Origin of the sequence: Sedimentitalea todarodis, from assembly GCF_032595355.1 — a bacterium.
Taxonomy (GTDB): Bacteria; Pseudomonadota; Alphaproteobacteria; order Rhodobacterales; family Rhodobacteraceae; genus Sedimentitalea; species Sedimentitalea todarodis.
In genome coordinates this window covers 1-111447 of sequence record NZ_JASMWN010000019.1, presented here as the reverse complement: position 1 = coordinate 111447, position 111447 = coordinate 1, and the positions used below count along the sequence as shown (strand labels likewise).

The following is a 111447-nucleotide window of genomic DNA, read 5'->3' as shown; positions in this document are numbered from 1 at the left end:
AACTCTCCGTACCGTTCCCAGCCCGTATAGCCCGTCAAGCGCCCCAGAACCACATCGCTGCAACCCCGGTGAAGGGGGTTCTAAGACTACTAATCCACAGCCGCAACCCCTTTTTTGAAGAAACGCCACTTTTTCCAAATTCCCTTCATATTTCCATATTTATCAATGGATTACGGCAAATATTTTTTTGACCGCAAAGTCAAATTTACATCTCTCACCACCCCAATCAACGAATCTCCAGCGAGTCACTCCCGGCGCTAATACCAGATTTTGCGTTATCAGCAGGGTTACCCCCAAGAGAGCCCGAAATTGTCCGTTAACCGAGGCCGACTCACATGGCTCATCCTACTCATGGCCACCATTCGGGCGAGTCTCGATTCAAACCAACGCCTTGCGCTGTCCGGGCCGGAGTCGCAGGGCCAGCAAGCCAAGTATCGCACCCAGATAGAGCAGCGGTTCGATTTGCAGTCCCTTCGACAGCATGACGAAATGCAAACCACCCAGAACAGCCACCACATAGACGACCCGGTGCAGACGCCTCCACGATGGACCGAGTCCACGCACCGACCAGTTGTTCGACGTTGCCGCCAGCGGGATCATCAGGACGAACGCTCCCATACCGACGGTAACATAGGGGCGCTTGACGATGTCGGCCCAGATCTGGCCAACGATCTGAACGTCCAGGACCAGCCAAACCAGCAAATGGCACAGGACATAGTAGAACGTGAGCAATCCGATTGCCCGGCGAAATTGCAACAGGTTGATCCCGGCAAAGCGCCGCAGTGGGGTGATCGCGAGCCCCACGATCAACATTTGCAGTGCCAGTTGGCCCAACTCGTGCTCTAGCGCCTTGATCGGTTCGACGCCTAGCCCGCCGGTTGCGGCGAGCCAAAACAGAACGCCGGGCGGCAACAGGCCAATCCCGTAGACCAAGCCCACAGGCAAGCGCCTCAGAACGCCATTCATCTGGCCGACAATCGCCCCGGTGATGTTTGACACCCTAGTGATACTTGGCGAGGTCCATACCGTCATACAGCGCCGATACCTCTTGATCATACCCGTTGAACATGAGCGTCGGTACTTTCTTGGAAAACAGACCGCCGCCGACCCGGCGCTCATGTGCCTGGGACCAACGCGGATGATCAACGTTCGGGTTCACGTTGCTATAGAAACCGTACTCGCGCGCGCTGTACTTGCTCCAACTGGTTGGCGGCTCGTCCTTGACCAGACTGATCCGCACCACGGACTTGATGGATTTATACCCGTATTTCCACGGCACAACGAGGCGCAAGGGCGCGCCATTCTGGTTCGGGATCGGCTTGCCGTACAGGCCCGTCGCCATGATCGTCAGGGGATGCAGCGCTTCGTCCAGCCGCAGTCCCTCGACATAGGGCCATTCGATCACCGGCCTGCTGACCCCGCGCATCTCTTCGGGGCGCAGCGCAGTTTCGAATGCAACGTAACGTGCCTCGTCTCTTACACCGGCCATGGCCAGCAGGTCGGACAGTTCGAACCCGTTCCACGGCACCACCATCGACCACCCCTCGACACAGCGAAGCCGGTAGATGCGTCCCTCGACCGTCATTTCCGACATGATATCGCTAAAGTCATATTGCCCCGGCCGATCCACCAAACCGTCGATGGTCACGCTCCATGGCGACGTGGTCAGCGCGCTGGCATAGGCGGCTGGATCCCCTTTGTCGGTCCCGAACTCGAAAAAATTGTTATAGCTGGTGATGTCGTCCCAGCTGTTTGGCTCCAACTCGGCCTTGGCAGCAAGCGGCCCGGCAATACTGCCCAGACCCAGCCCCGCCGCACCCGCCAGAATCTGGCGCCGGTTCATAAAGACGCTCTGCGGAGTCGCGTCATCGATTGTCAGATCATTCGTCCAGCGGTGGGCCATGAAAACTCCGTTACTCGTTTCCCCTGAGATAGTCGGCAATCATCCTTGCGCCAAACCAAATCAACTCACGTTTCAGAGACGGCTCTGTAACGTCCGACAACAGGCTCGGAAAACACCCGGCACGCGGCTGAGGAGAGGAAGTCAGGGCGCCGTTTGAGGGGCACATCGGTTTTCACATATGTTGCGGAGCAGCGGTTCGCGCCGTGCCTTACGTGATCACATCGGGATCAACACGGCCGATATGCTGCTGAAACCCGGCAAGCTCCAGAACCGCCTGCCGCAAGGGTTCAAGCACCGCTGCCGTGCTGTGCCCCTCGATGGATCCGTCGGAACGGTAGTGCTCAAGGTAGAGGCGGATCGTGGCGCCTTCGGTTCCGGTGCCGGACAGCCGCAACACCGCACGCGCACCACCCTGAAACCAGATACGCAACCCCTGATGCTCTGACAGAGTGTTGTCGATCGGGTCTCGATAGGCAAACTCATCCGCTTTTTCGACCGCCATCCCGGCAAAGCTCTTCCCGGGCAGATCGTCGATGCGTGTGATGATACCATCAACCAATGCCGTCGCCTCCACCTCCGGGACAGCCTCGAAATCGTGGCGCGAGTAATAGTTGCGACCAAACTCGGCCCAATGCGCCTCCTGAATCTCGGCGACCGACAGGCCACGGGCGGCGAGGATATTCAGCCACAAGAGAACGGCCCACAGCCCATCCTTTTCGCGCACGTGATCTGACCCGGTTCCGGCACTTTCCTCGCCACAGAGTGTGGCGCGCCCGGCATCCAGCAAGGTACCAAAGAACTTCCAGCCGGTGGGCGTTTCGAAACAGGCAATACCCAGCTTCTCCGCCACCTTGTCACACGCCCCGCTCGTGGGCATTGATCGCGCAACCCCGGCCAGTCCGTCCTTGTAGCCGGGCGCAAGATGCGCGTTGGCGGCCAGCATCGCGAGACTGTCTGACGGGGTGACATAGGCCCCGCGCCCGACGATCATGTTGCGATCTCCGTCGCCATCCGATGCCGCGCCGAGGTCCGGAGCGTCATCCGACATCATCAGGTCCATCAGCGGTTTAGCCCAGATCGGATTCGGGTCGGGATGCCCGCCGCCAAAATCCTCGGATGGCACCGCGTTGACCACCGTCCCCTCGGGCGCGCCCAACGCCTCTTGCAGGATGGCCGTTGCATAGGGTCCGGTAACCGCGTGCATCGCATCGAACCGCATCGTGAACCCGCCGGCAAACAGCGCCCGGATCGCATCGAAATCGAACAGCTGCTCCATCAACACCTGATAGCTCGCGACCGGATCGACCACCTCGATCTTCATGTTTCCGAGACTGACCTCGCCAATCTGGCCAAGGTCCACATCATCAGCCCGCAAGATGTGATAGCCATTGATTGCCCTGGAGGCCTCGAATATCCTCGTTGTCAGCCCTTCTGGCGCGGGACCCCCATTGGCGGCGTTGAACTTGACCCCGAAATCCTCGTCTATCCCGCCGGGATTGTGGCTCGCCGAGAGGATGAAACCACCGTCCGTCCCGTTCTGGCGGATCAGGTTGGACGCGGCAGGAGTGGACAACAATCCGTTTTGGCCCACGATCACCCCGGCGGCGCCGTTGGCGGCCGCAATCCTGATGATCGTCTGGGTCGCCTGCACGTTGAAATACCGCCCGTCTCCGCCAATCACAAAGCGCTTGCCGTCGCCCCCGCCGATGGCGTCAAACACTGACTGCACGAATGCTTCCAGGTAATGCTCCTGCATGAAAACGCGGGTTTTCTTGCGCAATCCGGACGTGCCCGGTTTCTGCCCCTCAAACGGAGCAATGTTCACGGTCACTTTGGTCATGCTTCGGCTCCTTCGGCTATTTTGCATGTGGTGCGATCATGGTTTGCCATGCAGGCACCTATCGTCTTCAGTTCCGGATGCGTTTCAAGATCCGCCACAGAGACCGCATAGCGCCGCTGCCAGTTCTGATGTTCGTGAACGGTTCCCGGCAGGTTCTGTGCCTCGATGGTGCCAAGAACATCATCGAGCTGAACGCAGACCATCTCTGCCGGTGATGCCGCCAGGCACCCGTGCACGGCCTCCTGAATTCGGGGTGTGCTGCCCTGCAACTTTGCGACATCGCGGGACCTGCGTTCACGCTCGTGCGCTGCGGCCTTACCATCGATCCATCCAAGCCGTTGCCACCAGTCGATATCACGGCCATTTGCATAGCCCTGCAAGGTGGGCGTGTCATGGGTGCCGAAACAAGCGAGAACCTGCGGCGAGGGCGTGCCCGGTGTGCGAAAGCCGTCCCGGTCCCTGTCGTACTGCAAAACGGAATAACCATAGAACCCGTGCACGCGCATCGTGTCTCGAAAACCCTCGGGCACCAGCCCCAGGTCTTCGCCAATCACCAGCGTGCCGTGGCGGGCTGCCTCGATCTTGATCAAGGCGATCAACGATTCAAACGGCTGCCTGACATAGGCTCCGGCAGACCCGTCATCGGGCACCCAGTAGCTGCGGTTCAGCCCCAGTACATGATCGATGCGGATCACTCCGGCATGGCGCATGGTCTGCGCGAGAATGCGCCGTAGTGGCGCGTAATGTACCGCGCGCAACGCATGTGGGTTGAATGCGGCCAACGACCAGGCCTGCCCGCCCGGGCTCAGGTGATCCGGCGGCGCACCCAGCGATACACCCTGTGCAACGACGTCGGCTTCGCACCACGCCTCGGCCCCATCGCGCCGCGCCCCGACCGCGAGATCAAGGTACAGCCCCGGTGCCATTCCCGCCGCGCACGCACGACGCTGCACCAACGCAAGCTGCCCATCCGCGATCCACTGCAACCATTTATGATAGCGCCTGCGGTCGGGCGAAACCTGATCCACGCTCACCACGGCTGGCCAACGCCGCCAGTCCGGCCCGTGCTGCTCGGTCAATGCCTCGAACGCGGCAAACCGGTTCAGCTCCGCACCACCTGTTTCACAAAACGCCTCAAACTCTGCGTTATGGCCTTTGCAGAACGCCTGCCACGCGATCTCTAGCGCGGCCTGCTGCGCCTGTTTGTGAGCGGCGTAGGGAACCGCTGACGCGCGGCGCAATTCTGCGGATGCCCCCGTCGACGCGCCCGGCACCTGATCCAGCGCGATATGCGCAGTGTTCAGAAACCCGCGATGGGACGGCGAATAGGGGCTGAACGCAGCGGTATCCGCATAACCCATGGCATGCACCGGATTGATGCCCAGAAATGCCGCCCCGCGCCGTGCGATAGCTTCTGCCGCGCGGCCAAGATCGTCATAATCCCCCAAGCCGCCGTTGCGTTCGGACACAAGCCCATAGAGCGCGGCGGACATGCCCCAGATTTTGTGTTTGCCGGCTGTCTCCGCCACCTGTGGAAGGCGCCGCGGCGCCGCCAGCACCGTCACGTCCTGTGCATGATCCACGGCCTTCATTTGCAGGACATAGATATCCGGGGCCAGGGGTGGCAGGATCACGTCACCTTTCCCGCTGGCAACGTGCGACGCATCTTCGGCCCGTGTAAGGATCCAGTCGTGCCCGGCACCAAACCCGAGCTGTTGCGGTGCGCCTGCCTCGACAACCGCTTCGACCGGAAAGCGTTGGTCAGCACGTTTCGCTTTAAGACCGGCGATGGTCTCGGGCAACGCTGCCCCGTCGATATCGTGCCCCATCGCACGCGCCAGCGCCGCATAGGTTTCTGGCGGTGTCACACGTTCCTGTCCCGACATATCCCTAAATTCAGGCAAGATGCCCAGCAGATTGCCCAATTCGCGCAGATTGCCGTCCCGGCTCATGCCGAAGCCGCCGATACGAGGACAAACGCGCTGACCGACCGCGCACCGACGACAGGCAGGTCCTCTCCGACCGGCATGATGGTCTGGGCCGCCTTGCTGGTCTCGATCTCGCGCACCCAGATCATACCTGGTGGCGCGTCGGGCAATACTACCGACAAATCATCGTCGCTGCGGTTGAAGGCGACAAACACCGTATCCAGACCCGACTCATAGTCCGGGGCGTCGGCCGAGCATCGCAATGTCAGACAGACATTTGCCAACCTGGGATCGCGCCATTGCACGGGCCCGCCCGAAAAGTCGGACCATTCCACGTCCAACAACCCATCGTGGGGGCGCTTGGCCCCATGCAGAAAGCGGGTCTGGCGAACGGCGCCATGCGCACCCCGAAAGGCGGACAGATGCGCAACAAAGGCGCACATTTCCTTATCCGCCTCGTCCCACGACACCCAGCCAGTCTCGTTATCCTGGCAATAGGCGTTGTTGTTACCCTCTTGCGAATTGGAAATCTCGTCTCCTGACAGCAACATCGGCGTACCCTGCGCCAGAAACAGCGTGGCCAGCATGTTGCGCTGGCGTTGCTTGCGACGGGCGATGATCACGGGATCGTCGGTTTCCCCCTCGACCCCGCAATTATCCGAGAAGTTCGAGCCGTGCCCGTCCCGGTTCATTTCGCCATTGGCCTCGTTGTGGCGTCGCGCATAGCGGGTGGTGTCCGCCAATGTGAAACCGTCATGCGCGGCAAGGAAGTTGACCGACGTCCAGGACCGGCGTCCGGAATGATCAAAGTTCTCGGCAGAGCCCAACAAGCGCCCGCCCAAATTCTGCATAGCGTGGTCATCATCCCGCCAATAGCGCCGAACTGAATCGCGGAACCCGTCATTCCATTCGCGAAACTCATGCGGAAACGCGCCCAGTTGATAGCCACCGGGGCCGATATCCCACGGCTCTGCAATCATCCGCACGTCTGCAAGCACGGGGTCCTGACGCAGCGCGGCAAAGAACCGGCCGCTTGGATCGAACCCATGGTCCTCGCGCCCCAGAACCGTTGCCAGATCAAAGCGGAACCCGTCAATGCCAAAGGCTTCGACCCAGAACCGCAGGCTGTCCAGAACCAAGCGCAACACATAAGGATGGCCGATGTTCAGGGTATTGCCGCAACCGGTGTCATTCACATAGTATCGCGGCTGTCCCCGGCTCAGCCGGTAGTAGGACGCATTGTCCAATCCCCGAAAGCTCAGCGTCGGGCCGGATTGGTCCCCTTCTGCGGTGTGGTTATACACCACGTCCAGAATGACCTCGATCTCGTTCTCGTGCAGCCGGTCGACCATACGTCGAAAACCGGCCATGCCGTCGGGGCCAAAGTAGCGTGGCTCGGGCGTGAAGAACCCGATGGAGTTATAGCCCCAGTAATTGCGTAACGCGCGGTCGACCAGGAAACTGTCATCGACAAAGGCGTGCACCGGCAACAGTTCGACCGCCCCCACTCCAAGCTGTTTGAAATGGGCGATCATGACGTCGGATGCGAGCCCTTCATAGGTGCCGCGCAATGCCTCGGGCACATCCGGGTGCAATTGCGTCAGCCCCTTTGGATGCGCCTCGTAAATCAGATCGCGCGCACCTGCCTTGTGCCCGCCCTTGACCCGTGGGGCAAAAAAGGCCGGATCGGAAACCACCGACTTGGGCACGAAGGGCGCACTGTCGCGGGTATCAAACGACAGATCCGCAGTTGGCGCCTCCGCTTCGTACCCCAACATCGCGGGATCGTTTCCCCAAGTCCCGTGCAGTTCACGCGCATATGGGTCCAGCAAGAGCTTGTTGGGATTGAACCGCTGGCCCCGCTCCGGGTCATATGGTCCATGGGCACGATAGCCATAGCGCGTCCCGACCGGAAGACCCTCAAGATACCCATGCCAGACCGGCCCCGTGCGTTCCGGCAGTGCCAGCCGGGTGGTTTCGGTCTCTCCATCTTCGGAAAAAATACACAGATCGATCGCATTCGCGTTCTCTGAAAACACCGCAAAGTTCACGCCGTTCCCGTCATGTCGCGCCCCTAGTGGATTGGGCAACCCACGTGTAAGACGGTACTTGGTCATTGCACGCCTTTGATGAGGCCGGTGAACAGATCAAGATAGGCGCGCGCAGACTGCTCCCAACCGACCGGGTGGCGCATCGCCCGACGCTGCATCGCGGCCCAGACCTTGGGTTGCGCAAAGAGTTCGCAGGTTCGCGCGATCGCCTGATCAAGTCCGGCTGTCGTGATGGGCGCAAATTGCACCCCGGTGGCGCACTCCGCCTGCAACGCCGCATCGTTGGCATCAATCACCGTATCGGCCAGCCCGCCCGTCCGGGCCACGACCGGCAATGTGCCGTAGCGCAGGCCGTAAAGCTGTGTCAGCCCACAGGGTTCAAATCGCGACGGGATCAGGATGGCATCCGCGCCGCCCTGCATCTGGTGCGACAGCGTTTCATCATATCCGATGATGGTGCCGACGTTGCCGGGGTGACGTGCCGCTGCCTCGATAAATCCCTTCTCCAGCACCGCATCGCCCGAACCGAGGAGCGCCAGCTGCGCACCTCTTGCGACCAGCCCCGGCAGGCAGTCCAACAGCATATCCAACCCCTTTTGCCCGGTCAGGCGACTGATCACGCAGAACAGCGGCCCGTCTGCCTCGGGCGACAGGGCAAACCGTGTGCGCAGGTCCTCGCGGTTCTGTGCCTTGCGCCCAAGGCTGCGAACACCATAGGTCGTGGACAATGCCGGATCCGTGTCGGGGTTCCACGCATCAAGGTCAATGCCATTGAGAATACCGGTCAACTGCGCCTGCCGCGCCTCCAACACCCCTTGCAGCCCCATGCCGAACTCTGGCGTCAGCAATTCGCGAGCATAGGTCGGGCTGACGGTGGTGATCGCATCACTGTAAATCAGCCCGGCCTTGAGAAACCCGACCCGGCCGTAGTATTCAATTCCGTCGGTATCAAACAACGCCGGATCAAGCCCCAGCGGCTCCATCACCTCGGGTCCGAACAGCCCCTGAAATGCGATGTTGTGGATCGTCGTGACGAGGGGCGGCGCGGGCCGTCCGCTCTGGCGCAGATAGGCAGCAACAAGCCCGGCCTGCCAGTCATGCGCATTGACCAGATCTGGCTTCCACTCTCCGACACCGTCCAACGCGACGTCGGCGCCCGCCATCGACAGGGCACCGAACCGAATGTGGTTGTCCCAATGGTCGTGCCCATTGGGGTCGAGATAGATTGTCCCCGGCCGGTCATACAGATGCGGCGCGTCCAGCAACAACAGATCAATCCCCTGTGCCGTTGCCGCCACCATCCGCGCGGACCCACCAAAGAAGTCAGAGAACGATCTGACCTCGGTCCCTGTCGCCAGCAGATCCGCCAGCGCCGGGTACGCAGGCAACAGCACCCGAACCTCGGCCCCCATCCCGGCGAGCGCCTTGGGCACGGCACCGATCACGTCAGCCAGGCCTCCCGTCTTGACAAAAGGTGCGCATTCAGAGGCGACAAAGAGCAGTTTCATCAGATCATTCCGTCAGTCGTTCAGCGCATCGATCATTGGTTGGGTTATCAAGGTTATCCCGTTTTCTGTCCGACGGAACCGTTTTGCGTCAAGCTCCGGGTCTTCGCCCACGACGAGGCCCGCAGGGATGATCACGCCCCTGTCAATCACCACGTCCTTGAGCCTCGCCTTGCGGTTGATCTCGACATACGGCATTGCCACGACCCCTTCGAGTTGGGAAAACGAATGCGTATTGACGCCGGTGAACAACAGGCACCGATCGAGGCTCGATCCGGAAATGATACAGCCGCCGGACACCATCGATGACACGGCCAAACCGCGACGCCCTTCTTCGTTGTGGATGAACTTTGCCGGGGGCGTCAGCTCCGAATAGGTCCAGATCGGCCACTCGTTGTCATATATGTCCAGCTCCGGCACGAAATCCGTCAGGTCGATATTGGCCCGCCAGAAGGCATCGACCGTTCCGACATCCCGCCAGTAGGGTTTTTTTTCAAGCCCCGAGCGGACGCAGGACCGGCTGAATGGATGGGCAACTGCCTTGCCATTCTTCACAATCGAGGGAATGAGGTCACCGCCAAAATCCTGGGTCGACTCTGGATTTGCCGCGTCCTGCTCCAGAAGTTCCAACAGGAACTTGGTCTCAAAAACATAGATGCCCATGCTCGCTAGCGCCAGATCCGGATGGCCGGGCATCGGCGGGGGGTCGGCGGGCTTTTCGACGAACTCCAGAATGTTGTCATTTGTGTCGACCTTCATGACACCAAAGCCGCTGGCCTCCATTCGGGGCACTTCGATGCAGCCAACGGTCACATCCGCGCCGCTTTCGACGTGATGCTGGATCATCCGGGAATAATCCTGCTTGTAGATGTGGTCCCCGGCCAGAACGACAATGAACTTTGGGCTATAGCCCTCGATGATGTCCTTGTTCTGCCAGACCGCATCCGCAGTACCGCGATACCAGTTCTCTTCGTCAAGCCGCTGCGAGGCCGGGAGGATATCAAGCGATTCATTTCGCTCGGCCCGGAAAAAGCTCCACCCGCGTTGCAGATGCCGGATCAGGCTGTGCGCCTTGTACTGGGTCGCGACCCCGATCCGACGGATGCCGGAATTCACCGCATTGGACAGCGCAAAGTCGATGATCCGGGTCTTGCCGCCAAAATACATCGCCGGTTTGGCCCGCCTGTCGGTCAGCTCAAAGAGCCGGCTCCCCCGCCCCCCAGCCAGAACAAAGGCCATTGTCTGTGCGGCAAGCCGCTGAGATTCGTTATCCACTCTCTTCTCCCCCAGTTGAGGCAAATCAGCCCCGGTTCGATTTCAATCACTCAGGTTGCAACTCGAATATCAGCGTCGAGAGCGGCGGTAGCGTCAGGTTCAGCGAATGCGCGCGCCCCGACGCAGCGATCTCATCGCTGCTCACACCGCCCAAATTGCCGCGATTGCCGCCGCCATACTGCTCTGCATCGGTGTTCAACCGTTCGATCCAGCGACCGGCGCAGGGCACGCCGATCCGCCGGTTGGGTCGTTCGACGGGGGTAAAGTTGGTCACAACCAGGGCAGGTGGCGTACCCTCTTTGCCCTTGCGCACCCAGGCGATGATCGATTCCTCGGCTGCGTGCTCTTCGATCCATTCGAACCCGTCAGGCCGCGCGTCGCGTTCGTAGAGCGCCGGAATGTCCTTATAGACCTGGTTCAGATCGCGCACGAGCGTCTGAATGCCTTTGTGGTCGGGATGCTCCAACAGATGCCAATCAAGGCTCGCGTCGTGATTCCACTCGCGGCCCTGCGCAAACTCGCAGCCCATGAACAACAGCTTCTTGCCCGGATGCCCCCACATGAAGCCCAGGTAGGCCCGCAGATTTGCAAACTTGGCCGCCCCGTCGCCAGGCATCTTGTCCAGCAGAGACCCTTTGCCGTGCACCACCTCATCATGGCTGATCGGCAGGATGAAGTTTTCGGAGAAAGCATACAGCAGGCCAAAGGTCAGCTTGTTGTGATGGTACTTCCTATTGATGGGGTCTTCGCTGACATAGGACAGAGTGTCGTTCATCCAGCCCATGTTCCATTTGAACCCAAAGCCGAGCCCGCCCGCATCCACCGGCGCGCTGACTCCGGGAAAGGCGGTGCTTTCCTCGGCGATGGTCATGATGCCCGGATCTGCCCCGTAGGTCAGGGTGTTCATCTGCTGCATGAACGCAATGGCCTCGAGGTTCTCGCGCCCGCCATGTTCGTTGGGCACCCATTCCCCGGCATTGCGCGAATAATCGCGGTACAGCATCGACGCCACCGCATCAACGCGAAGCCCATCGACATGATGTTCCTGCAGCCAATACAGCGCATTGGCGGTCAGGTAATTGGCAACCTCGCGGCGACCATAGTTGTAGATCAGCGTGCTCCAGTCCTGATGAAACCCTTCGCGCGGGTCGGCATGTTCATAGAGCGGTGTGCCATCAAACTGGCCCAACCCGTGACTGTCGGTGGGGAAATGCCCCGGCACCCAGTCCAGGATCAATCCCAGTTCGGCACCGTGGCAAGCATCAACAAAGGCCTGAAACTCCTCGGGTGTGCCATGCCGGATTGTCGGCGCAAACAGACCGACCGGCTGATATCCCCAGGACCCGTCAAACGGAAACTCTGAGACCGGCATCAGTTCGATATGAGTGAACTCCATATCCTTGGCGTATCCGACCAGTTGCTCTGCGTGTTCCTGATACGACAGCGGGCGATTGTTCTGATCCGTCACACGCCGCCAACTGCCCAGATGTACCTCGTAGATCGAAACCGGCGCGTCCGGGCGATGCCGGGTCAGCCGGTCCGCCATCCAGTCGGCATCCCGCCATTCATGTCGATACAGGTTCCGCACGACCGAAGCCGTTTGCGGTGGATGTTCCGAGCCGAACCCGACCGGGTCCGCCTTGAGCGGCAGCAACCCGCCTGATCCATCCAGAAGTTCATACTTGTAGATCGCGCCCTCTCCGACATCGGGCAGGAACAACTCCCAAACCCCGGTCTGTCCGCGCGGTCGCATGACAGCGCGGCGACCGTCCCAGTTGTTGAACGCGCCAACGACCGACACGCGGCTCGCGTTGGGGGCCCAGACCGCGAAATGCGTGCCCTCGCTGCCTTCGTGAGTGATCAGATGCGCTCCAAGTACCCGCCAAAGCTGCTGATGCGCCCCTTCTCCGATCAGGTATTCATCAATCTCGCCAAGAACCGGGCCGAACCGGTAAGGATCCTGCGCCTCCCAAATCTCTTCCCCGGCACCAAAGCGCAGGCGATAGGCAAAGGGTTTTCGCCGGCGCGGCGCGATTCCATTAAACAGGCCCGGCGCATCGTCATGACTCTGCAACGCCATGATCAGACGGCCCGTCTTTGCATCCAGAACCTCGGCCCGTTCGGCATCCGGATGATAGCAGCGGACACTGAGCTTGCCGTCGATCTCGTGCAGGCCCAATACCGCGAACGGGTCGGAAAACCGCCCCGCCGCAATTGCCTGTGCGTCCTCAGTTCGGATCATTGGCAAGCTCCCCCAAGTCGTATTCACACCACCAGCGGGCGCACGTTCCAGATATCTGATGCATAGCCCCGGATCGTGCGGTCGGATGAGAACCACCCCATGCCCGCCGTGTTCAGCGCCGCCATCCGCGTCCACGCCTCCGGATCACGATATACGCCGTCGACCTCGCGTTGCGTGTTGAAATAGCTGTCAAAATCACAGGTCACCAAGAAATAGTCATGGTCCCAGACATTGTGCAGCAACGCCGCATAGCGATCACTGTCACCACCAGAAAACGTGCCGTCTGCGATCTGCCCCAGCACGCGGGCCAATCGCGGGCTGGCCTCGATGGCAGCGCGGGCAAATCCCGGCACCGACCGACGCTTTGTCACGTCCCGGGCGGTCAGGCCGAACAGAAAGAAGTTCTCGACCCCGACATGGTCGCGGATTTCCACATTCGCCCCGTCCAGCGTGCCGATGGTCGGACTGCCGTTCAACGACAGCTTCATGTTGCCCGTGCCCGATGCCTCCTTGCCGGCGGTGGAAATCTGTTCGGAGAGGTCCGAGGCCGGGATCAGCAGTTCCGCCATGGAAACGTTGTAATTCTCAGGATAAACAACCTGCAGCAAGTCCCTGGTTGTCGGGTCGGCATTCAACATCTTGGCGACATCGTTGATCAGATGAATGATCGACTTGGCCATCACGTAACCGGGCGCCGCCTTGCCGCCAAAGATCTTGACCCGCGGCGTCCAGTCCCCATTCGGATCGTCCCGAATGTCGTTCCAGAGCGCGATGGTCTCGAGGATGTTCATCAACTGTCGCTTGTATTCGTGGATGCGCTTGATCTGTGTGTCAAACATGGCATCTGGGTTCACCGTGATCCTGTCGCGCGCCTTGAGCCACTCGGCCAACCGTTCCTTGTTGCTGCGTTTGGCGGCCCTGTAGGCCTCGCGGAATGCCGCGTCCTCGACGCTGGACCGCAGTTCCGAAAGCCGTTCCAGATCGGCTGCCCATCCCTGCCCAATCGTGTCGTCGATCAATGCGCGCAGCGCCGGGTTACAGGAATAGAGCCAGCGGCGCGGCGTGATGCCGTTGGTCTGGTTGATGATCCGATCGGGATAGGCCGTGTGCAGATCGTGAAACACGGTCTCTTTGACCAGTTCAGAGTGCAACGCCGATACCCCGTTGACCTTGTGCGCCATGACAAAGGCCAGTTCACCCATCTTGACCTGCCCGTGTTCGATGATCGTAACCTTCGTTCCGGCGGCGGCGAAATGGGCGTCCTGAATGATCTCGATGATCCGGTGATGGCGTGGCAGGATGCGTGCAAACAACCCCTCGGGCCAGCGCTCCAACGCCTCGGGCAGCAGGGTGTGGTTGGTGTAGGCCAGTGTTTTTCGAGCAACTTCGATGGCACGGGCCATCGGAAGGGCATGTTCATCCGCCAGGATCCGCACCAGTTCAGGTCCGGCAATCGCGGGGTGCGTATCGTTCAGCTGGATGGCTACGTGGTCGGGCAGGCTGTCGATCTCGAACCCCTCCGCCAGGAACCGGCGCATTAGGTCCTGGATCGAGGCTGCGGTAAAGAAATACTCCTGCTTCAGCCGCAGTTCCTTCCCCGTGTCGGTTGTGTCATCCGGATAGAGGACACGGCTTATCGTGCGCGCCAGTGCTTCGGGCCGGGACGCGCCGATATAATCGCCACGGTTGAAGCTCTCCAGATCAAACAGCTTTACCGGTTTCGCGGCCCACAGGCGCAGCGTGTTCGCCCACTTGCCTTGCCAGCCAGCAATGGGTGTATCGTAGGCCTGTGCCAGAACGGTTTCGTCGCTGTGCCAGACAGATTTCTCGCCGCATTGGCTGACATAGCCACCGAAATGAATGGAGATCGACACTTCCGGGCGCTCGAATTCCCAGGCATGCCGCTGTGCCAGCCATTTCTCTGCGGTCTCGACCTGAGCACCATCCTCAAAGTGCTGTTCGAACAACCCGTGCTCGTAGCGGATGCCATACCCATAGGCCGGAATTCCTATTGTCGACAGGCTGTCCAGAAAACAGGCCGCCAGCCGCCCCAGCCCACCATTGCCAAGTGCCGCGTCCGGTTCATCCGCAACGATTCTGTCATAGTCCTGGCCGAGTTCGGCAAGCGCTGCCGCTGCTATATGTTCCACGCCAAGATTGATCGCGACATCCTCAATCAGACGACCGATGAGAAACTCCATCGACAGGTAGTAGACCCGCTTGCCCTTGGCGTCATAGGTTCGCCGCGTCGAGGCGAACCAGGGTTCCACCACCAGATCACGCAGAGACAACGCGAGTGACATTCGCCAGTCATAGGTGGTCGCATGTTCCGGGTCCTTGCCCAGCGAACTGCGCAGGTGGCGCAGCATCGCTTGGGTCAGCGCCGGCTGGTCAAGATCTGTTCTCAGCGTGTCGGGCATTTTGATGTCCTGCTCCGGAGATTTGGGGCGCGTGCGCCACACGTAGGCGTTCTGGGTTTACCTGTCGTCATTCGAGCTCTTGCGCCCATGGCGGATTGGCCCCGGCCCGTGACACCGTGACCCCGGCGACGCGAGTGCCAAATGCCAGCGCATCGCGCAGCAGATTGGGGCTGATTTCGCCAAGTGTCGCCTTGTCAAGCGCGCCTGCCTGCTGAAGATGTGCCAGAACGCCCGCATTGAACGTATCACCGGCACCAACGGTATCGACCATTTCGACCCGCTGCGCTGCGACGGAGATCTCCTCGTCCGACGGCAGCCACGCCGAGGCGCCTGCGCTGCCCTTGGTCAGGATGATCAACTTTGGCCCTTTGGCGCGGATATTGTCGATCTTTTCGGCCAACGACCCGGCTCCCGGCACGATCCAATGGAGATCCTCGTCTGAAACCTTGACGATATCGGCCAGCCCCAGCATTTGCTCCAACCGCGCACGGTAACGGGCTTCGTCCTGGATGAATCCAGGTCGGATGTTCGGGTCAAGCGCGATTACCCGGTCAGCGGCCTCGCGCGCGGCCAATGCCGAATAGAACTCGCCGCAGGGTTCGCTGATCAGGCTGATTCCGCCGAAATAGAGTGCGTTGACGCTTTCGGGTATGTCCGGCAAATCAGACGGCTCAAGCATGCGGCCAGCTGTGTTTTCATCATAGAACGTGTAGACCGCATGCCCGTCGGTCAGCTGCACGAACGCCAATGTCGCGGGCCGATCCGACAGGATGACATGCGATACATCCACGTGCGATGCCTTCAGCGCCTCGAGCAATTGTATTCCGAACATGTCCTGCGACAATCCTGACAGGAATCCCGGACTGACACGCAACCGGCCCAACGCGATGGCGGTATTAAAGATAGCACCTCCGACATGGGCCGAATAGCATACCCTGCCATCGGCCCCGCGGGACTCGATCATGTCGATCAGCGCTTCGCCACAGCACATTAGCATTCCGGGCTACCTCCCATTGAATTGGGTCTTCAAAGTTTGGAAGACAAAGACGGCCAATAGCAACGTTTCACTTTCTCCGGACCACGCGCCAGTTGTGATTCCAGGTGCCTCTCGACTGTCTTCCGCTCCTGAAAACAAGTCCGCCGCGATCGCGCAGACTCCGAACACTGATATTTTTTGGTAGCGCTAACAGTATTTGACTACAAGAGCAAGCATGGTTGCTGATCAAGCGAGAATTGCGGCGCTTTGAACCACGCGCGTAACGCGACTTTAGGCTGCGCACGCCGTTGTGAGATCGGTACTACCGGCCTTTTTGCAAACACGGGTCCACGCGGGCCTTGTGAGCGCGTGATCTTTCAGAATTGTCAAATCTTAAGTTGTATCAACGCTATAGCATCTTCACGAGCGCCTCATGAGGTGCGTACCTCAGAAATCTGTAGACATGAGGTGCGTACCTCATCTAGCGTTTGAGTCGTCTGAACGACGATTCGGGGACCGGAAAGAAGTCGCCGCGCGTCAACTGGGAGGAAAATTCATGAGAACATTGAAACTGGCATCAGCCAGTGCGATCAGCCTTGCCGCTGCGTCATACGCGGGCGTGACGCATGCCGATGATCTGACGCTTTGCTGGGCCGCCTGGGACCCGGCGAATGCATTGGTCGAACTGAGCAAGGAATTCGAAGCCGAATCCGGCCACACGATGAGCTTTGAGTTCGTTCCCTGGCCGAATTTCGCGGACCGGATGCTGAACGAACTGAATTCCGGCGGTCAGCTCTGCGATCTGTTGATCGGTGACAGCCAGTGGATCGGCGGCGGGGCCGAGAACGGCCACTATGTCAAGCTCAACGACTTTTTTGACGCCGAGGGCATCGCGATGAGCGATTTTGCAGATGCCACCGTCTATGCCTACTCCACTTGGCCCAAAGGCACACCCAACTACTATGCGCTGCCCGCCATGGGGGACGCAAATGGCTGGTTCTATCGCAAGGACTGGTTCGAGCGGGACGACATCAAGGCCGCATTCAAAGAGGAAACAGGCCGGGATCTGGCAGAACCCACGACACAAAAGGAACTTCTGGAGGTCGCACAGTTCTTTCAGGAGCGCGAGATCGACGGGCAAACGGTTTATGGTGCCGCGATCTTTACCGAACGCGGATCCGAAGGCATCACCATGGGGGTGACCGGGGCGCTCTATCCCTGGGGCTTCAAGTATGAAAACACTCCAGGGTCTTATGACATGGAGGGTGCGGTCAACTCGCCCGAGGCCGTCGAGGCGCTGGAGTTCTACAAGGAATTCTACAAAACCGCGACGCCGCCGGGCTATACCAACGCCTATATGGGCGAGAGTCTCGACGCTTTCAAATCCGGGCAGGTCGCGATGGCGATGAACTGGTTCGCGTTCTTTCCGGGCCTCTATGCCGATCCCAACACCGGCGGCGACAAGATCGACTTCTTTGTGAACCCACCCCAGAACCAACCCGGCTCGACTCTTGGCGGTCAGGGGATCTCGGTGGTGTCCTACTCCGACAAGCAGGAAGCGGCGCTGGAGTATATCAAATGGTTCGCCCAACCGGAGATTCAGCAGAAGTGGTGGGATCTCGGCGGGTACTCCGCGCATAACGCCGTCCTCGAAAGCCCGGACTTCGTGGAGAGCGCCCCCTTCGCCGGCGATTTTCTTGAGGCAATGGCAAACGTGCAGGACTTCTGGCAGGAGCCGGCCTATGCCGAACTGCTGCTGGCCATGCAAAAACGCATGCATGACTACGTGGTTGCCGATCAGGGCACCGCGCAAGAGGCGCTCGATCTGCTGATCGCGGACTGGACCGAAGTCTTCGAGGACGAAGGCAAACTCTGAGCCGTCTGACGGCCCTTTTCAAGAGGGCCACCCAAGACCAGTCGCCCCGGAAGCTGTTCCGGGGCATGCTCTCCCAGCACCCTGTTCACCGGATCCTGCGAAATGTCTGAGACTCCCGCAACCCGCGCCGCCGCTGCAACACCAGCCGGTGTTGCGCGCAAGATCAGAGGTCTCAGCGACCGCGCGATCGCCTGGATCTTTGTCGGCCCCACGATCTTTCTGTTGCTGGCAATCAACATCTTCCCATTGATCTGGACAGTGCGTCTCAGCTTTACCAATTTCAAAGCCAACCGGAATCGCCCGGTCGAATGGATTGGCACCCGCAACTATGAACGCATCCTGACTGACAGCGACATCTGGCTGAACATGCAGGCCACCGCGCATTTCCTGTTCTGGACGATCTTCTTTCAGGTGCTCATCGGTTTTACGCTGGCTTACCTGATCAACAAGAAGTTCAAGGGCAACGACCTCTGGACCACCATCATCGTTCTGCCGATGATGTTGTCCCCCGCCGTGGTCGGAAATTTCTGGAAATTTCTCTATCAGCCGCAAATCGGGCTTTTCAACTATGTCGTCGGCTTTTTTACCGGCAAGGAAGCGTCCAGTTTCGAGATGCTCGGTTCGGTCGATCTTGCGCCCTGGTCCATCGTCATCGTCGATACCTGGATGTGGACGCCCTTTGTGATGCTGATCTGTCTCGCTGGGCTGCGATCAATCCCCGACTACATTTACGAGGCAGCAGAGATCGACCGCGCCTCGAAACTGCGCCAGTTCTTCACCATCACCGTTCCGATGGTGCTGCCCTTCCTGATGCTTGCCGTGCTGTTTCGCGGCATCGAGAACTTCAAGATGTTCGACCTTGTGGTACAGCTCACCGGCGGCGGCCCCGGATCGACCACCGAACTCACCTCGATCAACCTCAAGCGCGAAGCATTTGAGAAGTGGCGCACCGGCTATGCCTCGGCCTATGCGATCATCCTGTTTGTCACCGTGTTCGGCCTGGCGAGCATCTATGTCAAGGCGCTGAACAAGGTGAAGGAGCGATGATCATGCAAGACCTCGCCACACCGATAGAATCGCCTGCAGAAGGCATCGCACCATGAGCGGTTATTCGGTCACCGAACCCAGCCCCCGGTCAAAGTGGTTCGCCGGTACGCTGGTTATCCTCTATGCGTTGATCACCATGGTGCCGCTGGCCTGGATCATGCTGACCGGGTTCAAATCTCCGTCCGATGCAATTTCTTATCCACCCAAGGTGCTGTTCGAACCCACACTCGAAGGCTATGTGAATCTCTTCACCACCCGGACCCGGCAAACCAAGGAGTACCTCGAGGCGAATCCGCCAGAAACCTGGTACGAAGAGATCGTCCACGACTACGACATGGTCATCGCGGGCCCTTCAAAATTCGGCGAACGGTTCCTGAATTCGGTGATTATCGGCTTTGGCTCGACCTTCCTGAGCATCGTTCTGGGCACACTCGCCGCCTATGCCTTTTCGCGATTCAAGATACCGTTTGCCGATGATCTTCTGTTCTTCATTCTCAGTACCCGGATGATGCCCCCGATTGCGGTCGCGATCCCGATCTTCCTGATGTATCGGCAGTTGGGCCTGTCAGACACCCATCTGGGCATGATCCTGCTCTATACGGCGGTCAACATTTCGCTCGCGGTCTGGCTCTTGAAAGGGTTCATTGACGAAATCCCCCGCGAATACGAAGAGGCCGCGCTGATCGACGGCTACACCAGGTTTCAGGCGTTTTACAAAGTCGTGCTGCCGCAGGCCGCCACCGGCATCGCGTCGACCGCGATCTTCTGCCTGATCTTTGCCTGGAACGAATACGCCTTTGCCGTGCTTCTGACGTCTGGCACCGCCCAGACCGCGCCGCCGTTCATCCCGACGATTATCGGCGTCGGTGGGCTTGACTGGCCCGCCGTGGCCGCTGGCGCCACCATCTTCCTGCTGCCGGTCATGATCTTTACCATCCTCCTGCGCAAGCACCTGCTGCGCGGGATCACCTTTGGAGCGGTCCGCAAATGAGCAACTTTTTCACCGGTCTTGTCAACCTGCGCCGCGGTCCCTGGGAAATGCTGGCGACCATCCTGATCGGTCTGGGTGTGTTCATGCTGATGCAGCCCTTTGTCCTTTGGGCCTATACCTACTCCTTCATAACCACATTGGTGGGCACCGTGATGTTCATCATCGTGTCCCATTTCAAGGACTGACCCTGTGGCCCAGATCGTCATCGACAGCATCCGCAAGGAATTCGGCGAATTCACCGCCGTCCGGGACTCGAGCTTTACCATCGAGGATGGCGAGTTTTTCATGCTGCTTGGCCCCTCCGGCTGTGGCAAGACCACCACCCTGCGCATGATCGCCGGGCTGGAATTGCCGACATCGGGGCGGATCTATCTGGACGGTGAAGAGATCAGCCAGAAGCCACCCAGCCAGCGCGACATCGCCTTCGTCTTTCAGATGTTCGCGCTCTACCCGCATATGAACGTGCGCAAGAACCTCAGCTATCCGCTGATCAGCCAGGGCACGCCGCGCGCCCAGATCAAGGCCAAGATCAACGAGGTCGCGGATATTCTCGGAATTCAGGACATCCTCAATCGCCCTGTCGGCGGGTTGTCCGGCGGTGACCGTCAGCGCGTGGCACTTGGCCGTGCCATCGTGCGCGATCCCAAGGCGTTCATGATGGATGAACCCCTTGGCGCACTTGATGCCGAGTTTCGCGAACATATGGCCGAAGAACTGCGCGCCCTGCACGACCGTATGAACGCCACCACTGTCTATGTCACCCACGATCAGCTTGAGGCGATGCAGATGGGCGACAAGATCGTCGTCATGAACAATGCCGTCGTCGAGCAGTTCGGCACGCCGCAGGAAATCTATGACAAACCGGCGACCATGTTTGTTGCCGACTTTATCGGGTCGCCCTCGATGAACTTTTTGCGCTTTGACGGCATCGTTGCAGAAGGGGCCACGACGGTCGAGCTGAACGGCGCGTCCCTCGGCGTGCCTCGCCAGCTCGAAGGCGCAAGCGGCAACCTCGCTTTCGGCGTCCGCCCGGAACACGTGACACTGACGGACAGCGGCCTTTATCGCGCCGAGGTCCTGGCGTCCGAGTATCTTGGCACCACCCAGATCATCACGCTGGCGACCGCCAATGGCGAACTCAAGGCCCGGATCGACAGCGCCCGGACCGTCCGCATCGGCGAAACCGTTGGCCTCACATTCGACGCCCGCAAGATCACCCTCTTTGATGAGAACAGCGGCGCGGCCCTGCGCTCGGCCCTGAACAACGAGGTGCTCGCCCATGGCTGAGGTTGCGCTCAGAAATCTGTCAAAGTCCTTTGGCGACGACATCGGTGTCGCGGAAATGACGATGACCATCCCCGATGGCGCATTCGTCGTCCTGCTTGGCCCCACCGGCGCGGGAAAGACCACCACGCTGCGCCTGATTTCGGGGCTCGAAACGATGGACCGCGGCGAGATCTGGATCGGCGGGCGCAATGTCGGCAGCGAAACCCCGGCCCAACGCGATGTCGCCATGGTATTTCAGCAATACTCGCTCTACCCGCATCTTACGGTGCGCGAGAACCTTGCCTTTCCGCTGAAATCCCCGATCCTCAACACCCCACCGGACGCGATCGAACGCAAGGTGGCCGAAGTCGCCAGCGTGCTTCAGATCAGCCACAAGCTCGACAACAAGGCCACCGCGCTTTCGGGCGGCGAAATGCAACGGGTTTCGATTGGTCGTGCGTTGGTGCGCGATCCGTCGATCTACCTGATGGACGAGCCGCTCAGCTCGCTGGATGCCAAGCTGCGCACAGATCTGCGGGTCGAGCTCAAACGCATCCACGCCTCGCTCGGTGCGACGCTGCTCTATGTCACGCATGATCAGATCGAAGCCATGACAATGGCCACACATGTGGGCGTTCTGGATCACGGCAGGCTCGTGCAGTTCGGCAGCCCGCGCGATATCTACGAAAACCCCAACAGCCTCTATGTCGCCAGCCGCCTCGGCCTGCCCCGGATCAACATCCTGCCCGCCGACGTCTTTGGCAATGTGCCCACCGGCACCCGCCAGATCGGCATGCGTCCGGAGCATATCATTCAAGGCACAGGTCAGGACGCCACGATCAAGAGGGTCGAGCACCTGGGTGATCAGGCCCGCCTGCACCTGTCCCTGCAAGGGCATGACATCACCACCATCGCCGCCCCCGACACCGACTATCAACCCGGTGCGCACGTCAAGATTGCACCGCGTAATCCGCTCTGTTTTGACGCGCAGGGCAATCGCATCCGCTAAGGAGGAGACACTATGAATCAGTTTATCAATGCCAGGGATACCCTTGTCACAGATGCGATTGACGGTCTCATTGCCACCTCTGGCGGGGCACTGGCACGGCTCGACGGCTATCCGCATATCAAGGTTGTCTGCCGCGCCGATTGGGACAAGTCGCAGGTGGCGCTGATCTCGGGCGGCGGCTCGGGACATGAACCGGCCCATGCCGGGTTTGTCGGCGCCGGCATGCTGACCGCCGCCGTCTGCGGCGAGGTCTTTGCCTCCCCGTCGGTCGACGCGGTTCTGGCGGGGATTCTGGCCGTCACCGGCGACGCGGGGTGCCTGCTGATCGTCAAGAACTACACCGGTGATCGGCTGAACTTTGGCCTTGCGGCTGAACGTGCCCGGGCGTTTGGGCTCAAGGTGTCGATGGTCGTGGTTGACGACGACATTGCACTCCCCGATCTGCCGCAGCCGCGCGGCGTCGCGGGCACGTTGTTCGTGCACAAGATCGCGGGCGCATTGGCGCAGGACGGGGCAGACCTCGACACTATCACCAAGGCCGCGCAATCCGCGATCGCCAATATGGCATCAATCGGCAAGTCGCTGGATACCTGCACCGTGCCCGGCTCTGCCAAGGAAGACCGTATCGCCCCCGGCATGGCCGAGCTTGGTCTGGGCATACATGGCGAGGCCGGCGTCGAACAGGTCGCGTTCAGGGACGCCCGAACTGCCATGGACATCGTTCTTGGCAAGCTTGCCACCAAGATCGGCAACGGACCGCATGTGGCGCTCCTGAACAACCTCGGTTCCACCACACCGCTCGAGATGAGCGTCCTGGCCCAGGAACTCGCAACGTCGGCCAAGGCCGAGGCGATCAGACATATCATTGGTCCCGCACCCCTGATGACCTCGCTCGACATGCACGGCTTTTCGGTCTCTGTGCTGGCCGTGGACAATACCACCAGAGATCTGCTTGCCGCCCCGGTCGATCTGTCCGCATGGCCCGGAATGACAGGCGTTACCCCGGTAGCGACGCGCCCGCTTCCCGACGGGCTCAGCCCGATTCAGCCCATCCCGTCCAACAACCCGAAAACCCGCGCCGTGATCGAAGAAGCCTGTGATCTGCTGATAGCAGCCGAAGGCGATCTCAATTCCCTGGATGCAAAATCCGGCGATGGCGATACCGGCAGCACGCTGGCCACTGCGGCGCGGGCGCTCAAGGGTGCGCTGGACCGGATGCCGTTGGCCGATCTGACGCAACTTTTTCGCGCCGTAGGCAACGAACTTAGCCAGACCATGGGCGGGTCGTCGGGCGTGATCCTCGCGATCTTCTTTGGCGCGACCGGCGATGCCTGCGCCAATGGAAAACCTACGTCAGAGGCGTTGAGGGCGGGGCTCGACCGGATCAGCCAGGTGGGTGGCGCCGTCAAAGGCGACCGCACGATGATCGACGCACTTGCCCCCGCGCTCGGCGCCTTGCCGGACGGTTTCGCCGCGGCCGCCGCAGCCGCGCGCACAGGCGCGGATGCAACCGCCTCGATGGACCGCGCCAAGGCGGGCCGCGCCTCATATGTGCCGCCCGAGAACCTGATCGGCCACAATGATCCCGGAGCCGAAGCGGTGGCGCGGCTCTTTGAGGGTCTGGCCAAAGCCCTTTAGATGACAACAAAAAAGAACCCATGAAGTCCGCAACACACCACCTTGCAAACCCGACGATCAACGACATTGCCCGTGTCGCCGAGGTCAGCCTCGCGACCGTTGATCGTGTTCTGAACGCGCGCCCGGGCGTGCGCGAAAGCACAGTGCAAAAGGTCAACAAGGCAATTGCCGATCTGGGCTATGTTCGCGATACGGCGGCGGCCAATCTCGCACGGGGGCGTGTCTACAATTTTACCTTCATCCTGCCCTCCAACAGCAACGAATTCCTTGTCATGCTCGAGGCGCAGATCGAGCAGTTGAACAGGCGTATGCGCCACGAACGCACCAAACTGTCCTGTACGCGTGTTACGGCGTTTGATCCGGTGGCGCTGGCCGAAGCGATCAAGGCAATCGATGCCTCGCAGGTCGATGGCGTCGCCATCTTTGGCCCGGAAACCCCGTCGGTGCGCGATTCCATTGCCCATCTCAAAGCCAACGGCGTGACGGTGGTATCGCTGGTTTCCGATGTCCCCAGTTCAGAGCGGGACTACTATGTCGGTCTCGACAACGTCGCCGCGGGACGCACGGCGGCGCAGCTTCTGGGGCGGTTTCTTGGCGATACGCGGGGCAAGATCGCGGTTCTGACCGGCTCGATGCTGGCGCGCGATCATCTGGAACGCAGACTTGGCTTTGACGAGGTCATGGCCCGCGACTTTCCCAACCTGCAGGTGCTCGCCTCACTCGAAGGCCGCGACGACCCGGACCTGATTGAAAAACTGGTGCCGCAGGCGATTGACAGCAGCCCCGACGTGATCGGCATCTATTCTTCTGCCGCCGGCAACGAAGGTCTTTTGCGCGCGTTTCGCTCGTGGAAACCGGCACGCCGCCCAGTGGTCATCGCCCACGAGCTCACGCCGCTGTCACGCGCGGCGCTAAGAGCCGGGGATTTTGATGCCGTGATCAGCCAGGACTGCGGTCACCTCGTACGCAGCGCCGTGCGCATCATGCGCGCCAACAGCGACAACATTCCAATCAACCTTGCGCAGGAACGCATCCGCATCGACATCTATCTAAAGGAAAACATGCCGCACTGACGCGGCGCAGATTTGGGAGGATCAGACATGAAAACCATCAAGGGACCGGCGCTTTTTCTGGCGCAGTTCGCGGGCGACGACGCCCCGTTCAACTCGTGGGATGCGATTACGAAATGGGCTGCCGATTGCGGCTACAGGGGCGTGCAGGTGCCCAGCTGGGATGCGAGGCTCTTTGACCTAGCGCAGGCGGCGGACAGCAAGACCTATTGCGACGACTTCAAGGGTCAGGCCGCCGAGAACGGCATCGAAGTCACCGATCTGTCAACCCACCTGCAAGGTCAGTTGGTGGCAGTGCATCCGGCCTATGACGCGGCCTTTGACGGTTTTGCCGATCCAAGCGTTCACGGCAATCCGGCGGCCCGCCAGAAATGGGCAGTCGATCAGGTGAGAATGGCCATCACCGCCTCGGCCAACATGGGCATCGACAAACACGTGACATTCTCGGGTGCGCTGGCCTGGCCCTACATCTATCCATGGCCGCAACGCCCCGCCGGGCTGATCGAAACGGCGTTTGACGAACTTGCCCGCCGCTGGCGGCCGATTTTGGACCATGCCGAGGATAATGGTGTCGACGTCTGTTATGAAATTCATCCCGGCGAAGACCTGCACGACGGCGTGACATTCGAGATGTTCCTTGAACGTGTAGACAATCACGCGCGTTGCAACATGCTGTATGATCCGTCCCACTACGTGCTGCAGTGTCTGGACTACCTCGACAACATCGACATCTACAAAGACCGGATCAAGATGTTCCACGTCAAGGATGCCGAATTCAACCCGACAGGGCGTCAGGGCGTCTATTCCGGCTATCAGCCCTGGGTCAATCGTGCGGGGCGCTTCCGCAGCCTTGGTGACGGGCAGGTCGATTTCGCCGCGATCTTTTCAAAAATGGCCGCCAATGATTTTGACGGATGGGCCGTTGTCGAATGGGAGTGCTGCCTGAAACATCCCGAGGACGGTGCGCGCGAAGGTGCGGCATTCGTCAGCGATCACATCATCCGGGTCACGGAACGCGCCTTTGACGACTTTGCAGATGGCGGCACCGATGACGCCGCCAACCGCAAGATGCTGGGGATTTCGTGATATGGCACGGATCAGATTGGGTATGGTGGGCGGCGGCAACGACGCTTTTATCGGCGCCGTTCACCGCATCGCATCGCGCATTGACGATCGGTTTGAGTTGGTCGCGGGGGCGCTGTCGTCGACGCCGGAAAAATCCCGCGCCTCGGGCGAGGCGCTGAACCTTCCACGTGTCTATGATGACTTCAAACAGATGGCGATCCGCGAGGCGCGCCTGAAAAACGGGATCGAAGCCGTTTCCATCGTCACCCCCAATCACGTGCATTACGCCGCCGCCCGCGAATTCTTGAAACGCGGCATTCACGTGATTTGCGACAAACCCCTGACCTCGACGCTGGCCGATGCAAAAAGGCTGGTGAAAGCGGCGGAAGCTTCGGATGCGCTGTTCATTCTGACGCATAATTACACCGGTTATCCGATGATACGGCAGGCCCGTGCGATGATCGAGGCGGGGGATATCGGGAATGTCCGTGTGGTACAGGCCGAATACCCGCAAGACTGGCTGACCGTTGAACAGGACTTCAAACAGGCCGAGTGGCGCACTGATCCGGCGCGCTCGGGTGCTGGCGGCTCAACCGGAGATATTGGCACGCACGCCTTCAATCTCGCCTGTTTCGTCACCGGGTTGGAGCCCGATAGCCTGGCCGCCGATCTCGACGCCTTTGTCGCCGGGCGGCAGGTCGATGACAACGCCCATGTCATGCTGCGTTTCAAAGGTGGGGCCAAGGGCATGCTCTGGTCCAGCCAGGTTGCGCCCGGGAACGAAAACGCGCTGAAGATCCGCGTCTATGGCGACAAGGGCGGGCTGGAGTGGGCGCAGGAAGATCCCAATTACCTGTGGTTCACGCCGTTCGGTCAACCCAAGCAGCTGATCACTCGCAATGGGGCCGGCGCAGGGGATGCCGCCGCGCGTCTCAGCCGCGTCCCCCCCGGCCACCCCGAAGGCTATCTCGAGGGTTTTGCCAATATCTACAGCGAAGCCGCAGAGGCCATCACCGCACGGCGCGAAGGCAAGGAGCCCGGCCCTGACGTGGTCTATCCAACCGTTCAGGACGGATTGCGTGGCGTGCAATTCGTTGATGCCTGCGTCCGATCTTCGGCGCGCAATGCGGCTTGGGTATCCCTGTAGAGACCCCCTGAAAAAACGGCGCCGGACTCGCGTTCGGCGCCGATTTCATGTTCAGGCGCGCAACCTATTCTGCGGGCATTGCGGTTGCTTCCATGGTCAGCGGCGCGGGCAGATGTTTCAGCATCTCTTTCGGGCAAACCTGCATGAAATGCGATTTCTCGATATCCCAATGCTGCAGGATATCGGCGGCCTTGCGGCTTCCGGTTTCTGCCGCATGACGCTCGATCAGTTCTTCCAGCTGGGTTTCCCAATGCGGCACGGTCACCGGACAGGTCACCAGCGTTTCCTTGTTCATCAGCGTTCCCGCCGCGCCATCCGGATCGTAGAGATAGGCCATGCCGCCGGTCATCCCGGCCCCGAAATTCGCGCCAATCGTGCCGAGGATCACCGCGATTCCGCCGGTCATGTATTCACACCCGTTGGAACCACAGCCTTCGATGACCACCTTGGCGCCGCTGTTGCGCACGGCAAACCGTTCACCTGCACGACCCGCCGCGAACAGGTAGCCGTCGGTCGCACCATAAAGGACGGTGTTGCCGATGATCGTGTTCTCATCCGCCGGCAACTGGCTCACTTGTGGAGGCCGCACAACAATCGTGCCTCCGGACAGACCTTTGCCGACATAGTCATTGGCATCACCCGAAACTTCGAGCTTGAGCCCCGGCGCGGCAAACGCCCCCAGCGATTGGCCCGCGGACCCCTGCAATTTGACCGTCAGGTGATCGGACTGGAACGCGTTACGCATGCCGAAATTGCGCACGATATGGCTGCTGGTGCGGGTGCCCACGGTGCGGTGGGTGTTCTGGATCGCATAGGACAGCTGCATCTTTTCGCCGTCGCGCAGGAACCGCGCCGCATCGCGCACGATCTCAGCGTCCAGCGTATCGGGCACGGGGTTGCGCTCCTTGTCACGGTCATAGACAATCTCGGACGCGCCATCGACGGTGATCAACAGCGGGTTGAGATCCAGATCATCCAGATGCGCATTGCCCCGGCTGACCTGGCTCAACAGATCGGCCCGACCGATAACGTCATCCAGCGACCGCGCGCCGATGCTGGCCAGCAACTCCCGCACTTCCTGTGCGTAGAAGGTGATCAGGTTTACCACCTTGTCCGCCGATCCGGTGAACTTGTCGCGTAACGCCTCGTCCTGCGTACACACACCCACCGGGCAGGTGTTGGACTGGCACTGGCGTACCATGATACAGCCCATAGCGATCAGCGCGGCGGTGCCGATACCGTATTCCTCGGCCCCCAGCATTGCCGCGATCACGATGTCGCGTCCGGTGCGAAGGCCCCCATCGGTGCGCAACGTCACCCGCTCGCGCAGCTTGTTCATCGCCAGCACCTGATGCGCCTCGGTCAGCCCCATTTCCCACGGCAGGCCGGCATACTTGATGCTGGTCGCCGGGCTGGCCCCGGTGCCGCCGTTGTGGCCCGAAATCAGGATCACATCCGCCTTGGCCTTGGCCACACCGGCGGCAATCGTCCCGACACCGGAACTCGCCACCAGCTTCACCGTCACCTTGCAGCGGGGGTTGATCTGCTTGAGATCATAGATCAATTGCGCCAGATCCTCGATGCTATAGATATCGTGGTGCGGCGGCGGGCTGATCAATGTCACACCCTTGGTCGAATGCCGCAGACGCGCGATCAGGTCCGTGACTTTCATGCCCGGCAACTGCCCGCCTTCGCCGGGCTTGGCCCCCTGCGCCACCTTGATTTCCAGCTCTTCGCACTGATTGAGGTACTCCGCCGTGACGCCAAAACGACCTGACGCCACCTGCTTGATCTTGGCCGACGGGTTGTCGCCATTGGGCTCGGGTACAAAATGCGCCGGATCCTCGCCGCCTTCGCCTGAATCGGATTTGGCGCCGATCCGGTTCATCGCGACATTGAGCGTCTTGTGCGCCTCGGGACTCAACGCACCCAAGGACATGCCCGGCGTCACGAACCGCTTGCGGATCGAGGTGATGCTTTCCACCTCTTCGATCGGCACCGGCTTGCTCAGAGGCTTGATGTCCAGCAGGTCACGCAGATGGATCGGAGGGTTGCTCCGCATCCGCGCCGAATACTGTTTCCACAGCTCGAAAGACGCCTTGTTGCACGCCATCTGCAGCATGTGCATGGTCGACGCTTCCCAGGCATGGCTCTCGCCGGATTTGCGCGCCTTGTAGAAACCGCCGATGGGCAACACGTCCTGACCGGATGTCCAGCCCTGGGCGTGCACCTCTTCGGCCTTGTGCTGAATCCCGTGGATGCCGATGCCTGAAATCCGACTGATCATGCCGGGGAAATACTCGGCACACATGGCGCGCGACAATCCGACGGCCTCGAAGTTCAACCCGCCACGATAAGACGAGATGACCGAGATGCCCATCTTGGCCATGATTTTCAGCAAGCCCTGGTCAATCGCCTCGCGATAGCGGGCAACCGCCTCGGTCAGCGTGCCGTCAAGCAGCCCGCGCCGCAGCCGGTCGGCCAGAGAATCCTCGGCCAGATAGGCGTTGACCACCGTCGCGCCACAACCGATCAGCACCGCGAAATAATGCGGATCGATACACTCGGCACTGCGCACGTTCAGCGAACAGAATGTCCGCAGCCCGTTGCGAGTGAGATGGCTGTGCACCGCACTGGTGGCAAGGATCATCGGCATCGCCACCTTGCCCGGACCAGAGAATTGATCCGTCAGCACGATATGCCCGGCACCAGACCGCACGGCGTCCTCGGCTTCGGATCGGATCCGGTGCAAACCGGCATTCAGGGCGCCTTGTCCCGCCTCGAATGAACAATCGATCTCGACAAAGGGCGCGTTGAACTGTTCGATCAGCTTGCTCCATTGGGAGTTGCCGATAAATGGGCTCTCCAGAACCACGATCTCGGTCTGGCTGCTGTCTTCGTCCAACACGTTCTTGAGATTGCCGAACCGTGTCTTGAGGCTCATAACCCGGTACTCGCGCAGCGAGTCGATCGGCGGGTTGGTGACCTGGCTGAAGTTCTGGCGAAAGAAATGGCTCAGTGGGCGGTACTGCTTGGACAGAACCGCGCTTGGGGTGTCATCGCCCATGCTGGCGAGCGCTTCCTTGCCATCTTCGGCCATTGGCGACAGGATTTGTTCAAGCTCCTCCACCGAATACCCTGCCGCGATCTGACGTTTGCGCAGTTCGGCTCCCTCGAACATCGGCGCCTCCTGCTCGCCCAACAGCGCCGCGTCTGCATCGTTGATCTTGCCGACCCATTCGCCAAACGGCAGGGCTTGCGACAGTTTGTCCTTGATCTGCCTGTCGCGATAGAGCTTGCCCTTCTTCATATCCACGGCGAGCAATTGCCCCGGTCCCAGCGCGCCTTTTTCGCGCACCGCTGCCTCGTCAATCGGCACCATGCCCGCTTCGGAGCCGGCAATCACCAGCCCGTCACCGGTCACCACGTACCGCATTGGACGCAGCCCGTTCCGGTCCAGTCCGGCGCAGACCCAGCGCCCATCGGTCATCGCCAAGGCGGCAGGACCGTCCCAGGGCTCCATCACGCTGTTGCAATACGAGTACATATCGCACCAGGCCTGCGGCAGTTCGACCGCCTGCTTGGACCAACTCTCGGGCACCAGCATGGTCTTGGCCATGGGCGCAGACCGCCCGGCGCGCACCAGCACCTCGAACACAGAATCCAGCGCAGCGGAATCCGACGAGCCATTTGCGATGATCGGCTTGATATCCTCGGCCATGTCGCCAAACGCCGAACTCGCCATGCGGATCTCATGGCTCCGCATCCAGTTCATGTTGCCCTTCAGCGTGTTGATCTCGCCGTTATGGGCCAGCATCCGAAACGGCTGTGCCAGCCACCACTGCGGAAAGGTGTTGGTCGAATAGCGCTGGTGATAGATCGCAAACGCGCTCTCGAATCGCTCGTCCATCAGGTCGGGATAGAACTCTGCCACCTGTTCGGCCAGCATCATGCCCTTGTAGATGATCGACCGGCAGGACAGCGATGCGAGGTAGAGATCGCTGATCCCCGCCGTCGCGGCCGCTTTTTCAATCCGCCGCCGGATCACATAAAGCTCGCGTTCGAAGGTTTCTTCGTCGACTCCCTTGATGTTGGACAGGATGATCTGCTCGATCTCGGGCCGCGTCGCGTTCGCCTTTTCTCCGAGGCAGGTCACATCCACCGGCACATGTCGCCAGCCATAGATGTAATAGCCCATGCGCAGAATCTCGGTTTCCACGATGGTCCGGCATTTTTCCTGCGCTCCAAAATCGGTACGGGGCAAGAACACCTGTCCGACCGCGATCAGCTTGTCGTGATGCGGTTCGTGTCCGGTACGTTCGATCTGGTCGTAAAAGAACGGCACAGGGATCTGCACATGGATGCCCGCGCCATCGCCGGTCTTGCCATCCGCATCGACGGCCCCGCGGTGCCAGATTGCCTTGAGCGCCTTGATCCCCGATTCCACCACCCGGCGGCTCTTTGAACCGTCGATCGACACGACGAGACCAACGCCACAGGAAGAATGCTCATCGCTCTCGGAATACAATCCGTTCTCGGCCATCCACTTGCGCTTTGCCGCTTCGTCTCGGGCCCAGTTTTCATCGTATTTGGTCATGGAGTGTTTCCTTCTTCTAAGGCCGATACCGAATCGAGCACGTCTTGTTCGGTCAGTTGCTTGCGACTGCCCGCAAAGGCATAGCCATCCGGCTTGCAGTCGATATAGACTTCTTGCGTCAATGACAGATCACCGAGATCGTCCAGCGATCCTGCCGACAGGCTCATCATGCCATCTGGCAGGATATCGCCGGGCAATATCCGGTAGAACAGGCTTGATCCGCAGGTTCCGCAGAAGCCGCGCTCCGCCCATTCACTGGAATTGTAGATCCGGATCGAGTCCTCTCCCTCCCAGACAACCCCGTCAAGAGGCACATCCAGCCCCAATTCGATCCCACCGCTGAATTTCCGGCACATGGCGCAATGACAGGCGCCGATATGATCCGGCGTCTGTTTCAGGCTGTACCGCACTGCGCCGCACAGACAGCCGCCAGTCGTAGACGTGCTCATGCTTTGTCCCCCGCTTTGTCCTTTGGTGCAAACAGGTCCAGACATTCGGCTTCGCTCAGGCGACGGTGCTCGCCGCTGAACGCATAGCCCTTTGGTGTCCTGTCGGCGAAAATTTCCAGTTTCAGTGTATTGCCAGCTGCATCGTCAAACAGCCCAGCGGCCAGTTGCCGGACCTGATCTTCAAGCGCCATGTACCAGAGTGACGACCCGCATGTTTCGCAGAACGCGCGCTCGGCCCAGTCGGACGACCGAAAGATCCGGACCGGCCCCTCAACTTCGACCGATTCCGGATCGGTCGGCAGCGACATGAACATGCTGCTGCCCCATCTGCGGCACATGTCGCAATGACAGGCCCGCAGGATCGGCTTGTCTGCTGTGGCGCGAACCGTCACCGCTCCGCACATGCAGCGGCCATTCAGATCAGCCATTGCATTTCCCCCCCGATTTCGTTGACAGGAACCCCGGTTGACCGGGCCAGGCCAGATGAAACGGAGTCTGGGCGAAATGCTCCTGGTTGCTGCCAAAGACGCTGCGCGACCAGTCCGCTTCGAACAGGATATCCCGTTCGGGCGATAGGTAGATGTCGATCTCAAACTCCATACCGCCGGTTCCGATATCGGTTTCGAAAACACGAAACATCCGCGCTTTTCGAAACTCGATGCCGCCAAGCGCAACGGTTTCTTCGGTCAACTCGATGCGCCCCGTCAGGACATACGGACGATTTTCGATCATCCGGGTGCTCAGTGTAAATTGCCCCGTCTCCTGAGACCACCCGGCTTCCAACAGGGCCGCGATATTGGTATTGGCTACGGTACCCGGAACCGCCGACATTTTCATCCCGCTGAAGCCGGGTTGCCGAAATTCCGTCAGTTCCCACGCGGGCGTGAATGCATGAACAACCTGCAGCTTGCCTTCGTGATAGGTGTGCGCCTCGCGCGATTCCCCGCAGTCAAAAAGCGTCGTCGCATAGCAGGAGGTTTTCAGAACCGTCGCGATGGCCTTGCAATCCGCCGGTACCGCGACCTGGGCGCAGGCGGTGCCGACTCCCAAAAGGGCAACAGCACAGAGTACGGCGCAGGCCAGACGCTCCGCCGCATCGTGTGTTTTCTTGCCCCATCTGGTGTTCACGGTCTCGACCTTCTGTTGACCTGTGTGTCAGGTGTGTCAGCGGCGCTGGCGCTTGATGCTTGCCTTCGGGTGCCCGGTTTTGCGTCAGGCAGAGCGCATCCCTTCCGTTCCCAAGAACACGTCAACTCGCAACTCTATCCCGAAAAACACTTCGATCCGACAAGTCCGGAGGCTCTCATATCATGATAGCACCCGTTACCCTGCGGAAATTCCCCAAGTCACTCCGCCGCGATCGCCGCTGCGCTCGAATTCAGGCGCGTGAGAATGGCCTTGGCGCAGTCGCGCCCGTCGCGAATGGCCCAAACCACCAGGGATGCGCCGCGCACGATGTCCCCAACGGCATAGACGCCGTCCATGGCGGTCTCGCCGGTAGTGAATTCCGCCCGGATCGTGCCCCAGCGGGTGACTGCCAGTTCCGGCTGCTCCCACAAGGCCGGCAGGTCTTCGGGCTCAAAGCCAAGGGCCTTGATCACAAGTTCCGCATCCTCGACATAATCCGCATCTTCAATGACTTCCGGCGATTGCCGACCGCTTGCGTCAGGTGCTCCGAGACGCATTTTCTGGACCATCACGCCCGTCACGCCATCATCACCGACAAACCCTTTGGGTGCACTGAGCCACTCGAATATGACGCCTTCTTCTTCTGCATTGGCCACTTCGCGCTGGCTGCCCGGCATGTTGGCCCGATCCCGGCGGTACAGGCATTTGACGCTTGTGGCGCCCTGCCGGATGCTGGTGCGCACACAGTCCATAGCGGTGTCGCCGCCACCGATCACAACCACGCGTTTGCCTTCTGCATTCAGCTTGCCGGAGTCAAAGTCCTCAACCGTGTCACCAAAGCTCTTTCGGTTGCTCGCCGTCAGGAAATCAATTGCCTTTTCGATACCCTGCAATCCACTTCCCGGCATCGCCAGGTCACGGGATTTGTAAACACCCGTAGCAATGATGACGGCGTCATGCGCGGCCCGGATCTCTTCGAAAGAGATTTCCTCGCCGACGGTACAGCCCAATCGAAACGTCACGCCGCCCTGCGCGAGCTGCTCGTTCCGGCGCATCACCACGTCTTTCTCAAGCTTGAAACCCGGAATTCCATAGGTCAGCAGCCCGCCGGCACGGTCATGACGGTCATAGATCGTCACCTGGACACCGGCCCGCCGCAGCACGTCCGCCGCAGCCAACCCACCCGGACCACCCCCAATGATCCCAACGCTCTCTGGCCGTTCGTTTTCCGGTGAAATGGGCTGTATCCAGCCCTGTTCCCATGCCGTATCCGTGATGTATTTTTCGACGGCACCGATCGTCACTGTGCCGTGTCCGGACTGCTCGATCACGCAATTGCCCTCGCACAGCCTGTCTTGCGGGCAGATACGGCCGCAGATTTCCGGGAACGTGTTGGTCGCCTGGCTCACCTCGTAGGCCTCTTGCAACCGGCCTTCCGCCGTCAGGCGCAACCAGTCGGGGATGTTGTTGTGCAATGGACAATGGCTCTGACAATAGGGCACGCCACACTGACTGCACCGGCTTGACTGCTCCTTGGCCTTTGCATCCGCATATTCGGCATAGATCTCTTGGAAATCCTCACGGCGCGTGCCCGCATCACGCTTTTCCGGCATGTCCCGATCGATCTGAACGAATTTCAGCATTGGTTGCTTTGCCACAGCGAGATCTCCATGATATCTTGGTCAGGATTGTCTCTAAGCGATATCCAGAATGATTAAAAGTCACGACTGCTGACCTAAATAACCTGTTTCGACAGTGTTTTCGCAACAAATAGCACATCGCGCGCCAGTATTGGGCAGCAATCCGGACCTATAATTGATCTTTCTTATTATTATAAAGCACTTATACCTGTCGACACGACGCATCAAACCTCTGGTCAAACGCAAACATGCCCCTGCTTCAACTTTTCCTTGTGGCTCTGATTCAGGGTCTGACCGAATTTCTACCGGTTTCGTCCTCTGGTCACCTGATTCTCTTGCCCGGTCTGACCGGTATGAACGATCAGGGCCAGCTGATCGACGTCGCCGTACATGTCGGTACGCTCGGTGCGGTGGTGGTTTACTTCTGGAGCGACGTCAAGGTCGGGCTTCTCGGTTTGCCGCGCCTATTGGTCGGCAGAGTCGACACCCCCGGTGCCGCGCTTGCCCTCGGCCTGATCATCGCCACAATCCCGGTCATCCTTGTCGGAGCCATCCTGCATTTCACCGGGCTGAGCGACACGCTTCGTTCGGTCACCGTGATTGGCTGGACCATGTTGATCTTTGGCATCGTTCTCTACTGGGCCGACCAGACAGGACCTCAGGACAGGACCGCTTCCGATTGGCCCTTGAAAGACGCGTTGATCATGGGGCTGTGGCAAGCCATTTCCCTCATCCCCGGAACCTCGAGATCCGGCATCACCATCACCGGAGCGCGCCGTCTCGGTTATACCCGCGAAGATGCGGCCCGGCTTGCCATGCTGATGTCGATCCCGACAATTGCGGCATCGGGCATCCTGTTGGGGGCCGATGCCGCACTGGATGCCGACACCTCCGCGATGCGCGACGGGGCCATCGCCGCATCGCTCGCCTTTGTCGCGGCACTGCTGGCACTGACACTCATGATGCGATTGTTGCGCAGCATCAGCTTTACGCCCTACGTGATCTATCGGATCGTTCTGGGGATCGCGTTGCTGATCTATGCCTACAGTGGATCAGGTCCGCAGATTGCTGGCTGATTTCTGAAGCGCGTCATACTGGCCGGAAGGCCGGAACCGCCACAGATAGTCAGGCAGGACCGACTCCATCGCAATCGGCGAAATGTCCAGGTCCTCAAAACCCCTGGCATCATCCGCGACGACATTGTCGCGCCGAAGATTGCGAAGCTGATCGCGTGTCAGCACACCGTTGCCGATCAGGCCGAACGATGCGGCCTGAAGCATATCAAAACTGAACGCCATGATCCCCGCGATCCAGAATGGCATGTTCACCACGACGCGACGACGGCTGATGACCTTTAGCATCTGTGCAATCAGTTCGCGCATGGTCTTGACCTCTGGTCCGCCCAATTCATAGACCCCCGGCGCAGCGTCACCGTTCACGGCCTTGACGGCTGCCTTGGCGATGTCATCGACATAGACCGGCTGAAACCGCGTTTCGCCGGCCGCGATCGGAAGGATCGGACCCAGCCGTGTCATTCCGGCAAAGCGGTTGAAGAACTGGTCCTCAGTTCCGAAAACAACCGAAGGCCGCAGGATCACGGCTTGCGGCATATGTTTCACAACGGCGGCCTCGCCCAACGCTTTGGTCCGGCTGTAGTTACTGTCCGACTCTGCATCCGCCCCGATGGCAGAGAGATGCACCATGCGATCGATACCTTGCCCTGCCGCGATGCGGGCGATGCGTTCGGCGCCCTCGGCTTGGATTGCGTCAAATTTGTTCTTGCCGGATTCGTTCAATATCCCGACACAGTTCACAACTGCGTCTGCACCCTGCATCACCGCGGCCACCGAACCATCGTCTCGTACGTTGCACAGCACTGGCTCGACCTGCCCGACTACGCCATAGGGGCGCACGAACATTGCTTCATTCGGACGCCGCACCGCGACGCGAACGCGCCAGCCCTCTTGCGCAAGGTGGCGCGCGATATAACGCCCCACAAATCCGGATCCGCCATAGATTGTGACCAGTTTGGACATGACAGCGCTCCCTATAGGTTGGGTCTCATCCGATCTACCGCCCCTAACCCGGCCAAACAAGCCGCAAAAACGCCGCGCAACTTGTAGACCGGGATCAAAGCCGGTTTTGATGACACTCTCGGGCGTTCATGGAGGAGGCTTTTGATTTTCGCAATTTCCGTTTGACACCCCCCTCTGTGCCACTTAAAGGGTCCCCTCACGACACCTGCCCAGGTGGCGGAATGGTAGACGCGCTAGCTTCAGGTGCTAGTGTTCGCAAGGACGTGGAGGTTCGAGTCCTCTCCTGGGCACCACCATACCGAAAATCATCATGTTTTTCATATCGTTGAAATTGACTCGCTGCCTTGGGGCCCGTATCCACGCCATTCTGGAAATGCGCCAGGGTCGTCACTGGACCAGCCGAGACTCTTCCAGCATTGTATCTGCCGGGATGGTGCCTGTCTACCAGCAAGCGGATCAGAGCAATCCAGAGGCACGGAAGGAATACTCTTCCTCCTTGCCGATAACGACATGGTCGTGGATGGCGACGCCGATCGTTTTGCACGCGGCGTCGATTTTCTGTGTCATCTGAATGTCTTCCCGACTTGGCGTGGGGTCGCCCGAGGGGTGATTGTGGACCAGAATGAGGGCACCCGCGTTCAGTTCCAGGGCACGCTTGACGATCTCTCTTGGGTAGACCGGCACATGGTCGACCGTTCCGGTCGCCTGCTCTTCATCTGCAATTATCGTGTTCTTGCGGTCGAGGAACAGGATGCGGAACTGCTCGGTTTCGCGATGTGCCATCGACGTTCGGCAATAGTCTATCAGGTCGTCCCAAGAGGTGAGGACGTCGCGCTCCAACACCTTCGCGCGCGCCATGCGGTGTGCAAAGGCTTCGGCAATTCGCAACTGTAGGTAAACCCTGTCCGTTGCGCCCTCGACCTGCAAGAGCCGGTGTTTGGAGGCGGCGACAACGCCATTCAAATCCCCAAAGGCCGAAAGCAGGCGCTTGGCGAGAGGTTTGACATCAATACGCTCAATCGCATTGAACAGCAGGAGTTCAAGTATCTCGTATTCAGGCATGGGCTTGTGACCGCCGGTCAGAAACCGGGTCCGCAACCTTTCGCGGTGCCCCCAGTAATGCGGCCGCTTGTTTCCATGCTGATCCGTCACCAATCCGCCCCCGGCGGACGCGTCTGCCGACAGGCGTCCTCTGGCCTTGTACGACGGTGAAAATGCCGGTTGGGTTATGGCGTCCGGTGGCGGTATGCGGGCATCAAGATCAGCAAGCCCGCGCATTGCATTTTCGGAAAACCCGGTCGCCGGCGGATGTCCGTGCTTCTGATCCGCGCCAGGTCGCTCGTTCACCGCACGATTATTCGCCTGCCTTGAAAACTGGCTGATTATCCAATTTGTCACTTGCTTGCACCCGGTCTGATTGGAGCGATCTCCAACGTGAGGTCAAATCACTCCGTCGTCGCGCCGCCCTGAATTGTCGTACGGCGACCATGCTGTTCCGATCGCGGTTAACACCAGTTTAACGGGGGCTACTTGACGATATCGGCACTGCAATCCGTAGTCCGAGTTCAGGACGCAATTCCTCTTCGGCGGCGTTTCTTGATCACGAGGCTGTCCCCTACAGAACCACGACCCGGTCGATACCTTCATGGCGAACTGTCCGGCCCCAATGGCGCACTCCAGAAAGCTCACCTTTGTGCTCAGTCCCCGGAGATCAGATCGAACCATCTCGGAGATCATACGATGGGGGTCCTGGGCAAACGATTTTCCAATTGCGCGCGGCACAAGACGGCAAAGATGCGAGCGAATTGCGGCTATCGGCGCCGCGCTAGAGCGAAGCCAGCAGGTCAGTAATTGCAGCGCGATAGGTGGAAACGACGTCTTCCCGCGCGATATGCCGCCCGCCCGTGACGCAATGGCGTCCGGCGGACCACAGATCAGTTACAACCCTGTCCTTGGCCGCAAATACCAGCCCATCTAGGATCTGTTCTCGCGACAGCGCGCAAAGGGCGGGGTCCGTGCTGTCGATGGCGACCAGATCCGCAAGCCGGTCCACCGCGATCTCACCGCCATTCCTGCCCAGTGCCTGTGCGCCGCCCTGCGCCGCCCCTGTATAGAGTGTATGGCCCACCGATCCTTCGCCGACGACCATCACATTTCTCGCCAGATCTCGCAGGCGCTGGGAATACTCCAGCGTGCGCAGCTCTTCGGTCAATGAGATATTGACATTTGAGTCCGATCCGACGCCAAACGCGCCGTTCGCCATGAGATGGATCGCGCCATTGAATGGGCCGTCACCCAGATTGGCCTCGGTGATCGGGCACAACCCGGCCACCGCCCCCGACCCCGCCATGGCGCGCGTTTCATCATCGGTCATATGCGTGGCGTGGATCAGGCACCAGCTGTCGTTCACGTTGGCGTGGCTCAGCAGCCAATCGACCGGCCGCTGGCCGAGCCAGGCCTTGATATCTGTCACCTCTTTTGGCTGCTCGGCGATATGGATGTGGACCGGGCCGTCGGGATGGGCGCTCAGAACGGCTCGGAGGTCATCCGGCGCCGTGGCCCGCAGGGAATGCGGCGCGATGCCGATCCTTGCGTCAGGGAGAAGATTCGTTAGCCCTTCGAGGGCCGCTTCCACCAGTGTCAGATAGGCCTCCACGCCATTGCCGAACCGCAACTGGCCGTCGGCCAATGCCGCCTGACCTGCTCCGCCATAGGTGTACAATACCGGCAGATGGGTCAGCCCGATGCCGGTGGTCGAGGCTGCGGCAAAGATCCGATGCGATAGTTCGGCCAGATTGTCATACCGAGATCCACCGGTCTGATGGTGCACATAGTGAAATTCGCCGACCGAGGCGTAACCAGCCTCTTGCATTTCGACAAAGACCAGCGCTGCAATCGCCTCGATCTGTTCAGGAGTCAGGCGATCCATGAAGCGATACATCAGGTCGCGCCATGTCCAGAAACTGTCACGCCCTGCCTTTCGGAATTCGGTCATCCCGGCCATGGCGCGCTGAAACGTATGGCTGTGCAGGTTTCCGAGCGCCGGCAACAATGTATCGACCCGGACATCGCTGCTCGCCGGCGCGACATCGCACTCGATCGTGGTGATGATGCCATCGCGCATGGCGACGCGAACATCTCGTTCCCATCCCGAGGAAAGCAATGCGTGACGTGCGTGTATCATTCTTTCCAAAACCACCTTTATTCAAGTTATGTATAGACATATAAATCAACTTTGGCTAAGAAAAAAGCAGATTCATACAAGGATTGGATTTTTCGTGACCGATTCCAAAGAAATTCTGATCGATCTGCGTGTGGCAACCATGGCGCGAACTGACGTGCCCTACGGAATGATCGACGACGCGGCGATCGTGTTGGCTGACGGGCGGATTGAGTGGGTTGGCCCGCGCAGCGCACTGCCCGATGAATTTTCCACTGGTGCCAAGACTTCACTGGCGGGCCGACTGGTGACTCCGGGTTTGATCGATTGCCACACCCATATCGTTCATGGCGGCGACCGCGCGGTCGAATTTGAAATGCGCCTGAACGGTGCCTCCTATGAAGAGGTCGCCCGCGCCGGTGGCGGCATCGTATCGACTGTTACCGCAACCCGTGCCGCGTCCGAGGGTGAACTGCTGACAATGGCGCTGCGTCGTGTGGATGTGTTGATCGGTGAGGGCGTGACAGCGATCGAAATCAAATCCGGCTATGGTCTTGACCGTGAAACCGAACTGCGAATGCTGCGCGTCGCGCGTGCCGTTGGCAAAGACCGCGATATCACGGTGCGCACGTCATTCCTCGCAGCCCACGCTACGCCTGCCGAATACAAGGGCCGCGAGGACGCCTATATTGACGAGATTTGCATCCCAACCCTGCGCGCCGCCCATGCCGAGGGGCTGGTGGATGCCGTTGACGGCTTTTGTGAGGGCATCGCCTTTTCGCCGGACCAAATTGCGCGGGTCTTCGATGTCGCAAAGACGTTGGGCCTGCCAGTCAAACTGCATGCAGAACAGCTGTCCGATCTGGGCGGCGCAAAGCTGGCGGCCAGCTATGGCGCGCTTTCCGCGGACCACCTGGAATACCTCGACGAAGATGGCGTCAAGGCGATGGCCGATGCCGGAACCGTCGCCGTGATTCTGCCGGGTGCGTTTTACACCCTGCGCGAAACTCAGGCACCGCCAATCGCAGCGTTTCGCAAGCACGGGGTGCGCATGGCGCTTGCAACCGATATCAACCCCGGCTCGTCGCCGCTAAACTCGCTGCTACTGACCGTGAATATGGGCTGCACCCTGTTGCGCATGACCCCCGAAGAGGCCCTGCGCGGCATCACGTGCAACGCGGCGCACGCCTTGGGTTTGACGGATCAGGGGATCATCGAGAGCGGAAAGCGGGCGGACCTGGCGGTCTGGGACGTCAAACACCCTGCCGAGCTTGCCTATCGCATCGGTTACAACCCCCTTCACAAGCGGATTGTCGGAGCCCCAGAATGATCACACTTACACTGACCCCCGGAGCGGTCACCCTTGCCGATCTGGAGGTCGTCTTTCGTGATGGTGCGGCGGTCAGACTGGACCCATCCTGTCACCCCGCGATGATCCAGGCGCAGTCTCGAATTGAAGCGGCAGCCAACGGCAATGCCGCAGTCTACGGCGTCAACACCGGGTTTGGAAAACTGGCCAGCGTCAAGATCGAGGCGAAAGATACGGCGGCGTTGCAACGCAACCTGATCCTGTCCCATTGTTGCGGCGTCGGAGATCCGATCCCGCGCAACCACGCCCGCCTGATGATGGCCCTGAAGCTGCTGAGCCTGGGGCGCGGTGCCTCGGGTGTCAGGATGGAGTTGGTGACCCTGATCGAAGACATGCTGGCCAAGGATGTCACGCCGGTCATCCCGGTACAGGGTTCCGTCGGTGCCTCCGGTGATCTTGCGCCGCTGGCACATATGGCCGCGGTGATGATGGGCCATGCAGAAGCGGAATATGAGGGCGTCACGCTGCCCGGTGCCGAAGCGCTGAAACGGGCGGGTCTTGCCCCCGTCGCGCTGGGTGCCAAGGAAGGGCTGGCGCTGATCAACGGAACGCAGTTCAGCACGGCCTTTGCCCTGGCGGGTCTGTTCGGCGCGTGGCGGGCGATGAACAGCGCGTTGGTAACTTCGGCGCTCTCGACCGACGCGATCATGGGGTCCACCGCACCGTTGCAGCCGGAAATCCACGCCCTGCGCGGTCATGCGGGCCAGATCGAAGCCGCCGATTGCATGCGCGATCTTCTCGAAGGATCGGTCATTCGCGAAAGCCACCGGGAGGACGATACGCGGGTGCAGGATCCCTACTGTATCCGCTGTCAACCACAGGTCACCGGGGCCGCAATGGACGTGCTGCGCATGGCCTCGCGCACACTTGAGATCGAAGCAAATGCCGCGACGGACAATCCACTGGTGCTGGTCGGCGCCGATCTGATTGTGTCAGGCGGAAATTTTCATGCCGAACCCGTTGGATTTGCCGCAGACATGATCGCACTGGCCGTTGCCGAGATCGGGGCAATCGCCCAGCGCCGCATCGCTCTCATCGTCGATCCGGTGCTCAGCCATGATCTGCCGCCCTTCCTGACGCCGAATCCGGGCCTCAATTCCGGCTACATGATTGCCGAGGTGACCACGGCGGCGTTGATGAGCGAGAACAAGCATCTGGCCAATCCCTGTGTCACCGACAGCACACCAACAAGCGCCAATCAGGAGGACCATGTCAGCATGGCCGCCCATGGCGCGGTGCGTCTGGACAGAATGGTTGCAAACCTTGAACGGATTCTGGGCGTCGAACTTTTGTGCGCGGCGCAGGGCATCGAATTCCGCGCGCCTTTGACCACCAGCGCGCCTTTGACCCGCGTGCTGGAAAGCCTGCGCAATTCGGTCAGGACAATGGATCAGGACCGCTATCTTGCCCCCGATCTGGAACTGGCCGCGACGCTGATCCGGAACGGAGATGTCCTATCAAGCGCCGCCATTGATTTGCCGGAGTTGTCCACATGACACCAGTAGACGTTGCGCAGGGCGATGGCCCGATCGTTCTGGGGCTGCCTCACACCGGCACCCATGTGCCCGACGATATCAAGGCGCGACTGAATGCGCGGGGTCTTGGGCTCACCGATACCGATTGGCATATCGACCGTCTCTATGACAGCCTGCTGCCGGGTGCCACAACCGTGCGTGCCGCCTTTCACCGCTATGTCATCGACGCCAACCGCGATCCGAGTGGCGCAAGCCTTTATCCCGGTCAGAACACCACCGGGCTGGTTCCGCTGACCGATTTCGATGGGCACGACATCTGGGAAACACCCCCGAGTGAGGCCGAGATCGAAGACCGGCGAGCAGCCTTTCATGCCCCCTATCACGCGGCCCTGACTGCGGAATTGTCGCGGGTACGCAAACGGCATGGCGTGGCGATCCTTTATGATTGCCACTCGATCAGGGGCGATATCCCGTTCCTGTTTGACGGCACCCTGCCCGATTTCAACATCGGCACCAATTCGGGAACAACCTGTGATCGACGTATCGAAGCGGCAACGTGGGAAATCTGCGCACAGGCGACCGGCTACACCCGCATCCTGAACGGGCGGTTCAAGGGCGGCTGGACAACGCGGCACTACGGTCAGCCGCAATCCGGGATTCACGCGATTCAGATGGAATTGGCGCAATCCACCTATCTGGCACAGGAAACCGCGCCTTGGTCCTATGACGAAGGCAAGGCAGCGCGCCTGCGCGTTCACCTCAAGACCATCTTGACGAAACTGGCCGCCCTGGCCCCGACCTTGAAAGGCGCATCATGAGCGATCCCCGCAAGAATACCCGTGACATCTATCCCGCCACCGGGTCGGATATTACAGCCAAAAGCTGGCTCACCGAAGCCCCCATGCGGATGTTGATGAACAACCTGCACCCGGATGTGGCCGAGAACCCGCATGAACTCGTGGTTTATGGCGGTATCGGGCGCGCCGCGCGTACATGGGAGGATTTCGACAAGATCGTCGCCAGCCTTCAGAACCTTGAAGAGGATGAGACACTGTTGGTGCAGTCCGGCAAGCCGGTCGGGGTGTTCAAGACCCACAAGGATGCGCCCCGCGTTCTCATCGCCAACTCAAATCTCGTGCCCCACTGGGCAAACTGGGATCACTTCAACGAGTTGGATAAAAAGGGCCTGGCAATGTACGGCCAAATGACCGCAGGGTCATGGATCTACATCGGCTCGCAAGGCATCGTGCAGGGCACCTACGAAACCTTTGTCGAGGCCGGCCGCCAGCACTATAACGGCGGCCTCAGCGGCAAATGGATCCTGACAGGTGGGCTTGGCGGTATGGGTGGCGCACAGCCGCTCGCCGCTGTCATGGCCGGGGCCTGCTGTCTGGCCGTCGAGTGCAACCCGGATTCCATCGATTTCCGCCTGCGCACCCGCTATGTCGACGAGAAGACTGATAACCTTGATGACGCGCTGGAGATGATCGAACGCTGGACCAAGGCGGGCGAGGCGAAATCCGTCGCCCTGCTGGGAAACGCGGCGGATGTGTATCCCGAACTGGTCAAACGCGGTGTACGGCCCGATATCGTGACCGACCAGACGTCGGCACATGACCCGATCAACGGCTATCTGCCGCAGGGCTGGACCATGGGCGAATGGCGGCAAAAGCGTGAAAGCGATCCGAAGGCCGTCGAAAGGGCCGCGCGTGCGTCGATGAAAGTGCAGGTCAAGGCGATGGTCGATTTCCATGCCGCAGGCATCCCCACCGTCGACTATGGCAACAACATTCGCCAGATGGCGCTGGAAGAAGGGTTGGAAAACGCCTTTGACTTCCCCGGCTTCGTACCGGCCTATATCCGCCCGCTGTTCTGCCGTGGCATCGGCCCGTTCCGCTGGGCGGCCCTGTCCGGCGATCCCGAGGATATCTACAAGACCGACGCCAAGGTGAAGGAAATCCTTGCGGAGGACAGTCATCTGCACAACTGGCTGGACATGGCGCGCGAACGTATCGCGTTTCAGGGCCTGCCCGCCCGTATCTGCTGGGTCGGATTGGGCGTGCGTCACAAGCTGGGCCTGGCGTTCAACGAGATGGTCCGCACTGGCGAGCTGTCCGCGCCCATCGTGATCGGTCGTGACCATCTTGATTCAGGGTCGGTTGCCTCGCCAAACCGCGAAACCGAAGCGATGAAGGACGGATCGGACGCCGTGTCGGACTGGCCGTTGCTGAACGCGCTGCTGAATACCGCGTCGGGCGCAACATGGGTCAGCCTGCATCACGGCGGAGGCGTCGGCATGGGCTTTTCGCAGCATTCCGGCATGGTCATCTGCTGTGACGGCTCCGAGGACGCGGACCGGCGCATAGCGCGGGTTCTATGGAACGATCCCGCAACCGGGGTCATGCGCCATGCGGATGCGGGATACGACATCGCGGTGGATTGTGCGCGGAAAAACGGGCTGAACCTGCCGGGAATTCTGTAACTGCCTGGAGCGTTTCGCGTTTGACGTGGATCATCTGGTGTCACCTAACGCGTTGAAATCTATGATTTCAGGCAGCGTTAGGTGATTCAGGTTTAACGCGGAACGCTTTTGCCTTGCCGTCGCCCCGTGATCGGGGCGACGGCAACGAGCTACCTCATCCGATCTTGCAGGACGCCAGAACGGCCATGTTCAGAATGTCATTCGCGGTGGAGACCGACGAACAAATCTGAATGGGCTTGTCCAGACCGGACAGGATCGGCCCGATCACGGTCGCGCCACCCATTTCCTGCATCAGTTTGACCGAAATGCTCGCCGAATGCCGCGCGGGCACCACAAGAATATTGGCCGGCCCGGTCAGACGGGAAAACGGATAGGCGGCCTGCGATTTCGCAGTCAGGGCGACGTCCACGGTCATTTCACCCTCAAACTCGAAATCGACGCCGCGCGCTTCGAGGACGCCGGGTGCCTGATGCATCTTTTCCGCGCGCTCGGACACCGGATAGCCAAAGGTCGAAAAGCTTACGAAGGCCACGCGGGGTTCAAGCCCCATGTGCCGGGCCACATCTGCGGCGCGCTCCGCGATCGTCGCGAGGTCTTCGGCATCGGGCCATTCCTGCACCAGCGTATCGGCAATCAGAACAATCCGCCCCTTTTGCAACAGTGCCGTCACACCGGCCACCCCATGCGCAGGATCGGCATCAAAAACATGATTGATGCGATCCAGTACATGCGCCGACTTCCGCGTTGCGCCCGTAACCAGCCCGTCTCCATGGCCATGAGCCAGCATCAGGGCCGAAAACACATGCCGGTCGCGCGCGGCGAGCCGGTGAATATCCTGTCTGTCAAATCCCTTGCGCTGCAATCGCTCGTAGAGAAATTCCTTGTAGGTATCCAGATGTTGGGTGTTGGCGGCATTCACCACTTCCAACTCGCGGGCTGCATCCTCGAGTCCCACGGAATCCAGCAGGGCCTTGACCTCGTCAGGGCGTCCTACCACCAGCGCCTTGCCCAAACCGGACCGCTGGTATGTCACCGCCGCGCGCAAGACGCGCGGATCATCGCCCTCGGCAAAGATCATCCGCGCCTTGGCGGCGCGTGCCCGCGCATTCAGACCGCGCAGAATACTGGCGGTCGGATCCATCCGGGCCTTGAGCGTGAGTTCATAGGCCTCCATGTCGATGATCGGGCGCCGCGCGGCACCGGTATCCATTCCGGCGCGCGCCACCGCAGGCGGAATACGGTGGATCAGACGCGGATCAAACGGTGTGGGGATGATGTAGTCGCGCCCGAACGTCAGGTTTTCACCATAGGCCAGCGCCACTTCGTCCGGCACATCCTCGCGCGCAAGCTGTGCCAGCGCATGGGCACAGGCAATCTTCATCTCGTCATTGATCGCGCGCGCGTGGATATCCAGCGCGCCCCGGAACAGGTAGGGAAAGCCCAGAACGTTATTCACCTGATTGGGATAGTCACTGCGCCCGGTCGCGATGATGGCATCGACGCGCACTTCGTGTGCTTCTTCCGGCGTGATCTCGGGATCAGGGTTCGCCATCGCAAAGATCACCGGATTGTCGGCCATTGACGCCACCATTTCCTGCGTCACGGCTCCCTTGACGCTGACGCCCAGAAAGACATCCGCCCCCTTCATCGCATCTTCGAGGGTGCGCGCTTCGGTCTTGACGGCGTGACCGGATTTCCACTGATTCATGCCCTCGGTCCGACCCTGCCAGATCACACCCTTGGTGTCGCACATGATACAGTTGTCATGCCGCGCGCCCATCGACTTGAGCAATTCAAGACAGGCGATCCCCGCAGCGCCCGCGCCGTTCAGCACGATCCTGACCTCTTCAATCTTCTTGTTCGACAAATGCAGCGCGTTGATCAGGCCGGCCGCGCAAATAACGGCGGTGCCGTGCTGATCATCGTGAAAGACCGGAATATCCAGCTCTTCCTTGAGCTGTTGTTCGATGATGAAACAATCCGGAGCCTTGATATCTTCCAGGTTGATGCCACCGAAAGTCGGTGCCATCAGCCTGACAGCCTTGCAGAAATCGGCGACGTCCTCGGTGTCCAGTTCGATATCGATGCTGTTCACATCGGCAAACCGCTTGAACAGGACGGCCTTGCCCTCCATCACCGGTTTCGACCCCAGCGCGCCCAGATTGCCCAAACCCAGAACGGCGGTGCCGTTGGAAATCACCGCCACGAGGTTGCCCTTGTTGGTGTAGTCATAGGCGGTTTCCGGGTTCGCCGCGATTTCTTCGCATGGGATGGCAACGCCTGGAGAATAGGCCAGCGACAGGTCCCGCTGTGTGTTCATCGGCACCGTGGCTTGTATTTCGAACTTTCCCGGAGTCGGCTCCAGATGAAACGTCAAGGCTTCATCGCGGGTGTACTTCAACTTGGCCATGACCGGCGTTCTCCTATCTGCGGTTCAGGCGTCATACCCCGCCGCTCCGCGAGCCTCAACAGGAATGCGTTTTCGCCTTTCGCCGCGTCCTGGGCGTTTGTAAGGTCGCGCAGGTTGCGAAGACCGGGGGACAATCTGTGGCCAATGTCACGCCAATGATGGCGCAATATCTTGAGATCAAGGCCGAGCATCAGGACGCGCTGCTGTTCTATCGCATGGGTGATTTCTACGAGATGTTCTTTGACGACGCGGTTGCAGCCGCCGAAGCGCTGGACATCGCGCTGACCAAGCGCGGCAAACACGACGGCGCCGATATCCCGATGTGCGGGGTCCCGGTACATGCGGCCGAAGGTTATTTTCTGACGCTGATCCGCAAGGGATTTCGCGTCGCGGTTTGTGAACAGATGGAAAGCCCGGCCGAGGCCAAGAAGCGCGGCTCAAAATCTGTGGTCAAGCGCGAGGTCGTCCGCCTCGTCACACCCGGCACGCTGACCGAAGACGCGCTGCTCGAAGCCCGACGCCACAATTTCCTCGCCGCTTTTTCCGAAGTTCGCGATCAATCCGCCCTCGCATGGGCCGATATCTCGACCGGTGCGTTTCACGTAATGCCGCTGCACCGGGCGCGTCTCGGGCCGGAACTCGCCCGGCTGGCACCGTCAGAGTTGATTGTCACGGATGGTGCCACCGATGGGCTACACGACATTGCCAATGATCTGGGTGTCGCCCTTTCTCCACTTGGCCGGGCCAGCTTTGACAGTACCGCTGCCGAGAAGCGTCTTTGCGCCTTGTTTTCCGTCGGCACGCTTGAGGCATTCGGCAGCTTTGGACGGGCCGAGATTTCGGCGATGGGCGCGCTGATAGACTACCTGGAACTCACGCAGAAGGGCCGCTTGCCGCTGTTGCAGACCCCAGTGCGTGAATCCGAGGACCGGGTGGTTCAGATCGATGCCGCAACGCGGCGCAATCTGGAGCTGACCCGATCCCTTGCAGGCAGCCGTGCCGGATCGCTTCTTGCCGTGATAGACCGCACCGTCACGCCGGGTGGTGCGCGCCTGCTCGAACAACGCCTGTCCAGCCCGTCGCGAAACCTCGATATCTTGCAATCACGTTTGGCGGCGGTGGATTTTGCCATCGAACAGGATCGACTCTCCGGCGATCTGCGTGCCGCCCTGCGCAAGACCCCCGACCTTGACCGCGCCCTGTCGCGGCTGTCGCTGGATCGTGGCGGCCCACGAGATCTCGCGGCTGTCCGCAACGCGCTGGAGCAGGCGGCGGCCATTGCCCGCCATTGCCAGGCGTGCGAGTTGCCGCCGCTCCTTGCGAGCGCCGTTAGTGACCTGACCGGCTTTGATGATCTGTCTGCCCTGCTTGATGCCGCGCTCGTTGCCGAACCGCCGCTCTTGACACGCGATGGTGGATTCGTGGCTGCCGGATATGATCCTGATCTGGACGAGGCACGCACCTTGCGTGACGAAGGCCGCTCGGTCATCGCGGGGCTTCAGAAACGTTATGCGGAACACACCGGCATCGCTTCGCTCAAGATCAAGCACAACAACGTGTTGGGCTATTTCATCGAAACGACATCGACCCACGCGGAAAAGATGCTCTCGGCACCCCTGTCCGAAAGCTATATCCACCGCCAGACGACGGCCAATCAGGTTCGTTTCACCACCGTCGAACTCAGCGAGATGGAAACCAAGATCCTGAACGCGGGCAATCGGGCGCTTGAGATCGAAAAGCGGCTCTACGAAGGGCTAAGAGGCTCTATTCTTGACCAAGCCGCCCGTTTGAATGGGGCCGCCCGCGCGCTGGCGGAGCTTGATCTGGCTGCCGCACTCGCCGACCTTGCCCGAGCCGAGAACTGGTGTCGTCCGCGAGTCGATAGCGGTCGCAGTTTCGCCATCACCGGAGGACGGCACCCTGTCGTGGAACAGGCCCTGCGCCAGCAAGGGGGCGACAGTTTCATCGCGAACGATTGCGATCTGACCGCCACGTCCGGCGCCGCGATCTGGTTGCTGACCGGGCCGAACATGGCCGGTAAATCAACTTTCCTTCGCCAGAATGCACTGATCGCGCTGCTGGCCCAGATCGGCAGCTATGTGCCTGCCGCGTCTGCCCATATCGGTGTGATCAGCCAACTCTTCAGCCGCGTCGGGGCCTCGGACGATCTGGCGCGTGGACGGTCCACCTTTATGGTCGAGATGGTCGAAACCGCAGCGATCCTCAATCAGGCCGACGATCGCGCGCTGGTGATCCTTGACGAGATCGGGCGAGGCACCGCCACTTATGACGGCCTCTCCATCGCCTGGGCGACGCTTGAACACCTACATGCCAGCAACCAGTGCCGTGCGCTGTTTGCGACGCACTACCACGAACTGACGGCGCTGGCCGGAAAGCTACCCGGTGTGGACAACGCCACCGTCGCGGTCAAGGAGTGGCAGGGCGAAGTGATCTTTCTGCACGAGGTTCGCAAGGGCGCGGCGGACCGGTCATATGGTGTGCAGGTCGCACAATTGGCCGGGCTTCCCCAGTCGGTCCTCGACCGTGCGCGTGTCGTACTCAAGGCTCTGGAAGAAGGCGAACGCGAAGGTGGTGCCACGCAAAAGGCGCTGATCGACGATCTGCCTCTGTTTTCCGCCGCCCCGCCGCCTCTGCCTGCACCGGTGGCATCACCGGCGCTGGACCTGCTCGAGTCCATTCATCCGGACGAGCTTTCGCCGAAAGCCGCGCTCGACCTGATCTACAAACTGAAAGAGGCGGCCAAAACCTGACCGCCTCGGTGTGTTTCAATGTGCCGATGTCAGGATGCAGGTGTCGACGAAACCCCAACCTGCGCAGGGCGCAACAGCCGGTCGTGTAGCATGAAACCTTCGGCCGAGACCTGGATGATGTCGCCGGCCTTGGTTCCGGGAAGCGGGGCTTCGAACATGGCTTCGTGCATCTTGGGATCAAACCGGTCACCAACTTCGGGCGAAATCACTTCGATACCGTGCTTGCCGAACACATTAACCAACTCGCGCATCGTCAGTTCGATGCCTTCGATCAGGGCCGAAGATGCCGCACGCTGTTCGTCCGTGATGGTATCGAGCGCGCGTTTCATGTTGTCATAGACCGGCAAGACATCCCGCGCCAGGCGCGACCCGCCGTAACGCTCGGCCTCGACCCGGGCCCGCTCGGAGCGTTTGCGTGAATTCTCTGCCTCGGCCAGGGTTCGCATATAGCGATCCTTGTATTCATCGCGTTCCGCGCGGATCGAATCCAACTCGATCGCATCATCGTCAAGCTCTGCCAGTTCTTCCGCGTCTGCCTCGGCTTCCATCGCCGCGAGATCATCCAGAAAATCGTCGTTCTTTGGCTCTGCCATCTTTCACCTCTAACTGCGGTCAGAAATCAACCGACCTACCAGCTGCGCCGTGTAGTCCACAATCGGCACTATCCGCCCGTAATTGAGGCGCGTTGGGCCAATCACTCCCACCGCGCCAATGATCTTTCGATCAGCGTTCATATAGGGAGACACAACCAAAGAGGAACCCGAAAGTGAGAAAAGTTTGTTCTCCGAGCCGATAAAAATGCGCACGCCTTCACCTTCTTCGGTGAGTTGCAGGAATTCCTCGATGTCCCGCTTGCGTTCGAGGTCGTCAAACAGGCTGCGAATGCGCTCCAACTCTTCTCCATCGTCCTCGCCGCCCAACAGATTCGCGCGCCCCCTCACGATCAACCGGTCGGTTTCCTCGCCCTCGCCCTCCCAGACCGCCAGGCCACTTTCGACCATATCCCGTGCCAAGCGGTCGATTTCCTGACGCCGGGCATTGATATCTGTCTGGATGCTTTTTCTCACTTCGCTCAGAGTGCGGCCTTCGATCAAGGCGTTCAGAAAATTTGCCGCCTCGCGCATCGAACTGGGGGTTTGGCCGGGCGGCGGCGTGAACAGGCGATTCTCCACATGGCCATCGGAGAACACGATCACCACTAGGGCGCGATCATGCGCCAGTGACACGAATTCGATATGCCGAATGTCCGCTTCATGCTTGGGTGTCAGGACCAATGACGCCCCATGCGTGACACCGGACAGCGCCGATCCCAGACGGTCGAGCATGTTGCCAACGTCATTGGAGTTCCGCTTTACCGTGTCGTCGAGCATCTGACGGTCGGTGTCCTGCAGGTCTCCGACTTCGAGCAACCCATCGACGAACATCCGCAATCCAACCTGCGTCGGGATACGGCCCGCGCTGACATGCGGACTGTTCAGCAGGCCCAGATATTCGAGATCCTGCATCACGTTGCGTATCGTTGCGGCGCTGACCTTTTCGCTGAGCGTTCGGGTCAGAGTGCGGCTGCCGATCGGGTCACCGGTTTCCAGATACCCCTCGACAACGCGCCGAAACACTTCGCGCGAACGGTCGTTCAACTCGTCTAGCAGGTTCGTAGCATCATTCATGCGTTCATCCTTGGCTGGTTCGCCATTAAAGTCCACCTGTTGCAAAGGTCAATCGGGGTTGCACAACCGTTGTGTCGGGCTGTATTGCGACGCCAACATATTAAGGAGACCCCATGCGCCCCTCTGGTCGAGATCTAAGCGAAATGCGCCCCGTTTCCATCGAAACGGGCTTTACAAAACACGCCGAGGGGTCTTGCCTGATCAAGGTTGGCGATACCCATGTGCTCTGCACGGCCACCATCGAGGATCGCGTTCCTCCGTTTATCAAGGGCTCCGGCCTTGGCTGGGTCACGGCGGAATACGGGATGTTGCCACGTGCGACCAACACACGAATGCGGCGCGAGGCGGCATCCGGCAAACAGGGCGGGCGCACGGTTGAAATCCAGCGCCTTATCGGGCGCTCGCTGCGGGCCGGCGTGGATCGTGTGGCCCTTGGCGAACGGCAGATCACGGTCGATTGCGATGTTCTCCAGGCCGATGGCGGCACGCGGTGTGCGGCGATCACGGGGGGTTGGACAGCGCTTCGGATTGCGGTGAACAAGCTGATGAAGGCGGGCGACGTGATCAGCGACCCGCTTGTCGATCCGGTCGCCGCCGTCTCGTGCGGCATTTACGCTGGCCAGCCGGTTCTGGATCTTGACTACCCCGAGGATAGCGAAGCCGGTGTTGACGGCAATTTTATCATGACCGGTTCGGGCAAGCTGATCGAGGTTCAGATGTCCGCCGAGGGGTCGGTCTTTTCCCGCGATCAGATGAACCAGTTGATGGACCTCGCCGAAAAAGGCGTTGGTGAACTCGTCGCTGCCCAGAAAGCCGCCGCATGACACGCAAGTTTGTCGGCGACCGGGTGTTGGTGGCCACACACAACGCCGGCAAGCTTGAAGAGATGGCGCATTTGCTGGATCCATTCGGCGTGTCGGTCGTCGGTGCCGCCGAGATGAATCTGCCAGAGCCGGAAGAGACCGAAACGACCTTTGTCGGCAATGCCCGGATCAAGGCCCACGCTGCCGCGCAGGCAACCGGCCTGCCCGCACTATCAGATGATTCCGGCATCCAGATCGATGCGCTGAACGGTGCTCCGGGCGTCTATACCGCCGACTGGGCCGAAACGCTCAACGGGCGAGATTTCGTGATGGCGATGGAACGCACCCATCGCGAACTCGAAGCAATTCATGCGCCATCTCCACGCACGGCGCAGTTCTGCTGTACGCTCGTTCTCGCCTGGCCAGATGGTCATGACGAGGTGTTCGAGGGGATCATGCCGGGTCAGGTCATCTGGCCCATGCGCGGCGATCAGGGTCACGGTTATGATCCGATCTTTGTGCCGGACGGCTATGACGTGACGTTCGGCGAAATGGATCGCTGGGAAAAAAACAAGATCAGCCACCGCGCCAAGGCGACGGCGAAATTGGTTGCGGGCTGTTTTGACTGAAGACTGGCGACAGGGCGGTTTCGGCCTCTATGTTCATTGGCCGTTTTGCCAGGCCAAATGCCCCTACTGCGACTTTAACAGCCATGTCTCGCAACAGGTGGACCAATCCGCCTGGCGCGATGCCTACCTCTTCGAACTCGCGAGAACCGCCGCGGAAACCCCCGATCGTGTGCTGAATTCGATTTTCTTTGGCGGTGGTACGCCGAGCCTGATGGATCCCGATACAGTGGCCGAGATCATCATGGCCGCCTGTGGCTACTGGACCCCTGCGAACGACATCGAAATCACGCTCGAGGCAAACCCCGGCTCTGTCGAGGCCGGTCGTTTTGCCGGATACCGGGATGGCGGCGTCAATCGTGTGTCGATGGGCGTGCAGGCGTTGAATGATGCCGACCTCAGGCGCCTGGGCCGCATTCATACGGTCGCCGAAGCGCAAGCGGCCTTTGACATTGCGCGTGATTGTTTTGACCGGGTGAGTTTTGACCTGATCTATGCCCGCCAGGATCAGACGCTTGAACAGTGGCAGCACGAACTGGAAACCGCGCTATCGATGGCCATCGATCATCTGTCGCTTTACCAGCTCACCATCGAGTCTGGCACCGCCTTTGGCGACCGGTTTGCAGCCGGAAAGTTGCGCGGATTGCCTGATGATGATCGCGCCGCCGACATGTACGACATCACGCAGACAACCTGTGACAAACACGGTTTGCCGATGTACGAAGTCTCGAACCATGCGCGCCCCGGTTCTGAATCTCGGCACAATCTAATCTACTGGAGTGGTGGTGACTATGTCGGGATTGGCCCCGGAGCGCATGGGCGGGTCACACTGAACGGCAAGCGACATGCCACGGAATCCGAAATGATGCCGGCCGAATGGTTGCGTTTGGTCAGCAAAGGGTCCGGTGAAACCCTGCGGCGCCCCTTGTGGTCGCTAGAGCAAGCCGAAGAATACCTGATGATGGGGTTGCGCCTTAGATCAGGCATAGATGTTGTGCGCTATGAGAGTCTTGCGGGGCACAAATTGGACCCAAAAGCTCGAAACTCACTGTCCGAGCTCGGCCTCATTCAGGTCCGAGGAAGCAATATTATGGTTAAAAGGCAAGGGTTTATGGTTTTGAATGCCATAATTTCCGAGTTTCTTGTCGGCTAATGCGCTTCGCGCCCAACCTGGTCTATCCGATACCACCTAAGCCGTTGAAATCTGTGATTTCCGGCTGCGTCAAACAGTTCAGCCTTAGCGCAAATCGCTCTAGCTGCCGCTTAGCAGTTGGCAAAGCCTGTCCAGATCGTCCAGATTGCCATATCTGATCGACATTTCACCCGAGTCCTGACCCGGCTTGTGTGTGATTTCCACTTTCATCCCCAGATTTGCCGACAGATCCGCCTCGAGCGCGCGCGTATCCGCGTCCTTCTCTGCAGGTGCTGCCAGCAGCCTTTTCTTTGCTGGCTGACCCCCTGCCGCCTGCTTCTTGACCAATGCCTCGGTCGCACGCACCGACAGCCCGCCCTTGACGATTGCCCGCGCCAAGACCGAGGGCTCCTCTGCGGTAATCAAGGCGCGCGCATGCCCGGCAGTCAGTGCGCCTTCCTGCAACATGCTCTGAACATCGGCCGGCAAGGTCAGCAAGCGCATCAGGTTTGCGATATGGCTTCGACTCTTTCCAAGCGCCTCGGCCAGACGTTCCTGGGTGTGGCCAAAGCTCTCCATCAACTGCTTGTATCCGGCCGCTTCTTCGACCGCGTTCAGATCGGCACGCTGAATGTTCTCGATTATCGCGACCTCAAGAACCTCGACATCGTCAAAGTCCCGCACAAGAACCGGAACCTCGTGCAATTGTGCCTGCTGTGATGCGCGCCAACGACGTTCACCGGCGACAATCTCATAGGTGCCGCCCTCGCGGGGCCGGACGATCAGCGGCTGAAGAACGCCCTTTTCCTTGATCGATGCGGTCAGATCATCCAGATCGTCCTGCGCAAATCTCCGGCGCGGCTGGTTTGGGTTTGCAAACAGCTTTTCAATCGGGACATGGATATCGGGTCCAACCGGACGATCCGGACTTTGGCTCTCGGCCGAAACATCCGCCATCAATGCGGAAAGTCCGCGCCCCAACCCGCGAGGTTTCACCTTCTTGTCCATCTGCTACGCTCCTCGACTCGTTTAGGCCGCCATCAGCCTGTGCTTGTTCATGATCTCTTGGGCCAGCGCGCGATAGGCCACCGCACCTTGCGAATTGCTGTCATAGCTGAGGACCGGCATCGCGTATGATGGGGCCTCGCTTACCCTAACATTGCGCGGAATCAGGGTTTCAAAGACCAGATCGCCCAGATTTTCACGTGCGTCCTGTTCGACCTGACGAGACAAGTTGTTGCGTTTGTCATACATGGTCAACACAATACCTTCGATTCTCAACCCCGGATTCGCCGACTGGCGGACCTCGCGTACCGACAGCATCAGTTGCGACAAGCCCTCCAATGCAAAGAACTCGCTTTGCAACGGGACCAGCACGGAATGTGCCGCCACCATCGCATTTACAGTCAGCAAATTGAGCGATGGCGGGCAATCGATCAGGATATAGTCAAATCCAAATTCACCCATTGCGCTCTGCCGCAGCGAATCGTGCAAAAGAAAACTCCGCCGATCGTTCGAGATCAGATCTATGTCCGCCGAACTTAGATCCACCGTCGCAGGAATGATCGATAGCCCGTCCAATGCGGTCGGTTGAATCACCTCGCCAAGGGGCACATCGCCGACGAGCAACTCGTAGGTTGTCATTTCACGTTCTTCGGCTTCGATGCCCAGCCCCGTCGATGCGTTACCCTGCGGGTCAAGATCAACCACCAGAACGCGCAACGCCATTTCCGCCAGCGCGGCAGCGAGGTTGATCGAGGTTGTTGTTTTGCCAACCCCGCCCTTCTGGTTGGCGATGGCTATGATCTGTGGACTTGGCGAATGGGAAAAATCAGTCACGCGATATTCCTTTGACTTTCAAGATAACGGCCCCGGCCTCAGTGCTGCTATCGACTGATTCAACATTGAACCGCCAAGCGCGTCGCGCTTCGGCAACTTCCTTTTGCCACGTGACACCCTTGGGGAACAACGCCAATCCATCGGTTGACAGGTGTCTTTCGGCAAATTCCAGCAAGCCGGGTAGGTTCGTCAGCGCCCGCGCGGATAGAACGTCAGCGTTTTGCGGTTCAACCAGCTCAATCCGCTTGGCAAGCACCCGGCACTTTACTCCGGTTTCGCGGATCGCTGTCCGCAGGAACGCACATTTGCGCTGATCGCTTTCAACCAACGTAACTCCTACCTCGGGGCGTTCCTCAGCCGCGAGAATCGCGATGACAATCCCCGGAAATCCGCCGCCGCTTCCCAAATCCACCCAGTGACCGGCTTTGTCGGTCGATCGAAAAACCTGAATTGAATCAATGATATGGCGCGGCCATAGATCGTCCAAGCTCTTGCGGGATACGAGATTGATACGTGGATTCCATTTCTGAACGAGGGCTTCAAAGCAATTCAGCCTATCGAGTGTTTCACGTGAAACATTTGGATGCCGCCTACCCTCATCACCGCTCAAATTCATCTGTTCGCGACTCTTGGCAGGCGGCGCAACTTCGAGAGCACCAATGCCAATGCGGATGGCGTCATCCCATCAATTCGAGCTGCCTGGGCTATGGTTTCAGGACGTGCGGCACCAAGCTTTTGCTTTATCTCGTTTGAAAGCCCGCCAACGTCCGAAAAATCAAAACCGTGAGGAATGACGTGCGCCTCATCACGCTTCAGCGCGTTCACATCATTTTCCTGCCGACTCACGTAGTTCATATAGAGCGCGTCCCGCTCCACCTGCAATCGCGTGTCCCTGTCAACCTCAGCCAAGCCCGGAAGCAGTGAACAAAGATCCACGACACCGACATTCGGAAACGCGAGGACGTCGAGCCCCGAGCGCCGCTTGCCATCCTGGCTGATCTGAATACCAGCTCCGGCGAGTTCCTTCGGGGTATATGTTGTGTCTGTTAGAAGAGTACGCGCACGATCCAGCTTTTCCATCTTGGCAAGAAACGCGGATCTTCGCGCAGACCCCACGCAGCCAAGGCCCACCCCAATTGGTGTCAAACGCTGATCTGCGTTGTCGGCGCGCAGGGACAGCCTGAATTCGGCGCGCGACGTGAACATTCGATAGGGTTCGGTAACGCCGCGTGTCGTCAAATCGTCGATCATCACACCGATATAGCTGTTGGATCGGCTGAAAACGACAGACTCGCGCCCCTGAATTGCCAAGGCAGCATTCAGGCCAGCGACCAGACCTTGCGCCGCTGCCTCTTCGTAACCCGTTGTTCCGTTGATCTGCCCAGCTAGGTATAAGCCTTTGATATCTTTCAGCTCCAGGGTTCCGGTCAACGCACGCGGATCGACATAGTCGTATTCGATGGCATAGCCGGGTTGAAGAATGACCGCCTGCTCCAGCCCCTTGATCGAATGAACATAGGCCTCCTGGACATCCACCGGAAGCGATGTCGAGATTCCGTTGGGATAGACCGTATGATCATCTACGCCCTCGGGTTCCAGAAAGATCTGATGTGAGGTCTTATCAGCAAACCGTACGATCTTATCCTCGATTGACGGGCAATACCGCGGCCCGATGCCGTCAATATGTCCACCATACATCGCAGAGCGTTTCAGATTCTTCTCAATAATCTCGTGTGTTAGGGGATTCGTATGTGTGATCCCGCAGGATACCTGTGGCGTTGTGGTTTTGGTTGAAAGAAATGAAAACAGCGTTGGCTCATCATCCCCGGGCTGCATCTGGAGATCGGTCCAATCTATCGTACGGCCGTCCAATCGCGGAGGAGTCCCCGTTTTCAGTCGCCCTAAAGGCAATCCGAACGATTTCATTCGATCCGCAAGTGGTACCGACGGGCTATCACCCATACGGCCCCCAGGCTTTGCCACATCCCCGATGTGAATAACGCCCCTGAGAAATGTGCCGGTCGTCAACACGACAGCGCCGCAAGAAATCTCCGAACCATCCGCAAGCATGATTCCAGTTACACGATTGTCCTTTATCAGGAAATCGACGGCCTCGCCCTCTATGACATAGAGATTTTCCTGCGATTCGACCTCGGATAAGATCGATGTGCGATATATCTTCCGGTCTGCCTGTGCCCGTGGTCCTTGAACCGCCGGCCCTTTGCGGCGATTGAGCAGGCGAAATTGTATGCCTGCGCGATCTGCGACGCGGCCCATGACGCCATCCATGGCATCGATTTCGCGCACCAGATGGCCTTTTCCAAGGCCCCCGATAGCTGGATTGCAGGACATTATGCCAATTCCGCTGCGTTTCAATGTCACGAGTGCTGTCTTCGCGCCCAATCGTGCCGACGCGTGTGCGGCCTCGACGCCTGCATGGCCGCCACCAATGACAACAACATCAAAATGTTTCACGTGAAACACTCCTCACTTACCTAAGCAAAAGCTCGCAAATATTTCGTCTAGCAAATTTTCGACATCTACGCGACCAACAAGCGATTCAAGCGCGCGAATCGCTCTTCGCAACTCTTCGGCGACCAATTCATACTGCTCGGACTGTGCCGACAAAAGCGATTGTGCCAACTCGAGCGATATTTGTGCACGCTCAATCGCAATCCGATGCCGTTCCCGCGTTGCGACGCCCGCATTTGCAGACCGATATTTCAAGACTTCTGAGATTTGCTCAATTAAGTCGGTAACACCTTCTCCGGTCATCCCGGACACCGAATTGCTTCTGTTTTCGCGCAGGTCAGCCTTGGGTCGCACGACAATATCGCCGTCGCGAAACGGGACATCCAGATCCAGAGCAGTCTCCGCCAGAAAAACCCTGAGATCGGCCCGGTCTGCCCGGCTTCGCGCCAGAGATATTCCCATCTTTTCAACAGCATCTGTTGTTTCACGCAATCCGGCGGTATCAAGAAACGTAACAGCAAGACCTGACAAATCCATGCGAACTTCGATCACATCACGGGTGGTTCCGGCATACTCCGATGTGATTGCCGCCTCGCGCCCGGCCAAAGCGTTCAAGAGCGTGGACTTTCCGACATTCGGTGCGCCGACGATTGCAACCTCGAATCCGCTTCGGATGCGTTCGGCAATATGAATGACATCGGTTTCCGCCACGAGTTCCGCCAGAACCTTCTCCAGAAGCGCCGTAACTTCGGGCGTCACATCTGTCGGAATGTCCTCGTCCGCAAAATCAATAACGGCCTCAATCAGGGATGCGGCACGGATCAGATCAACGCGCCAACGCTCGGCAAGATCGCCCAGACGTCCGGACAGAACCTCTTGTGCCTGGCGACGTTGACTTTCTGTTTCTGCATCAATCAAATCGGCCAAGCCTTCGACCTGTGACAGATCCAGTTTGCCATTTTCCATGGCCCGGCGCGTGAATTCGCCTGGTTCTGCCAGCCGGAGATCGTCGTTTTTGCCCAATGTCCGTAAGACGGCAGTTACAACCGCGACGCTGCCATGAAGATGCAGTTCCACGACGTCCTCACCGGTGAAGCTGGCCGGCGCGAAAAAGATCAGAACCAACGCATCGTCTAGATGTTGCCCCTGCATATCGTATAGCGAGCACAATCGCATACCGCGATTGGTGGTATCCTGCTGAGTCAAAAGGGAAAGCGAGTCGTGGGCGCGTGGACCGGAAATCCGAACCACGGCCACTCCAGCCTTCCCCTGCGCACTGGCGAGCGCAAAGATCGTATCCATTTGAAATACCTCCGTTCCGGCAGACCGGGATCAGGTATTCATAGAATCAAAGAAATCGCTGTTGCTCTTGGTCTGCTTCAACTTGGAAATCAGGAATTCGATCGCGTCCGTGGTTCCCATCGGGTTCAAGATCCGACGCAGCACGAAGGTTTTCTGCAGGTCCACCTTGTCGACCAAAAGGTCTTCTTTCCGGGTTCCCGATTTCAGAATATCGATCGCCGGATACACGCGTTTGTCCGCAATCTTGCGATCCAGTACGATTTCACTGTTACCCGTGCCCTTGAACTCTTCAAAGATGACTTCGTCCATGCGGCTACCGGTGTCGATCAGCGCGGTCGCGATGATGGTCAGCGAACCGCCCTCTTCGATATTCCGGGCCGCACCAAAGAACCGCTTGGGCCGTTGCAGTGCATTGGCATCGACACCGCCGGTCAAGACCTTGCCCGATGATGGGACAACTGTGTTGAAAGCCCTACCAAGTCTGGTGATTGAATCGAGAAGAATAACAACATCTCGTTTATGTTCGACAAGGCGCTTGGCCTTTTCGATCACCATTTCGCTGACCGCCACGTGCCGCGTGGCAGGTTCGTCAAATGTCGAGGACACGACCTCGCCTTTGACCGAACGCTGCATGTCGGTCACTTCTTCGGGACGCTCGTCAATCAACAGAACGATCAGGTAGATTTCCGGATGATTCCGTTCGATGGAATTCGCGATATTCTGCAGGATCACCGTCTTACCCGTCCGAGGTGGCGCAACGATAAGCGATCTCTGCCCCTTGCCGATGGGCGCAACCAGATCGATGATCCGGGCCGTCCGATCCTTGATCGTCGGGTCTTCGACTTCCATGTTCAGCCGTTCGTCCGGGTAAAGCGGCGTCAGGTTGTCAAAGGCAATCTTGTGTCGCGCCTTCTCAGGTTCTTGGAAATTGATCGACGCAACATTGGTCAGCGCAAAATAGCGTTCGTTGTCATTGGGCGATTCGATCACGCCATCAATGGTATCGCCTGTGCGCAGCGAGTGTTTGCGGATCATGTCGGGAGATACATAAATATCATCCGGGCCCGGCAGATAGTTGGCTTCGGGCGAACGCAGGAACCCGAACCCATCCTGAAGAACTTCGAGAACGCCATCACCTGAGACTTCCCAACCCTCGTCCGCACGCTCGCGGAGGATCTGGAACATCATCTCGCCTTTGCGCATGGTCGAAGCATTTTCGATCTCAAGCTCTTCGGCCATCGCCAACAGGTCCTTGGGACTATTGGCTTTCAAGTCTGCAAGACTCAGTTTTTCAACGCTCATGGATTTGTGGCCTGTCTGCAGCCGTTCATTGCCGGCCGCGTGCTGTCAGAATAGGGAAAACACCATGCCCGGACGGGCAGGTGCCGGTTTCCTATCCAAAGCAGACCAGGGAGTCAAACCGAATCAAAAGCGAACGACGACAGACAGGACGATAATCACCATCATGACCGTCGGCACTTCGTTCATCATTCGGAACTGCCGCCCGGTCCATGTGTTCGTCCCGTTCATCAAATCCCGCCGCCGCCAGCCAAGCCAATGATGAAACCAGGTCATCACAAGTACACCGCCAGCCTTGGTCCACGGCCAAATCTCTGACCAGTCGACGATACCCGGCGTGAAGACGAGACAGAGGCCAAACACCCATGTCGCGATGAAGGCAGGGTTCATGATCACCCTGAGAAGTTTCACTTCCATCATCTCAAAGACATCTGTCATGGTCTTGTTGTCTTCGGCTTGCTCGACATGATGCACGAACAATCTGGGCAGATAGAACAGACCCGCCATCCAGCTGATCACCGCCATGATGTGAAACGCTTTGGTCCATGGATAGATCGCGATCAGAAAATCAGTCATCTGGACCTCAGGTTACTCTCGGCCTCTCCTTATAAATAAATATAGAAAGAAGAAAGATAGATGGTTTTGTAGGGGGCACTGGGTCTGGGGATCAAAAGATCATCCCCCGAGTCATGCACAACCTGTGCCATTGTTAAGAAGTTTTGTATCAATCAAGAGGTCATCAAAAAAGATATAATATTACCAAATACTTATGAGAAATTAACCTTATGTTAACCTGTGGATATCTAGTGAATAAACTTGTAACAAAGCCCTTCCACACAACCGGATATTTATCCTTATCCTGCCGGTATGAAACCGATATGAAATCTTCGGAAAGCGGGTTTTGTCAAAGGGTTGCATGAAATGACGAAAACAAGTCAACTCTGTCCTGCTCCGTCCTCAACCTTGCGCACCTGGTTTTCCACATGACTGTCCCCATCATCCTGGCCTCCGGGTCCACCATTCGGGCGCAGCTGTTGCAGAATGCGGGGCTGGAAATTCAGATCAGGGTGCCACGGGTTGATGAAGACTCCGTTAGATCGGCCTTGCTCGCCGAAGATGCCACCCCGCGCGATATTGCCGATGCGCTCGCAGAGATGAAGGCCCGCAAGATCAGCGACAAACATCCTGGTGCAATGGTCATCGGATGTGATCAGGTGCTCGATTTCAACCGAACGCTGATGTCCAAGCCCATCACGCCAAAAGATGCCCATGCACAGCTGACAGCATTGCGGGGCAACCGGCACAGCCTGCTTTCAGCGGCCGTCATCTACCAGGACGGTGCTCCCGTGTGGCGGCATGTAGGTCAGGTCAGATTGCGAATGCGCGCCTTTTCGGATGACTACCTTTCCGGCTATATCTCTCGCAACTGGGACAGCATCCGCCATTCGGTCGGGGCCTACAAGCTTGAGGAAGAAGGCGTTCGTCTGTTCAGCGGTATTGACGGCGACTACTTTAACGTTTTGGGTATGCCCTTGTTAGAACTTCTGAATTTCCTCGCCCTACGCGGAGTGATCGAGCAATGACCAGCACACGCATTCCCTTGGCGGGTGTGATCGGATCACCGATCGCGCATTCCCGATCTCCCTTGTTACACGCGCACTGGCTCAGAACCTACAGCATCCGTGGTCACTACATCCCGATGGATGTGGATGAAAACGATCTGGAGAGGGTTTTGCGCACATTGCCCGCGATGGGGTTTGTCGGCGTCAATGTGACCGTGCCCCACAAGGAAAGGGTGATGGCCTTTGCCGATCAGATCACGGATCGCGCGACCTTGATCGGAGCGGCCAATACCCTGATATTTCGCAATGCAGGAAGCATTTTTGCGGATAATACAGATGGTTACGGATTCATCGAAAACCTGAGAAGCGGCGCACCCAACTGGTGTGCAGAGGCTGGACCGGCATTGGTACTGGGTGCGGGCGGGGCTTCGCGGGCGGTCATTACCGCGCTGATCGATGCAGGTGTTCCCGAAGTCATCCTGTCCAACCGCACCCGATTGCGAGCCGAACGGCTGAGAGAGGATTTTGGTCACCGGATCCGGGTCATCGACTGGGTGCAGGCCGGAAGCACCGTCAAGGAGGCAGCGTTGCTGGTCAACACGACATCCTTGGGGATGACCGGGCAACCGGAGCTTTCCGTTCAACTTGACGGGTTGCATTCAGGCACCGTGGTCACCGATCTGGTCTATTCACCACTCCAGACAAACCTGCTTGTCGCCGCCCGCAATGTCGGCTGTGTGACGGTTGATGGTCTTGGTATGCTGCTGTTTCAAGCCGTTCCGGGATTTGAGCGATGGTTTGGCACGCGCCCGGAAATAGATGAGGCGACTCGCGCCGCCGCCTTGAAATGAGCTTTCTTCTGGGGCTGACCGGGTCCATCGGCATGGGCAAAAGCTCCACGGCCAGGATGTTCGTCGAAGAAGGCTGCGCGCTTTGGGATGCCGACGCGGCCGTGCATCGGATCTATGCCGAGAACGGTCCAGCCGTTGCGCCAATCGCGGCGATTTATCCGCAAACGATACAAGAGGGCGCAGTCGATCGCACAGTGCTGAAGACCCTCATTGCCAGGGATCCCGGCGCACTGAAGCAAATCGAAGCGATTGTTCATCCGCTGGTCGCCGAGGACCGCAACAAATTCAGGGAAAACGCCACAGCCGATATTCTGGTCTTTGATATTCCGCTGCTTTTCGAGACCGGCGGCGACGCTGCGATGGATGCGGTTGCCTGCGTTTCTGTTGCGCCGGACATTCAGGAACAGCGGGTTCTCGAACGTGGGACGATGACGCGCGAACAGTTCGAAATGATCCGCGCAAAACAGATGCCGGACGCCGAAAAACGCGCGCGATCAGACTATGTGATCATCACCGATACACTGGACCACGCGCGCGCTCAGGTTCATACTATCGTCAGGCAAATCAGGGATCGGCAGGCGCATGCGTGAAATCGTACTGGATACGGAAACCACAGGTTTTGACCCGGAATCCGGCGACAGGATTGTCGAGATCGGCGCGGTAGAGCTTCATAACCATGTCGCCACCGGACGGACCTATCACCAGTACATCAACCCCGAAAGAAGCATGCCGCAAGAGGCCTTTGAGGTTCACGGGCTGGGCGATGACTTTCTGCGAGACAAGCCAAAGTTCGCCGAGATCGGGCAGGCGTTTCTGGATTTTGTCGGTGACGCGAAAATGGTGATCCACAATGCGGCCTTCGATATGAAGTTTCTCAATGCCGAGCTTGGATGGATGAACCTGCCAAGGCTGCCATGGGAACAGGCCATCGATACCCTGGCGATTGCCCGCAAACGCTTTCCCGGCTCACCCGCGTCGCTCGATGCTCTGTGCCGGCGCTTTGGCATAGACAATACCGCACGCACGCTGCACGGCGCATTGCTTGATTCGGAAATTCTTGCGGAAGTCTATCTGGAACTGATCGGTGGCCGGCAGCCCGATTTTGGGCTGGCATCCACTTCGCGGCAGAACAGCGGCGCTTCTTCGGAGGTCTGGCGCCCGACGCCGCGGCCAAATCCCCTGCCCGAGCGCATAACTCCGCAAGAGCGTGAAGCGCATGAGCGCTTTGTCGCAAAACTCGGCGAAGACACACTTTGGTCGCGCGCCTGAACCGTCGTGACCGGGACAGGCGCGAAACGCTCTAGGCGTTGGTCGGTTGAGCGGGTTGTTCTTTTTGCCGACGGGCGATTTCGGCGCGGTATAGCTGAACGAAATCAATGTTTTCCAGGTTCAGCGGCGGATAGCCACCGTCACGGGTCACATCGCTGACGATCCGGCGCAGGAACGGGAACAACATACGCGGGCATTCGATCAGAAGGAACGGATGCAACTGCTCTTCCGGGACGCCTTCGATGTGGAATACGCCGGCATAGTCGATCTCTAGCAGGAACAGCGGATCACCGCTTTCCTTCACCTTGGATTCAACGTTCAGCTTGATCGAAACCTCGTACTGGTGATCGACCGCACGCTTCTTGGCATCAAGATTGACCTGAACGCTGACATCGGGCTTCACTTCTCCCGTGGCACCCTTTTGGGCCATGACATTCTCGAAGGACATATCGCGAATGAACTGTCCAAGAATGTTCATTTTCACCTGCGGTTGTTGTTGACCGCCATTTGCAGCGGCGGCGCCGTTGTCAGACATCGAAAAGCTCCTCGAAACATGATTTTCCGCTGCTTAGCAGTTTGGCTGTGGCACCTCAATGCTACTTGCCGTCTTCGACCCAACCAGAGGGCCCGGTGCGCGGTTTGCGGTTTGGAGTGACGTCCTCGAACTCTCCGTCGATCACATCACCCGGTGTAGGGCGCTGTGGCGATTGGCCGGAACCCATCTCAAATTGATGCACTTCCACGCGCGACCGCACAAATCGGAACACCGCGCGTCGAACCGGCGGCATCAGCAGCGCAAAGCCCACCGCATCGGTAAAGAACCCCGGAGTCAGCAGCAAAACGCCAGACACGAGTATCATTGCACCATGCGCCAGCGGCTCTGTCGGGTCATTCAAATCGGCAAACGAACTGCGCAACTCTCCCATGGCGACTCGCCCTTGCGAGCGTACCAGCGAAGTTCCCAGGATCGCCGTCAGGACAACGATGGCCAATGTCGGCCACAGCCCGATCAGACCGCCAACTTGAATAAACAGTCCGATTTCGATCAGCGGCACCAACAAAAACGCCAGAAATAGGTACATTGCGCGTTTCCTTTCCCTAATGTGGCGAGGTAGACTTGACCCCGCCCGTCACCTACATAAGTGCGACAGGCAGGGCTTACAAAGCCCAAGATAAACAAGAGGTCCAAATGAATTCGTCCATCATACAGCTTTTGGTGCTTGCTGGCATTGCCATCTTCCTGATTTTGCGCCTGAAGAGTGTATTGGGCACCCGCGACGGATTTGAGAAGCCACCCGTGCCAAAAACGGACGAGCCCGTCGCGCGCAAGGGGTTTGAGGTCATCGAAGGCGGACCCGATCGCGATATCACCGATCATGTCGAGGAGGATGGGCCGCAGGCACAGGACCTTGCCGCGATGAAGCGAATCGAACCCGCTTTTTCGGTCAGCGAGTTCGTTCAGGGCGCACGCGGTGCATACGAGATGATCGTCATGGGCTTTGAACGCGGCAACCTGGATGAAATCCAGCCGTTCCTGGCCGATGATGTTTTCGACGCCTTTGTCGATGTGGTGGCGGCACGCGAAGACAAGGGGCTGACCATCGAGGCCGAGTTCGTCGGTGTCCGTGAAACCAGCATTCAGGATGTCAGATTCGACAAGGATACCAACAAGGCAGAAATCACCATGCGCTTCGTGGCCGAGTTGACATCGGTCGTACGCGACAAGGGCGGCGACATCATCGAAGGCAGCCCGACGGCGATCAAACGCCAGAAGGACACCTGGACGTTCGCGCGCGCGATGGGGTCCAATGATCCCAACTGGTTGCTGGTCGCGACAGACGGGTAATGGCGACGTTTCGGGCGCGGGGCAGTGACGATGGCCGATGGACTCTGTATCGAAGCCGCTCCTGACCTGCTGCCGGATGCCGTCTGATGGTTCGCCGCAAGCTGACCGACGAAGAAATCGATCTCTGGCATCGTGTTGTTGAACGCGCTGAACGGTTGCATGTCGACGGCAACCCCACGCGCCCGCTACCGAAGCCAAAGCCGACACGGTATCCAACGCCGCTGGCGCCCCGCCCAAATCAGGCCACACCTCCAAGCCCGACCCTGACGGTACGCCCGCAATCGGTTCAGATGGATCGCAAGGCCTATGGCCGGATGAAACGTGGCAAGCTTGTCCCGGAGGGCCGGATCGATCTGCACGGCATGACGCTGGAGCGCGCGCATCCCGCTCTGACACGGTTCATCCTGTCATCCCAGGCATCCGGGCGGCGTCTGGTTCTGGTCATCACCGGCAAGGGCAAGGAGTCAAAGGACACCGGCCCGATCCCGGTGCCGCGTGGCATCCTGCGACGCAACGTACCGCATTGGCTGTCTATTCCGCCGCTCGCGCAGGCGGTGCTTCATGTCGAAAACGCCCATATCAGCCACGGTGGCGAAGGGGCGTACTATGTCTATCTGCGCAAGTTCCGTTAAAGTACAAGGTCCAGCCTTGCGCGACGAATACCCAGATAGACCATCATCGTCGTAAACAGAAAATAGCACGCGATTCCGAGGAACTGTTGTTCCAGTCCGACCCCTGCGTCGATCAGCACACCGGTTATCCCCGGACCAATTGCAGATCCCAGAACCATCACGGCCGCCACCATCGCCTTGATCGCTCCGATATGTGCGGTGCCGTAAAACTCTGCCCAGAACGCGTTGGGCAAGGTCGAATTTGCCCCGGTTGTCAGAGCCAGGAACAGAAACCCGACGAGAGCCATCAATGGCCCGGCAGCAATGGAAAAAGCGACAAAACTCACCACCAGCGGCAGTTGATAGAATGGCATCAACCGGGCCGTTCCCCATCTGTCCAGCGCCCAGCCCGAGCCAACCATCGTGACAATCCCGATTACCGTATAGACCGGAAAGAACGCGACCAGTTCCACGTGCTCCCATCCCTTGATCTCGGCAAAATGCACCTGGTGGAAAAAGAATGCGGTGTTGAACGCGGCCGGACCAAGCATGGCGGGGACCATCATCCAGAACAGAGGATGCGACAACGCCTCTCGCCGGGTCCAGTTCCGACCCTGCATTCCGGTGCCCGAGAAGTCCTGCGCCATGCTTTGCGGCGTGCGTTCCTGCCGCAACAAACGGACCAGAACCGGCACACCCAGAACACATATGCCGGCGGCAAGAAACCACAGGATATGCCAGTGGGCGACCCCCATCAATGCCACGAAAATGATCGGCAGCGTGGCCTCGCCCAGCGCAAAGCCCAAGGTCGCAACAGACAGCGCCCTGCCGCGCATGGCCTGGAACCAACGCGCCATGGCAACCACCGCCAGATGGCTGCACATTCCCTGACCGAACAGGCGAAGTGAAAAGATAATCATCGGCAACAGCCAAAGAGAACGGTTCATGGCCATCGCCACACAGGCAATTGCCAACCCGATCAGGACGAGCGGCCCCAGAGCCCGCACCCGAAACAGATCGGTCAGACTCCCGGCCCAGATCATCACCACCGCCGAGATCGCAGTGCCAAGGGAATAGAGCCCGCCCCAGTGCCCGTGGCTCAACCCGAATTCGGCACGGATTTCCCCGGCAAAGATCGAGATGAAGAAGGTCTGGCCAAAACTTGACAGAAAGGTGAGCAGGCCACCGGCGGCGAGCCAGGGCGCATTTCGCTTCAGAAAGCCAAGCAAGGTCATGAATCGCGTTTGCCCGCGCGATCAGGCTTAGGCAAGCGCTATCTTTGAGAGTCGTTCAGCGGTTGCAGGATAATCTTTTTATCCGGGCCTCTATCGACATTGACTCCGACAAGGCGTGTCATTGTCGAAACCGCACCCAAAGCACCCTAGCGTTCAGAGGACATATTGGCTGACGTCCGTGGAGCGCGACAGAGCGCCAAGGTTGGCTTCGACGAAATCGGCGTCGACAACGATCTGGTCACCAGAGCGATCCGGCGCATTGAAAGACAGTTCCTCGAACACGCGTTCCATCACGGTATAGAGCCGCCGCGCGCCGATGTTTTCGACCGCGTGGTTCACATCTGCCGCGATCTTTGCGAGGGCTGCAATGCCGTTTTCGGTGAAACTCACCTCGACCTGCTCGGTGCCCATCAGCGCGGTGTACTGGAGCGTCAACGCATTGTCGGTTTCGGTCAGGATGCGCACGAAATCCTCTTCGGTCAGCGCGCGCAGTTCTACCCGGATCGGCAAGCGCCCTTGAAGCTCGGGCAGCAGGTCGGACGGTTTGGCGATATGGAATGCGCCAGAGGCAATGAACAGGATATGATCGGTCTTGACCGGCCCATGCTTGGTGCTGACGGTCGTGCCTTCGATCAGGGGCAGCAGATCGCGCTGCACACCTTCGCGGCTGACATCGCCGCCGCGGGCTTCCTGCCGAGCACAGACCTTGTCGATTTCATCGAGAAACACGATTCCATTCTGCTCCACAGATTCCAGCGCGGCCCGGGTCACGGTTTCATCATCGAGCAGCTTGTCCGCCTCTTCCCCGATCAGCACATCATAGCTTTCGGCGACGGACATCTTGCGCCGCACGGTACGCCCGCCAAAGGCTTTGCCGAACATGTCGCCCAGGTTCATCATGCCCACGTTGCCGCCGCCGGGCTGGCCCGGAACTTCGAACATCGACATCGGGTTCGAGGTGTCGGCCATGTCAAGCTCGATCACCGTATCGTCCAACTCTCCGGACTTGAGCTTCTTGCGAAACATCTCGCGCGTGGTTTCGCGGGCATCCTCGCCGGCAATCGCCGATACAACACGTTCCTCGGCGGCCTTGTGCGCGGCGGCCTTGACGTCTTCGCGCATATGTTCGCGGGTCTGGGCAATCGCACTGTCCACCAGATCGCGCACGATCTGCTCGACATCCCGCCCGACATAGCCGACCTCGGTAAACTTGGTTGCCTCGACCTTGATGAACGGCGCACGCGCCAGTTTTGCCAGACGGCGGCTGATTTCGGTCTTGCCGACGCCGGTGGGGCCGATCATCAGGATATTCTTGGGATACACTTCATCCCGCAAATCATCTGCCAGCTGCTTGCGCCGCCACCGGTTGCGCAGCGCCACGGCAACCGCGCGTTTGGCATCCTTCTGGCCGATGATGAACCGGTCCAGTTCGCTGACGATTTCGCGGGGGGTCAGGTCAGTCATTTGATGTCCTTCCAGGCCGGGGTCCCGGCGGATATTGTTCGAGATGTACAGAAAAACATCAGCCGCCGATCGTTTCGACGGTCAGGTTTCCGTTGGTATAGACACAGATATCGGCAGCAATCGCCATGGCCTGGCGGGCAACATCCTCTGCGGATTTGTCGCTGTCCATCATCGCGCGCGCAGCGGCGAGAGCAAAGTTGCCCCCGGATCCGATTGCGGCAACGTCGTGCTCGGGTTCCAGAACGTCACCGGCACCGGTAATTACCAGAATATCCTTGCCGTCGGATACGATCAGCATGGCTTCAAGCTTTTGCAGGTACTTGTCGGTGCGCCAGTCCTTGGCCAACTCGACACTTGCCCGCGCCAACTGTCCCGGCGTCGCTTCCAGTTTCTTCTCGAGCCGCTCAAGAAGGGTAAACGCGTCGGCGGTGGATCCGGCAAAACCGGCAACCACATCAAAGCCACCGGGTGACAGGCGGCGCACCTTGCGTGCGCTGCCCTTGATCACGGTCTGACCAAGCGAGACCTGGCCATCGCCGGCAATCACCACTTTGCCGCCCTTCTTGACGCCGATAATGGTGGTCCCGTGCCAGCCGGGGAATTGATCATCTGCCATGCGTGTCTCCTGTATGCGAAGCCAATCTGGGCGTTTTGCATCCGATTTCAAGCGCACTACCCCTGGCGGCACCCGGTGATCAAGCCGGATGTGACTTCTTTTTTTGGGCCGGACCCGTGTTTGCGGGCTTCCTAATCATGCAATCCGTGCAGATCGGGAATGCAAAATCACCATTTGTCCCCAGATATCCGGCTGCCTATGTACGCTCTGCAACCGACATGGAGTCGGCTGTTTCACTCTTGATAGGCGAAAAAAGATGACGACTGTACAACACGACGCGCCACACGGAGCAGTCACGATCCTCCGCGTGGTCAATTTCCTTAATGCTGTGGCCGCAGAACTGAAATCCCGTCACGAGGCGCGCATTACCCGCAGGGCGCTCGCGCAGCTGTCGGAGCGCCAACTCAGCGATATCGGGCTGACCCGCGACTACGTCGACGCCCTCTGACACGCACCTCCGCCAACATCGTTCGCAAGATACAGCCGTCCATCCATTTGGGCGGCTCTCATTTTGGCCCTGCAAGAAAAAGGGCGCCCCAACCGGGACGACCTTGCGTATTCTGCGAATGGCGCGCTCAGATCGACTCGTCGATCCAGCTTTGCAGTGCGGCCTTTGGCTTGGCGCCGGCAATGTTCGACACGACCTGACCGTCCTTGAAAATGAACAGGGCGGGGATGCCGCGGACGCCCATTGCCGCAGCGGAGTTCGGATTGCTGTCGACATCGACCTTGGCAACCTTGATCCGGCCTTCGTATTCCGCGGACAGCTCTTCCAGAGCCGGGCCGATCTGTTTGCAGGGGCCACACCACTCGGCCCAAAAATCGACAACGACGGGAATATCGGAATTCTTGACTTCGGCGTCAAAGGTGGCGTCCGTGACAGCGACGGTGGACATGATCAGGCTCCTGGATCATTGCGAGGTTGGAGTAAAACCTATGAACGCACAGCGCCATCGTCAAGAGATGGTGCGCGACCGAGCGCATCAGACACAAGATCGTGTGGAAATGGCATAAGTGTCGCGGTGCGCGTCCACAGGATCGCGGTTTCTATCCTGTGATCCGGGTAGACTTGGCCCAACATCGCGGCGTAGGCCCCCATTTGCCGCAACAGTCCGTCGGGACAGTCTTCGGGCGCTGCGGGCACTGTCGCGTTGGTTTTGAAATCAATCGCACGGACAGATTTCGCTCCGACAATCAGACGGTCGATCGTCCCGTGAAATCGCCGCCCGTAGATTTCTGCCGTAACCGGGACTTCTGCCAGCGTATCGCGGGCAAAGACGTCGTAGAGGTCCGGATTCTTCAGGACGGTTCGCGCCTCGGCCAGCAGCGGTGCGATCTGCAGGCTGTCCAATCCGTGCAGAATTCCAAAGGCTGCTTCATTCCAACCTGCTTGTGGCATGTCCGGTAGATGCTCCAGCAGCAAATGAATTTGCGCACCGCGAAGCTTTGCTGCCTCTTCGTCCAGCCCGGAGTCTCCCGGCAGCGCTTTCGCACCTCCGAGGTCGGATGGGCTCAGCGATCTTGTTCCGGGTTTGGGCGGGGTCGCGGCTGAGCTGAAGATTTCGGGTACAACAACCGTGTGCTGATCAATCTGCCCGGTATCCTGCTGCTCTGGCGCATGCCAATCCAGATGCGCCAGCCGCAGACCCGGACCGGATTCAAAGACGCACTGTTCTGCGCCGGCTTCGGTCAGCGCGGTCTCGACCATCTGATACCAACTGTCGCCATTCTTGTCCAAATCGCCCGCAGCAGTAACGATCAGCCACTTTTCGGCCCGTGTTAGAGCCACATACAAGAGCCTAAGCCGCTCATTCAGCTGTCTTTGCTGGGCTTCCGCATGGGCAGTCGACATGGCCTTTGGCATGTCGACTGCAGTCATCCGCCAAAGCGGCACATCGTCAACCGTCATGATCTCGCCGCCTCTGGGCGGACGCCGTGGCCCGGTGTCTGGCAGGATCACGATCGGCGATTCCAGACCCTTGGCCCCGTGCACGGTCATCACCCGTACCATGTTGCCGGCCGTACCCATCTGTCGCTTGATCTCGAGATCATCGGTTTCCATCCAGACAAGGAAACCCGTCAGGCTCGGAATATCCGCACGCTCAAAGGACAGCGCCTGCGACAACAGGGCGTTGATCCCATCCTCGGCCTCGGACCCCAGCCGCGCCAAAAGCTTGCGCCGCCCGTCGTGGCGGGTCAGGATCCGCTCGACTAAGTCATAGGGACGCAGGAAATCGGTCTGGCCGCGCAGATCGTTCAGGATCGCCATGGTTTCCGGGTATTCATCGGAACGCTTGCGCAGGGCGGTCCACAAGAACGTGCTGTCGCGACGATGCGCAAGATCGAAAAGGGTCTGTTCATCCCATCCAAAAAGCGGAGATTTGAGCGCGGTGGCCAGCGACAGGCTGTCTTCCGGCGTCGCGAGAAAGCTCAGCAACGCCGCCAGATCCTTGACCGCCAGTTCCGCGCCGACCTTGAGCCGATCCGCCCCGGCAATCGGCAGCCCCGCCGCCTTGCAGGCCCGGATGATTTCGGCAAACAGGTCAGACCGGCGCTGAACGAGGATCAGAAAGTCTCCGGCCTGAACCTTTCGCCGCCGCAGTTCGCCCGGCGCGTCACCGTCAACCGGTATGGTTTCAGCGTCCGCGATCATCCGGCTGATCGATGTTGCGATCTGTTCCGCCAGGATGACATTGTGGTGGCGCGGGCTTGGCCGGTCGATCGGGTCCGTCCAGACCCGATCGTCGGCATCATCGACCCTTTCCACGACCGGCCACAGATCAACCCGGCCCGGGAGGTTGGACTTGAAGGCGCGGTGATGCAAATCCGTTCGAAACCCCGCATCCTCGTGACCGGCAAAGACGATGTCGACCAATCGCAGGATCGCCTCGGATGACCGGAAGGAGTATTCCAGCGTCAAATCCTGCAAGCCTTCGCCCGACCCTGCAAGGCGCTGGGAGAACTCTGTCTGCATTCGGTCGAATTCTTCCGGATCGGCGCCCTGAAAGGAGTAGATCGACTGCTTTTTATCACCGACGACGAAAATGGTTCGCGGCTTGTCGCCGCGCGCTCCTTCGCCGCTTGTGAACTCTTGTGCCAGCTTTTCGATCACATCCCACTGGACTGGGCTGGTGTCCTGCGCTTCGTCCACCAGTATGTGGTCGATCCCGCCGTCGAGCCGATAGAGCACCCATTGCGCCACGGCCGGATCGTTCAGCAATTGTCGCGCCTTGAGGATCAGATCGTCAAAATCCAACCAACCGCGCAATTGTTTGCGGCGGGCATATTCCGGCAGAAAGGCGGCGGCAAAACTGTGAAGCGCGAGCGATTTTCTTGCGCAGGCGAGACCCAACCGCAAAGGCCGCGCTGCTTCGATCCGCAGCATCAGCGCGTCGAGGCCGGGCATCAGGTCCGGGTTATCGCCTTGCGTTTTCTTGGTGGGAACAGCCCCTATCTTGGCGGAGAACGGAGAATTGGCGTCCTTTCCAGTCAAGAACGCAGATTCCAGCGCTGGCAGGTCCGACAGATCAGGCGTCGTGATGACCGCCAGTTTTGCCGCCAGGTTTTGCTCGGTCTTGCTGCCTCCGTTGACGGCGGCACGCAGACGATCCAACAGCTCCGCCTCAGCGCCGAAAAACACTTCGGCGCGGAGACGCGTCTCGTCATATCCGACGGGCAAATCCAGGCTGCGCCACAATGCACCCTGGTCAACAGGATGTGCAAAGGCTTCACGTTGCTGGACCAGCGCACGGGTCAATCCGTCGAACGTGGTGTCACTCAGGAACTGCGCGATCCCATCCACCAGATTTGCCTGCGGACCATCGGCAAAGTCCTCGACGATTTCAGCCTGAAGCAATTCCGCCGCGCGGTCTTCCATCTCGGTGAATTGCGGACTGACCCCGGCCTCCAGCGGAAACCGCCGCAAGAGCGATGCACAGAATGAATGAATGGTCTGGATCTTCAGCCCGCCCGGCGTTTCGATTGCCCGCGCAAACAGCGTGCGCGCGTGGGCCAGCTGGTGCGGCGAAACCGAACGGGATACGCCAAGATCGACCAGCGTCGCCGTGAGGTCCCCATCGCCGCGCATCGCCCAGTCGCCCAGCCGACGGAACAGCCGGTTCTGCATCTCGCTCGCCGCGGCCTTTGTGTAGGTCAGGCACAGGATATGTTCGGGCCTGACATCTTCGAGCAACAGCCGCGCCACGCGGTCGGTCAGAACCCGCGTCTTGCCCGACCCCGCATTTGCCGCGAGCCAGGTCGACGCATCCGGGCGCGCCGCCGTTACCTGCCGTTCTGTTGCGTCATCACGGGGCATTACGTCAGGTCCTCCGTGACCGGGTTTGCAGAGCGATCCCATTCTCCAAAGCGTGCCAACTGGTCGAAATACCCGACGTCGGAGTCCTTTTCCAACATCCTGCGCGCGGTGTATCCCTGTGATTCATCCAGGTAGGCGCCGATCAACTCGCGCAGATCAGCCAGGACCTTGGCCGCCGGCTCTTCGGCCAGAGGAGCGTGGACATTCGCGCCGGGGCTGCCGACCCGCAGGAACACGGCCTCGGCAACAGGGGCGGGGTCGAGAGCGTCAAAACCACCGTCTTCGGCAATCGCGGCCTCGATCAGCAGTTGCTTGTCGAACTTTGCTTGCTGGCTCTTGGTTGGCGGTGCGCCGGTCTTGTAGTCATAGATATGGAGCGCGCCCGTTTCATCCCTATCAATGCGATCTGCCCGTCCGGTCAGCGTAAAGGGCAATGGAGTCAGCGGATAGCGCAGCACGGCCTCGTAGGCGGCGGGCCATGCGATCTCGCGACGCGCCTTCTCTTCCGACAGGAACGCGTCGGCAATGCGCGCCAGCCGGGCGCGCCACAGCCGTCGCGCCGCTGGCCAGGAAACACTGGTGTTCAATTGCCTTTGTGCGAAATCAAGAAATACATCACGTGTCAGGTCGCCGGGTCGATCGGTTGTGTGTTTGATGAAGGTTTCCAGAAAGTCATGCACGGCAATCCCGCGCAGCAGGGCGTCCGGCTCTTTCACCAGCGGATCGAGCGGGCGCAGCCGCAGCACATGCTTTGCGTAGATCGCATAGGGGTCGCGGATGAGCGTCTTGATTTCCGTCACCGACAGTTTGGTCGGGCGTGACACAACCGGGGGGCGCGGCGAGGGCCGGTGGGCCGGTTCAACGCGCGGGGCCCGGTCAAGTTCTTTGGCCCAGTCCAGCCATCTCTGCCCCCGCGCCGCCATGTCCTCCATCGCCTTGGGGCCACCCTGATCGGGTAGCCCGTTCAGCAGGTTCGTCACCCGGTTGAGCCAACGCGACGGCACGGTTTCCGCATCGTCAGAGCGCAGCGAGCGGGTCAGCCACACTTCGGGGGCGCAGGCCGCTTGTTGAAAGTCATGCGCAGAGAGGCCAATTCGCCGCTCGGGCAACAACAACCCGGCCTTGTTTCGCAAGGTCCGGTTCAGCCATGGATCGGGGTTCGGTGCCTCGGGCCAGCTTCCTTCGTTCAACCCGCCGAGAATGAGCAGGTCGGCCCCCTGCACCCGCGCCTCCAGCGTGCCCCAGATCATGATGCGTTCGTGTGGTGCGTTCGGGTCGCGGACCTCGCCACCTGCCAACAAGGCACCCAACAGGTCGGAAAACTCGCGCGCGGTCATGTCACCGCCATGCCCGGCTTCGGCTTCAAGTGCGGCAATGATGGTCTGCGCTTCGGTTCCGGCAAACCCGGTCCAAAGGGCGCCGCTCCCGGTTTCGCGACTGCCACCGGCAATGGCTTCGGCCATTTCGCGCAGATGCAATGTCCAGTCTGCAAGGGGTCGTGCGCCGACGGTATCCTGACCGGCGAACCGGCTCGTCAGCCAGTCGATCCATTCCGGCGGCGGCAGGTTCTTCTGTTGCTGACAGATCGCGGTCAAGGTTTCAGCCGTGGGAAAGGGTGGACCATTGCGGCGCAGGTACAGTTCCAGATCGCGACTGTACAACAGGTGCTCGCCACGCATGGCATCGCTGTGACACAACGGATGCTTGAGCAGCGTCAACAGCATCTCGCCGTTCAGGGATTTTGCAAACAGCCCGGCAACATGGCGCAGGAACCGCCCCGGCGGCGACAGCTGCAGCGGCAGGCCGGCGCTGTCGTCCGGGAGGATGTTCCAGCGGTCAAGTGCTGCGGAAACCTGTCGTGTCAGCATTCGGTCCGGCGTGATCAGCGCGGCGGTTTGCCCGGTCTCTGCGGCCTTGCGCAATCTCAGGGCAATCGCCAATGCCTCGGCGCGCGGCTCCGGTGCCCGTATCAGCGTCACATCGGCGGCTGCGGTTGCCAGATTGCTCAGGCCCGGCCCTTCGGTCAGCCAGGCATCCGTCACCGGAGCAGGGCGCAATGCCAGGGAAATCAGCCGGTTCCGGTCGGGTGACGGCGGCTGCGCATCGGTCCATGGCGCGACATCGCTGGGCGCAATCTGCAACATTTGCATCAGGTGGCGAAACCGGTACTGCGGATGATCCTCCGATTGCAGAGGTTCATCAAGCCGGGACCAGACCGCATCCGGCTGATCAAAGTCATACCCCGGCAAGACAATCGCCCCTTGCGGCAGGCGCGCAATTGCAGCCATCAAGAGCGCAGTTGTGCCGCGCGACCCGGTCGAACCTGCAAGGATGACCGGTGTTTCCGGCGGTGCTTCCTGCCATCGCTGGATCAGGGCATCGACCATGCGGCGCTGGCGTGTCTGAGGGTCCACCATCAGCCCGTCTTGCGCCGCAAGGTATTGTTCGGCGATGCCAAAGAACTGTTGTGCACGGGCCCAGTGGCTCGACATGTCGCTGACATCAAGCTCGCTGATCCGGCTTGGCGGAACGCCTTCGCCCTGCATTTCGTCCATCAATTCTGCCAGACTGTCGGCCAGCGAATAGACGGATGATCGCGCCGCGAGGTCCGGTTGTTGGTCCAGGAGACGGCTGATCAGCCGCGCCAGTTCCAGCCTGCGCCGCAATGAAGAGGCCAGAGGCGGCAATTTGACCCCAGTTGCGCCGATCTCGGTCAGCAACGACACCTTTGGCAAAAGGCGGGCCGGACCGGCATCAAACAGGTCGCGCATGCGTCGGGCCATGCGTCGTGTGTTCACGACAATCTGCACCCGCGCGAGTGCGGTTGGATCACCGGCATCGCAGCGACCGATCACGCCGTCAACCAAGGCATCGGGAAAGTCGACACCCGGTGGCAATGCAAAGACGCGCGGCTTGTCGGTTGGGTCAAACATCGGATTGCGCAAGCAGGTCTTCGGCCAGCCCAATCCCGGCCGGGTGGCCGATATCGCACCAGCGACCGGGATACCTTAACGCGAACAACTTGCCATCCTGCAACATCCTGTCCCACAACACGTTGAGAGAAAAAGAATTTTCCGGGATGTCGTGTAGTTCGTCCGTTTTGACAATCTGCGCCCCGCCATAGACGAAATCCGCGCCGCGGCTGATCCGTCCTGATTCATTGACATCAAAATCGCCACTGCCGATCCGGCCAACGGTTTGCGCAATTGGAACACAAACCAACAACCCATCCATCTGATCCGGCTTCCACGCCTTGCGCAAAAGGGTCAGCGGATTCGGGCCCGCCCAAATCGCATCGGGGTTCAGGGTAAAGACCGGGCCATTCCCCAACTGGGGCAAAGCTGCGCGCAGGCCACCGCCGGTGTCCAGAATTTCGGGTTGTTCCGGTGACAAGCTTACACCCAGCGGGCGCAGGTGATCGGCCATCTGATCCGGCAGGTAGTGGGTGTTGGCCACAATACGGGCCGGATTGGTTGCCTTGATCAATGCGAGTGCATGATCAATCAGCGGCTTTCCGGCCACGGGAATCAGGGGCTTGGGACAATGATCCGTCAACGGCGCCATCCGGGTGCCAAATCCGGCGGCAAACAGCATGACGGCGTCGGGGCTCTGCTTCATGTCGGCTTCAGGTATTCCAGGTTTTCCGGAGTCGGTGTCGGGAGTGCGTTTCGCAACAGGTTCGCGATCGGCTGCAGGGCGGGATGGACAAGATCGCGCATCAGGTGGGCCCAGACACGCGGGATCAGATCGACGTAGTGCGGTTTTCCGTACTCCAGGCCCAGCCGGGCAAAAACACCGATGATACGCAGGTTGCGCTGGGTGCCGAGCACGGCATAGGCGGCGGTGAACTGCTCAGGATCTGCACCCGACCTGGCAAGATAGCGGTTGATCATCGCAGCCTCGAGTTCCGGTGACACATCCCGTCGGGCATCCTGCAGAAGCGACACCAGATCATAGGCCGAATGCCCCAACATCGCGTCCTGAAAGTCAAGCAAACCGACCCGTGCCGCGCCCGTCCGATCCGGCAGCCAGAGCAGGTTTTCGGCGTGGTAGTCGCGCTGGATCAGGACTGGTGCGGCGGGGTCGTAGTCCGCACAGAGTTCATGGAACGTTGCCCGAAACCTGTCTTCGCCTTCCGTATCACCAACAATCCCGCCCCGGTACTTTGAATATGCCAATGCCGAGAGATCGGTCATCACCGAGGGAGCATAGGTCTCAAGCTCGGGGAGGGGTGCGCCGTGCAGTTTCAGCAGAACGTCAATTGCGGCCTCGTATAGCGTCGTCTCAAGCCCCGGCTCGGTGCGGACCACACGAGCGAACAGCGCATCACCCAGGTCTTCGATAAGCAGGAATCCGTTCTCGACATCCTCGGCCAGAATGGTGGGAGCACTCAGGCCGACGCCGCAAAGATGCTTGGCAATGCGCACAAACGGACGCACGTCTTCTCCCTTTTCGGGCGGTGCATCCATCAGGACGACCGTTTCGCCGGTATCGCGATCTGTGAGCCGTTCGTAACGCCGGTTCGACGCGTCACCGGCAAGCGGGCCGCGTCGGGCATCGGCCCAGTCGGTGCGGCTCAGGAAAGAGTCGGTGAGCGCATCGCGGTTAGACATTGTGGATTTGCTCCAGTTTTGAGGGCCACTTTGAGTCAGACCAGACACAGGTCAGGGTCCGCGCGGTTTCAGATGACGGATCTGTTTCAAAGGTCAACCGCAATGCCGCAGGTGGTGCAAGATCACCCAGCCGGTCGGGCCATTCGACAAGGCAGATGGCGGTCTCGAACGCGTCGGCAAGGCCGAGCTCCTCGATTTCATCGAGCGCCGTCAGCCGATAGAGATCTGCATGCCACAGTTCACCGGCAGTGGTGTCATAGGTCTGAACGAGCGTAAACGTCGGCGAAGGTACGTCTTCGGGGACATCCTGCAGAGATTGGATCAGGTGACGCGCGAAATGTGTCTTTCCTGCTCCGATCGGCCCTTCGAGCAGAAGGGTATCTCCCGACACCAGTTTTGCACCGATCTCTGCCGCGACTTGTGCGGTGTTTTCAGGGTTCTGCAACGGGATGATATTTTGCGCGACTGTCATTGAGCCACAATGCCGGGCCGCGATTCCGGTCGCAAGCAGCTTTGTCAGCCTGCCGTCAATTCCGGCTGCTTTTGCGCAATCGACCGAGGTCTATCTGTTGCGCGACTAAAGCTGATCATCGTCGCTCCGCGCTGGACGGGATGCACGCTGCAGACCAGCGTCTCACCGGATTTCAGCGCAACCTTGGCCCACCATTCCGCGCGGTTTTCCTGCGTCGTGACAAAATCACGAATATCTCCCCATATCGGGTTGGCCATGCTCTGGTCCTGCCAGATCCGGCTGGAATCGAGGATCGACGTCTGGGCAAAGGAGCTTTCAGGATCGACCCCCCACAAGATATGGTAGGCGGTGTTTGAGAAGATCAGGTCGCCCGTCATGGAAAAGACGGCAATTGCGTCGTCAATCTGATCAAAAACCGCCTGCCACATCTCGAGATCCGAACGAAAACGGCGCGTCAGGGTAATTTCGGCGGTGATGTCTTCCATCAGGAATGCAACTGCCCCGTCAGGATGGGGTCGCCCGCTGACCGAATAGACCGATCCGGATGGCAGCGACCATGTTTCCTGATATCGGCCATCGGCGGCCGCCTCGACCAATTCGGCCATCTGGTCGCGCCAGCTGTTGTAGTTCTTTGGTTCGGGCATCATTCGGCTGTCCCGCAGCCGGTCAAAGAACGACAGGATTGTGGGGCGGGCGCTGAGAAAATCAGCAGGCAGCGCCGTCAGATCGACAAGCGCGGGATTGAACAGCACAAGCTGCCGGTTCCGGTCGAAAATCGCCAATCCGATGGAAAGCTGGGCAAAGGTCTTTGCAAGAGTCTGGACGAAATTGCGCCGTGTCACTTCGGCGTCGACAACTGCGTTCACGTCAATGGCATAGATCAATGTTCCGGCATCGCACTGCACGACCGAAACGTCGAACCAGAGCTTCTTGCCAGTTTCGGAAATCGTGAGACTGCGCCGGGTTCGCTTGGTCGGGATCGGAACTTCGCCTGCGGGCCCAAAGAGAGAGGAGACCTTCCTTGCGGGTTTGCCCAGGGCCGTTTGGCAGAGCGTATCAAATGCCGCGTTGAACCAGATGACATCGCCTGCGTCGTCAACGCACCAGATCGGATAATGCGCGCTGTTGACGGCAAAGCGCAGGGTTTCCAACTCGTGTGTCGCGCCGGAAAGGACATCGATCAGATCGCCTGATTGCGGGCTGTCCTGCTGACGTTTGCGCATTGATACCCGTGTAATTCCATCGATCCACTCGCAGTAGATCTCATTCGGATTCTTGAGATCCGGAGCCTGCGCGACCACCTGGCCGCTGACCTTGACGATATCGTGGGTCTTGGGAAAGGTTGGGTAGAGTGAGGAGAGCCCCTGATGCAGATCGCTCCAGAAACAGGGGCCGTCGGGCAGTTCAATGACCCGGCGCGCACGGGTGCTGGAATCGACGAGATCAGAGCCGTCAAATATCCAGACAACGTCATCGGCAGATTTCGGCCCGACATTGCGGACCTGCGGGCGCGGCGTCAAGAACCTTGATCCCGCGTAGGCGGCGAGAAGGCACGTTATGGCAAGCATGAAGAGTTCGATGATCGGTAACCCCCGGAACATTCTAACCCGAAACCTTGATGAGTGCCTCAGTTTGACCGGAGATTGGTTAACGGGATGTTAAGGGCGGTGACCGGCGCAGGCCGCGAGGCGCCGCTTTGGCGGGCGAACCGGGCTGATCAGATGGCCAGGCGGGTCTAGTTATAGCCCGGCCGCTTTGGTGAGATTCACGCGAAAGCGGTCGCGCCGGCGCTGGTACCGGCGGGTCATTTCAGCGGAGGCATGGCCGAGATGTTTCTGCACGTACCGCTCGTCAACTTCTGCGCTCGAGGCGAGGCCCGCACGCAGAGAGTGGCCGGAGAACAGGGCGAGACGCTCATCTTCGGGCAACTCCGGACGCAATCCGGCGGCCAAAACCGTTTTCTTGATCAGGCGGGCAACATGCCTGTCGTTGAGTCGGGCCTCGAATGTCCGTTTGCCATCCCGCGACGTGCGCACAAAGATGGGGCCAAAGGTGATCTTGGCATAGTGCAGCCATTGCTCCAGCGCATGGACAGGGCAGCTCTTTTGGGACGATCCCCGGCCAATCTCGACCTCGCGCCAGCCGGTCTTGGCGTTGAGCATGAGCAAAGCGCCCCCGTCAAGAATTTCGACCCAGCCATTGCTGTCCGGTGTGTCATCCTTGCCGACATCAAGGGACACGATCTCGGAGCGACGAAGGCCGCCTGCATATCCCAGGAGCAGGATTGCCCGGTCGCGCAAACCCCGCAGATCGAAGGGCAGGGTGGCCACCATGGCGAGGATATCCTCGGGCAGGATCGCTTCCTTTTGAACAGGTGGCCGGGCATGTTTGCGTTTGATCCCGGCCAGAACGGTGGCGATGTGGCGGTCCTTGCGGTCAAGCGTGAGCCCGCGTTGGGCATAGTTCCAGGTCAGCCCCGAGAGACGCCGGTCAATGGTCGAGACGGTGAGGGCAGGGGACCCGTCTGTGGGAGCCGCAAGGTCAGCAAGGTAAAGGCCGATCATCTCCGGTGAGGGCGGCAACGGTTCTGCGCCCTTCACCCTGCACCATCGGGTGAAATGGGCCCAATCCTTTGAATAGGCCTTGAGCGTATTTTCAGACGCGGATTGCTCTGCATAGGAGCGCGCGGTTTCAACAAGACGATCAAGCCTGCCTGAGCCTGCTACATGAGACGGCAGGGCAATCGGGTCGCGTTCATCGCGATCACGCGCACCATGGTCGACTCCGTCGTCTTCCGGGCTCGGTATCCCTGTGCTTGCGGCCATGTGTCAGGTCAATCCGTACTTGAGGTTAGATCACGCCGCAGCCTACCCCTAAATGTTGCGGCAGGGCAATTGCTCCGGTCAGGACTCCCGGCGATGTTGTCGGTCTGTGCGTTGCGCGAAAGCCCATGCCGCGTATGCCTGCGGCAGAGCTGTCTCGCGTTGTGGTGTCGCATGTGCAGTTGCTCCATCAGCGCAAGATTGATGGCCTTATGGTCCTGCAGAGAGGTCAATCAGCCCGACGTTTCCAGCGTTTGATCGACAACAACGTGGCGGGTTTGGGGTGCGGCCACGCTGTTACAAAACCGTCACATTAATTTTGCATAAGCATCACAGAATCCGACTAGCCACACGTCAGGGATCGACCGATCTGATCCGAAATGACTATCAGGAGATACCATGTCTTTCACCAAGTTTTCTGTGTCGGCGCTGGCCCTTCTCGCCGTATCTGCCACAGCCGCAGCCGCGCGTGACGAAATCCGCATCGTTGGTTCGTCCACTGTATTCCCCTACACACAGGCCGTGGCCGAGCAGTTTGCCAACATTACAGGCGCTCCATCTCCGATTGTTGAATCCACCGGCACCGGTGGCGGCATGAAGATCTTTTGTGGCGGTATCGGCGAACAGCATCCCGACATCACCGGCGCGTCGCGCGCCATGAAAGCTTCGGAATACGAGCTGTGCCAGTCCAACGGCGTGACCGAAGTTTCCGAAGCCCTGATCGGTTTTGATGGCCTGTCCATGGCGATTTCGCGCGCAAACGAATTTGCCTGGGACCTGACGCTCGCTGAAATCTACCTCGCGCTTGGTGCGCAGGTTCCGGTTGACGGCGAATGGGCCGACAATCCCTACACCACATGGGACCAGATCAATCCTGACCTGCCCGCCGTCGAGATTCTTGCCTATGGCCCGCCGCCAACATCGGGAACCCGTGACGCATGGGTCGAACTCGCGATGCATGGTGGTTGCGAGGAACTGCCCTTTGTCCACGCCGGTGGCTTTGACGGCGATTGGGTCAAGGAAAACTGCTCGCGCATGCGCACCGACGGCCCCTTTGTCGAGGCGGGCGAAAACGACAACCTGATCGTTCAGCGTCTCGAAGCCGATCCAAACGCCATGGGCATCTTTGGTTACTCGTTCCTGTTCGAAAATCTCGACAAGCTGAAAGGCGTGTTGATCGAGGGCGTCGAGCCGAACACCGATACGATTGCCTCCAAATCCTATCCGGTTTCGCGGCCGCTGTTCTTCTACGTCAAGAATGCACATCGCGGTGTCATCCCGAACCTCAACGCGTTCATCGAAGAGTACATGTCGGATGATGCGTTGGAAGCCGGTGGATACCTGTCCGAACGCGGCCTGGTGGCGCTTGCCGATGACCGTCGCGTCGAACTTCAGGACGCGGTCCTGAATGGCGATGCAATGACCGCTCCGGAATAGCCAGGGCACTCAGAATCAGACCCCGGGGCACCCAGACGCGCCCCGGGTGTTATCTGGAAAGAACAGGCATATGACAGCTCTTCCATTCCTCTTGCTTATCGCCGCCGTAATTGCCGGTTACCTGATCAACCGACTCGCGGCCAAGGCGATCCGCGATGGCGGAGACAGGCTGCATTCCCTGACTTCCTATCATGGGCTGTTCTCGGCGCTCCTGATCCTTGTGCCGGTGCTGACCTTCATTCTTCTCTGGCTGGTTGCTCAGGGTCCGGTGATCGACGGACTGGTCATGGGCGGGTTGCCCGATGGTGTTCTTGACGGTCTGGACAGCGGGGGCACCCAATTGGTTCTGGCCGAGATCAAGTCTCTGGCAAAAGGCAAGGTGTTCGGCACGCCCGAAGACTGGAAGATTGCCGCGGGCGACCGTTTCGTCCGGCTTCAGACCAACGCGGGATGGCTGTTGGTTGCTTCGGTCGGGCTGTTATCGCTTGCCCTGCTTGGTTTTGCCCGCTCACGCGTTTATGCCGGATTTCGGGCCCGTCAGGGCGTGGAGCGTATCGTTTCCGGGCTGATGATATTCTGTTCTACCGTGGCCGTATTCACGACGATCGGGATCATCGTCTCTCTTACCTATGAAACCATTCGCTTTCTGGATGCTGTCCCGCTGACGGACTTCCTGTTCGGAACGAACTGGGAGCCGCAAATCCCCCTGCGAGCGGATCAGATCGCGGCCGAAGGGGCGTTCGGATGGCTGCCTGTTTTTGTTGGGACAATCGTGATCACGGTCGTTGCCCTCGTGGTTGCCGTTCCGATCGGCTTGTTCTCGGCCGTCTATCTCAATGAATTTGCGCCGCGAAGGTTTCGCGCAGTCGTGAAACCCCTCCTTGAAATCCTTGCCGGCGTCCCGACCGTCGTTTACGGCTTTTTCGCAATCCTGATCGTCGCCCCTGCCATCCGCAGTTTCGGTCAGTCCATCGGACTGGACGTTGCGCCCAACACCGCCCTTGCGGCGGGTGGGGTGATGGGAATCATGCTGATCCCGTTCATTTCCTCCTTTGCGGATGACGCCTTGTCTGCGGTTCCTCGGACCTTGCGCGATGGTGCGCTCGGGTTGGGGTCGACGCGCGGCGAGATGATGACGACGGTTCTGTTTCCGGCGGCGCTGCCGGGTATTGTCGGCGGCGTGCTTCTCGCGGTCAGCCGTGCGATTGGCGAAACGATGATCGTTGTGATGGCGGCGGGCCTGATCGCCAGAATGACCATAAATCCACTGGACAGCGTCACGACCGTGACGGTTCAGATCGTGACACTGCTGATCGGCGACACGTCGTTTGACAACCCCAAGACACTGGCCGCGTTTGCCCTTGGCATGATGCTGTTCCTTGTCACACTGATCATCAACATTTTCGCGCTGCGCATTGTGCGCAAGTACCGCGAAGCCTACGATTGAGGCCCTGGACATGACCGATATCAGCAACGCCCCCGCCACGCTCCGCCGGGCCAGATCGACGGACCTTGTCGCCGCCTCGCTGAAACGTCGCAAGCGCAAGCAGATGCGACTGCAATGGATCGGGCTGGGTGCGATCTCCCTCGCTTTCCTGATGCTCTTTATCCTCGTGGGGTCCCTGGTTTCGACTGGCTGGCAGGCGTTTACCCAGACCCATCTGACGCTTGACGTCTATGTCGACCCCGACGAAATCCCCGAAGCCCGCCTGCCGCGCGGTGGGTTTGACGATGCGCTTGTCGCATCACTTGGCAAGATGTTGCCCGGTGTTGATCTGAGCGACCGCAAGACATCACGGACTCTCGAGGGCATCTTTTCCAACGGGGCGCAGTTCGAACTGCGCGACCGGGTGGTGGCCGACCCGAATCTGATTGGTCAGACGATTACCATGACCGTGCCGGTCTCTGATCCGTTCGACCAGTTGAACAAGGGGCTGATCGACCGGGAAACGCCGGAACAAAACCGGCGCGTCAAGAACGACGAAATCCAGTGGTTCGATGACCTGAAGGCAGACGGCGCGATCTCCAAACCCTTCAACTGGGCGCTCTTCACCAATGCGGACTCACGTTTTCCGGAACTGGCAGGGCTCAAGGGCGCGCTTGTCGGCTCCTTCTGGGCGCTGCTCACCTGTTTCCTGATCGCGTTCCCTCTGGGGATCGGCTCGGCAATATATCTTGAAGAGTTTGCACCCAAGAACAAGCTGAGCGATTTCATCGAGGTCAATATCAACAATCTCGCCGCGGTTCCTTCGGTGGTGTTCGGTTTGCTGGCGCTGGCGGTGTTCATCGGCTGGTTTGGCCTGCCCCGCTCGGCTCCCTTCGTCGGAGGCCTGACGCTGGCGCTGATGACGATGCCGACAATCATCATCGCCACCCGCGCAGCTCTCAAGGCGGTGCCGCCTTCGATCCGCGAAGCGGCACTTGGTCTGGGCGCGTCAAGACAGCAGGTTGTCTTTCAGCATGTCTTGCCACTGGCGATGCCCGGCGTACTGACCGGCACGATCATCGGCCTTGCACAGGCTCTGGGCGAGACGGCACCGCTCCTGCTCATCGGCATGAACGCCTTCATCACCTCGGCGGCCAGCAGCCCGTTTGACAGTGCCACGGCGCTTCCAACACAAATCTTCATCTGGGCCGACAGTCCGGAACGCGGCTTCGTTTCGCGCACATCGGCTGCTATCCTCGTGCTGCTTGGCTTTCTCGTCATGATGAACATGGTCGCGATCTATCTGCGGCAGAAATTCGAACGCAAATGGTAAGCACTCCGAAAGTGGAATTCGCAATGAACGACATGACAACAATCGAGCGGGACGCCACATCGACCGAGGCAAAGGTCACTGCACGCCGGGTCGACGTCTATTATGGGGAAACCCATGCCATCAAAGACGTCGATGTGGATATCGCCAACAACAGCGTGACGGCCTTTATCGGTCCGTCGGGGTGCGGCAAATCGACATTTCTTCGCTGCCTGAACCGGATGAACGACACCATCGACATCTGCCGTGTGACCGGGAACATCAAGCTTGACGGCGACGACATCTATGACAAGCGGGTGGATCCGGTCCAGTTGCGCGCCAAGGTCGGGATGGTGTTTCAAAAGCCCAACCCGTTCCCAAAATCAATCTATGACAACGTCGCATACGGACCGCGCATTCACGGTCTGGCGGGGTCCAAGGCCGAACTGGACGACATCGTCGAGAGCGCCCTGCGTCGCGGAGCCATCTGGAACGAGGTCAAGGACCGGCTCGACGCGCCGGGCACTGGCCTGTCGGGCGGGCAGCAACAGCGCCTCTGCATCGCCCGCGCCGTGGCGACCGAACCCGAAGTCCTCCTGATGGACGAACCGTGTTCGGCACTTGACCCGATTGCCACCGCGCAGGTCGAGGAGCTGATCGACGATTTGCGGCAGAAATTCACGGTCGTCATCGTGACCCACTCGATGCAACAGGCCGCCCGTGTCAGCCAGAAAACCGCCTTCTTTCATCTGGGCGAACTGGTGGAATTCGGTGAAACCGGAGATATCTTCACCAACCCAGTAGACCCGCGCACCGAAAGCTACATCACCGGCCGTATCGGTTAAAGGATAACCCATGTCTGACCAAAACCACATCGTCTCGGCCTTTGACCGTGATCTTGAAACCATCCAGGCCCAGATCATGAAGATGGGCGGGCTGGTCGAGGCCGCAATCAACGACGCCGCCCGCTCGCTGGAAAGCCGCGACGAAGAGCTCGCCTCGCAAGTGCGCAAGAACGACAAGGCAATCGACGGTCTCGAAGAGCTGATCAACGAAGAAGCCGCCCGCGTCATTGCCACGCGCGCACCGACGGCTTCAGATCTGCGTCTGATCCTGACCGTGATCAAGATCAGCGGCAATCTCGAGCGGATCGGTGACTACGCCAAGAATATTGGCAAGCGCACCACAGTTCTCTCCCAAATTCCGCCGGTCAACGACAGCGCGGCGGCCCTGCGCCGCATGGCGCGTGAGGTGGAGGAAATGCTCGAGGGAGCGCTGGATGCCTATGTGCAGCGTGACGTGGAACTGGCCAAGCACGTGATCGTGCGCGATCGCGAGGTCGACCAGATGTACAACGCCCTGTTCCGCGAGTTCCTGACTTTCATGCTCGAGGATGCGCGCAACATCACGCCGTGCATGCACCTGCATTTCATCGCCAAGAACATCGAGCGCATGGGCGATCACGTCACATCGATCGCCGAACAGGTGATCTACCTGGTCACCGGCGACCGTCCTGACGAAGACCGGCCCAAGGCCGATACGACTTCACTCACCGCATAGGTCCCAAACGATCATGTCCGCAGACAAGCCCACCGTACTCGTCGTCGAAGATGAATCCGCCCAGCGGGAGGTGCTCAGCTATAACCTTGCCGCCGAAGGATACCGTGTATGCCAGGCTGAGAACGGCGAAGAGGCGCTGTTGGTCGTGGACGAAGACACGCCCGACGTGATCGTGCTTGACTGGATGATGCCGAATCTCAGCGGTATCGAGGTCTGCAGGCGACTCAAGACGCGGCAGGTGACAAGGGGGATTCCGATCATCATGCTGTCTGCCCGCTCCGAAGAGGTCGACAAGGTGCGCGGGCTGGAAACCGGCGCGGATGACTATGTGATCAAGCCCTATTCGGTGGTCGAACTCATGGCGCGCGTGCGGGCACAACTGCGTCGCACGCGACCCTCCGCCGTAGGCGTACAGCTTGAATTCGACGACATTCTTCTGGATGGCGAGACTCACAAGGTCAGCCGTGGCGGCAAGCCGATCAAGCTTGGCCCGACGGAATTTCGACTGTTGCGCAACTTCATGGAAAAGCCGGCGCGGGTCTGGAGCCGTGAACAGCTGTTGGATCGGGTCTGGGGCCGCGACATCTATGTCGATACCCGGACGGTTGATGTTCATATCGGCCGGTTGCGCAAGGCGTTGATGCAACATGGCGGTGATGATCCGGTACGCACTGTTCGCGGCGCAGGATATGCTTTGGGGTAAATGTTACCCGGGACCTGTCGAAATTTGCCTGTAGCGCCACGCACTGTCACCCGGCAGTGGTTTGCACAACAAACCCTGAGAGGGTACGCATGCCATCCGAGATTTCATGCAACGCTCAAATGCTTCGCACGCGGCGCTGAGCCGGGCACACCGAATCAACCTAACACCGATGGCAGCGCGGCGGAATCGCGTGCGCGGCGAGGGTACTCGGATCAGCCCGCCTGTGGCCCGGCCCACGGCTCAAACCCTGAAAGTCGAAGCCGCAGGCGTTGCATTCCGGAGACCTACAGCATTTCTAGTTTTCATTGAAACAAGGCCTATCACTTTTCGCGTTTGAGCGTAGCGAAAGGCAGCGAACAAGTGATTCAATGTTAACTGGAAGTGCCATAGATGCGCGGCAACCGTCGTCAAAGCAGGTTCGGAACTGAATCGTGATTAGTTCTTGCCGCATCCTGAACGGCGATGTGCAGCGATTTTGCGATGCGTTCGGCCCGTTCGATGACATGCGCCGCTCCCTCCGGTGAACAGACGCGATGCGCCGTTTCGCGAAACAACGCAAGCCAGCGATCAAAGTGCTCCCATGTGACGGGAAGACTTGCGTGCGCTGGGACAGGGGCACCGTGATAGCGCCCGGTCATGAGGGCCACCGATGACCAGAAGTCGGTCAGCCGATCCATATGGGCCGGCCAATCCGTGACACGGGCGGCAAAGATCGGCCCCAAAAGCGGATCACTGCGCACGCGCCCGTAAAATTCTTCAACAAGTGTCGCAAGTTGCGCCTCATCCAGCCCGGTTTTTTCCATTAGCGCACGCGTCATCTCGGGACGTGCGGAATTGAGCGTTGGCGCGATTTTGGATTTGGTCTGCATGGCCTGACCCTTGGTAGATATGTCCGCTTCGAAATATCCAATCTAATAAGTATGGTAAATACCAATTAAGTTGCAAACGAACTCTTTCGGATGCTGGACTCCATTGCGAACGGTGAATGACCGGGCGGCGGCATCCGTTCGAAATTTGGAAGAAGACCGGGCAGGCTGCAGCCGGGCAAGACCTTTTGTTGATCCACGCAAAATTTTACCGTTTGATAAAATTCTGACTTGTGGCAGGCTAAAGAAAACGCTCAGGGAGATTCAATGACCAGCGCTCATACACCCGGACTTGCTGCCGGACGCCTTGATGCCGAAGAGATCGCTTCGAATTTTGCCGATCTCCATCCGGCTTACGATCCGCACGAGGCGGCGGTGGCCGCCGACCGATGCTATTTCTGCCACGATGCGCCCTGTATCACGGCCTGTCCGACGGATATCGACATCCCTTTGTTCGTCCGTCAGATCTCGACGGGACAGCCCGAGGCGGCGGCGCAGACGATTTTTGAACAGAACATCCTTGGCGGCATGTGCGCCCGGGTCTGTCCGACGGAAACGCTCTGCGAAGAGGCCTGTGTTCGCGAAGCGGCCGAGGGAAAGCCGGTCGAGATCGGTCGTCTGCAGCGGTTTGCGACCGACGCCGCGATGGCCCGTCAGGGGCATCCATTCCGGCGCGCCGAGGCAACTGGCAAGAGCATTGGCATCGTCGGGTCCGGGCCTGCCGGACTGGCCTGTGCGCACCGCCTCGCGATGAAGGGGCACGATGTTACCATCTACGAAGCACGGGAGCGCCCCGGCGGGCTCAACGAATTCGGCCTCGCCGCCTACAAGACCACCGAGAACTTTGCAGCGCGCGAGATTGACTGGCTGCTCGGCATCGGCGGCATCACCATTGCTCAGGGCAAGGCGCTTGGGAAAAACATCGATTTGCCCGCCCTGCAACAGGCACATGATGCGGTGTTCCTTGGCATCGGGCTTGCCGGGGTGAACACGCTCGATCTTCCGGGTCTTGATTTGTCCGGCGTGCGCAATGCCGTTGATTTTATCGCGGATCTGCGTCAGGCGGATGACAAGACCGTCCTTCCCGTAGGCCGCAACGTGGTGGTCATCGGGGGCGGTATGACGGCGATTGACGCCGCCGTACAATCCCGGCTGCTGGGTGCGGAGACTGTGACGCTGGCCTATCGCCGCAACCGTGCCGCGATGGGTGCGAGCGGGTTTGAGCAAGACCTTGCCGCGACGCAGGGCGTGCACCTGATGACCAATGTCACTCCGATTGCCGTTCATGGCGATGGCGCGGTTCAGGAAATCGAACTGGAGCGCACGCATGCCGCCAATGGCACATTGAAACCTACCGGCGAACGCGTTCGTCTGCCTGCCGATCAGGTTCTGCTGGCCATCGGTCAGACCCTGGCCGAGGATGCGGGCTTGGCCACCGAGCGCGGAAAGATCACCGTATCCGGCCCCGGTCGCACCAGCCTGACTGGTGTCTGGGCCGGGGGCGACTGTACCCCGGGCGAAGACCTGACGGTGGTGGCCGTCGCCGAAGGGCGCGATGCCGCCGAGGATATTCACGCCGCACTCTCATAGCGCCGCGCCCAATAATTGTCGGGCCAGCGGCCCGGAAAGGACCAAGACAATGGCAGACCTGACAACCGACTTTCTGGGCATCAAGAGCCCCAATCCCTTCTGGCTCGCCTCAGCCCCGCCGACGGACAAGGAGTACAATGTAAGACGCGCCTTTGATGCCGGATGGGGCGGCGTGGTATGGAAAACTCTCGGCGAGGCCGGCCCGCCCGTCGTCAACGTCAATGGCCCGCGATATGGTGCCATCTGGGGTGCGGACCGGCGGCTTCTGGGTCTCAACAATATCGAGCTGATCACCGATCGCCCGCTCGAGGTGAACCTCGAAGAAATGACCCGCGTGAAACGCGACTATCCCGATCACGCCCTAATCGCGTCGATCATGGTGCCCTGCGAGGAAGCCTCGTGGAAAGCCATCCTGCCCCGTGTCGCGGAAACCGGCGCGGATGGGATCGAGCTGAACTTTGGCTGCCCGCACGGGATGAGCGAACGCGGCATGGGCGCCGCCGTCGGTCAGGTGCCGGAGTACATCCAGATGGTCGCCGAGTGGTGCAAACAATACTACGATCAACCGGTGATCGTAAAACTGACGCCGAATATCACCGATATCCGGTATCCTGCGCGCGCCGCCAAGGCAGGCGGGGCCGATGCGGTCAGCCTGATCAACACGGTGTCGTCGATCACTGCCGTCAACCTTGACACGTTCAGCCCGGAACCAAGCATCGACGGCAAGGGCAGCCATGGCGGGTATTGCGGCCCGGCGGTCAAGCCCATCGCGTTGAACATGGTCGCCGAGATCGCCCGCGATCCGGAAACCCACGGGCTTCCGGTATCCGGGATCGGCGGTATCACAACGTGGCGCGATGCGGCGGAATACATCGCGCTTGGATGCGGCAACGTACAGGTCTGTACCGCCGCGATGACCTATGGTTTCAAGATCGTCGAAGAAATGAAACGCGGCCTGTCGCAATGGATGGACGAAAAGGGCTATGCCACGATCGAGGATTTTCGTGGCCGCGCGGTGCCCAATGTCACGGACTGGCAGTACCTCAACCTCAACTACGTCACCAAGGCGCGGATCGATCAGGATGCCTGTATCAAGTGCGGCCGCTGCTATGCTGCTTGCGAGGATACCTCGCATCAGGCCATCACCATGAGCGCCGACAGGGTGTTTGATGTGGATGACAGCGAATGCGTCGCCTGCAACCTCTGCATTGATGTCTGCCCGGTTGAGGAGTGCATCACGATGGAACGCCTTGCGCCGGGCACCACTGACCCGCGCACCGGACGGGTGATCCCGGCGGAACATGCGGACTGGACCTCGCACCCCAACAACCCGATGGCGCGGGCGGCGGAATAGACGCTAGGCCGGTGACAACATGCGTCGGAACAGCGTCTCAAGATGCTGTTCCGCGGCCGGAAACGGGTCTGCCCCGCCGTTGACCGCGCGCACCTGCACCTCGAAATCGGCATAATGCTGCGTCAGCGCCCAGATCGAGAATATCAGGTGAACCGGGTCGACCGGTGCCAGACGGTCGGCCTTGACCCAGTGGTTGATGGTTTGGGCGGTCCTGTCGACCAGCGTTTTCAGATCGCCCTCGAGATCGGGCAGGATCGTCGGCGCACCCTGCAGAATTTCATTGGCGAATATGCGGCTCTCGCGGGGAAAATCCCGCGCCAGCTGGAGCTTGCGGCGCACGTATTCCAGGATCTCGTCCAGCGGTTCGCCCCCGTGGTCCAGTGCCTTTAGCGGATCCAGCCATGTATCGAGCAACCCATGCAGCAACTCGCGGTGAATCGCCTCTTTTGACGGGTAGTAGTAGAGCAGGTTGGGCTTGCTCAAACCCGCTTCGGCGGCGATCTGGTCCAGCGTTGCGCCCCGGTAGCCAGTTTGCGAAAACACCTCCAACGCGGCCTCCAGGATCAGCTCGCGGTTGCGCTTTTGGATGCGGGTTCTGGGTGGGGTGGCGTCGCGGGGGGGCGCTTGCGCCGATCTTTTCGTCATTGCCTGCCATTCCCTGCCAAATTTCTATACGAATGCCGCTTTTGGTGGCGCCACACTTGACTGACCTTGGCTCCGTGGTAGCGTGACTTTGACCGATTGGTCAAATCATGAAATGGCCCGTAGAGGCTCGCAAGACCGGGGATGACATGACCGCACCAGCAGCCAACCTGACAATCAACGCCGACCGCCTGTGGGACACGCTCATGGAAATGGCCAGGATCGGCCCCGGCGTCGCAGGCGGCAACAACCGCCAGACCCTGACCGACGAAGACGGCGAGGGCCGCGCTCTGTTTCAGCGCTGGTGCGAAGAGGCGGGATGCACGATGGGGTTGGACCAGATGGGCAACATGTTCGCCCATCGCGAAGGTGCAGACCCCGATGCCCTGCCCGTCTATGTCGGCAGCCATCTGGATACGCAGCCCACGGGTGGCAAGTATGACGGTGTTCTTGGAGTTCTCGGCGCGCTCGAAATCATTCGCACGCTCAATGATCTTGGCATCAAGACCAGGCACCCGATCGTCGCCACCAACTGGACCAACGAGGAAGGCACCCGCTACGCCCCCGCGATGCTGTCCTCCGGTGTGTTTGCGGGCGTGCATACGCAAGACTGGGCCTATGCCCGCGAAGATCACGACGGCAAGGCCTTTGGCGACGAGCTAAAGCGGATCGGCTGGCGCGGCGAGGAAGAGGTCGGCGCGCGCAAGATCCATGCGTTCTTTGAACTGCACATCGAACAGGGGCCTATTCTGGAGGCGGAAGGCAAGGACATCGGTGTCGTCACCCACGGTCAGGGGTTGTCGTGGACGCAGGTGACCGTCACCGGCAAGGATGCGCATACCGGCTCCACCCCGATGCCGATGCGCAAGAACGCAGGCCTTGGCATGGCGCGCATATTGGAGAAGGTCGAAGAGATCGCGTGGTCGCACAAACCCCACGCGGTGGGCGCGGCGGGCCATATCGAGGTCTTTCCGAATTCACGCAACGTGATCCCGGGGCGCGCGGTCTTTACTGTGGATTTCCGCTCGCCGGATCTGGCGGTGATCCAGGATATGGAAGCGCGGCTGAAGACCGAGGCGCAGAAGATCTGTGACGATATGGGGCTGGAGGTCGCATTCGAAAAGGTCGGCGGGTTCGACCCGGTGGAGTTTGACGCGGGATGCGTCACTGCCGTGCGCAATGCCGCCGAACGGCTGGGCTATTCACACCGCGATCTGATTTCCGGCGCCGGCCATGACGCCTGCTGGATCAACCAGGTCGCGCCGACCGCCATGGTGATGTGCCCCTGTGTCGACGGGCTGTCGCACAACGAGGCCGAAGAGATTTCCAAGGACTGGGCGCGTGCCGGGGCTGACGTGCTGATGCATGCGGTTGTGGAGACGGCGGAGATTGTTACCTGATCGACCCGCGACACATCGCGGGATAGTTGGGCCAAAAGAACATGAGGGCGCTTGAAAGACGCGTCACGGCAACGGGAGAACGACCAATGAGCACGGTCATCAAGAACGGAACCATCGTCACCGCCGATCTGACCTACACGGCAGACGTCAAGGTGGAGGGCGGCAAGATCGTCGAGATCGGGCCTGACCTGACAGGAGACGAAGCGCTGGACGCCTCCGGCTGTTACGTGATGCCCGGCGGGATCGACCCGCATACGCATCTGGAAATGCCCTTCATGGGCACCTATTCCAGCGATGATTTCGAAAGCGGCACCCGTGCGGCATTGGCGGGCGGGACGACGATGGTGGTCGATTTCGCGCTGCCGTCCCCCGGTCAGGGCCTGCTCGATGCCTTGCAGATGTGGGACAACAAATCGACCCGTGCCAATTGCGACTATTCGTTCCACATGGCGGTGACATGGTGGGGCGAGCAGGTGTTTGACGAGATGAAGACCGTAGTCGAAGAGCGCGGCATCAACACGTTCAAGCACTTCATGGCCTACAAGGGCGCTTTGATGGTGAATGACGACGAGATGTACGCGTCGTTCACGCGCCTTGCCGAACTGGGTGGGATCGCGCTGGTGCACGCTGAAAACGGCGATGTGGTGGCGGAACTCTCCGCCAAGCTGCTGGCCGAGGGCAATACCGGACCCGAGGCACATGCCTATTCCCGCCCCCCGCAGGTCGAGGGTGAAGCGACCAACCGGGCCATCATGATCGCCGATATGGCGGGCGTGCCGCTCTACGTGGTGCACACCAGTTGCGAAGACAGCCACGAGGCCATCCGCCGTGCCCGGATGCAGGGCAAACGCGTCTGGGGTGAGCCGCTGATCCAGCATCTGACGCTGGATGAGAGCGAGTATTTCAACGCCGACTGGGACCATGCGGCACGCCGCGTCATGTCGCCGCCGTTCCGCAACAAGCAACATCAGGACAGCCTCTGGGCCGGGCTGCAAAGTGGTTCCCTGTCGGTTGTGGCGACCGATCACTGCGCCTTTACCACCGAACAGAAGCGCACTGGCGTCGGCGACTTCACCAAGATCCCCAACGGCACCGGCGGGCTGGAGGACCGGATGCCGATGTTGTGGACCCACGGCGTGGCTACCGGACGGCTGACACCGGAAGAATTTGTCGCCGTGACCTCGACCAATATCGCCAAGATCCTGAACTGCTATCCCAGGAAAGGCGCGATCATGATTGGATCCGATGCCGATATCGTGGTCTGGGACCCGGCAAAGGAAAAGACGATTTCGTCCGCCAGCCAGCAGAGCGCGATCGACTACAACGTGTTCGAGGGCCAGAAGGTCAAGGGCCTGCCGCGCTATACCCTGACCCGTGGGCAGGTGGCGGTGATGAATGGCGAGATCAGAACCGACGAGGGGCATGGCGAGTTTGTCAGCCGTGCGGCCAACACCACCGTCAACAAGGCGCTTTCCACCTGGAAAGAACTGACCGCGCCGCGCCCGGTCGAGCGCAGTGGCATTCCGGTGACGGGGGTTTGATGGCAATTCCCTGCGCCGCAAAGCTACGCGCATGAATATGAGCGAGCCAAACCCCGTGTCCGATCCACACTCGGACCCCGCCGCGCCCGTCATCGTGGCCAACGGGCTGGACCTGACGTTTCAGACCGCGGATGGCCCGGTGCATGCGCTGAAAGACGTGAGCCTTGATATCCCCAACGGGTCGTTCGTCAGCTTCATCGGCCCGTCGGGCTGTGGCAAGACCACGTTGCTGCGGTGCATTGCCGGACTTGAGACGCCAACGGGCGGCAGCCTGACGGTCAATGGCATGACCGCTGACGAAGCGCGGATGGCGCGGGCCTATGGCTATGTGTTTCAGGCGGCGGGGCTCTATCCATGGCGCAGCATTGGTGGCAACATCCGTTTGCCGCTTGAAATCATGGGGTTCTCCAAGGCCGAGCAGCAAGAGCGTGTCGCGCGGGTGCTCGAACTGGTGGAATTGACCGGCTTTGAAAAGAAGTTTCCCTGGCAATTGTCGGGCGGTATGCAACAGCGCGCCTCGATCGCGCGGGCCTTGGCATTCGATGCCGAAATCCTGCTGATGGACGAACCTTTTGGTGCGCTGGATGAAATCGTGCGCGACCGGCTGAACGAAGAGGTTCTGCGACTGTGGGACCGCACGCAAAAGACCATCTGTTTCGTGACCCACTCGATCCCAGAGGCGGTCTATCTGTCGACCCATATCGTTGTGATGTCGCCGCGTCCCGGCCGGATCACGGATGTGATCGAAAGCCCGCTGCCGCATCATCGGCCCCTTGATATCCGCGACGCGCCAGAGTTTATCGAAATCGCGCACCGGGTGCGCGAAGGTCTGCGTGCGGGGTACGAAGAGTGAGCGCAGCCGCCGATCCCGCCGCGCCGGTTGCGGCCCGGCGCTGGCGCCTGCCGCCGGTTCTGGCAATGATCCTCTTGGTTTTGGGCATCTGGTATCTCGCCGTGATCCCGATGAACGTGCAAGACGTGCTGACCCGCGCCGAACGCGCCGGGGCAAGTGTGTCGCCCGAAAGTGCCGTGGCGCGCCGCGACATGGGATCGTGGTCGTTGGTCGCGCGAAACAGCGCCTTGCTTGGTGAGAGCTGGAGCCTGGATCGTCCCCGTCTGCCCGCGCCGCACCAGGTGGCGGCAGAACTGTATCGCTCCACCTTTGACGAAGAGATCAACGGACGGCGCGGCATCGTCAAATCCGGCAGCCTGTCCAACCGGTCGCTGATCTATCACGGCGGCATCACGCTCAGCGCGACATTTCTTGGCTTTGTCATCGGTACGGTCATGGGCATCACGCTGGCGGTCGGCATCGTGCATTCACGGGTCATGGACATGTCGATCATGCCCTGGGCCATTGTCAGTCAGACCATTCCCATCGTGGCGCTGGCGCCGATGATCATCGTGGTGCTCTATTCCATCGGCATTCAGGGGCTGATCCCCAAGGCGGTGATCTCGGCCTACCTGTCCTTCTTTCCCGTGGTTGTTGGCATGGTCAAAGGATTGCGGTCGCCGGACGCGATGCAGCTTGATCTCATGCGCACCTACAATGCTGGCGCGTTCACGGTGCTGACCAAGCTGCGGCTGCCGGCCTCGGTGCCTTATCTCTTTGCATCGCTCAAGATCGCCATCGCCGCCAGCCTTGTCGGTGCCATCGTCGGTGAACTGCCGGTGCAAAAGGGCGGGTTGGGCGCGCGGATGCTTGCAGGCAGCTATTACGGTCAGACCTCACAGGTCTGGGCCGCGCTGCTGATGGCGGCGGGGCTTGCGGCCTTGCTGGTTTGGCTGACCGGCTGGCTGGAGCGGCGCACCCTCAGGGCAATGGGGGGATTGCCATGAATTTGGTCCTTCTGGCATTGCTGATCTGGGGGGCCGGTTTCGCGTTCAACCTCTGGCTGGCTCGTCCTGCGCGGGCGCAGAGCCGTGCCGCGCGGCTGGCGGTGCCCCTGATTTTCGGTGCAACCGTGCTGGTGATGTGGGAACTGATCGTGCGCGGGCTCGAGGTGCCGCAGGTGATCCTGCCGCCGCCCAGCGAGATCGCCGCCACCTTTGCCAGCAACATTTCCATGCTTTGGGGCGACTTTGTGCAAACCATCCTCAAGGGCGCACTTGGCGGCTATGTGATCGGTTGCAGCGCGGCGTTCCTGACCGCATTGCTGGTCGACCGCTACACCTACCTGCGGCAGGGGCTGCTGCCACTGGGCAACTTCATGGCCGCCCTGCCCATCGTCGGGACCGCGCCGATCCTCGTCATGTGGTTCGGCTTTGGCTGGCAATCCAAGGCGGCGGTTGTCGTGCTGATGGTGTATTTTCCGATGCTGGTGAACATTGTCGCGGGCCTCTCCGAGACATCCGCGATGCAGCGCGACCTGATGCGCACCTATGCGGCGAGCTGGGGCAAGACGTTGCTGAAGCTGCGCCTGCCCGCCGCCTTGCCGTTCATCTTCAACGGCTTGAAAGTCAGCACAACGCTGGCGCTGATCGGGGCAATCGTCGCGGAGTTTTTCGGGTCACCGACACAGGGGCTGGGCTTTCGGATATCGACCTCGATCGGTCAGCTCGACCTCGGCCTCGTCTGGTCGGCCATACTTGTTGCGGCGATCACCGGAACACTGGCCTATGGGTTGGCTGCGCTGATCGAAAAGTGGCTCACCTTCTGGCACCCTTCACAACGCGGCTAGGAGCCGCCAACAGACGAGAAACCAGAACCAAAAAAACCTAAAACCAACAGGAGACTACCATGAAGAAATCAATGCTGATCGCTGCACTTGCAACAACCGCGCTGAGCGCTCCGGCATTCGCCGAAGAGGTGACGCTGCAACTCAAATGGGTGACGCAGGCACAATTCGCGGGATACTACGTGGCGCTTGAGAACGGCTATTACGAAGATGCCGGGCTAGACGTCACGGTCCTGCCCGGCGGGCCGGATATCGCCCCGACACAGGTCATCGCCGGTGGCGGCGCGGATGTCATTGTCGAGTGGATGCCCGCCGCCTTGGCCGCGCGCGAAAACGGCCTGCCGCTCGTCAACATCGCGCAGCCGTTCAAATCATCGGGCATGATGCTGACCTGCTGGGCTGATGTCGGGATCGAGGGGCCGGAAACGCTGGCCAACCGAACGCTTGGCGTCTGGTTCTTTGGCAATGAATACCCGTTCCTGAGCTGGATGTCTCAACTGGGCATGGGTACCGATGGCAAGGGTGAAAACAGCGTTGAGGTACTGAAGCAGGGTTTCAACGTCGACCCGCTCCTGCAACGTCAGGCTGATTGCATTTCGACCATGACCTACAACGAGTACGGGCAGGTCATCGACAGTGGCGTTGCTCCGGAGGAACTGATCACCTTCAAATATGAGGATCAGGGCGTGGCCACCTTGGAAGACGGGCTTTACGTGATGGAAGAGAACCTCTCTGATCCGGCATTTGTTGAGCGGATGGAAAAGTTTGTCGCGGCCTCGATGCAAGGCTGGAAATGGGCCGAGGAGAACCCCGAAGAGGCGGCGATGATCGTGCTCGACTATGATGAGACCGGCGCGCAGACCGAGGCGCATCAGATCCGCATGATGAACGAGGTGGCGAAGCTGACCGCCGGCTCCAACGGTGCCCTGGATTCCGGAGATTACGAGCGGACCGTGGCGACATTGCTGGCTGGCGGTTCTGATCCGGTGATCACCAAGCAACCTGAGGGTGCCTTTACCACGGCGATCACAGACAAGGCATTGGCGGCCCAATAGGGTCAATCAGATCAGGCCCCGGCGCGACCGGGGCCTGAGCGCGCTTGGCGGCGGAACCAGCCGCGATATGTCGATGTTGGGCGCAAATGTCAGCCTCGCGCTCTCAGCGCTGCGGTGATCGGAAGGCGGGCGGCGGCAAGTGCGGGGAGGAGCCCTCCAATCGCCCCGATGGTGATGCCAACCAGGCCGGCCATCACCATCACGTCCGCGTCGACGACAAGCTGAAATGCCATCCGGGCATCGTTCGCGCCCAGGGTGCTGGCCTGCCAGCCGTTCAGGCCAAACCATGAAACCGCGAGTCCAAGGCCCACACCCACCGTGGCGAGCAGCATCGCTTCCAGCCATGTGGCGAGCAGGGCGGAGAGCCGGCTGAAGCCGAGCGCACGGACAGTGGCGATTTCCACGGTCCGGTCTGACAATGAACTCATCATCGTGTTGAGTGCTCCCGCAACGGCACCTGCTGCCATCAGGAGAGCAATTGGCCAGCCGAACAGGCGGATCAGTTGCGCGGTGCCTTCAGACTGGCCCGCATAAAGGTCGGCTTCGGAAATGATCCGCAGTTGTGTGTCGGGCAATGAGTCCGCGGCCTGCCGAAGCGTGTCGATGGCATTCGGATATACAAGTCGCAGCCTGAGACTCTGGACCTCTCCAGCCCGGTTGAAGGCCCCGCGTACCGTATCAAGATCGGCCCATATCTCGGATTCAAAGGCACTGCCCCGAGCAGAGAAATGACCCGCGACTGTCCAGGCCACCGGCCCCAGCCGGACCTGATCCCCGATTCCGAACCCCGGATAGGACGCTGCCAGCTGGTCGCCGACCACGATCTCGCGGCTTCCCGATGTTGCAAAATGGCCAGAGGACAGGGTCACGCCTTGCCGGATGCCGGGGCCGGTCGAATCCATTCCGCGCAGCGCCAGCGTTTCACCCGCAGCATCGTCGCCGCTGCGATACTCCACCGGCACAACGAGTTCGCGTGATATGAGCGGAGCATTCGACGATTCCCGGACAACGCCGATATCGCCGCCGATCGCAATGAGCGCCCGTATGGTATCTGCCGAGATCTCCGAATGCCCCTCGTGGCGCGCGCCGCTGCCAAGGATCACGGCGACATCCGGTGATCCGGCGCTTTGCAGCGCCACTTCGAACCCCCGCGCCGTGGCCAGGAATGCGCTCAGAACACAGACAACCAGCATGATCGAGGCGATCATGGAGAGTGAGATTGCTAATCGGCGGGGCAGGCTGAGCAGGGCGGCGCGGCTCATCGCGATGATTTGTCGGATGGAAGAGGGCATCTGGTCTACCTCGTTCTGAAGGTTGAAAGGATCGGCATCCGCATCGCGGACAGGGCAGGCAGGGCACCGGCGACAAGGCCGAGAAGAAGCGCGAGAGCAGCGGCGCGGAGTGCCGTTTCCGTGTCAAGCACCAGACCGAGCGCAGGCGGTGTCGCGAGACTTGCGAGCTTGGCAAAGCCGAGACCGACCGCGCCACCGATCAGAAAGATGAACAGCGCTTCGGTGAGGATAAGGTACAGAATTCGCGATCTCCGGAATCCCAACGTCTTGAGCATGCCGATCTCAAAACGTCGTTCGCGCAGCGCAAAGACCAGGGTGTTGATGACGATCATCAAGAGGGTGACAAACGAGACCCCCACAACCAGGATAACGACGCGTTTGACATCGGTGTATTGGCTGAGAAAGGCGCTGAGAAATTGCTTTTCCGACAATGTGCGGGTCGGGGCCGCCGAGTTCATGAAGAGCGAGTCGATGCGGGCGGCCAACTCTTGCGGCGAAATGCCGGGTTCCGGGCGCAGCGCGAACGTGACGGCCGTATCCGTGTCCTTTGCGCGTGCCGCGTTGATATAGTCATACTGGGCGAGAACAAAGTAGGTGTCCGTGCTTGGATGCGCGCCGTCAAATATGCCCGCGATCTCAAAGCGCCAGTCACGGCTCCCGTCGGTCTTTTTGGTGCGAAAGGCGGTGACGGTGATGCGATCACCGACAGTCCACCCCTGCGCCTTTGCAAGGGCGCGCCCGACAAGCACCCTGTCGCGGCCGCCCTCAAGCGCGCCGACAAGGGCAGGGGTCAGGCCGAGCTCTCTGCCGCTGACCGCCATCAACCTGTGTGGATCGCCAGCGCTGACCGCCACAACGTTGCGGGCATCGCCAGCGCTCCCGCGCAGGCGCGTAACGGGGCTGATCTCTCCGACTCCCCGTAGTTCGGCGATGCGCGGCAGATAGGCCAGGGGCAGGGGCTGGCCGCGACCGCCGGCATTCATCACGCCGAGGATGTCTTCGCTGGCCCCTGCGGTCCCTTGTGAACCCGTCACGAAACTGGCGGTCAGCCCGTAGATCAGAAAGGTGATCGCCACCGAGATGATCAGCAAACTGCTGCGCAACGGTTTGCGCATGGCGCTCTTGCGGGCAAATCCAAGAAAGGTCATGCCGCCACCTGCACATCTTCGACGAAGACGCCCTTGTCCAGATGCAGCGTGCGCGTGGCCTTGGCTGCGGCCTCGGGGTCGTGGGTCACCATCACGATGGTCTTGCCGAGTTCCGAATTCAGAAAATTCAGTATGGCGAGCACGTCATCTGCCGATTTTCGATCGAGATCGCCAGTGGGTTCATCGCACAACAATAGGGTCGGATCGGAAACGATTGCCCTGGCAATGCCGACGCGCTGTTGCTCGCCACCCGACATCCGCGACGGGTTCTGCCGTCCGCGCCCACCGAGTCCGACAAGATCGAGCACCTTGGCAACCCGCTCGCGCCGTTCGCGCGCCGACAGCGGTTTCAGCAACAGCGGCAGTTCCACGTTCTCGGCCGCCGTCAACATCGGCAGCAGATTGTAGAATTGAAAGACGATTCCCATGTGATGCGCGCGCCATGCGGACAGGCCGCCCTCGCCCATCTGGTCGAGCCTTTGGCCGCCGATCTGTATAGCGCCGCCGTCCGGCGTATCGATGCCCGCAAGCAGGTTGAGAAGCGTCGATTTGCCGGAACCCGAAGGCCCCATGATCGCGAGAAACTCCCCCTTTGCGATCGAGAGGCCAAGATCGCAAAAGATCGGCAAGCTGTCTGTCCCCGTTCGATATGTTTTGGCGATGCCGGTGAGTGAAATGAACGGTTGATCGGAGTTGGAGTTGGTCATCTTGAAAGGTCTCCTACGTGTTTGGCGGTGTGTGATTTCGGGTCCGACAGCGCGATGCGGATACGTGCGGCCATGCCGGGCCGCATGCCCTCTGGCGGGTCGGTTGGGACTAGGCGCAGTTCAAACGTGCCTCTGGCGGCATTTACATTCGGCGCGATGCGTTGAACCTGAAATGCGAACGGGCGATCCGGAAAGGCATCCAGCACGGCTTCGCCAACAAGATCCTCGCCCAGATCGGCAATTGCCTTTTCGGTCACATCCGCGTCGATCGCCAGGCGGTCCATACGTGCGATCGTCATCAGGCCAACCCCGTCATGGATGGCATCAACCCGGTCAGGCACGGCATCCCCCACATGTACAGAAAGCTGTGTCACGGTTCCTGAAATCGGGGCGCGCACGGTCAGGTCGGCGACACGATCCTCGGCGACCCGCAGGCCAAGGCCGGCCTTGGCAAGTGTGGCTTTGGCCTGATCAACGGCATTGGCTGCGCCGAGAAATGCGGTTCGGGCGTCCTCCAGCCGTTCGCCGGCAACGACGCCGCGCTGGTTCAAAGCGGTCTGACGGTTCAGAACCGCCTCGGCTTGTTCGAGCGCAATGCGTGCCGCCGCAAGCGACAGTTCGGCGGACCTGACGACAAGTTGCGCGTCTTCCGCTGCATAACGAATACCGGCGTCATCCATCGACAAAAGCGGCTGCCCGGCGGCGATGGTGTCGCCCGGCACTACGTGAATCTCGGTAATGCGCCCACCGCGCTCTGCAAAGACGGTGGCCGTCTCGGGTGCCACGACATAGCCCGACCCGGTGATCTCGCGATGGATCGGTTGGCCGATAGGAATGGCTGCCTGTTCGGGTGCATGCGCAAGGAAAGCGCTCTCGGTTGCGGCATCTGCCGATGTGCGGAATGCGTCAAAAACGGCGCGCGCAATTCGTGGACCCGAAACAACGGCTGCGCCGATCAGCAGCATGATCGCCCCGGCAAGAAACAGCTTTCCTCTTGGCCAAACGGGCTCGGTCGGTGCCGCCGAGGCGATACCGGGCGAAGCGGCGAACGAGGCTGAGAGTTCTCTCAGCGTCGCGGCCATTTTGCGGTCTTGGTCAGTGAATGTGTTCATGCCGCCAATATCGGCGGTATCGCGGCAATCCGAGACCTAGATCGTGAAATGGTACGTTCTGAATCGCGACTTGGTCCGTTTTCTGCGGCCTTAAGTCAGTTCGTCCCGCACAGCTTCTTAGATTTGCGCCATTCCAGGGGCGTCTTGCCCGTGACCCTGCGAAATTCGCGGTTGAAGTTCGATTTGGTCTGAAACCCGACCTCGAACATGATCTCGGTGACCGGGCGGGTGCTGCTCTGCAGATGGTCGCAGGCCTCGGCGATCCGGAAGTCGTTTACATATTGCGAGACATTCTTGCCGGTCATTCGATTGATCGCGCCCGAGATCTGCCGGGACGGGATCACCGCCCTGCGCGCGAGGCGGTCAAGATTCAGATCCACATCCCGGTAGAGGTGGGTTTGTTTCATCAGGTTTTCGACGGTTGCGAGAACTTCTGGATCGTCGGTTGCCTCGGTGTCCGGCTGGTCCGGACTCAATGGCTTGTTGTCGGTGTCGACAGGCGTGCGTCCCCTGCTGGCGGCGGCCGCTGCGATGGAGAGCAGCAGCAAGGTCGCGACATTGCCGACCGAAACGAGTTGCGCCAGGTGGCGCGCGCCGGCCAGTGCAATGTCAATGGTGATCGCCGTATCGACGGCCGCCGAAAATGCCAACGCAAACGCGGCGAAGAGCAACGCGCGGTACGCTGCCCCGGCCCCGTCGAGTGCTGCGAGGCGGAGCGCATCGGCACCGGACCAGAGCAGGCGCAGGATCAAGACCGCGTAGACGATGAACGTACCTATGATGATCGCATCAAGCGCAACCGGCCAAACGATCAGAGACACCAGGACAAGGGCCAGCGGCAGGCCATGGGGCGCAAGCGTCTTGACGTCCAGCAAAGGCCGCGGACCGACAAGGTGAAGCGCCCCGAACAACACCATTGGCGCCATCACGCTTGCGAGCAGTGGCGACAGAACCCCAACCCACTCGACCCCATAGCCAAAACGCAGCCCGACGAGCATGGACTGGGTGGCGGCGAGCGCGATGAGCGCGAGAAACGGGTAATTCCGCGGTCGCTCGTCCACTCCTTTTGCGACACTCAGAAAGAGAAGTGTCAGCAGGATCGTGACGACGAAAGGAAGCGGAACAAAGATCATGAAACCGTATCGACTCAGAGGGTGAGGCAACTGGTATAGAACGATAGCGAGCGGCGCAATTTGCTCTGGCGCACCTGCGCGATAAGGCAGGTGTTTTTTTCGCATCTCTAGATGATCAGGTCACCAATCGCTGCGGGCGGGTGTTCCAACTGAATTGTGCAACCATCCCCATAGGCTATCAAGCTCAGGCGAGCGGCACCGATTTACTCTTGGATGAACTTGGGCGAGAAGGAGACCCAACGCTGCCTGTATTGGTTGGCGCCATTCTGGCCCAACCCTTGCACGCGTTGGGACTCTTCCTTCCTCTTGGGATCATGAAAGAACAACGATGTCGCTCTTGCTTGGATTGATTGCTGCCTGTGCCTGGGCGCTGCACGATATTTGTGTTCGTGGCGTCAGTCAGAAGACCCGTATTCTTCCTGCCCTTCTGACGGTTCTGGTGGCCGGCACCGTCATGCTCTTGCCCGTGACCGCCTATCAGGGTGGTTACGCGGAAATGACCGATGGGTCCTTTGCGCTTGCCGCCGTGTCCGGCGTGGTATTCGGACTTGCCAGCCTCAGTCTCTACGGGGCGTTCAGGATCGGGCCGGTACGCCTGGTCGCGCCCGTCATTGGCGCGTATCCTGTGGTTTCGGTTGGCTGGGCCGCCGTGAGTGGCGCATCCATTTCCGTCTGGCAGTGGCTCGCCGTGATCGTCGTGGTACTGGGGGTCGCCCTGGTCGCGGCCCTGTCGGACTCCGAAGAGACCCATGGCGAGACAATGCGCGCGGTGATGTTGTCCGTCATTGCAGGGGCCGGTTTTGCCATCACCTTTGCGGCGAGTCAGGCCGCGGTGCGGCATGGGGCCGAAATGCCTGTGATCCTGTCCAGCAGGGTCTTCGCGGCGGCAACCATCGGTGCCATTCTGATTCTGCGGCGCGAGGCGTGGTATTTTGATCGAACGGTGCTGTTGTTGTTGCTGGCGATGGCGTGTCTTGATGCCACGGCGCTTGCTTCGGTCACCTCGGCAGGCACATTCCCGCACCCGGAATTCGCCTCGGTCGCCTCTTCGCTCTTTGGCCTGCTGACAGTCGTATTGGCATGGCTGATCCTGAAGGAACCCATGAGCCGGGCGCAATGGGGCGCCGTTGTTATGGTGTTTTGCGGGATTGGTTATCTGGGGATATAGAGCGTTTCGCGCTTGGCTTTGGTTACCTGACGCGAGTTGCTCTAGCTGATCCAGCCCACCGCCAGCTGACGTTCGTGGGCGACAGTTGCGTTCCGCATCAGGGTCGCGACCGTTACCGGGCCAACGCCACCCGGAACAGGCGTTATCCAGCCCGCAATGTCGAGCACTTCGTCAGTCGCGACATCACCGACGATGCGCGCCGAACCGTCGGGCGCGACGATCTGGTTGATGCCGATATCGATCACCGCCGCACCGGGTTTTATCATCTCCGGGCCAATCAAATGGGCCTTGCCCACCGCCACGATCACGACATCCGCGCGCCGCGAATGCATGGCGACCGAGCGTGTCATATGGTGGCAGACCGTGACCGTTGCGCCTTCGGCCATCAGCATCATGGCCGCAGGCTTGCCGACGATTTCGGAATGGCCGATCATCACGACTTCGAGGCCTTTGAGATTCAGACCGGTTTCCTTGATCAATTCCACCGAGGCCGCAGCCGTACAGGGGGCGAGGGCGACATCGGAATAGACGATGTTGCCGATTGACGCCGGGTTCATCCCCTCGACATCCTTGAGCGGATGGATCGCCGATTGCAGGGATCGAACGTGGATATGATCGGGCACCGGGCGTTGCAGGATGATGCCCAGCACGTCCGGGTCATCATTCATCTCGGTGATCAACCGCTTGCATTCTTCCTGAGTGATCTCGTTACCCCAAAGCTGCTGATCAAACCGCAATCCGGCGGCGGCCGCTCCGCGCGCCTGGTTGCGGACATAAACCGCGACCTCGGGGTTGTCGCCGATGCTGATCGAAACCAACCGCCCGATTGGCCCGCCGCGAAGGCTGTCGACATAGGCTTTGACCTCGTTCAGAATCCGGACGCGCACCGCCTTTCCATTCAGCAGCCGATGGTCGCCCATGGTATCCTTCACGCCGTCAGGCCCTCGGGTTCCTGCAGACCATTGGCGCGGCAGCAGGCGGTCAGGGTGTTCGCAAGGAGACAGGCGATCGTCATCGGGCCGACACCACCCGGCACCGGGGTGATCGCACCGGCAACGGCGGCACAACTGTCGAAATCGACGTCCCCGACCAGCCGTGTTCCACCCTCGGGCTTGTCGATCCGGTTGATACCGACATCAATGACCGTCGCGCCGGGTTTGATCCAGTCGCCCGGAACCATCTGTGGTCGTCCAACGGCGGCAACGACGATGTCGGCCCCGCGCACCACAGCCGCGAGATCCTTTGTCCGGCTGTGCGCGATCGTCACCGTGCAGCTGTCGCCAAGCAAGAGCTGTGCCATCGGTTTGCCAACGATGTTGCTGCGCCCGAGAACCACGGCGTTCATGCCGGAAAGCGATCCGTGGTGGTCCCGCAGCATCATCAGGCAACCAAGCGGCGTGCAGGGCACCATCGATTTCTGTCCGGTTCCCAGAAGTCCGACATTGGAAATGTGAAATCCGTCCGCATCCTTGGCAGGGTTGATCGCATTGATCACCAGATCGGAGTTCATATGACCCGGCAGTGGCAGCTGCACCAGAATGCCGTGCACTGCGGGATCGTTGTTCAGCGTTTCGATCAGCGCCAGAAGCTCTGCTTCCGAAGTATCGACATCCAGCTTGTGTTCAAAGCTGGCCATTCCGACCTCGGTCGTCATCTTGCCCTTGGAGCGGACATAGACCTGCGAGGCCGGGTCCTCTCCGACGAGCACCACCGCGAGACCGGGGGTGATGCCATGGTCGGCTATCAGGTGGGCAACTTGCTCCTTGACCTGGGCGCGAACGGTTGCTGCAAAGGCTTTTCCGTCGATGATCTGTGCAGTCATTTGATATCGATCCTAATTGTCGGTGTCACGTCGGTTTCCTTGATCACGGGCGCGCAGTCCATGCGCACCCGTGGTTTAATCGCTGTGGCCGGAATGTCCTAGAACAACCCTTCGATCTGCCCGCTATCATTCAGCATGATCATTTCAGCCGACGGCACACGCGGCAGACCGGGCATGGTCATGATCTCGCCGCAGATCACCACGACAAAGCCCGCACCCGCCGCAAGCCGGACTTCACGCACGGGCACCGAATGACCGGTTGGCGCGCCGCGCCGGTTCGGGTCGGTGGTAAAGCTGTATTGCGTCTTGGCCATGCAGATCGGCAGGTTGCCGTACCCCTGCGCTTCCCATTCTTGCAACTGGGTGCGGATTTTCTTGTCGGCAAGCACTTCGTCGGCGCGATAGATACGCTTGGCGATGGTTTCGATCTTCTGCATGAGCGGCATGTCATCGCCGTAGATCGGTGCAAAATTCGCTGCATCGGCGTCGGCAATTTCGGCGACGCGCCTGGCCAGCGCTTCGGACCCCTTGGAGCCGAATTCCCAGTGCTGGGACAGAATCGCCTCGGAGCCGTGCTCCTTTACGAAGTCCTTGACCGCTTCGATTTCGGCATCGGTGTCGGTGACAAAGTGGTTGATCGCGACCACAACCGGTACACCAAAGCTCTTCAGGTTCTCGATATGACGACCGAGGTTCGGGCAACCCTTCCGGACGGCCTCGACGTTCTCGGTGCCAAGATCGGCCTTGGCCACACCGCCATTCATCTTCATCGCCCGGACGGTGGCAACACAGACCACGACCGACGGCGCGATCCCGGCCTTGCGGCACTTGATGTTCATGAACTTCTCGGCACCCAGATCGGCACCGAAACCGGCCTCGGTCACCACGTAGTCCGCCAGTTTCAGCGCAGTGGTTGTCGCCGTCACCGAGTTACAGCCATGGGCGATGTTGGCAAACGGTCCGCCGTGCACAAAGGCCGGGTTGTTTTCCAGCGTCTGAACCAGATTGGGCTGCATCGCGTCTTTCAAGAGAACTGTCATCGCGCCGTCGGCCTTGATATCGCGGGCGTAGACCGGCGAACGGTCGCGCCGATAGGCGACGATGATGTCGCCAAGGCGCTTCTGCAGATCTTTGAGATTCAGTGCCAGACACAGGCAGGCCATGACTTCGGACGCCACAGTGATATCGAAACCGGCCTGTCGCGGGAACCCGTTTGCCACACCGCCAAGCGAGGTCACGATATCGCGCAGGGCACGGTCGTTCATGTCCAGCACCCGGCGCCAGACGACGCGCCGCAGGTCGATCTCGCACTCATTGCCCCAATAGATATGGTTGTCGATCATCGCGCTCAGCAGGTTGTGCGCGCTGGTGATCGCATGAAAATCGCCGGTAAAATGAAGGTTCATCTCTTCCATCGGCACAACCTGGGCGTAACCGCCGCCAGCCGCCCCACCCTTCATGCCAAAGCAGGGGCCGAGCGAGGCTTCGCGAATGCAGATCGCCGCCTTCTTGCCGATCCGGTTCAGCCCGTCACCGAGGCCAACGGTGGTTGTGGTCTTGCCCTCGCCCGCCGGGGTTGGGTTGATCGCGGTGACAAGGATCAGCTTGCCGTTGTCGTTGCCCTGCACGCTGTCGATGAATGACTGGCTGACCTTTGCCTTGTCATGGCCGTAAGGCAGCAGATCGTCACTGCCGATCCCCAGTTTTTCGCCAATCTCCTGGATTGGCCGCTTCTTGGCTTCGCGTGCAATCTCGATATCGGATTTATAGGCCATGATTTCTCTCCGTTGGTCTCCGCGGACGTGCGGAATTGGTGTTGGGTGTTACTCTGCGACAATTGCCGTTGCGGGTTCTACCTTGACAGCGGCGAATTTGAATTCGGGGATTTTGCCGTATGGGTCGACGGCGGGGTTGGTGAGGAT

Annotated in this window: 93 protein-coding genes and 1 tRNA gene; 43 read left to right on the top strand and 51 right to left on the bottom strand. The window is 59.9% G+C overall.

Going from position 1 to position 111447, the window contains the following annotated elements; all coding sequences use genetic code 11:
* A partial coding sequence (locus tag QO231_RS19890; RefSeq protein ID WP_316780534.1) for a hypothetical protein occupies positions 1 to 191 on the top strand: 191 nt, incomplete at its 5' end.
* A 187-nt stretch (positions 192 to 378) separates the two neighbouring features.
* On the opposite strand, the gene msrQ is transcribed toward QO231_RS19890, so the two are convergent.
* The 10 genes from msrQ to QO231_RS19840 all read right to left on the bottom strand — a co-directional run bounded on the left by msrQ (position 379) and on the right by QO231_RS19840 (position 16161).
* Positions 379 to 966, bottom strand: a complete 588-nt coding sequence (msrQ, locus tag QO231_RS19885; RefSeq protein WP_316780552.1) for a protein-methionine-sulfoxide reductase heme-binding subunit MsrQ — start codon at positions 964 to 966, stop codon at positions 379 to 381.
* Positions 967 to 1000: 34 nt separating this feature from the next.
* Entirely contained in the window at positions 1001 to 1903 is a 903-nt protein-coding gene (msrP, locus tag QO231_RS19880; protein WP_316780531.1) for a protein-methionine-sulfoxide reductase catalytic subunit MsrP, read from the bottom strand.
* 208 nt (positions 1904 to 2111) lie between these two features.
* Positions 2112 to 3743, bottom strand: a complete 1632-nt coding sequence (locus QO231_RS19875; RefSeq protein WP_316780529.1) for an alpha-D-glucose phosphate-specific phosphoglucomutase — start codon at positions 3741 to 3743, stop codon at positions 2112 to 2114.
* Positions 3740 to 5695: a 4-alpha-glucanotransferase gene (gene malQ / locus QO231_RS19870; RefSeq protein WP_316780526.1), complete on the bottom strand. Its 1956-nt coding sequence runs from the start codon at positions 5693 to 5695 to the stop codon at positions 3740 to 3742. Before malQ ends, QO231_RS19875 begins: the two co-directional genes overlap by 4 nt.
* Complete coding sequence (gene glgX, locus QO231_RS19865; RefSeq protein ID WP_316780523.1) at positions 5692 to 7788, bottom strand: glycogen debranching protein GlgX; 2097 nt, start codon at positions 7786 to 7788, stop codon at positions 5692 to 5694. Before glgX ends, malQ begins: the two co-directional genes overlap by 4 nt.
* Positions 7785 to 9230, bottom strand: coding sequence for a glycogen synthase GlgA (gene glgA / locus QO231_RS19860; RefSeq protein WP_316780522.1), 1446 nt, complete (start codon positions 9228 to 9230; stop codon positions 7785 to 7787). Before glgA ends, glgX begins: the two co-directional genes overlap by 4 nt.
* A 12-nt stretch (positions 9231 to 9242) precedes the next feature.
* A complete protein-coding gene (gene glgC / locus QO231_RS19855; RefSeq protein ID WP_316780519.1) occupies positions 9243 to 10502 on the bottom strand; it encodes a glucose-1-phosphate adenylyltransferase in 1260 nt (419 codons plus the stop codon).
* Positions 10503 to 10548: 46 nt separating this feature from the next.
* Complete coding sequence (gene glgB, locus QO231_RS19850; RefSeq protein ID WP_316780516.1) at positions 10549 to 12744, bottom strand: 1,4-alpha-glucan branching protein GlgB; 2196 nt, start codon at positions 12742 to 12744, stop codon at positions 10549 to 10551.
* Positions 12745 to 12767: 23 nt separating this feature from the next.
* Positions 12768 to 15164, bottom strand: a complete 2397-nt coding sequence (locus tag QO231_RS19845; protein WP_316780514.1) for a glycogen/starch/alpha-glucan phosphorylase — start codon at positions 15162 to 15164, stop codon at positions 12768 to 12770.
* Positions 15165 to 15231: 67 nt separating this feature from the next.
* Entirely contained in the window at positions 15232 to 16161 is a 930-nt protein-coding gene (locus QO231_RS19840) for a carbohydrate kinase family protein (protein ID WP_316780512.1), read from the bottom strand.
* A gap of 535 nt (positions 16162 to 16696) precedes the next feature.
* On the opposite strand from QO231_RS19840, the gene QO231_RS19835 reads away from it, so the two are divergent.
* From QO231_RS19835 to QO231_RS19790, 10 genes are all read left to right on the top strand, one after another.
* Entirely contained in the window at positions 16697 to 18016 is a 1320-nt protein-coding gene (locus QO231_RS19835; RefSeq protein WP_316780509.1) for an ABC transporter substrate-binding protein, read from the top strand.
* A gap of 102 nt (positions 18017 to 18118) precedes the next feature.
* Positions 18119 to 19063 carry a carbohydrate ABC transporter permease gene (locus QO231_RS19830; protein WP_316780506.1) on the top strand — a complete coding sequence of 315 codons (945 nt, stop codon included), beginning with the start codon at positions 18119 to 18121 and terminating at the stop codon, positions 19061 to 19063.
* A 52-nt stretch (positions 19064 to 19115) separates the two neighbouring features.
* The gene (locus QO231_RS19825) at positions 19116 to 20054 is read left to right on the top strand and encodes a carbohydrate ABC transporter permease (protein ID WP_316780503.1); all 939 of its coding nucleotides are present in this window, start codon (positions 19116 to 19118) and stop codon (positions 20052 to 20054) included.
* Positions 20051 to 20239 carry a hypothetical protein gene (locus QO231_RS19820; protein WP_316780500.1) on the top strand — a complete coding sequence of 63 codons (189 nt, stop codon included), beginning with the start codon at positions 20051 to 20053 and terminating at the stop codon, positions 20237 to 20239. Before QO231_RS19825 ends, QO231_RS19820 begins: the two co-directional genes overlap by 4 nt.
* A gap of 4 nt (positions 20240 to 20243) precedes the next feature.
* Complete coding sequence (locus tag QO231_RS19815) at positions 20244 to 21341, top strand: ABC transporter ATP-binding protein (RefSeq protein WP_316780498.1); 1098 nt, start codon at positions 20244 to 20246, stop codon at positions 21339 to 21341.
* Entirely contained in the window at positions 21334 to 22329 is a 996-nt protein-coding gene (locus tag QO231_RS19810; RefSeq protein WP_316780497.1) for an ABC transporter ATP-binding protein, read from the top strand. Before QO231_RS19815 ends, QO231_RS19810 begins: the two co-directional genes overlap by 8 nt.
* 12 nt (positions 22330 to 22341) lie before the next feature.
* Positions 22342 to 23967: a dihydroxyacetone kinase subunit DhaK gene (locus QO231_RS19805; protein WP_316780494.1), complete on the top strand. Its 1626-nt coding sequence runs from the start codon at positions 22342 to 22344 to the stop codon at positions 23965 to 23967.
* A gap of 20 nt (positions 23968 to 23987) precedes the next feature.
* Positions 23988 to 25040, top strand: coding sequence for a LacI family DNA-binding transcriptional regulator (locus tag QO231_RS19800; protein ID WP_316780492.1), 1053 nt, complete (start codon positions 23988 to 23990; stop codon positions 25038 to 25040).
* A gap of 27 nt (positions 25041 to 25067) precedes the next feature.
* Positions 25068 to 26123: a sugar phosphate isomerase/epimerase family protein gene (locus QO231_RS19795; protein ID WP_316780488.1), complete on the top strand. Its 1056-nt coding sequence runs from the start codon at positions 25068 to 25070 to the stop codon at positions 26121 to 26123.
* 1 nt (position 26124) lies between these two features.
* Entirely contained in the window at positions 26125 to 27249 is a 1125-nt protein-coding gene (locus QO231_RS19790) for a Gfo/Idh/MocA family protein (RefSeq protein WP_316780485.1), read from the top strand.
* 64 nt (positions 27250 to 27313) lie between these two features.
* Here the strand turns inward: QO231_RS19790 and gltB are convergent, their stop codons facing one another.
* The 5 genes from gltB to QO231_RS19765 all read right to left on the bottom strand — a co-directional run bounded on the left by gltB (position 27314) and on the right by QO231_RS19765 (position 35081).
* Positions 27314 to 31846, bottom strand: a complete 4533-nt coding sequence (gene gltB / locus QO231_RS19785) for a glutamate synthase large subunit (protein ID WP_316780482.1) — start codon at positions 31844 to 31846, stop codon at positions 27314 to 27316.
* Positions 31843 to 32295 carry a GFA family protein gene (locus tag QO231_RS19780; protein ID WP_316780480.1) on the bottom strand — a complete coding sequence of 151 codons (453 nt, stop codon included), beginning with the start codon at positions 32293 to 32295 and terminating at the stop codon, positions 31843 to 31845. The genes gltB and QO231_RS19780 overlap by 4 nt, the downstream gene beginning before the upstream one ends.
* Positions 32292 to 32723 carry a GFA family protein gene (locus tag QO231_RS19775; protein ID WP_316780477.1) on the bottom strand — a complete coding sequence of 144 codons (432 nt, stop codon included), beginning with the start codon at positions 32721 to 32723 and terminating at the stop codon, positions 32292 to 32294. The genes QO231_RS19780 and QO231_RS19775 overlap by 4 nt, the downstream gene beginning before the upstream one ends.
* Positions 32716 to 33423 carry a hypothetical protein gene (locus tag QO231_RS19770; RefSeq protein ID WP_316780474.1) on the bottom strand — a complete coding sequence of 236 codons (708 nt, stop codon included), beginning with the start codon at positions 33421 to 33423 and terminating at the stop codon, positions 32716 to 32718. Before QO231_RS19770 ends, QO231_RS19775 begins: the two co-directional genes overlap by 8 nt.
* Positions 33424 to 33641: 218 nt before the next feature.
* On the bottom strand, positions 33642 to 35081 hold the full coding sequence (locus QO231_RS19765; protein ID WP_316780472.1) for an NAD(P)-dependent oxidoreductase: 1440 nt from the start codon (positions 35079 to 35081) through the stop codon (positions 33642 to 33644).
* A 230-nt stretch (positions 35082 to 35311) separates the two neighbouring features.
* Here QO231_RS19765 and QO231_RS19760 point away from each other — a divergent pair, with 230 nt between their 5' ends.
* Positions 35312 to 36139 (top strand): undecaprenyl-diphosphate phosphatase, encoded by an 828-nt coding sequence (locus tag QO231_RS19760; RefSeq protein ID WP_316780469.1) that lies wholly within the window; start codon positions 35312 to 35314, stop codon positions 36137 to 36139.
* Here QO231_RS19760 and QO231_RS19755 read toward each other — a convergent pair.
* Positions 36116 to 37099 (bottom strand): complex I NDUFA9 subunit family protein, encoded by a 984-nt coding sequence (locus QO231_RS19755; RefSeq protein WP_316780467.1) that lies wholly within the window; start codon positions 37097 to 37099, stop codon positions 36116 to 36118. The genes QO231_RS19760 and QO231_RS19755 overlap by 24 nt on opposite strands.
* A 207-nt stretch (positions 37100 to 37306) precedes the next feature.
* Here QO231_RS19755 and QO231_RS19750 point away from each other — a divergent pair.
* Positions 37307 to 37392: transfer RNA gene (locus QO231_RS19750), tRNA-Leu, on the top strand.
* A gap of 163 nt (positions 37393 to 37555) precedes the next feature.
* Here QO231_RS19750 and radC read toward each other — a convergent pair.
* Positions 37556 to 38377 (bottom strand): RadC family protein, encoded by an 822-nt coding sequence (gene radC / locus QO231_RS19745; protein WP_316780550.1) that lies wholly within the window; start codon positions 38375 to 38377, stop codon positions 37556 to 37558.
* A gap of 547 nt (positions 38378 to 38924) precedes the next feature.
* Positions 38925 to 40283 carry a formimidoylglutamate deiminase gene (locus QO231_RS19740; protein ID WP_316780464.1) on the bottom strand — a complete coding sequence of 453 codons (1359 nt, stop codon included), beginning with the start codon at positions 40281 to 40283 and terminating at the stop codon, positions 38925 to 38927.
* Positions 40284 to 40422: 139 nt separating this feature from the next.
* Between QO231_RS19740 and hutI the strand changes: the two genes are divergently transcribed.
* The 4 genes from hutI to hutU are packed head-to-tail and all read left to right on the top strand — an operon-like array spanning position 40423 to position 45585.
* The gene (gene hutI / locus QO231_RS19735; RefSeq protein ID WP_316780547.1) at positions 40423 to 41589 is read left to right on the top strand and encodes an imidazolonepropionase; all 1167 of its coding nucleotides are present in this window, start codon (positions 40423 to 40425) and stop codon (positions 41587 to 41589) included.
* Positions 41586 to 43124, top strand: a complete 1539-nt coding sequence (gene hutH, locus QO231_RS19730) for a histidine ammonia-lyase (protein WP_316780462.1) — start codon at positions 41586 to 41588, stop codon at positions 43122 to 43124. The genes hutI and hutH overlap by 4 nt, the downstream gene beginning before the upstream one ends.
* Complete coding sequence (hutG, locus tag QO231_RS19725) at positions 43121 to 43921, top strand: N-formylglutamate deformylase (RefSeq protein WP_316780460.1); 801 nt, start codon at positions 43121 to 43123, stop codon at positions 43919 to 43921. Before hutH ends, hutG begins: the two co-directional genes overlap by 4 nt.
* On the top strand, positions 43918 to 45585 hold the full coding sequence (gene hutU / locus QO231_RS19720) for a urocanate hydratase (protein ID WP_316780457.1): 1668 nt from the start codon (positions 43918 to 43920) through the stop codon (positions 45583 to 45585). Before hutG ends, hutU begins: the two co-directional genes overlap by 4 nt.
* Before the next feature lie 154 nt (positions 45586 to 45739).
* Here hutU and QO231_RS19715 read toward each other — a convergent pair whose 3' ends face one another.
* Complete coding sequence (locus QO231_RS19715) at positions 45740 to 47995, bottom strand: NADP-dependent malic enzyme (protein ID WP_316780454.1); 2256 nt, start codon at positions 47993 to 47995, stop codon at positions 45740 to 45742.
* Between the two features lie 155 nt (positions 47996 to 48150).
* Between QO231_RS19715 and mutS the strand changes: the two genes are divergently transcribed.
* Positions 48151 to 50766 (top strand): DNA mismatch repair protein MutS, encoded by a 2616-nt coding sequence (gene mutS / locus QO231_RS19710; RefSeq protein ID WP_316780544.1) that lies wholly within the window; start codon positions 48151 to 48153, stop codon positions 50764 to 50766.
* A gap of 29 nt (positions 50767 to 50795) precedes the next feature.
* Here mutS and QO231_RS19705 read toward each other — a convergent pair whose 3' ends face one another.
* Together QO231_RS19705 and hrcA are read right to left on the bottom strand one after the other, a co-directional pair.
* Positions 50796 to 51359: a nucleotide exchange factor GrpE gene (locus QO231_RS19705; RefSeq protein WP_316780451.1), complete on the bottom strand. Its 564-nt coding sequence runs from the start codon at positions 51357 to 51359 to the stop codon at positions 50796 to 50798.
* 9 nt (positions 51360 to 51368) lie between these two features.
* On the bottom strand, positions 51369 to 52433 hold the full coding sequence (gene hrcA / locus QO231_RS19700) for a heat-inducible transcriptional repressor HrcA (RefSeq protein ID WP_316780448.1): 1065 nt from the start codon (positions 52431 to 52433) through the stop codon (positions 51369 to 51371).
* Positions 52434 to 52546: 113 nt separating this feature from the next.
* On the opposite strand from hrcA, the gene rph reads away from it, so the two are divergent.
* The 3 genes from rph to hemW are packed head-to-tail and all read left to right on the top strand — an operon-like array spanning position 52547 to position 55015.
* Entirely contained in the window at positions 52547 to 53257 is a 711-nt protein-coding gene (gene rph, locus QO231_RS19695; RefSeq protein WP_316780446.1) for a ribonuclease PH, read from the top strand.
* Positions 53254 to 53865: an RdgB/HAM1 family non-canonical purine NTP pyrophosphatase gene (gene rdgB / locus QO231_RS19690; RefSeq protein ID WP_316780444.1), complete on the top strand. Its 612-nt coding sequence runs from the start codon at positions 53254 to 53256 to the stop codon at positions 53863 to 53865. Before rph ends, rdgB begins: the two co-directional genes overlap by 4 nt.
* A complete protein-coding gene (hemW, locus tag QO231_RS19685) occupies positions 53858 to 55015 on the top strand; it encodes a radical SAM family heme chaperone HemW (protein WP_316780440.1) in 1158 nt (385 codons plus the stop codon). The genes rdgB and hemW overlap by 8 nt, the downstream gene beginning before the upstream one ends.
* Positions 55016 to 55114: 99 nt before the next feature.
* Here hemW and QO231_RS19680 read toward each other — a convergent pair whose 3' ends face one another.
* From QO231_RS19680 to hemJ, 7 genes are all read right to left on the bottom strand, one after another.
* Positions 55115 to 56002 carry a ParB/RepB/Spo0J family partition protein gene (locus QO231_RS19680; protein WP_316780438.1) on the bottom strand — a complete coding sequence of 296 codons (888 nt, stop codon included), beginning with the start codon at positions 56000 to 56002 and terminating at the stop codon, positions 55115 to 55117.
* A gap of 21 nt (positions 56003 to 56023) precedes the next feature.
* Positions 56024 to 56833, bottom strand: coding sequence for a ParA family protein (locus QO231_RS19675; protein ID WP_316780435.1), 810 nt, complete (start codon positions 56831 to 56833; stop codon positions 56024 to 56026).
* On the bottom strand, positions 56826 to 57449 hold the full coding sequence (rsmG, locus tag QO231_RS19670) for a 16S rRNA (guanine(527)-N(7))-methyltransferase RsmG (RefSeq protein WP_316780432.1): 624 nt from the start codon (positions 57447 to 57449) through the stop codon (positions 56826 to 56828). Before rsmG ends, QO231_RS19675 begins: the two co-directional genes overlap by 8 nt.
* Positions 57446 to 59308 (bottom strand): tRNA uridine-5-carboxymethylaminomethyl(34) synthesis enzyme MnmG, encoded by a 1863-nt coding sequence (gene mnmG, locus QO231_RS19665; protein WP_316780429.1) that lies wholly within the window; start codon positions 59306 to 59308, stop codon positions 57446 to 57448. The genes rsmG and mnmG overlap by 4 nt, the downstream gene beginning before the upstream one ends.
* A 12-nt stretch (positions 59309 to 59320) precedes the next feature.
* Positions 59321 to 60607 carry a tRNA uridine-5-carboxymethylaminomethyl(34) synthesis GTPase MnmE gene (gene mnmE / locus QO231_RS19660; RefSeq protein WP_316780427.1) on the bottom strand — a complete coding sequence of 429 codons (1287 nt, stop codon included), beginning with the start codon at positions 60605 to 60607 and terminating at the stop codon, positions 59321 to 59323.
* A gap of 30 nt (positions 60608 to 60637) precedes the next feature.
* A complete protein-coding gene (gene rho, locus QO231_RS19655) occupies positions 60638 to 61909 on the bottom strand; it encodes a transcription termination factor Rho (protein WP_316780424.1) in 1272 nt (423 codons plus the stop codon).
* Between the two features lie 123 nt (positions 61910 to 62032).
* Positions 62033 to 62482, bottom strand: coding sequence for a protoporphyrinogen oxidase HemJ (gene hemJ, locus QO231_RS19650; RefSeq protein WP_316780423.1), 450 nt, complete (start codon positions 62480 to 62482; stop codon positions 62033 to 62035).
* Between the two features lie 407 nt (positions 62483 to 62889).
* On the opposite strand from hemJ, the gene QO231_RS19645 reads away from it, so the two are divergent.
* From QO231_RS19645 to dnaQ, 4 genes are read left to right on the top strand one after another with little or no spacing between them, the layout of a single operon-like run.
* Positions 62890 to 63489 carry a Maf family protein gene (locus tag QO231_RS19645; RefSeq protein WP_316780420.1) on the top strand — a complete coding sequence of 200 codons (600 nt, stop codon included), beginning with the start codon at positions 62890 to 62892 and terminating at the stop codon, positions 63487 to 63489.
* On the top strand, positions 63486 to 64319 hold the full coding sequence (locus QO231_RS19640; protein ID WP_316780417.1) for a shikimate dehydrogenase: 834 nt from the start codon (positions 63486 to 63488) through the stop codon (positions 64317 to 64319). Before QO231_RS19645 ends, QO231_RS19640 begins: the two co-directional genes overlap by 4 nt.
* Complete coding sequence (gene coaE / locus QO231_RS19635) at positions 64316 to 64909, top strand: dephospho-CoA kinase (protein ID WP_316780414.1); 594 nt, start codon at positions 64316 to 64318, stop codon at positions 64907 to 64909. The genes QO231_RS19640 and coaE overlap by 4 nt, the downstream gene beginning before the upstream one ends.
* On the top strand, positions 64902 to 65588 hold the full coding sequence (gene dnaQ / locus QO231_RS19630) for a DNA polymerase III subunit epsilon (RefSeq protein ID WP_316780411.1): 687 nt from the start codon (positions 64902 to 64904) through the stop codon (positions 65586 to 65588). Before coaE ends, dnaQ begins: the two co-directional genes overlap by 8 nt.
* A gap of 31 nt (positions 65589 to 65619) precedes the next feature.
* On the opposite strand, the gene secB is transcribed toward dnaQ, so the two are convergent.
* Together secB and QO231_RS19620 are read right to left on the bottom strand one after the other, a co-directional pair.
* Positions 65620 to 66123, bottom strand: coding sequence for a protein-export chaperone SecB (gene secB, locus QO231_RS19625; RefSeq protein ID WP_316780408.1), 504 nt, complete (start codon positions 66121 to 66123; stop codon positions 65620 to 65622).
* A 61-nt stretch (positions 66124 to 66184) separates the two neighbouring features.
* Positions 66185 to 66670, bottom strand: coding sequence for an FxsA family protein (locus QO231_RS19620; RefSeq protein ID WP_316780405.1), 486 nt, complete (start codon positions 66668 to 66670; stop codon positions 66185 to 66187).
* A 107-nt stretch (positions 66671 to 66777) separates the two neighbouring features.
* Between QO231_RS19620 and QO231_RS19615 the strand changes: the two genes are divergently transcribed.
* Positions 66778 to 67434 (top strand): Tim44/TimA family putative adaptor protein, encoded by a 657-nt coding sequence (locus tag QO231_RS19615; protein WP_316780402.1) that lies wholly within the window; start codon positions 66778 to 66780, stop codon positions 67432 to 67434.
* 86 nt (positions 67435 to 67520) lie between these two features.
* Complete coding sequence (locus tag QO231_RS19610; RefSeq protein ID WP_316780399.1) at positions 67521 to 68066, top strand: Smr/MutS family protein; 546 nt, start codon at positions 67521 to 67523, stop codon at positions 68064 to 68066.
* Here the strand turns inward: QO231_RS19610 and QO231_RS19605 are convergent.
* The 3 genes from QO231_RS19605 to hslV all read right to left on the bottom strand — a co-directional run bounded on the left by QO231_RS19605 (position 68063) and on the right by hslV (position 71360).
* A complete protein-coding gene (locus QO231_RS19605) occupies positions 68063 to 69280 on the bottom strand; it encodes an MFS transporter (RefSeq protein ID WP_316780396.1) in 1218 nt (405 codons plus the stop codon). The two genes, QO231_RS19610 and QO231_RS19605, sit on opposite strands and share 4 nt — an antisense overlap.
* 153 nt (positions 69281 to 69433) lie before the next feature.
* Complete coding sequence (gene hslU / locus QO231_RS19600) at positions 69434 to 70744, bottom strand: ATP-dependent protease ATPase subunit HslU (RefSeq protein WP_316780393.1); 1311 nt, start codon at positions 70742 to 70744, stop codon at positions 69434 to 69436.
* 58 nt (positions 70745 to 70802) lie between these two features.
* The gene (gene hslV / locus QO231_RS19595; protein WP_316780390.1) at positions 70803 to 71360 is read right to left on the bottom strand and encodes an ATP-dependent protease subunit HslV; all 558 of its coding nucleotides are present in this window, start codon (positions 71358 to 71360) and stop codon (positions 70803 to 70805) included.
* A gap of 256 nt (positions 71361 to 71616) precedes the next feature.
* Here hslV and QO231_RS19590 point away from each other — a divergent pair, with 256 nt between their 5' ends.
* The gene (locus QO231_RS19590; protein WP_316780387.1) at positions 71617 to 71808 is read left to right on the top strand and encodes a DUF1127 domain-containing protein; all 192 of its coding nucleotides are present in this window, start codon (positions 71617 to 71619) and stop codon (positions 71806 to 71808) included.
* Positions 71809 to 71935: 127 nt separating this feature from the next.
* Here the strand turns inward: QO231_RS19590 and trxA are convergent, their stop codons facing one another.
* From trxA to QO231_RS19550, 8 genes are all read right to left on the bottom strand, one after another.
* Positions 71936 to 72256, bottom strand: a complete 321-nt coding sequence (trxA, locus tag QO231_RS19585) for a thioredoxin (protein WP_316780385.1) — start codon at positions 72254 to 72256, stop codon at positions 71936 to 71938.
* Positions 72257 to 72294: 38 nt separating this feature from the next.
* Complete coding sequence (addA, locus tag QO231_RS19580) at positions 72295 to 75675, bottom strand: double-strand break repair helicase AddA (protein ID WP_316780382.1); 3381 nt, start codon at positions 75673 to 75675, stop codon at positions 72295 to 72297.
* Complete coding sequence (addB, locus tag QO231_RS19575) at positions 75675 to 78608, bottom strand: double-strand break repair protein AddB (RefSeq protein WP_316780380.1); 2934 nt, start codon at positions 78606 to 78608, stop codon at positions 75675 to 75677. The genes addA and addB overlap by 1 nt, the downstream gene beginning before the upstream one ends.
* Entirely contained in the window at positions 78601 to 79293 is a 693-nt protein-coding gene (locus QO231_RS19570) for a nucleotidyltransferase family protein (protein ID WP_316780377.1), read from the bottom strand. The genes addB and QO231_RS19570 overlap by 8 nt, the downstream gene beginning before the upstream one ends.
* Positions 79290 to 80288, bottom strand: coding sequence for an aminoglycoside phosphotransferase family protein (locus QO231_RS19565; protein ID WP_316780375.1), 999 nt, complete (start codon positions 80286 to 80288; stop codon positions 79290 to 79292). The genes QO231_RS19570 and QO231_RS19565 overlap by 4 nt, the downstream gene beginning before the upstream one ends.
* On the bottom strand, positions 80281 to 80760 hold the full coding sequence (tsaE, locus tag QO231_RS19560) for a tRNA (adenosine(37)-N6)-threonylcarbamoyltransferase complex ATPase subunit type 1 TsaE (protein WP_316780372.1): 480 nt from the start codon (positions 80758 to 80760) through the stop codon (positions 80281 to 80283). Before tsaE ends, QO231_RS19565 begins: the two co-directional genes overlap by 8 nt.
* Positions 80761 to 80804: 44 nt before the next feature.
* Positions 80805 to 82280 carry a PAS-domain containing protein gene (locus QO231_RS19555; protein WP_316780369.1) on the bottom strand — a complete coding sequence of 492 codons (1476 nt, stop codon included), beginning with the start codon at positions 82278 to 82280 and terminating at the stop codon, positions 80805 to 80807.
* Between the two features lie 219 nt (positions 82281 to 82499).
* Positions 82500 to 83585, bottom strand: a complete 1086-nt coding sequence (locus tag QO231_RS19550; protein ID WP_316780366.1) for a tyrosine-type recombinase/integrase — start codon at positions 83583 to 83585, stop codon at positions 82500 to 82502.
* 396 nt (positions 83586 to 83981) lie between these two features.
* Here QO231_RS19550 and QO231_RS19545 point away from each other — a divergent pair, with 396 nt between their 5' ends.
* The 6 genes from QO231_RS19545 to phoB all read left to right on the top strand — a co-directional run bounded on the left by QO231_RS19545 (position 83982) and on the right by phoB (position 90017).
* On the top strand, positions 83982 to 85019 hold the full coding sequence (locus QO231_RS19545; protein ID WP_316780363.1) for a substrate-binding domain-containing protein: 1038 nt from the start codon (positions 83982 to 83984) through the stop codon (positions 85017 to 85019).
* A 70-nt stretch (positions 85020 to 85089) separates the two neighbouring features.
* The gene (gene pstC, locus QO231_RS19540) at positions 85090 to 86466 is read left to right on the top strand and encodes a phosphate ABC transporter permease subunit PstC (RefSeq protein ID WP_316780361.1); all 1377 of its coding nucleotides are present in this window, start codon (positions 85090 to 85092) and stop codon (positions 86464 to 86466) included.
* A gap of 10 nt (positions 86467 to 86476) precedes the next feature.
* Positions 86477 to 87778 (top strand): phosphate ABC transporter permease PstA, encoded by a 1302-nt coding sequence (gene pstA, locus QO231_RS19535; RefSeq protein WP_316780359.1) that lies wholly within the window; start codon positions 86477 to 86479, stop codon positions 87776 to 87778.
* Between the two features lie 23 nt (positions 87779 to 87801).
* Positions 87802 to 88599: a phosphate ABC transporter ATP-binding protein PstB gene (gene pstB / locus QO231_RS19530; protein ID WP_316780356.1), complete on the top strand. Its 798-nt coding sequence runs from the start codon at positions 87802 to 87804 to the stop codon at positions 88597 to 88599.
* 10 nt (positions 88600 to 88609) lie between these two features.
* Entirely contained in the window at positions 88610 to 89314 is a 705-nt protein-coding gene (gene phoU, locus QO231_RS19525) for a phosphate signaling complex protein PhoU (RefSeq protein ID WP_316780353.1), read from the top strand.
* Between the two features lie 13 nt (positions 89315 to 89327).
* Positions 89328 to 90017: a phosphate regulon transcriptional regulator PhoB gene (gene phoB, locus QO231_RS19520; RefSeq protein ID WP_316780351.1), complete on the top strand. Its 690-nt coding sequence runs from the start codon at positions 89328 to 89330 to the stop codon at positions 90015 to 90017.
* A gap of 407 nt (positions 90018 to 90424) precedes the next feature.
* Here phoB and QO231_RS19515 read toward each other — a convergent pair whose 3' ends face one another.
* The gene (locus tag QO231_RS19515; RefSeq protein ID WP_316780349.1) at positions 90425 to 90886 is read right to left on the bottom strand and encodes a group III truncated hemoglobin; all 462 of its coding nucleotides are present in this window, start codon (positions 90884 to 90886) and stop codon (positions 90425 to 90427) included.
* 264 nt (positions 90887 to 91150) lie between these two features.
* On the opposite strand from QO231_RS19515, the gene QO231_RS19510 reads away from it, so the two are divergent.
* Together QO231_RS19510 and preA are read left to right on the top strand one after the other, a co-directional pair.
* Positions 91151 to 92473 carry an NAD(P)-dependent oxidoreductase gene (locus QO231_RS19510; RefSeq protein WP_316780346.1) on the top strand — a complete coding sequence of 441 codons (1323 nt, stop codon included), beginning with the start codon at positions 91151 to 91153 and terminating at the stop codon, positions 92471 to 92473.
* A gap of 49 nt (positions 92474 to 92522) precedes the next feature.
* Positions 92523 to 93827, top strand: a complete 1305-nt coding sequence (gene preA, locus QO231_RS19505) for an NAD-dependent dihydropyrimidine dehydrogenase subunit PreA (RefSeq protein ID WP_316780343.1) — start codon at positions 92523 to 92525, stop codon at positions 93825 to 93827.
* A 3-nt stretch (positions 93828 to 93830) separates the two neighbouring features.
* On the opposite strand, the gene QO231_RS19500 is transcribed toward preA, so the two are convergent.
* Positions 93831 to 94472, bottom strand: a complete 642-nt coding sequence (locus QO231_RS19500; protein ID WP_316780340.1) for a TetR family transcriptional regulator C-terminal domain-containing protein — start codon at positions 94470 to 94472, stop codon at positions 93831 to 93833.
* 146 nt (positions 94473 to 94618) lie between these two features.
* On the opposite strand from QO231_RS19500, the gene QO231_RS19495 reads away from it, so the two are divergent.
* From QO231_RS19495 to QO231_RS19470, 6 genes are all read left to right on the top strand, one after another.
* A complete protein-coding gene (locus tag QO231_RS19495) occupies positions 94619 to 95869 on the top strand; it encodes a Zn-dependent hydrolase (protein ID WP_316780541.1) in 1251 nt (416 codons plus the stop codon).
* An 86-nt stretch (positions 95870 to 95955) separates the two neighbouring features.
* The gene (gene hydA, locus QO231_RS19490; RefSeq protein WP_316780337.1) at positions 95956 to 97410 is read left to right on the top strand and encodes a dihydropyrimidinase; all 1455 of its coding nucleotides are present in this window, start codon (positions 95956 to 95958) and stop codon (positions 97408 to 97410) included.
* Positions 97411 to 97447: 37 nt separating this feature from the next.
* Positions 97448 to 98263 carry an ABC transporter ATP-binding protein gene (locus QO231_RS19485; RefSeq protein WP_316780335.1) on the top strand — a complete coding sequence of 272 codons (816 nt, stop codon included), beginning with the start codon at positions 97448 to 97450 and terminating at the stop codon, positions 98261 to 98263.
* Positions 98264 to 98328: 65 nt separating this feature from the next.
* Positions 98329 to 99249, top strand: a complete 921-nt coding sequence (locus QO231_RS19480; RefSeq protein ID WP_316780538.1) for an ABC transporter permease — start codon at positions 98329 to 98331, stop codon at positions 99247 to 99249.
* Positions 99246 to 100091: an ABC transporter permease gene (locus tag QO231_RS19475; RefSeq protein WP_316780332.1), complete on the top strand. Its 846-nt coding sequence runs from the start codon at positions 99246 to 99248 to the stop codon at positions 100089 to 100091. The genes QO231_RS19480 and QO231_RS19475 overlap by 4 nt, the downstream gene beginning before the upstream one ends.
* Before the next feature lie 59 nt (positions 100092 to 100150).
* Positions 100151 to 101143, top strand: coding sequence for an ABC transporter substrate-binding protein (locus QO231_RS19470; RefSeq protein WP_316780329.1), 993 nt, complete (start codon positions 100151 to 100153; stop codon positions 101141 to 101143).
* Positions 101144 to 101232: 89 nt separating this feature from the next.
* Here the strand turns inward: QO231_RS19470 and QO231_RS19465 are convergent, their stop codons facing one another.
* The 5 genes from QO231_RS19465 to QO231_RS19445 form a co-directional block, all read right to left on the bottom strand.
* Positions 101233 to 102435 carry an ABC transporter permease gene (locus QO231_RS19465; RefSeq protein ID WP_316780326.1) on the bottom strand — a complete coding sequence of 401 codons (1203 nt, stop codon included), beginning with the start codon at positions 102433 to 102435 and terminating at the stop codon, positions 101233 to 101235.
* Between the two features lie 5 nt (positions 102436 to 102440).
* On the bottom strand, positions 102441 to 103583 hold the full coding sequence (locus QO231_RS19460) for an ABC transporter permease (RefSeq protein WP_316780324.1): 1143 nt from the start codon (positions 103581 to 103583) through the stop codon (positions 102441 to 102443).
* Positions 103580 to 104290 (bottom strand): ABC transporter ATP-binding protein, encoded by a 711-nt coding sequence (locus QO231_RS19455; RefSeq protein WP_316780321.1) that lies wholly within the window; start codon positions 104288 to 104290, stop codon positions 103580 to 103582. Before QO231_RS19455 ends, QO231_RS19460 begins: the two co-directional genes overlap by 4 nt.
* Positions 104287 to 105402: an efflux RND transporter periplasmic adaptor subunit gene (locus QO231_RS19450; RefSeq protein ID WP_316780318.1), complete on the bottom strand. Its 1116-nt coding sequence runs from the start codon at positions 105400 to 105402 to the stop codon at positions 104287 to 104289. Before QO231_RS19450 ends, QO231_RS19455 begins: the two co-directional genes overlap by 4 nt.
* A 95-nt stretch (positions 105403 to 105497) precedes the next feature.
* Positions 105498 to 106535: a helix-turn-helix domain-containing protein gene (locus tag QO231_RS19445; RefSeq protein WP_316780316.1), complete on the bottom strand. Its 1038-nt coding sequence runs from the start codon at positions 106533 to 106535 to the stop codon at positions 105498 to 105500.
* A 328-nt stretch (positions 106536 to 106863) separates the two neighbouring features.
* Here QO231_RS19445 and QO231_RS19440 point away from each other — a divergent pair, with 328 nt between their 5' ends.
* A complete protein-coding gene (locus tag QO231_RS19440) occupies positions 106864 to 107703 on the top strand; it encodes a DMT family transporter (protein WP_316780313.1) in 840 nt (279 codons plus the stop codon).
* Between the two features lie 41 nt (positions 107704 to 107744).
* Here QO231_RS19440 and QO231_RS19435 read toward each other — a convergent pair whose 3' ends face one another.
* From QO231_RS19435 to QO231_RS19425, 3 genes are all read right to left on the bottom strand, one after another.
* The gene (locus QO231_RS19435) at positions 107745 to 108623 is read right to left on the bottom strand and encodes a bifunctional 5,10-methylenetetrahydrofolate dehydrogenase/5,10-methenyltetrahydrofolate cyclohydrolase (protein WP_316780537.1); all 879 of its coding nucleotides are present in this window, start codon (positions 108621 to 108623) and stop codon (positions 107745 to 107747) included.
* An 8-nt stretch (positions 108624 to 108631) separates the two neighbouring features.
* On the bottom strand, positions 108632 to 109525 hold the full coding sequence (gene folD / locus QO231_RS19430) for a bifunctional methylenetetrahydrofolate dehydrogenase/methenyltetrahydrofolate cyclohydrolase FolD (protein WP_316780310.1): 894 nt from the start codon (positions 109523 to 109525) through the stop codon (positions 108632 to 108634).
* Between the two features lie 98 nt (positions 109526 to 109623).
* Positions 109624 to 111300, bottom strand: a complete 1677-nt coding sequence (locus QO231_RS19425) for a formate--tetrahydrofolate ligase (protein ID WP_316780308.1) — start codon at positions 111298 to 111300, stop codon at positions 109624 to 109626.
* Between the last annotated feature and the right edge of the window lie 147 nt (positions 111301 to 111447).

Coding starts and splice junctions, on each gene's coding strand:
- mnmE (WP_316780427.1), bottom strand. CDS start 60,607: ATGGATACGATCTTTGCGCTCGCCAGTGCGCAGGGGAAGGCTGGAGTG.
- QO231_RS19440 (WP_316780313.1), top strand. CDS start 106,864: ATGTCGCTCTTGCTTGGATTGATTGCTGCCTGTGCCTGGGCGCTGCAC.
- hydA (WP_316780337.1), top strand. CDS start 95,956: ATGAGCACGGTCATCAAGAACGGAACCATCGTCACCGCCGATCTGACC.
- QO231_RS19495 (WP_316780541.1), top strand. CDS start 94,619: ATGACCGCACCAGCAGCCAACCTGACAATCAACGCCGACCGCCTGTGG.
- hemJ (WP_316780423.1), bottom strand. CDS start 62,482: ATGACTGATTTTCTGATCGCGATCTATCCATGGACCAAAGCGTTTCAC.
- QO231_RS19825 (WP_316780503.1), top strand. CDS start 19,116: ATGAGCGGTTATTCGGTCACCGAACCCAGCCCCCGGTCAAAGTGGTTC.
- QO231_RS19840 (WP_316780512.1), bottom strand. CDS start 16,161: ATGCTAATGTGCTGTGGCGAAGCGCTGATCGACATGATCGAGTCCCGC.
- addA (WP_316780382.1), bottom strand. CDS start 75,675: ATGCCCCGTGATGACGCAACAGAACGGCAGGTAACGGCGGCGCGCCCG.
- QO231_RS19500 (WP_316780340.1), bottom strand. CDS start 94,472: ATGACGAAAAGATCGGCGCAAGCGCCCCCCCGCGACGCCACCCCACCC.
- glgB (WP_316780516.1), bottom strand. CDS start 12,744: ATGATCCGAACTGAGGACGCACAGGCAATTGCGGCGGGGCGGTTTTCC.
- QO231_RS19480 (WP_316780538.1), top strand. CDS start 98,329: ATGATCCTCTTGGTTTTGGGCATCTGGTATCTCGCCGTGATCCCGATG.
- rsmG (WP_316780432.1), bottom strand. CDS start 57,449: ATGAATTTGAGCGGTGATGAGGGTAGGCGGCATCCAAATGTTTCACGT.
- QO231_RS19475 (WP_316780332.1), top strand. CDS start 99,246: ATGAATTTGGTCCTTCTGGCATTGCTGATCTGGGGGGCCGGTTTCGCG.
- QO231_RS19740 (WP_316780464.1), bottom strand. CDS start 40,283: ATGATACACGCACGTCACGCATTGCTTTCCTCGGGATGGGAACGAGAT.
- QO231_RS19605 (WP_316780396.1), bottom strand. CDS start 69,280: ATGACCTTGCTTGGCTTTCTGAAGCGAAATGCGCCCTGGCTCGCCGCC.
- folD (WP_316780310.1), bottom strand. CDS start 109,525: ATGACTGCACAGATCATCGACGGAAAAGCCTTTGCAGCAACCGTTCGC.
- rph (WP_316780446.1), top strand. CDS start 52,547: ATGCGCCCCTCTGGTCGAGATCTAAGCGAAATGCGCCCCGTTTCCATC.
- QO231_RS19845 (WP_316780514.1), bottom strand. CDS start 15,164: ATGCCCGACACGCTGAGAACAGATCTTGACCAGCCGGCGCTGACCCAA.
- QO231_RS19455 (WP_316780321.1), bottom strand. CDS start 104,290: ATGACCAACTCCAACTCCGATCAACCGTTCATTTCACTCACCGGCATC.
- coaE (WP_316780414.1), top strand. CDS start 64,316: ATGAGCTTTCTTCTGGGGCTGACCGGGTCCATCGGCATGGGCAAAAGC.
- hrcA (WP_316780448.1), bottom strand. CDS start 52,433: ATGAATGATGCTACGAACCTGCTAGACGAGTTGAACGACCGTTCGCGC.
- QO231_RS19590 (WP_316780387.1), top strand. CDS start 71,617: ATGACGACTGTACAACACGACGCGCCACACGGAGCAGTCACGATCCTC.
- glgX (WP_316780523.1), bottom strand. CDS start 7,788: ATGACCAAGTACCGTCTTACACGTGGGTTGCCCAATCCACTAGGGGCG.
- QO231_RS19445 (WP_316780316.1), bottom strand. CDS start 106,535: ATGATCTTTGTTCCGCTTCCTTTCGTCGTCACGATCCTGCTGACACTT.
- QO231_RS19615 (WP_316780402.1), top strand. CDS start 66,778: ATGAATTCGTCCATCATACAGCTTTTGGTGCTTGCTGGCATTGCCATC.
- QO231_RS19835 (WP_316780509.1), top strand. CDS start 16,697: ATGAGAACATTGAAACTGGCATCAGCCAGTGCGATCAGCCTTGCCGCT.
- QO231_RS19705 (WP_316780451.1), bottom strand. CDS start 51,359: ATGGCAGAGCCAAAGAACGACGATTTTCTGGATGATCTCGCGGCGATG.
- mutS (WP_316780544.1), top strand. CDS start 48,151: ATGATGGCGCAATATCTTGAGATCAAGGCCGAGCATCAGGACGCGCTG.
- msrP (WP_316780531.1), bottom strand. CDS start 1,903: ATGGCCCACCGCTGGACGAATGATCTGACAATCGATGACGCGACTCCG.
- QO231_RS19465 (WP_316780326.1), bottom strand. CDS start 102,435: ATGCCCTCTTCCATCCGACAAATCATCGCGATGAGCCGCGCCGCCCTG.
- QO231_RS19515 (WP_316780349.1), bottom strand. CDS start 90,886: ATGCAGACCAAATCCAAAATCGCGCCAACGCTCAATTCCGCACGTCCC.
- gltB (WP_316780482.1), bottom strand. CDS start 31,846: ATGACCAAATACGATGAAAACTGGGCCCGAGACGAAGCGGCAAAGCGC.
- rho (WP_316780424.1), bottom strand. CDS start 61,909: ATGAGCGTTGAAAAACTGAGTCTTGCAGACTTGAAAGCCAATAGTCCC.
- QO231_RS19795 (WP_316780488.1), top strand. CDS start 25,068: ATGAAAACCATCAAGGGACCGGCGCTTTTTCTGGCGCAGTTCGCGGGC.
- hutI (WP_316780547.1), top strand. CDS start 40,423: ATGGCGCGAACTGACGTGCCCTACGGAATGATCGACGACGCGGCGATC.
- QO231_RS19780 (WP_316780480.1), bottom strand. CDS start 32,295: ATGAGCACGTCTACGACTGGCGGCTGTCTGTGCGGCGCAGTGCGGTAC.
- QO231_RS19610 (WP_316780399.1), top strand. CDS start 67,521: ATGGTTCGCCGCAAGCTGACCGACGAAGAAATCGATCTCTGGCATCGT.
- QO231_RS19760 (WP_316780469.1), top strand. CDS start 35,312: ATGCCCCTGCTTCAACTTTTCCTTGTGGCTCTGATTCAGGGTCTGACC.
- addB (WP_316780380.1), bottom strand. CDS start 78,608: ATGTTTGACCCAACCGACAAGCCGCGCGTCTTTGCATTGCCACCGGGT.
- msrQ (WP_316780552.1), bottom strand. CDS start 966: ATGAATGGCGTTCTGAGGCGCTTGCCTGTGGGCTTGGTCTACGGGATT.
- QO231_RS19450 (WP_316780318.1), bottom strand. CDS start 105,402: ATGAACACATTCACTGACCAAGACCGCAAAATGGCCGCGACGCTGAGA.
- hutH (WP_316780462.1), top strand. CDS start 41,586: ATGATCACACTTACACTGACCCCCGGAGCGGTCACCCTTGCCGATCTG.
- trxA (WP_316780385.1), bottom strand. CDS start 72,256: ATGTCCACCGTCGCTGTCACGGACGCCACCTTTGACGCCGAAGTCAAG.
- QO231_RS19805 (WP_316780494.1), top strand. CDS start 22,342: ATGAATCAGTTTATCAATGCCAGGGATACCCTTGTCACAGATGCGATT.
- QO231_RS19645 (WP_316780420.1), top strand. CDS start 62,890: ATGACTGTCCCCATCATCCTGGCCTCCGGGTCCACCATTCGGGCGCAG.
- radC (WP_316780550.1), bottom strand. CDS start 38,377: ATGCGCGGGCTTGCTGATCTTGATGCCCGCATACCGCCACCGGACGCC.
- QO231_RS19470 (WP_316780329.1), top strand. CDS start 100,151: ATGAAGAAATCAATGCTGATCGCTGCACTTGCAACAACCGCGCTGAGC.
- hutG (WP_316780460.1), top strand. CDS start 43,121: ATGACACCAGTAGACGTTGCGCAGGGCGATGGCCCGATCGTTCTGGGG.
- QO231_RS19715 (WP_316780454.1), bottom strand. CDS start 47,995: ATGGCCAAGTTGAAGTACACCCGCGATGAAGCCTTGACGTTTCATCTG.
- QO231_RS19510 (WP_316780346.1), top strand. CDS start 91,151: ATGACCAGCGCTCATACACCCGGACTTGCTGCCGGACGCCTTGATGCC.
- QO231_RS19460 (WP_316780324.1), bottom strand. CDS start 103,583: ATGACCTTTCTTGGATTTGCCCGCAAGAGCGCCATGCGCAAACCGTTG.
- rdgB (WP_316780444.1), top strand. CDS start 53,254: ATGACACGCAAGTTTGTCGGCGACCGGGTGTTGGTGGCCACACACAAC.
- QO231_RS19755 (WP_316780467.1), bottom strand. CDS start 37,099: ATGTCCAAACTGGTCACAATCTATGGCGGATCCGGATTTGTGGGGCGT.
- phoB (WP_316780351.1), top strand. CDS start 89,328: ATGTCCGCAGACAAGCCCACCGTACTCGTCGTCGAAGATGAATCCGCC.
- QO231_RS19830 (WP_316780506.1), top strand. CDS start 18,119: ATGTCTGAGACTCCCGCAACCCGCGCCGCCGCTGCAACACCAGCCGGT.
- QO231_RS19550 (WP_316780366.1), bottom strand. CDS start 83,585: ATGGCCGCAAGCACAGGGATACCGAGCCCGGAAGACGACGGAGTCGAC.
- QO231_RS19640 (WP_316780417.1), top strand. CDS start 63,486: ATGACCAGCACACGCATTCCCTTGGCGGGTGTGATCGGATCACCGATC.
- QO231_RS19570 (WP_316780377.1), bottom strand. CDS start 79,293: ATGAAGCAGAGCCCCGACGCCGTCATGCTGTTTGCCGCCGGATTTGGC.
- QO231_RS19680 (WP_316780438.1), bottom strand. CDS start 56,002: ATGGACAAGAAGGTGAAACCTCGCGGGTTGGGGCGCGGACTTTCCGCA.
- secB (WP_316780408.1), bottom strand. CDS start 66,123: ATGTCTGACAACGGCGCCGCCGCTGCAAATGGCGGTCAACAACAACCG.
- hutU (WP_316780457.1), top strand. CDS start 43,918: ATGAGCGATCCCCGCAAGAATACCCGTGACATCTATCCCGCCACCGGG.
- QO231_RS19545 (WP_316780363.1), top strand. CDS start 83,982: ATGTCTTTCACCAAGTTTTCTGTGTCGGCGCTGGCCCTTCTCGCCGTA.
- glgA (WP_316780522.1), bottom strand. CDS start 9,230: ATGAAACTGCTCTTTGTCGCCTCTGAATGCGCACCTTTTGTCAAGACG.
- QO231_RS19485 (WP_316780335.1), top strand. CDS start 97,448: ATGAGCGAGCCAAACCCCGTGTCCGATCCACACTCGGACCCCGCCGCG.
- QO231_RS19565 (WP_316780375.1), bottom strand. CDS start 80,288: ATGTCTAACCGCGATGCGCTCACCGACTCTTTCCTGAGCCGCACCGAC.
- QO231_RS19435 (WP_316780537.1), bottom strand. CDS start 108,623: ATGGGCGACCATCGGCTGCTGAATGGAAAGGCGGTGCGCGTCCGGATT.
- QO231_RS19425 (WP_316780308.1), bottom strand. CDS start 111,300: ATGGCCTATAAATCCGATATCGAGATTGCACGCGAAGCCAAGAAGCGG.
- QO231_RS19775 (WP_316780477.1), bottom strand. CDS start 32,723: ATGGCTGATCTGAATGGCCGCTGCATGTGCGGAGCGGTGACGGTTCGC.
- QO231_RS19800 (WP_316780492.1), top strand. CDS start 23,988: ATGAAGTCCGCAACACACCACCTTGCAAACCCGACGATCAACGACATT.
- pstB (WP_316780356.1), top strand. CDS start 87,802: ATGAACGACATGACAACAATCGAGCGGGACGCCACATCGACCGAGGCA.
- QO231_RS19620 (WP_316780405.1), bottom strand. CDS start 66,670: ATGTACCTATTTCTGGCGTTTTTGTTGGTGCCGCTGATCGAAATCGGA.
- QO231_RS19790 (WP_316780485.1), top strand. CDS start 26,125: ATGGCACGGATCAGATTGGGTATGGTGGGCGGCGGCAACGACGCTTTT.
- malQ (WP_316780526.1), bottom strand. CDS start 5,695: ATGAGCCGGGACGGCAATCTGCGCGAATTGGGCAATCTGCTGGGCATC.
- hslV (WP_316780390.1), bottom strand. CDS start 71,360: ATGGCAGATGATCAATTCCCCGGCTGGCACGGGACCACCATTATCGGC.
- phoU (WP_316780353.1), top strand. CDS start 88,610: ATGTCTGACCAAAACCACATCGTCTCGGCCTTTGACCGTGATCTTGAA.
- hslU (WP_316780393.1), bottom strand. CDS start 70,744: ATGACTGACCTGACCCCCCGCGAAATCGTCAGCGAACTGGACCGGTTC.
- QO231_RS19820 (WP_316780500.1), top strand. CDS start 20,051: ATGAGCAACTTTTTCACCGGTCTTGTCAACCTGCGCCGCGGTCCCTGG.
- QO231_RS19875 (WP_316780529.1), bottom strand. CDS start 3,743: ATGACCAAAGTGACCGTGAACATTGCTCCGTTTGAGGGGCAGAAACCG.
- preA (WP_316780343.1), top strand. CDS start 92,523: ATGGCAGACCTGACAACCGACTTTCTGGGCATCAAGAGCCCCAATCCC.
- tsaE (WP_316780372.1), bottom strand. CDS start 80,760: ATGACAGTCGCGCAAAATATCATCCCGTTGCAGAACCCTGAAAACACC.
- QO231_RS19810 (WP_316780497.1), top strand. CDS start 21,334: ATGGCTGAGGTTGCGCTCAGAAATCTGTCAAAGTCCTTTGGCGACGAC.
- pstA (WP_316780359.1), top strand. CDS start 86,477: ATGACCGATATCAGCAACGCCCCCGCCACGCTCCGCCGGGCCAGATCG.
- pstC (WP_316780361.1), top strand. CDS start 85,090: ATGACAGCTCTTCCATTCCTCTTGCTTATCGCCGCCGTAATTGCCGGT.
- dnaQ (WP_316780411.1), top strand. CDS start 64,902: ATGCGTGAAATCGTACTGGATACGGAAACCACAGGTTTTGACCCGGAA.